This is a genomic window from Salinigranum salinum (assembly GCF_009176545.1).
GTDB classification, from domain to species: Archaea; Halobacteriota; Halobacteria; order Halobacteriales; family Haloferacaceae; genus Salinigranum; species Salinigranum salinum.
Window position 1 is genome coordinate 1 of the sequence record NZ_VTOJ01000004.1, and the last position, 89,902, is coordinate 89,902.

The 89,902-nt window shown below is 59.4% G+C and carries 70 protein-coding genes and 4 pseudogenes; 32 read left to right on the forward strand and 42 right to left on the reverse strand.

What is annotated here, in order from left to right; genetic code table 11:
- From FZP69_RS21800 to FZP69_RS21820, 5 genes and pseudogenes are all read right to left on the reverse strand, one after another.
- A pseudogene (locus FZP69_RS21800) lies at positions 1–298 on the reverse strand (hypothetical protein); the annotation flags it as partial.
- Positions 299–970 (reverse strand): hypothetical protein, encoded by a 672-nt coding sequence (locus FZP69_RS21805; RefSeq protein ID WP_152043540.1) that lies wholly within the window; start codon positions 968–970, stop codon positions 299–301.
- A gap of 63 nt (positions 971–1,033) precedes the next feature.
- Positions 1,034–2,278, reverse strand: a complete 1,245-nt coding sequence (locus FZP69_RS21810) for a DNA double-strand break repair nuclease NurA (protein WP_152043541.1) — start codon at positions 2,276–2,278, stop codon at positions 1,034–1,036.
- Entirely contained in the window at positions 2,278–5,109 is a 2,832-nt protein-coding gene (locus tag FZP69_RS21815) for an AAA family ATPase (RefSeq protein ID WP_152043542.1), read from the reverse strand. Before FZP69_RS21815 ends, FZP69_RS21810 begins: the two co-directional genes overlap by 1 nt.
- Entirely contained in the window at positions 5,109–6,830 is a 1,722-nt protein-coding gene (locus tag FZP69_RS21820; protein ID WP_152043543.1) for a metallophosphoesterase family protein, read from the reverse strand. Before FZP69_RS21820 ends, FZP69_RS21815 begins: the two co-directional genes overlap by 1 nt.
- Positions 6,831–7,091: 261 nt before the next feature.
- Between FZP69_RS21820 and FZP69_RS21825 the strand changes: the two genes are divergently transcribed.
- Positions 7,092–7,481 (forward strand): hypothetical protein, encoded by a 390-nt coding sequence (locus FZP69_RS21825; protein ID WP_152043544.1) that lies wholly within the window; start codon positions 7,092–7,094, stop codon positions 7,479–7,481.
- A gap of 52 nt (positions 7,482–7,533) precedes the next feature.
- On the opposite strand, the pseudogene FZP69_RS23140 reads toward FZP69_RS21825, so the two are convergent.
- A pseudogene (locus FZP69_RS23140) lies at positions 7,534–7,938 on the reverse strand (type B DNA-directed DNA polymerase); the annotation flags it as partial.
- Between the two features lie 72 nt (positions 7,939–8,010).
- On the opposite strand from FZP69_RS23140, the gene FZP69_RS21830 reads away from it, so the two are divergent.
- From FZP69_RS21830 to FZP69_RS21870, 9 genes are all read left to right on the forward strand, one after another.
- Positions 8,011–8,616, forward strand: a complete 606-nt coding sequence (locus FZP69_RS21830; protein ID WP_152043545.1) for a BrxE family protein — start codon at positions 8,011–8,013, stop codon at positions 8,614–8,616.
- A gap of 7 nt (positions 8,617–8,623) precedes the next feature.
- Positions 8,624–9,397: a BrxA family protein gene (locus FZP69_RS21835; protein ID WP_192918702.1), complete on the forward strand. Its 774-nt coding sequence runs from the start codon at positions 8,624–8,626 to the stop codon at positions 9,395–9,397.
- On the forward strand, positions 9,387–9,947 hold the full coding sequence (locus FZP69_RS21840; protein WP_152043547.1) for a BREX protein BrxB domain-containing protein: 561 nt from the start codon (positions 9,387–9,389) through the stop codon (positions 9,945–9,947). The genes FZP69_RS21835 and FZP69_RS21840 overlap by 11 nt, the downstream gene beginning before the upstream one ends.
- Positions 9,948–13,562 (forward strand): BREX system P-loop protein BrxC, encoded by a 3,615-nt coding sequence (gene brxC / locus FZP69_RS21845; protein WP_152043548.1) that lies wholly within the window; start codon positions 9,948–9,950, stop codon positions 13,560–13,562.
- A gap of 38 nt (positions 13,563–13,600) precedes the next feature.
- Positions 13,601–17,332: a BREX-1 system adenine-specific DNA-methyltransferase PglX gene (gene pglX / locus FZP69_RS21850; RefSeq protein WP_152043549.1), complete on the forward strand. Its 3,732-nt coding sequence runs from the start codon at positions 13,601–13,603 to the stop codon at positions 17,330–17,332.
- 128 nt (positions 17,333–17,460) lie between these two features.
- Positions 17,461–19,884, forward strand: coding sequence for a PglZ domain-containing protein (locus FZP69_RS21855; RefSeq protein ID WP_152043550.1), 2,424 nt, complete (start codon positions 17,461–17,463; stop codon positions 19,882–19,884).
- Positions 19,885–19,886: 2 nt separating this feature from the next.
- Positions 19,887–21,911, forward strand: a complete 2,025-nt coding sequence (gene brxL / locus FZP69_RS21860) for a protease Lon-related BREX system protein BrxL (protein ID WP_152043551.1) — start codon at positions 19,887–19,889, stop codon at positions 21,909–21,911.
- A gap of 23 nt (positions 21,912–21,934) precedes the next feature.
- Complete coding sequence (locus tag FZP69_RS21865) at positions 21,935–22,291, forward strand: hypothetical protein (RefSeq protein ID WP_204960115.1); 357 nt, start codon at positions 21,935–21,937, stop codon at positions 22,289–22,291.
- A gap of 41 nt (positions 22,292–22,332) precedes the next feature.
- Positions 22,333–22,881: a TATA-box-binding protein gene (locus tag FZP69_RS21870; RefSeq protein WP_152043552.1), complete on the forward strand. Its 549-nt coding sequence runs from the start codon at positions 22,333–22,335 to the stop codon at positions 22,879–22,881.
- A gap of 99 nt (positions 22,882–22,980) precedes the next feature.
- Here the strand turns inward: FZP69_RS21870 and FZP69_RS21875 are convergent, their stop codons facing one another.
- Positions 22,981–25,398 carry a DUF262 domain-containing protein gene (locus tag FZP69_RS21875; RefSeq protein ID WP_152043553.1) on the reverse strand — a complete coding sequence of 806 codons (2,418 nt, stop codon included), beginning with the start codon at positions 25,396–25,398 and terminating at the stop codon, positions 22,981–22,983.
- 242 nt (positions 25,399–25,640) lie between these two features.
- On the opposite strand from FZP69_RS21875, the gene FZP69_RS21880 reads away from it, so the two are divergent.
- Both FZP69_RS21880 and FZP69_RS21885 read left to right on the forward strand, forming a co-directional pair.
- A complete protein-coding gene (locus FZP69_RS21880) occupies positions 25,641–26,579 on the forward strand; it encodes a ParA family protein (RefSeq protein ID WP_152043554.1) in 939 nt (312 codons plus the stop codon).
- Positions 26,572–26,970 (forward strand): hypothetical protein, encoded by a 399-nt coding sequence (locus FZP69_RS21885; protein ID WP_152043555.1) that lies wholly within the window; start codon positions 26,572–26,574, stop codon positions 26,968–26,970. Before FZP69_RS21880 ends, FZP69_RS21885 begins: the two co-directional genes overlap by 8 nt.
- A gap of 307 nt (positions 26,971–27,277) precedes the next feature.
- Here FZP69_RS21885 and FZP69_RS21890 read toward each other — a convergent pair whose 3' ends face one another.
- Positions 27,278–29,047 (reverse strand): transposase, encoded by a 1,770-nt coding sequence (locus tag FZP69_RS21890; RefSeq protein WP_204960119.1) that lies wholly within the window; start codon positions 29,045–29,047, stop codon positions 27,278–27,280.
- A 171-nt stretch (positions 29,048–29,218) separates the two neighbouring features.
- Here FZP69_RS21890 and FZP69_RS21895 point away from each other — a divergent pair, with 171 nt between their 5' ends.
- A complete protein-coding gene (locus FZP69_RS21895; protein ID WP_152043556.1) occupies positions 29,219–29,677 on the forward strand; it encodes a winged helix-turn-helix transcriptional regulator in 459 nt (152 codons plus the stop codon).
- A gap of 7 nt (positions 29,678–29,684) precedes the next feature.
- Here FZP69_RS21895 and FZP69_RS21900 read toward each other — a convergent pair whose 3' ends face one another.
- The 3 genes from FZP69_RS21900 to FZP69_RS21910 form a co-directional block, all read right to left on the reverse strand.
- Positions 29,685–30,332: a hypothetical protein gene (locus FZP69_RS21900; RefSeq protein WP_152043557.1), complete on the reverse strand. Its 648-nt coding sequence runs from the start codon at positions 30,330–30,332 to the stop codon at positions 29,685–29,687.
- A 95-nt stretch (positions 30,333–30,427) separates the two neighbouring features.
- The gene (locus FZP69_RS21905; protein ID WP_152043558.1) at positions 30,428–30,853 is read right to left on the reverse strand and encodes a hypothetical protein; all 426 of its coding nucleotides are present in this window, start codon (positions 30,851–30,853) and stop codon (positions 30,428–30,430) included.
- 75 nt (positions 30,854–30,928) lie between these two features.
- Positions 30,929–31,261, reverse strand: a complete 333-nt coding sequence (locus FZP69_RS21910) for a hypothetical protein (RefSeq protein ID WP_152043559.1) — start codon at positions 31,259–31,261, stop codon at positions 30,929–30,931.
- Positions 31,262–31,404: 143 nt separating this feature from the next.
- On the opposite strand from FZP69_RS21910, the gene FZP69_RS21915 reads away from it, so the two are divergent.
- The 4 genes from FZP69_RS21915 (at position 31,405) to FZP69_RS21930 (ending at position 35,768) form a co-directional block, all read left to right on the forward strand.
- Positions 31,405–32,409 carry a Cdc6/Cdc18 family protein gene (locus FZP69_RS21915; RefSeq protein ID WP_152043560.1) on the forward strand — a complete coding sequence of 335 codons (1,005 nt, stop codon included), beginning with the start codon at positions 31,405–31,407 and terminating at the stop codon, positions 32,407–32,409.
- Between the two features lie 1,013 nt (positions 32,410–33,422).
- Positions 33,423–33,758: a hypothetical protein gene (locus FZP69_RS21920; RefSeq protein WP_152043561.1), complete on the forward strand. Its 336-nt coding sequence runs from the start codon at positions 33,423–33,425 to the stop codon at positions 33,756–33,758.
- Between the two features lie 595 nt (positions 33,759–34,353).
- On the forward strand, positions 34,354–35,487 hold the full coding sequence (locus FZP69_RS21925) for a tyrosine-type recombinase/integrase (RefSeq protein WP_152043562.1): 1,134 nt from the start codon (positions 34,354–34,356) through the stop codon (positions 35,485–35,487).
- A 101-nt stretch (positions 35,488–35,588) separates the two neighbouring features.
- A complete protein-coding gene (locus tag FZP69_RS21930) occupies positions 35,589–35,768 on the forward strand; it encodes a hypothetical protein (protein WP_152043563.1) in 180 nt (59 codons plus the stop codon).
- A gap of 57 nt (positions 35,769–35,825) precedes the next feature.
- Here FZP69_RS21930 and FZP69_RS21935 read toward each other — a convergent pair whose 3' ends face one another.
- On the reverse strand, positions 35,826–36,374 hold the full coding sequence (locus FZP69_RS21935; RefSeq protein ID WP_112080372.1) for a hypothetical protein: 549 nt from the start codon (positions 36,372–36,374) through the stop codon (positions 35,826–35,828).
- A gap of 128 nt (positions 36,375–36,502) precedes the next feature.
- On the opposite strand from FZP69_RS21935, the gene FZP69_RS21940 reads away from it, so the two are divergent.
- Both FZP69_RS21940 and FZP69_RS21945 read left to right on the forward strand, forming a co-directional pair.
- Entirely contained in the window at positions 36,503–36,916 is a 414-nt protein-coding gene (locus tag FZP69_RS21940; protein WP_152043564.1) for a MarR family transcriptional regulator, read from the forward strand.
- 39 nt (positions 36,917–36,955) lie between these two features.
- Entirely contained in the window at positions 36,956–37,309 is a 354-nt protein-coding gene (locus FZP69_RS21945) for an amphi-Trp domain-containing protein (protein ID WP_394350175.1), read from the forward strand.
- A 59-nt stretch (positions 37,310–37,368) separates the two neighbouring features.
- On the opposite strand, the gene FZP69_RS21950 is transcribed toward FZP69_RS21945, so the two are convergent.
- The 18 genes from FZP69_RS21950 to FZP69_RS22040 form a co-directional block, all read right to left on the reverse strand.
- Positions 37,369–37,929: a hypothetical protein gene (locus tag FZP69_RS21950; protein WP_152043565.1), complete on the reverse strand. Its 561-nt coding sequence runs from the start codon at positions 37,927–37,929 to the stop codon at positions 37,369–37,371.
- A gap of 76 nt (positions 37,930–38,005) precedes the next feature.
- Positions 38,006–38,221, reverse strand: coding sequence for a hypothetical protein (locus FZP69_RS21955; RefSeq protein ID WP_204960121.1), 216 nt, complete (start codon positions 38,219–38,221; stop codon positions 38,006–38,008).
- Between the two features lie 557 nt (positions 38,222–38,778).
- Positions 38,779–39,099 carry a hypothetical protein gene (locus FZP69_RS21960; RefSeq protein WP_152043566.1) on the reverse strand — a complete coding sequence of 107 codons (321 nt, stop codon included), beginning with the start codon at positions 39,097–39,099 and terminating at the stop codon, positions 38,779–38,781.
- Between the two features lie 419 nt (positions 39,100–39,518).
- A complete protein-coding gene (locus tag FZP69_RS21965; protein ID WP_152043567.1) occupies positions 39,519–40,172 on the reverse strand; it encodes a DUF192 domain-containing protein in 654 nt (217 codons plus the stop codon).
- Positions 40,173–40,594: 422 nt separating this feature from the next.
- On the reverse strand, positions 40,595–41,944 hold the full coding sequence (locus FZP69_RS21970; protein WP_152043568.1) for an orc1/cdc6 family replication initiation protein: 1,350 nt from the start codon (positions 41,942–41,944) through the stop codon (positions 40,595–40,597).
- Between the two features lie 971 nt (positions 41,945–42,915).
- Positions 42,916–43,164: a hypothetical protein gene (locus tag FZP69_RS21975; protein WP_112080365.1), complete on the reverse strand. Its 249-nt coding sequence runs from the start codon at positions 43,162–43,164 to the stop codon at positions 42,916–42,918.
- A 235-nt stretch (positions 43,165–43,399) separates the two neighbouring features.
- Positions 43,400–43,777, reverse strand: coding sequence for a hypothetical protein (locus FZP69_RS21980; protein ID WP_152043569.1), 378 nt, complete (start codon positions 43,775–43,777; stop codon positions 43,400–43,402).
- A 186-nt stretch (positions 43,778–43,963) separates the two neighbouring features.
- A complete protein-coding gene (locus tag FZP69_RS21985) occupies positions 43,964–44,980 on the reverse strand; it encodes a hypothetical protein (RefSeq protein ID WP_152043570.1) in 1,017 nt (338 codons plus the stop codon).
- A 90-nt stretch (positions 44,981–45,070) separates the two neighbouring features.
- On the reverse strand, positions 45,071–47,686 hold the full coding sequence (locus FZP69_RS21990) for a vWA domain-containing protein (protein WP_152043571.1): 2,616 nt from the start codon (positions 47,684–47,686) through the stop codon (positions 45,071–45,073).
- 387 nt (positions 47,687–48,073) lie between these two features.
- Complete coding sequence (locus FZP69_RS21995; protein WP_152043572.1) at positions 48,074–48,775, reverse strand: hypothetical protein; 702 nt, start codon at positions 48,773–48,775, stop codon at positions 48,074–48,076.
- Between the two features lie 296 nt (positions 48,776–49,071).
- Positions 49,072–49,518, reverse strand: coding sequence for a hypothetical protein (locus FZP69_RS22005; protein ID WP_240137806.1), 447 nt, complete (start codon positions 49,516–49,518; stop codon positions 49,072–49,074).
- A 6-nt stretch (positions 49,519–49,524) separates the two neighbouring features.
- A complete protein-coding gene (locus FZP69_RS22010; protein WP_240137807.1) occupies positions 49,525–50,076 on the reverse strand; it encodes a DUF7342 family protein in 552 nt (183 codons plus the stop codon).
- A 98-nt stretch (positions 50,077–50,174) separates the two neighbouring features.
- On the reverse strand, positions 50,175–51,776 hold the full coding sequence (locus FZP69_RS22015) for an AAA family ATPase (RefSeq protein WP_152043573.1): 1,602 nt from the start codon (positions 51,774–51,776) through the stop codon (positions 50,175–50,177).
- Positions 51,777–51,886: 110 nt separating this feature from the next.
- A complete protein-coding gene (locus FZP69_RS22020; RefSeq protein ID WP_240137808.1) occupies positions 51,887–53,179 on the reverse strand; it encodes a hypothetical protein in 1,293 nt (430 codons plus the stop codon).
- Between the two features lie 393 nt (positions 53,180–53,572).
- The gene (locus FZP69_RS22025; protein ID WP_152043574.1) at positions 53,573–54,382 is read right to left on the reverse strand and encodes a DUF6166 domain-containing protein; all 810 of its coding nucleotides are present in this window, start codon (positions 54,380–54,382) and stop codon (positions 53,573–53,575) included.
- Between the two features lie 51 nt (positions 54,383–54,433).
- Positions 54,434–55,375: a DNA polymerase sliding clamp gene (locus FZP69_RS22030; RefSeq protein WP_152043575.1), complete on the reverse strand. Its 942-nt coding sequence runs from the start codon at positions 55,373–55,375 to the stop codon at positions 54,434–54,436.
- A gap of 134 nt (positions 55,376–55,509) precedes the next feature.
- Positions 55,510–55,752, reverse strand: a complete 243-nt coding sequence (locus FZP69_RS22035; protein WP_152043576.1) for a hypothetical protein — start codon at positions 55,750–55,752, stop codon at positions 55,510–55,512.
- Positions 55,749–56,723 (reverse strand): transcription initiation factor IIB, encoded by a 975-nt coding sequence (locus tag FZP69_RS22040; protein ID WP_152043577.1) that lies wholly within the window; start codon positions 56,721–56,723, stop codon positions 55,749–55,751. Before FZP69_RS22040 ends, FZP69_RS22035 begins: the two co-directional genes overlap by 4 nt.
- 511 nt (positions 56,724–57,234) lie before the next feature.
- Between FZP69_RS22040 and FZP69_RS22045 the strand changes: the two genes are divergently transcribed.
- The gene (locus FZP69_RS22045) at positions 57,235–58,827 is read left to right on the forward strand and encodes a hypothetical protein (RefSeq protein ID WP_152043578.1); all 1,593 of its coding nucleotides are present in this window, start codon (positions 57,235–57,237) and stop codon (positions 58,825–58,827) included.
- Positions 58,828–59,350: 523 nt separating this feature from the next.
- A complete protein-coding gene (locus tag FZP69_RS23145; RefSeq protein WP_192918703.1) occupies positions 59,351–59,533 on the forward strand; it encodes a TRAM domain-containing protein in 183 nt (60 codons plus the stop codon).
- 17 nt (positions 59,534–59,550) lie between these two features.
- Here the strand turns inward: FZP69_RS23145 and FZP69_RS22055 are convergent, their stop codons facing one another.
- From FZP69_RS22055 to FZP69_RS22085, 7 genes and pseudogenes are all read right to left on the reverse strand, one after another.
- Entirely contained in the window at positions 59,551–59,910 is a 360-nt protein-coding gene (locus tag FZP69_RS22055; RefSeq protein ID WP_152043580.1) for a DUF555 domain-containing protein, read from the reverse strand.
- 135 nt (positions 59,911–60,045) lie between these two features.
- Positions 60,046–61,347 carry an RNA-guided endonuclease InsQ/TnpB family protein gene (locus FZP69_RS22060; RefSeq protein WP_152043606.1) on the reverse strand — a complete coding sequence of 434 codons (1,302 nt, stop codon included), beginning with the start codon at positions 61,345–61,347 and terminating at the stop codon, positions 60,046–60,048.
- A 773-nt stretch (positions 61,348–62,120) separates the two neighbouring features.
- Positions 62,121–62,927 (reverse strand): annotated as a pseudogene (locus FZP69_RS23480) (replication factor A); the annotation flags it as partial.
- 363 nt (positions 62,928–63,290) lie between these two features.
- Complete coding sequence (locus FZP69_RS23535; protein ID WP_449329029.1) at positions 63,291–64,124, reverse strand: phage NrS-1 polymerase family protein; 834 nt, start codon at positions 64,122–64,124, stop codon at positions 63,291–63,293.
- Positions 64,125–64,411: 287 nt separating this feature from the next.
- Positions 64,412–64,964, reverse strand: a pseudogene (locus FZP69_RS23540) (hypothetical protein); the annotation flags it as partial.
- 250 nt (positions 64,965–65,214) lie between these two features.
- On the reverse strand, positions 65,215–69,342 hold the full coding sequence (locus FZP69_RS22080) for an ATP-binding protein (protein WP_152043582.1): 4,128 nt from the start codon (positions 69,340–69,342) through the stop codon (positions 65,215–65,217).
- Between the two features lie 144 nt (positions 69,343–69,486).
- The gene (locus FZP69_RS22085) at positions 69,487–69,876 is read right to left on the reverse strand and encodes a hypothetical protein (RefSeq protein WP_152043583.1); all 390 of its coding nucleotides are present in this window, start codon (positions 69,874–69,876) and stop codon (positions 69,487–69,489) included.
- Positions 69,877–70,160: 284 nt separating this feature from the next.
- On the opposite strand from FZP69_RS22085, the gene FZP69_RS22090 reads away from it, so the two are divergent.
- The 3 genes from FZP69_RS22090 to FZP69_RS22100 all read left to right on the forward strand — a co-directional run bounded on the left by FZP69_RS22090 (position 70,161) and on the right by FZP69_RS22100 (position 72,437).
- A complete protein-coding gene (locus tag FZP69_RS22090; protein ID WP_152043584.1) occupies positions 70,161–70,424 on the forward strand; it encodes a hypothetical protein in 264 nt (87 codons plus the stop codon).
- A 316-nt stretch (positions 70,425–70,740) separates the two neighbouring features.
- Positions 70,741–71,763: a hypothetical protein gene (locus FZP69_RS22095; RefSeq protein ID WP_152043585.1), complete on the forward strand. Its 1,023-nt coding sequence runs from the start codon at positions 70,741–70,743 to the stop codon at positions 71,761–71,763.
- Complete coding sequence (locus tag FZP69_RS22100) at positions 71,760–72,437, forward strand: hypothetical protein (protein WP_152043586.1); 678 nt, start codon at positions 71,760–71,762, stop codon at positions 72,435–72,437. Before FZP69_RS22095 ends, FZP69_RS22100 begins: the two co-directional genes overlap by 4 nt.
- Positions 72,438–72,590: 153 nt before the next feature.
- On the opposite strand, the gene FZP69_RS22105 is transcribed toward FZP69_RS22100, so the two are convergent.
- Positions 72,591–72,992 carry a hypothetical protein gene (locus FZP69_RS22105; RefSeq protein WP_152043587.1) on the reverse strand — a complete coding sequence of 134 codons (402 nt, stop codon included), beginning with the start codon at positions 72,990–72,992 and terminating at the stop codon, positions 72,591–72,593.
- A gap of 311 nt (positions 72,993–73,303) precedes the next feature.
- Here FZP69_RS22105 and FZP69_RS22110 point away from each other — a divergent pair, with 311 nt between their 5' ends.
- A complete protein-coding gene (locus FZP69_RS22110) occupies positions 73,304–73,810 on the forward strand; it encodes a metal-dependent hydrolase (protein WP_275689387.1) in 507 nt (168 codons plus the stop codon).
- 1 nt (position 73,811) lies between these two features.
- On the opposite strand, the gene FZP69_RS22115 is transcribed toward FZP69_RS22110, so the two are convergent.
- Entirely contained in the window at positions 73,812–76,013 is a 2,202-nt protein-coding gene (locus FZP69_RS22115) for a hypothetical protein (RefSeq protein WP_152043589.1), read from the reverse strand.
- Between the two features lie 94 nt (positions 76,014–76,107).
- Complete coding sequence (locus FZP69_RS22120) at positions 76,108–76,482, reverse strand: hypothetical protein (protein WP_152043590.1); 375 nt, start codon at positions 76,480–76,482, stop codon at positions 76,108–76,110.
- A 456-nt stretch (positions 76,483–76,938) separates the two neighbouring features.
- On the opposite strand from FZP69_RS22120, the gene FZP69_RS22125 reads away from it, so the two are divergent.
- From FZP69_RS22125 to FZP69_RS22155, 7 genes are all read left to right on the forward strand, one after another.
- A complete protein-coding gene (locus FZP69_RS22125; RefSeq protein ID WP_152043591.1) occupies positions 76,939–77,193 on the forward strand; it encodes a hypothetical protein in 255 nt (84 codons plus the stop codon).
- A complete protein-coding gene (locus FZP69_RS22130) occupies positions 77,193–77,378 on the forward strand; it encodes a hypothetical protein (RefSeq protein WP_152043592.1) in 186 nt (61 codons plus the stop codon). Before FZP69_RS22125 ends, FZP69_RS22130 begins: the two co-directional genes overlap by 1 nt.
- Position 77,379: 1 nt before the next feature.
- Positions 77,380–77,838, forward strand: a complete 459-nt coding sequence (locus tag FZP69_RS22135; RefSeq protein ID WP_152043593.1) for a hypothetical protein — start codon at positions 77,380–77,382, stop codon at positions 77,836–77,838.
- Positions 77,839–77,927: 89 nt separating this feature from the next.
- Positions 77,928–79,355, forward strand: a complete 1,428-nt coding sequence (locus FZP69_RS22140) for a DUF7139 domain-containing protein (protein ID WP_152043594.1) — start codon at positions 77,928–77,930, stop codon at positions 79,353–79,355.
- Positions 79,356–79,412: 57 nt separating this feature from the next.
- On the forward strand, positions 79,413–81,797 hold the full coding sequence (locus tag FZP69_RS22145; RefSeq protein WP_152043595.1) for a VirB4 family type IV secretion system protein: 2,385 nt from the start codon (positions 79,413–79,415) through the stop codon (positions 81,795–81,797).
- Between the two features lie 90 nt (positions 81,798–81,887).
- A complete protein-coding gene (locus FZP69_RS22150; protein WP_152043596.1) occupies positions 81,888–83,885 on the forward strand; it encodes a hypothetical protein in 1,998 nt (665 codons plus the stop codon).
- A gap of 234 nt (positions 83,886–84,119) precedes the next feature.
- Entirely contained in the window at positions 84,120–85,703 is a 1,584-nt protein-coding gene (locus FZP69_RS22155) for an ATP-binding protein (RefSeq protein WP_152043597.1), read from the forward strand.
- A gap of 133 nt (positions 85,704–85,836) precedes the next feature.
- Here FZP69_RS22155 and FZP69_RS22160 read toward each other — a convergent pair whose 3' ends face one another.
- Together FZP69_RS22160 and FZP69_RS22165 are read right to left on the reverse strand one after the other, a co-directional pair.
- Positions 85,837–88,173, reverse strand: a complete 2,337-nt coding sequence (locus FZP69_RS22160; RefSeq protein WP_152043598.1) for a DEAD/DEAH box helicase — start codon at positions 88,171–88,173, stop codon at positions 85,837–85,839.
- 213 nt (positions 88,174–88,386) lie between these two features.
- Positions 88,387–89,902: ATP-binding protein (locus FZP69_RS22165; RefSeq protein ID WP_204960123.1), on the reverse strand; the 1,516-nt coding region annotated here is incomplete at its 5' end.

Below are 89,902 nucleotides of genomic sequence, written 5' to 3' on the forward strand. Positions count from 1 at the left end.
GCGCGGCGGCGACGCGACGGGGCGCCACGTCGGGGTTCGACATAAACGCCGTCGGGAGCGTGTCGACCTGCTCGCGCTCGGCAACCCGGGCAAACACGACGCGCTGGACGGCACCGTCGTCGCCGACCAGTGGCTGGGCGTAGGCGACGAACTCGCCGGTCTTTGCCTGCTGGTCGTCTGGCGTCGCGAACACGAACGACCCGGCCTCGGGGCCGGGTTCGATGACCGTCCCGAGCACCGGTTCGGTGGCCAGTGCCTCGGGCGTGATAGGCGTCTTCCGTTGGTCGTCGACGGCCATCTACAGGACCCCCCGTTCCTGCGCGGCCTGCTGGGCGACCTTCCGTTCTATCACACCGAGGAGGTCGTCCTGGCCCGTGGTAGTGGCACGGAGCCGGTCAGTGATCGCCTCGACGAGCTCGGCGGCGAACCCGCCGGCCACCTCCACCAATCGCGGATAGTACGCCAGTCGAACGTCGCCATCCGCGGCGCCACTGGGCGGTGTCTCGCCATCGGATCGGTGGAAGGCGGCGAAGGTCTCGGGCGGTGCTTGGACGACATGGGCGCCGTGCTGGAGCGTGTAGCGAGGGATGCCGTGGTCTGGGGCTGCGATCCCACCGTCGGCGCTGTCATCGAGCGTGGCCGTCCCGAGGACGGCGATCCCGAGTACCGTGGTGGGCTCGCTGACGAGGTTCGGCTTGAACTCGCTCGTGACGTCACCCGATCCCAGCGACGGTCCGACACCACCCATCCCCGGGTCGACGATCTGCGTGGTGTAGACGACGCTGACGGCGACGCGCTCGCCTTCACGACTGGCTACAGGGACGAGAACGGGCTGGCCGAACGGGTAGTCGTCGACCGCCGGCCGGTCACTGGCGTCGTTTTCGGTGACGACCGTGGCGCTGTAGTCCATCAGGCTGTTCGACTGGGCGATACTCGCGATCGTGGGGTTGGTGTCGAGGAGATCAGTCATGATGTGCGATGTGTGGCGGGTTGGCTGAGGGGACCGGTCGCGGAGGGCGTCGCTCGTGCATGATCATCGGCGCCGGCGCTTGCTGACGGCCTTGGGGTTCCATTCGATGTCCAGGTCCTCGTGGTTCGAGAGGCGCTGAAGCATCGTGATCAGGCTATCCCGGTCGCCGCCAGTGAGGACGGCCTCGGCGTCGACCTGCTGGAGGATCTCCGGGTAACCCTGCCCAACTGCAGCTTCGCCACGGACCATCGTCAGCGCGTACTCGAACATCGTCTTGCCCGGGCACTCATCGGGCGCGGCCGTCTCGGGCAGCCACGCCAGCGTCTCGAGCCGGTCGAGACTCGCGCCGGCCCCGATGTTCGTGTAACAGAACCGCAGTCGGTCGCCGAACCCGTACTCGACGCCCCCGTAGGTGGTCTCGAGAGCATCGAGTGAGGTGTCCCGCCGGTTCACGAACAACGCTGTGCGACTCCCCCACGACTCTAACAGCGGCGCGAAGATAGCCGCATCACGGGCGATCGGGCCATCGCCCAGTGCCGAGGGATTCAGCCGCTGGACCATATCGCCGATGTCCGACGCTCGGGATCCGGCGACGTAGCCCACGACAGGCACCTCGTGGTGGCGACTGGCCGCGAGCAGTTCCGACATCGCCCGCTGGTAGCGCTCGGCGACGTCGTCGCTGAACAGGTTGGCGTACGACACGCCCAGCGACCCGTCGACGAACACCACGGGTGGCGGATCAAGATCCGCGTGGCGCTCGATGAGGTTGACGACGGTGCCGATCTCCTGTTCATAGCGGTGGTGCTGAACCTGCTGAGCGTCGACGTAGCTGTACGACCCCGCGTCGACGATGACGTCCTCCGGGGCGAGAACCTGCGTCTCGGTCTCGAGTTCGTGCGCGGGCGGGGACTGGTGGTGGTTGACCAGCCACGCGACTTGTGTCACCCCGATGGGGACGTTCAGCTCGTCAGTCGGCTCGAGTTCTGAGCCGTCGACGGCGATCGCCGGCAGGCCACGCAATGTCTCCGACGCCCACGATCCCGATTCCTCGTGGGCACTCCACTCGGCGGCCTCGGGGAACGGGTCGACCAGTGCGTCGAGCGTGTCCCACTCGTCCGTAGGCCGGGCGTTGGGGAAGGCTCCGTCCAGTGCCGTGTTCACCTCGGCGGCGTCCGAGAGGTCGTGCTCGTTGAGCAGGGCCTCCCGGTACTCGTCGGCCACCGTGTCACCCTCCTCGATGTACGAGCGAATGTCTTCGACGTGTTCGTAGAGCTGGTCTGAGACCGCGTGCGGGTCGCCCAGTGGCACTAGTCGTCACCTCCAGTGGGGGCGGGCTGCCCGGCCTGAGTCCCGCTTGACTGGGCGTCAGCAACGACTTGGGTCTCCCGGTCAGGCTTGTCGAGCTTGACCGTGTACTCCGTGGTCGCGTCGAACGTGTCGTCGTGAGAGACGACAGTCAGCTGTTCGAAGCCATCGAGCCGTTCGAGCTGCCGGACGAGATTCTGTTTCTTCTCCGTGTCGAGGTTCGCCGTCGGCTCGTCGAGGACGGCGATCCCGACCGGCGAAACCTGCTCCATAATCGCCAGTCGGACCGCCAGCGCCGCGGCCATCTTTTCGCCACCCGAGAGGGTGCCGAACGGCTTCTCCTGAGCGCCGTCTTGGACGGTGATCAGGTAGGTGGCGTCGACGGTCAGGCTCTCGCGACCCGTCCCCCGGAGCTGCTGATAGATTGTGTTGGCGCGTTCGGTCACCCGACTCGCGATGAGTTCGCGCATCTTCGGCCCGGCGTTGCGCACCCCCTCGCGGACAGCCTCGGCGAAAGCGATGTCACGTTCGAGCTGCGTGTGAGTCTCCTTCCAGCGGTCGCGCTGGGCGGCGATAGTCTCCAGCTTCTCAACCTCCCTACGTGCCGTGTCGAGGTCACCGCGCGCGTTCTTCAGTTCGGTCTTGCACTCCGCGCGGCGAGCTTTCAGCCGGTCGATCTCGGCACTAAGCCGGTCATATTCGTCGGCGTCGAACCCGTCCCAGGCGTCTTGAAGATCGCGTTCGACCTGCCGACGCTCGCGTTCGACAGTCTCGACCTGGTCGTAGACTTCTAGGAGTGCTGCCCGCCGGTTGTCGACTTTCCCGGCGAGGTCCTCGTGCTGGATGTACTTCCGGTGGGCCTCAGCGGTTCGCTCTTTGATCGCCTCCTGGGTGTCGATCTTGTCGTCCAGTCCCTCGTACGCCTCGAGTTTTCGCTCGACGAGCGCGAGGTCGTGGGCGGCGTCGACGAGGGCCGCCCGCTTGCTGTCGACCTCGTCGATGGCACTCTTGTTCGTCTGGTAGGTGAGCTGAGCGGTCTCGTAGTTGTCGTGGTCGCCCTCGAGATTGGCCTGTTCCTCGCGGAACTCTTCCAGCCGGCCGTCGGCCCCGTCGAGGTCTTCGATCTCTTCGGCCAACTCGTCACGCGCTGTTTCCAGCTCGTCGAGGTCGCCTTCGAGTCGGTCGAGCTTGTCACGCTCGCTGGGGAGGCGCGCCACCGCCTGCTGGGCCTCCTTGGCCGCCTCAAGCTCGTCTTTGACCGAGTCGAGTTGTTTTCGAGCACCGTTGAACCGCTGTTTCTGTTTCCTGATCTGCTCGTCGATGGTCTCGACCACGTCGTCACGGAGGTCTTCGTCCATCGGCCGCTGGCAGGTCGGACACGCCGCCTGCGTCGTGTCGTCGTGGTCGTGGTCTTCAGCGACCTCACCCTCACCGTCTCCATCGACGTCAACGTCGAGCAGCCGGTCGCGCTGCTCCTCGAGATCTTCGACTTTGGCTTGGGCCTGCTTGTACGTCGCGACGAGGCTGTCCCGCTTGTCCTGAAGCTCATCGACCCGGTCGGCAAGCGCTTGTTTCGCCTCAAGATCCTCGATCACCTGCTCCTGGTCCGCGACAGCGGCTTCGGCCTCAGGGATCTCGTCGTCGACGAGTTCGGCGTGCCGGTCGCGGGCCTCTTCGAGCCGGTCGACCCTGTCCTGTGCCTCGTCGATCCGCTCGTCGAGTTGCTCGTAGCGGTCGTAGGCCTCTTGCAGCTCTGCCATCCGCTCGTCGGCCTCGCGAGCCTGCGACGCTTTCTCGACTGTCTGGCTGTATGCCGACTTGGCCCCCACCATCGCTTCCCGCCGCTCGGACTGTTCCGCTGCCAGCTCGTTTCGTTCGCGCGCTTGGGTACGGAGTTGGTCGAGGGCCTCGTCGGCCTGCGTCCACTCTGCGTGAGCCTCGGCAGTTTCCTCGACGATACTGGCTGCCTCACGCGCCTCAGTGAGCTTCTCGACAGCCGACCGGACCTCCGAGCGTGCCTCGGCGACGCTCCGCTGGGCGTCCTGATGCTCGTCCTGGAGTTCGTCGATGCGCTCTTTCTGGGCGTGCAGCGTCGCGTACGCCACTCGGGCTGCCCCAAGGTCGTTGTAGATGGTCGCGAGGTCCCCCTCGCGGTCGGTCACCTCCTCCTCGGCCTCCCTGACGTGCTCACGGGCATCGGAGAGGTCCGAGGCCTGCGCGTCGAGCGTGGCGATCCGCTGGGCGGCGGTCTGCTTGCGTTGCTTCAACTCGTCGACGGGTGTCTTGAGATTTGGCCCGTCAGACCGCCCCCACGCCTGCTCGTAGATGTCGATCCCGAGCAGCGGGTCGAAGTCGTCTTTCCGGTTGGCCTCGGTCTTGCGAAAGTCCCCCAGAAACCGAGTCTGTGGCACGCCGATACAGTGCTCCCAGAGGTCCGAGAGCGTGATGTCCGACCCGGCGATCCCGAGCGTCGCCCGGAGCCAGTCCACGACTGCCGACTTTGTGTCGAGTTCGAGTTCGGCACCAGCGTCCTCGTCGATCACTGCGTACCGACTGGAGTTCGACCCCGCGTCCCGCTCGACTGTGTAGGTCTCGCCGTCTTGGGTCACGAACGTCACCCAGACTGTCCCGGTGGACTCGCCCCGCCGGACGAAGTCCTTCTGCGCGACCGAGTCCGGCAGGCTGTCGAACAAGGCGAAACCAATCGCCTCGGCGATGGTCGACTTCCCGGCGCCGTTCTCACCGATGATCGCCGTGACGCCCTCACCGAGATGGACCGTGGTCTTCGTCTCGTAGCTCTTGATGTCCTCGAGTGCGACTTTCGTGACGTACATCAGTCCTCACCCTCCGTGGTAGCTCCCTCACCAGTGACGTCGGTGAGCTGGGCCTGTCCAGCCGTCTCGCCGTCGCCACTGGGTGTCGTGTCCGCGGATGTGGTGTCGGTGTCCGACCCGCCGTCGATCGTGTCGGCCTCGGTGTCGTCGGCATCCGCATCGGTTGTCTCCTGTGCCGACCGGGCAGCAGCCTCGACCGGGTCGACCGTCTCGCCGGCGTGGACCGCTCGGAACGTCTCGTCGTCGACGCCGCCCGAATCGGCGGTCTTGGCCGTCTCGGAGTAGTCGTGCTCGACGTCGCCGACGCCGCCCGCGAACGCCTGCCGGCGCTGCTGGCGCAGGAAGTCCGCAACCGTCTCGCCGTTGGCGCTGTCGGTCATTACGAGTTCCTTCGCCCGGCCGAGGGTCTCGGCCATCGCTTCGGCATCGCTCGCGTAGGGCGTGTTCGTCGCGACCTGCTCGAATACCTCGGCTTCGAGGAGGTCCGTCCGAAGCGCCCCTGTGTCAGTGAATGCCGCGTCCTCGTCGATATCCTCGATCAGATCGAGGATGTCCGCCGTGGTCACGCTCACCTGCGTCTGGACGTGTAGTGCGCCAGTCGCGGCTTCGACGAGCTGTTCGAGCGCGTCGACGTCGAGGTCACGGCGGTCGAATGACAGGTGGCCGTCGATCCGGAGGTCGATCACCGGACCCCGGGGATCGCCGCCGGCACGGTGGATGGTCTTGCCACACCGCTCGGCGATGGCATCCTGCTCGTCGGCGAGATGGGCCTCGAAGCCGTCACGGAGTGCCGGCCAGGTGTCGTACTCGTCGACGTCGAAGCGAAGCCGATAGAACGGTCGGCGCTTGCTCTGGTGGTGGGTGGCGTCGAGGCCGTCGGGCGTGACGGTCGTCTCGTAGTAGCCCAGTGGCCACGTCGCCTCCCGGGTGTCGTGGGCCTCTAGTGCGCCGGGGTTGAAGTACCAGTTCGGCCGGTCGGGGCCACCCTCGTCGGGGCCCTCGTAGGGTTTGTGGATGTGCCCGAGCGCGAGGTAGTCGATAATCTCCTCGAGCGGGGCGAGCTCGGGGTAAGAGACAGCGGCGCCGAGGTCGGGTACTTCGTCGGCCACCCCGAAGTGCGCCATCAACACCGTCGCGCCGGGCTGCCCGTCGCGGTCGTTGATCGCGGGAATGGCCTCAGCGGCGTCCTCGAGGGCGGTGTCGATGTAGCCACCGCGATACTCCAGGCCGAATACCCGGAGTGGCCCGTCGAGGGCGGGCACGTCGAGGTCGATATAGCCGGGGATAGTGCCGCTGGGGCCAGTGCCGGCCTGGCCGGCGGCCATCTCAGGGCTGGGGAACAGCTCGTCGATAGGTCGGTCCCCGCTGCTGACGCCGTCGATTGCGGACTGAAGCAGCGTGATCAGGCCGCGGTCGGCGAGGTACTCGAGCCAGGTGACTTGGCGCCGGTTGAGATTTTGATCGTGGTTGCCCGGCGAGACCAAGACGGGGACGTCGTCGGGGACGACCCGCAAGGCGCGCTCGGCGGCCCTGAGGACGGTTGGCGGGAGGTCTCGCGAATCGAAGAGGTCGCCGGGAATGAGAATGACGTCAACATCTCGATCGACTGCGTCGGAGAGCGTTTGACGAAACGAGAGATACATGTCGGTCTCGCGGTCGCCGACGTTATACTGTCGGTGGCCGAGATGGATGTCAGCCGTGTGGAGAAACGTGTAGCTCATTGGACCGGGAGTGTAGTGGACACTGGTTCGCACGCGATTTCTACGTGTTCAGATCGATGAGACACTACAGATCCCGACGACGTGTTGAAGCGAAATATGGTCATTCGTGGAGACTATTTGATTGTTGAACAGTAGCCAAATCAATCCGTCGGGGCCGGGGTGAAAGTGAAAGAGCAGTAAGTGACCGAGTAGGCGGTCTCAAGGTCGGAGTAGTGAAAGTTACCCCACAGACTAATGCCTTCCCCGCTACGTGGGGTAACTATGAATCGCGAATTCACGAGAGAGCCACCACCGCCGGACCTCCCGAAGTATCTCCGTGAGCCACTCGAAAAGCAATCCCCCGAGCGGTTAGAGACGGTTGCCGCGTACGCTCAGGAACTCGCCGAGTGGAAGCGACAGCAGCGTCAAGAAGAACTCGAACGCCGACGTGCCGAGGAAGAGGTCGATGAGGAACAGCTCGAGGATCTCGAAGATCGGGAGGTATCGACGGACCCAGCTGACTACGAGGATGTGCCCACCAGCGGTGCGTACATTACGGTCAAGACGACCAAACAGACCGACCAGAAGGAGTACAGGTACTACTACTGGCAATGGCGGGAAGGGGACTCTTGGAAGAACGAGTACATCGCGCCGGTGAATCCACAGGAATAGGGCAGAACCGTATCGAGTCACTCGTCGGTGACTGTTCCAAACATGGTGAGATCTACTCTCGTGTCTTGCTGAGTTTTCGGCGGATATCCGTTCGGTCCCACCCAACCGGGGAAGAATGCTCTCGACGGCACGGACAAGCCGGGTTTCGTAGTAGGATGGATCGTAGCTCTCGATATCCTCGTGAGCGAGAGCAACACGGTCTCGTGAGGACCTCTCGTCGACGACGACGACGTATTCGATACCCTGTCCCGGATAGAGAGCGAGGTCTAGATCACGAGCCCGCCTTTGGACCACGTTCTGGGTATCCTGTGTACGGTCCTCCGGCGGTTTTGGAGACGCGATTCCGTTGAACAGGCTACATGGCCGGCACCTCCACAGCGTGAAGCCGCTCGATTGCGTCCCGAAGGTATGCGAGGACCGTATCCAGTGACCGTGACGCATCAAATCGCTCGAGACACGATCATTGGGCCAATCAGGAGAACTATGAGACTCTTCAATACTTATTACGTGACCAGCGGAACACACACCTATGACTGAATCCGAGAATCTCTTCACGTGTTTCGAAAAATTGCGTGCTGAGACACTCTCATCGCTAGGTATGGATAATCCGCTATTGATGCAAATAGTTTCAGCTCGGCTTCTGATTGAGCGAGTAGGTGAACGTGATGCGAATTACTGGTGGGATTCGCAGGTTCTCAGTGAATTTGGTCAAGGTGCGTTAGAAGAAACTGTCCCGCGGACCGCTACGCAATCGCAGATAGAACTGGCTATGAAAGTCGGACGCAAAGTGGAAAACGAGGCAATCGACAAAGAAGCCGTCTCACTCTTTGATCTCGGTCCCTTCGTCGAATCTCAAATTCAGCGTGAGATCGATACAATCGATAATGGCGATGGGCTGGACATTCTAACAGAGCAATCTGTTGAAATCACTGAGAGTGGTTGGACTAGGTCATTTGCGGAAGGCAAGCTGACCGTTGAGCCCGGAATCGGAACTCCATACGAGATTGGTTCAATTTCTATCGATGATCTTCAAGAAGAGGAGGTACTCGCAGATGTTCTTTCGCAGCTCATTTACGGGTATGGTGAAGCAACGAAGCAAGAATTGAAAATCCCGTACTACAGTTTGGGAAAGTGATCAAATGATGACTGATGATTCAAAGCTAAGTGCATCGATCGGTCGTCACGGTGCATACATTTGGGAGACAAAACGCATACTTGAGAAATATGTCGAAGCTGAGAGCTATGACGCAGTAAAGGAGGCTGTATTAGAAGAAAATCTACTTCGGAAAGGAAGCGAAAGGTACAGAGAGGATATTCTTACTGAAATTGCGAGTCGATACAATATAGACAAGAGTGGATACACAGAGACACCACTTGTCCGTGCGTTTAACCTCCCCATCTCAGAATCAGTAACTGATTGGTTGATCTATTATGAGTTTTCTCAGGACAAACTGGTTTACTATCTCACAACCGAATTCCTGTATTCCCAATTTCACAAGGGCACTCTTTCTATAAAAAAAGAAGATGTGATTCAATTCTTGGAAGATTCAACGGAGGACTATTCCGTAGTCGAATCTTGGTCTGACAATACGAAACTAAGTGTGGCTGAGCATTACTTAGCCGCTATGAAGAATTTCGGATTGATGGAAGGGAACACAACAAAAGAATTTCAGTACGTGTATCCCCCCAACGAACTTGTTCTCTACGTTCTCTACTCCCTGTTTGACCTAGGTGTGACTACTTCTAACGAAGTTATTGAACACCCGGACTGGAAGCTCCTGTTACTATCGCCAGCAGATGTTCAAGAAAGATTACAGGACGTGAGTCCGTCACACGTGCAGTATGAAAAACGTGGGAGTGTTGAGCGATTAGAACCGAAATACGATTCGCTGATGAGGTGTATCGATGAGTTCTGATTATGATAAGCGCATGCAAGAGTTGGAGTCATTGGTGCTGGAAAAACGCCAGACGATAGACAATCTGAGTGGCGTCCCCTTCGTCGTCTTTCCTTATCCACCCGAGAAAGAACTCTCTGTTGAGGATGATATCGATTCCTTTGTTGAGAAGTTAAAATTCAACGAACTGTCTGTATCTCTCATTGATCTCCGTGACTTGGTTTTCACCATCCTACAAGATGAGAATTTGCTGGAATCGGTTATAGAAGTCGAAAAGAACAATCCAGAAGATCTTCGAGAGGGGCTGAATTCGGCGTTTTTCGAAGAATATGACGAAAGCCGCGGAAAACTGATCGACGTTCTCGTTGAAGAGATCAACGGACACGACACAGCGGTAATATATCGCTGTGGAATCCTCTATCCGTTCTCCAGCCTATCGGTTATTTTGGGACAACTGGAGAATGTCATAAAAACGCCACTTATTGTATTCTATCCGGCGGTCAAAGAAGATAAGACGGTACGATTTCTTGACGAAACAGAAGGCCAGTACTATCGTGCAAAGGTGATCTAAATGTCTGGATATAACTCAACTGAAATTGGTACGATCTTTCGGCGACCTATTACCCGCGACATCAATAAAGTCGTCAAGGTAGAACAAGAGGACGAGCGGGTTGTTGCCCAAGAGCTCGAAGAATACATTCTGACTGCCGGACTAGAACGGAATTTCACTCGACTACTGGAAGCGATTATCGACAGTGAACGCGGTTCCACCGATGAGGTCGGCATCTGGATTTCCGGTTTCTTTGGGTCGGGGAAGAGCCACTTCATGAAGATATTGGGCTACCTGCTGGAGGACCGGACATTGGGTGATGGGAGTTCGGCTGCAGATATCTTTTGCCGACGAACAGAAGACGAGACGCTCAAAGGGGCGGTGCGATCTGTCGGGTCAAAGTTCTATTCGGAGGTGTTGATGTTCCAAATCGGGTCGAAAGAAAACAAGGCTCAGGCCGAATCTATCTCCGAAATAATCTACAGAGAATTCAATAAAAAACACGGTTACGCCGGTACGCCATGGGTGGCGGAGATCGAAAAGAATCTGGAACAGCAGGGGTTATACGACGAATTCAAATCGATCATCGAGCGTGAGACGGGAACTCCTTGGGAGCAGCGACGGACGCAATCGGTCTTTGTCCGGAACGACCTCGTGAATGCCTTGGTCGAGGTTAATCCTGGCTTCACCGAGGAAGACGCCCGTCAGGCGATCGAAGACGTTCAAGAAGATTTGGTAATCACCGCGGAGAAGTTGACCACCGAGATACTGGAATACGTCGAGAATAAGGAAACTGAGCAGGGCGACCCTCGATATTACGTCTTCCTTGACGAGATCAGCCAATTCATCGGGGAAGACAGCGAGAAATTGCTGGAATTGCAGAGTATCGTCGAGGAATTCGGGCGGCAAGGCGACGGGAAACTATGGCTCGGAGTGACCTCACAAGAGAAACTGGAAGAGCTGGTCCCCGGTGTTCTCGCTCATAAGGAAGAAGAGTCGAAAGTCGGAGACCGATTCGACCATCGCGCTGACCTCACATCTGAAGAACTCGACGAGGTCATCCGGGAACGGATTCTACAGAAAAAGGAAGACGTCGTTCCAACACTCAGTGAGTTCTACTCGACGCACAGCGGCCAGCTCAGCAAGGACTACAAGCTCGAATCGACCCGTAGTATCGGGAGTGTGAACGAGGAAGAGTTCATCGAGTGTTATCCTTTCCTTCCATATCAGCTCGAAATCCTGCCAAACATCTTTGCTGCGCTACGAGGGCGGGGGTCGGATGACAAGCTCACGGGACGTGAACGGACCTTAATCGACGTCACCCATAGTGTCTTCAACGAACCATACAACCTGAAAGATGATACTATTGGAACACTCGTCACCCTCGATATCATCTTCGACGAAATCGCCGAGGAGATCAGTGATGAAGACCGGACAACGATAGAAGAGGTATCACTCCCAAGCGGGAGAGACGAGTTGGCACGGCAGGTGTTAAAAGCGCTCTATCTCTTACAGCAACTTGACTGGATACCGAACAACAAGGAGAATATCGCTACGGTACTCTACCCACTGGTCGGCGATACGAGAACGATCGATGACGATGTTGAGGAGGTCCTGGACGAACTGTTGGAAGCATCCTACATCGGCCGAAGTGATGAGGGCTATCGATTCCTGTCGCAGACAGAACGTGGTATTGAGGATGAGATTGCCAGTATCGACGTTCGAGCAGGCGACATCCGGCGAAACTCGAAGAAGACTCTCCGGAACCTCTTCGAGAACGCGACCACGGTTGGCTACAAGAACGACACGTTCGATGTGTCGATCGAGGCCGATGGGGAGACAGTCTCAGAAACTGGCGAAATCACTGTTGAAGCGTATTCGCCGATTTATAGACTGTACGAGTCGGTGAACGAAAAGGCCCTGAAAACGCAGAGCTTCTCCGAAGACGCGACTATCTACTGGCTCGCACCAGAGAACGGCGAGGAGCTCCGTGACGACATCGAGCGTCTCATTCAAGTGAGGCAGGTGGTCGAAGACAAGGAGCGAAAGCAGCTGAGTCCTGAGGAGAAAGAAGCCGTCCAGCAGAAGAAAAAAGATCTCTCTCGGTTGCAAGACGACGTCCAGAAGGCGTTCAGAAATGCATTCCGAGACGGCGTTCTCATCTATAATGGTGATGAGATCGATCCAGAAGGATCGTCAAAGCGGCTGGAGACGATTCTCGAATCAGTTACGGAGAACGCTATTCCGCGAGTGTATACGAAGTACGAACCGGAACTGGCCAAGATTTCCGACGACGATGTCGAACGCGCGTTCGGAAACCTGAACAGTAGTTCGCTTCCGAGCGTCTTCCGCGAACTCAGTCTTGTCGTTGATGGAGACATCAACCCCGAGGCAAGCCTTTGTCAGGAGATTGCAGACGAAATCGACGACCGACTCAGACGCGGCAAGGGCACGAGTGGGAAGGACCTTCGGGACGTATTTGAGGCTGCTCCGTACGGCTGGAACCGGAATGCAGTTCGGCTCGGCGTAGCGATGTTGTTCCGCAACAGTGCCGTCGTAGCCAACTACAAAGAGAAGGTGTACGCGAGCTACACCGATAGTCAAGCACAGTCACTATTCACTGGCATTCGCAAGTTCAACAGTACGACCTTCGAGAAGCAGGAGGGTGTCCCTCCGGCCGACAGAAGGGCAGCACGCGACCTCCTCGACAAACTCTTCGACAAGAAGGTTCAGGACACAGTTCCGGAAGTCGCCGACGGTATTGAGGATGCGTGTGAGACGTGGCGGCAGCGAACCAGGGAACTCGAAGAGAAAGGCCGGGATTGTTCCTTCCCGCTGACTGGCGACCTAACGGAATTAAAAACATATCTAGATTCCATCGCGGGCAAGCAAACCGATGCCCGTACGATCAAGGCGTTCTTGGAGCATCAGGAGGAACTCGAAGACCTCACGCGGACGGCCAAGGATGTCTACGAGTTCGACGAGGCAGGGAACCTCGATGAGTTCGCTCGGTACCGAAGATTCCTCACTAACGAGTGGAGTGAGTTACTGGAACTCGACGAGGACTCTCGGCACGTCGCAGTTTCCGACCAGGACAGGGAAGCCGCCGAGCAACTCGAAGTGACTCTTGAGTCGGAGCAAGTGATAGAGAACTGGTCTGAGGCACAGACCGATTACGGAAAGATCGCACAGACGTACGCAAACCAGTACGAGGCACTGTTCGAGAAGCGGTACGAAGTGTATCAAACCGCGATCAAAGAGGTAGAGGAGTATGCTGAGGGCTTAGACGAGGAAGAGTGCGAGCGGGCGACAGAGGAGCTTCAGGAATTGCAGGGTACCTCGTCGATCTCGATAGATGTCTCCGAACACGAGCATCTCGGTAGGCAACCGACGATCGACCACTTGGAGAAATACATCCGGACGGATGATTCGTACATAGACAGTGCGAAGGCTACGGTAGACAGGATCCGAGAAGAGAAAGACGAAACACGTCGGGTCACCATCGACACCGGACGTATTCTCTCGGGGACCGTCGTTCGTGAGGAATCCGATATCGAACCTGCACTGGAAGCACTCCGCGAGCGTATACAGGCGGAACTGGACGACGAGGACGACGTCGAGATTAGATTCAAGTAACCACCGAAACATTCCTAATCAACTCTCCAATCATCACAATGGCAGCTGAAACACGACAAGCCGGCTTGACCGCCGACGAACGATCCGATATTCGGAGTACTGTACTGGACACCCGCGAACTGATCGAAGACGATCTCTACCGACAGCTCGAACGATACGGTGTCTACGAGGACGAGCGGGTTGACCTCGAACAACTCGGTCATCTGGATTCATACGACATAGAGACGCGCCGGAAAATCAACGCGGCAATTGACCGCGAACTCGAAGCTACTGAAGGGGATTACCAACGGTCCTTGAAGAATTACGTCCGCGAGGCGACGAAGACGTATCTCAACCGGCTTGTCGCGCTAAAGGCGATCGAAGTCCGCGGTCTCGTGACTGAGACGCTGATGGAGCGTCCAGAGTATGGGAACCGATCCGAGATGCTCCGTACCGTGGACGAGGTCGCTGGTGAACTCACGGATCAGCAGGATGGGGGTCAGAGTACAGCGCTGGAACTGGCATACACAGAACTCACTGACGAAATTGGCGTTATTTTCGAGGAGAGTGAGCACACGGCGATCAATCTGGACTTCGCCGTTCGGGAGGAGGTCATAGAACAACTGAATGAGATCGACGAGTCGGTTTGGGAGTCCGACGAGGCGATGGGATGGGTCTACCAGTACTTCGGAGAGAAAGAACGCGAAGAGATAGACGACCGGATTGACGAAGAGAACTACAAGGTCCAGGATACGGACGTTGCGACTAAGACGCAACTGTTCACGCCCCGGTACATCGTAGAGTGGATGGTAGACAATTCATTGGGGCGACTCTGGATGGAAATGCACGGCGAGGATACGAATATCGATGACGAGGACAACTGTTTCTACCTTGCCCCGCTGGAAGAATCTCTGATCGATCGGGATGCAAAGAACGTTCGGGATATCAAAATCCTCGATCCTGCCTGTGGGAGTGGGCATATGCTGTTTTACGCTTTCGATGTGCTGTACGAGATGTACTTGGAACAGGGGGATGTTGCGGAGAAGTACATTCCGCGGGAGATTCTGAAGCACAACCTCTACGGTATCGACATCGACCCCGGCGCGGCGCAGCTGGCGGCACTGTCGCTGTACGTGAAGGCGAAAAGTGAAGAACCGGACGTGGATATTGAGCAGATCAATATCGTGTCGGCTGACGCCGTGCTGGTGAACGGCGAAAAGAAAGAGGAGGTGCTGGCGCGGGCTGAGACGGAATTGGAGGGGCGTGTGTTGGAGCAGGTCTGGCGGAGTTTCGAGCACATCCGGGAGTGGGGGAGTCTGGTACGAATTGAGCAGCGTATCGAGGAGATAATCGATGAGGAGTTAGAGGAGGTGCGCGCCACAGGGCAGACGAAGTTTACCGATGACGGGCTGGCAAAGCAGTCTTCTGTAGTCTCTTATTCAGGTGAGGCGGAGTCATGGGAACAGGTGAAAGAGCGGTTGCTAAAACAGGTGAGTGATTTGGCTGTGGAAGCGTTAGAGCAGAATGACCCTCTTGAAGAAATGTTTGCAGATGAGATTGAAAAAAGCGTGGAGCTAATGGATATATTTGTTGAAAAATACGATTTAGTTCTGTCTAACCCTCCATACCTCGGTAGCAGGAAAATGGGAACTACGGTGAAGGATTACATAAAAGACAATTTTGTAGTCGGTAGAGACTTGTATACCGCTTTTATACAACGATGCAACGAGTTTGTAACAAAAGGTGGATACGTGGCGATGGTAACGCCTGAGAGTTTCATGTTCTTATACAGTTATCGGGGGATACGCAATGAATTACTCTCCGAGTCGCAGATCATTGAAGCGGCGCATTTGTCTGGTCATAGTTTTGCAATGAGCGATAGGCCGTTCACAATCCCCTTCATTTTAAGAAATAGAGATCCTTCCAAGCTTAGTACTTCACGTTTCTATCGGATGACCCATGAACAAGAAAAGTACAGTCAGTATGATGATAAAATAAGCGGATTGAATGAGATTACAGAATTCAATAGAAAGAACAAACAACATGATGATGTGTATGTAGTGGATCAAAACGCATTTGATGAGATTGACAGAAGCCCATTTGTTTACTGGTTCGGTGACAACCTTCTACAATCAATAACACGAAATATAGGTTTAAAACAAAAAATATCATCGCAATCTGGCATAAAGACAGGAAACAACAGTGTCTTCTTGAGGAAATATTGGGAGGTATCAGATAATAAAATAGGAGAGAGATATCGAAGAATTGTTCGATCGGAAAATAAGACATCGTACTACGATCAAGAATCATGGTTGATAGATTGGAAAGATCAAGGCGAATACATCAAGCAATACTGTGACGAACACGGTCACCAGTATTTCTTTGGAGATGAGGACAGATTAGGAGAGAGTGCGCTCGCGTTTATCGAAAAAAGCTCCAATCTCACCACTAGAGAAATCAAAGACGGGGATCTCTGCAGCATGCAGCTTTATATAGTGTATCCAAACGAAATAAATATAGATTATTTGAATGGCCTTCTCAATTCGTCTCTGTGTAACTTTATTGTAAAAGGTCTCAATCCTAGTATGGATTTCAAACAGAATGATGTATATCGCCTGCCATTCAAGGAGCCTGAACTACACCAAGATAGGATAATCGAATTGGTTCAGCTCGGTAAAAAACGGGCCAATGATAAATTTTCATTAATTGAATCTGCGATGCAATTCGATCCAGATGCATTTGTTGATTCGATCTGCTCTGATGGTAGTGTACACTTTGAGATGGACTTGGCGAGCGCAGACATCTCAATCATCTCTGGAATTATTGATAATATGATATTCGAAGAATACGACCTATCTCAAAGGACAATCGAAAAAATTTACCAAGAATCTCCAAATAATCTATTCGATTATCCCCACATTATCAATATTGGCGAACTGAACTTCAATGAATATAATTTCTATACTAATGTATCATCCAATCGATATTCTGAAGAAGAATGCTCTGAGCTCATCTCCGATTTGGAAGAATTACGGGGAGAAAAAATAAGAGACGTGTCGGAAGAACTCGGGATTTCACCATATACTGTTGTTTTGTACCGACGGAATCAAGATGCTTATTCCCGAGATCGCAAAAAGAAATCTGCTGGCCGGATTCTTTCTTACTGCCTCGGCTTGTTATTTGGTAGGTGGAACAACCTAGATAGAGTCAGTACAGTAGAAGATGGAATTCTAACCTTTGATACACATTTCGATAACAGTATCGAAAAAAGCATACGCGAGTGTTTTGATTCGATTTTCGATCATCCATATGAACGTGAGTCGGAGATAGAGGAGGTCTTAAACAAGGATTTCACAGATTGGCTTCAAGATAGTTTCTTTCGGTATCATCATTGTAAAGAATATCGGCGTCGAGGGCAACGCATCCCAATTTACTGGCAGCTCGAAAGTAGTGAAGGTGCGTTTAGTTGCTTCGTATACTACCACAAGATGGACGCTGACACCTTCCCCAAGCTCCGAGGGCAATATATCGATGAGAAACTCGACACACTACAGAATCGCCTCGAAGCAATCGAAAGCGAACTCGAAACAGCCGACGGGGACCGTGCCCGCGACCTGCGAACGGAGAAAGAAGAAATCCAGGCAGATATCGACGACATCACTGAGTTCCGTAACCGCATAGACGCCCTGATTGAGGAGGGCTTCGAACCGGACTTTGAAGCCGGTATTTGGGAGAACATTCAGAAGGTGGACGAACACGACCTGCTGGCTGTACCTCTAGACAAGCTCTGAAGAGATAATAAGTCGGTCAACGATCCCAATTGGGCGGAACGTCTTGGTATTATATCCCCGGAAACCCGCTTCCAAAGCAATCAATGACATACTGGAAATCTAAAAATACATCTACGGAGGTCGGTTGAATGTCTGAAATCTCAGAGCAAATCATCGACGAACTTCTCGAAGAACGACTCCCGAGCCATCCAGTCCGTGTCTGGTACGATCCCCGGGAAAAGTACCGGGGGATCATCGATGAAGTCTCCGAGGCGCTTGAAGCACAGGATGTCAACTTCGTACGCTACGACGGCAGCTACCTCGAACTGAAAGCCGAACTCTGGCAGCGCGACCCGGATATCGATGAGCAGTGGGTGTTCTACATCCCTGAGTCACAATCCGACGCCGAGTGGTTCAAAGACATCCACAAACTCGGGAAGCTGTACCGCCCGACGGTGGATGTCTCGAACGATCCCGCAGCCTCCTACCTTGTCGAACGAACCGACCGAATCCCCGACGACTTCAGTGAGTGGGGAACCGATCCTGAACAACTCGAAAAGGCATTCTTCACAGTACTCTTCAGCCAGAATCACTACAGTCCGAGAGATTTCCTCGTCGAATTCTTCGAGCAGCCGGGGAACTACATCGACCTCATCAAGCGCTACGAGCAGGAGGACAACTGGCGTTCGATCCTTTACGGCGAGTATGGTATCGGAGACGCGATGGATCCGATGGAGGTCGCCAAAGGAATTCTCTTCGCTGAGGTTGAGGCGGGGTCTCCGATAGATCGCTACTCCGAACTCGCCGCGACGGAAACGAACCGCGCTGCCGATTTCTGTGAGTTCTGGCAGCGCAATGCAACCAAGACATACCTCGAATACACGACCGACATCGAGGACAACTACGACCTCACGAAGGCCGTCGTCGATTCCGAATCGCTCGACTGGCACTCGGATGCGTTCTTAGGCATCGACGAAGGGCTCCTACACCTCTGCCTCGGCCGATTCGACTCAGTACCAGAACTCGACTTCCCGAATGAGGTGCCAGCCGTCCGACGCGTCGTCCAGCGTCGTATGGACTGCTTCTGGTTCCACGACGGTCGAGCAGACTACTGGTCCGTTCTCAACCACGGTCTCCGTGTCATCGACAAAGCTTCTGATGCGATCGATTCGATTGAAGCTGAAGCATACTCCACTGAAGAACTGGCCGAAGAGTACACCGAGCAGTGGTGGGAGATCGACGCAGCCTACCGCAACTACATCCAGAGCGCGAGTTCGCTGATCCAGACCATCGACGGTCTGGAAGACGCGAGAGTGGTCATCACCGGGTTTTACACGCGATTTCTGAAAGCGATCAACAGAGACCTTGCGGACAAAATTCAATCTGAACCCGTTCTCAGCTCTCCACAGACAGGGTTTTGGGACCGATACGTCGAAGCCAACTCGGGAACCGCGATCATCGTCTGTGACGCGCTTCGATACGAACTGGCTCGTGAACTCGTGGATAATCTGGACGAACTGGACGCTGAGGTCTCTCTGGATAATGTCTCCGCCGCGCTTCCCTCGATTACCGAGGTCGGAATGGCTGCCCACCTGCCTGGTCAACTCGGCCTTGATATTGCCGGAAACGAACTCGAAGTCACGGTTGATGGTGAGCCGATGGATATCAAAGACGACCGGGTCTCTGTACTCGAAACGGAGGGGTTCCAGGTAGAGGACCTCAGCGACGTTTCGACAGCACCGGCGACCGATTTCGAGTCGGCCGATCTTCAGCCACTGGTCGTCTACTCCGGCTTCATCGACAAACTCGGCGAGAACCTGGACAACGACGAGCAGACGTTAGCGAAAGCAACTGACCACATTCAGGATGTCGAGCGCGTCGTCAGAAAGCTCAAAACTGCTGGATACCGGCGATTCGTCATTACTGCCGACCACGGATTCCTTTACACCGAGCGTCTACCCGATGAGCTGAAAATCAAACTCTCCGCGAACCCGGATGTCTTGAAGCGCCGATTTGCAGCGACCAAGGGGCTTCCAGTAGACGACCAGAGTGTCATCACCTTCGAACCGGACGACCTCCGGAAATTAGACATCGACTCCAATGGTGTCTCGCTTTCCTTCCCTCGGAGCGTTGCGTGTTTCACTGCACCTGGCGGGAATATGCGGTACTTCCACGGTGGCATCTCCATGCAGGAACTCGTGGTGCCCTGTGTGTCGATTGTGAGCGAGGCAGAAGGGGCCGCAGAGCAGCAGTTCGATGTCAATGTCTCGTTCCCGACTGCGGTCACGAACAATATCGTCACAGTCGATATCGAACCGGATGGTCAGATGGCTATCGCGGCCGACCGGACGATTATCCTCAAAGCCACGGCCGACGATCGTGAAGTCTGCGAGCCGAAGGAGGTGACAGTCCAGCACGGAGCAACCACCGAACGACTCCGGTTGAAGACGGGACAGTTGGACGACGCGAGTAGTGTCGTCTTCGAAGCGATAGATGGGGAAACACGTGAGGTTCTTGAGCGTCAGCGAGCCAAACTTGATATGGTAATCCGGGACGATGGATTTGATATCTGACTATGCCTAGTGAACTGGATCAAAAGGCGCTCTCTGAGTTTTCCGGACGCGTCGTCCGGAAGGACCTCGTCCACGACATCAAATCGGGGGCGAATGTCCCAACGTACGTCTTAGAGTATCTTCTCGGCCAGTACTGTGCGACCGATGACGAGGAAGCACTCAAAGAAGGGGTTGAAACGGTCAAAAATATTCTCTCGAAACACTACGTTCGCCCCGACGAAGCGGAGTTTGTCAAATCTGAAATCAGGCAGCGTGGCCGCTATCGAGTCATCGACAAGGTGAATGTCACCCTTGACGAGAATGCAGATGCGTACGTCGGCTCCTTCGTGAATCTCGGTCTGAATGATGTCGAAATCAGTGAGCACCTCGTCTCCAAACACGAGAAGTTGTTAGGCGGGGGGATTTGGGCGATAATCGACCTCGAATACATACCGGAGAACGCAGGCGGACCCGGGAGCCTCTTCGGCATTGATGAATTCAAGCCGATTCAGGTTTCTCGAATGGACATAGAGGAGGTCAAAGACGGTCGGGGTCAATTCACGCGAGACGAATGGCGTGATCTCATCCTCCAGAGTGTCGGATTCGACCCCTCCCACTTCTCCGACAGAGAGAAACTCCTGTTGCTCATGCGGTTGCTCCCGATGTGCGAATCGAATTACAACTACGTTGAGTTGGGCCCTCGTGGCACCGGAAAATCGTATGTTTACCGCGAGATGAGCCCGCACTCGATTCTTGTCTCCGGAGGCAAAACGACGGTTGCGAAGCTGTTTCTCAATCTCAATACGGGACAAATCGGACTCGTCGGTCTGTGGGATGTCGTCGCGTTCGACGAGGTCGGAGGGCTCCAGTTTCAGGATTCGGAGGCCGTGCAGATTCTCAAGGACTACATGGAATCCGGGAGTTTCTCGCGTGGGACAGAGGAACTCTCCGCACAGGCGTCGATGGTCTACGTGGGCAACATCGACCTCGACGTAGAGGGTGTATTGAAATCGTCACATCTGTTCGAACCCTTCCCCGAGGACATGCAGGATCTCGCGCTCATTGACCGGTTCCACTACTATCTCCCGGGATGGGAGGTTCCGAAGATGCAGTCTGAGTACTTCGGCGACCAATACGGATTCATTGTCGATTACATGGCTGAGTATCTCAGAGAGATGCGAAAGGAGACTTACGGCGACGTGATCAACCAGTATTTTGCGTTTGGTGATCATCTCAACCAGCGGGACGAGAAGGCAGTTCGCAAGACCGTCTCAGGGCTCGTCAAACTCCTTCACCCTCATAATGAATTCGAGAAGGAGCATTTGGTGGAATACCTCGAATTCGCAATGGAGGGTAGGCGTCGAGTCAAAGAACAACTGAAACGCATGGGCGGGATGGAATACCGGGCAGTGAACTTCTCATACACCGACCTAGCGACGAAGGAGGAAGTCTACGTTACTGTCCCTGAGGAGGCCGAAGACACGCTTATCCCACAAGGAACTCAAAGAGCGGGAACAGTATACACGATCGGTGAGGATGGCGGGCGTAATGCCGTCTTCCGTCTCGAAACACAAGCACTTCCTGGAAACGGGAAGTCGAACATATCGGGCGTTCCCGGGTCAGGTATGAAAGAGGACTTTGAGACGGCGTACGACTTTCTCAAAGCCAATATGCACGAACTCTCTCCTGATGAGTCACTTGACGATCATAATGTGAACGTCCAAGTGCTCAATCCAGGGAATGCGGCTGAAGGTGAAGGAACCAGTGTCGCATTTCTCGTTGGCATCATTTCGGGAATACTAGATAGACCTGTCCGAAGCGGGTTGGTCGTGCTTGGGGAGACGAGTCTGATGGGCGAACTTATCAAAGTAAATTCGTTAGTCGATAAACTCCAGCTGGCTTCTGATGCAGGAGCAAAACAAGTGCTGCTTCCCACCAAGAACAAGGACGATCTCGGAAAGGTGCCTAATGAACTATTAGATGAGCTTGAATTGTTGTTCTACCGTGACCCGATTAACGCTGCCAGCAAGGCGATGAATATTGAATAATTATCGAAAGAAGCTGAACAATAATGGAGCAATTCTCGGGGGAAGATCACATTCGAAGTGATTTTCTTGGAAGCCTCTACGAGGCCGCAGAGATGGAAGCATGGACGCATGTCGAGTCGTTCGCCGAGGAAGCTCGAACCGAGCGAGAACGGGAGATCGACATCAAACGCGAGCACGCTGAGCGATACTTCGTAGAACAAATCGAAGACTGGAAAGAGCGGTTGGGGCAGTACCAACAGCGGGCTGAACAGGGTGCGGATATGTCCGCGCCGATTGGGAACGCGAAACAGAAGCTCGAAAGTCTGCGACGAGAACGCGAAGAGGAACGGTCCCATTTAAGCAAGAGAAGCACGTCACGCCACAGGAACCAGATCTTGTGACGGCAGCGTTCGTTGTGTCACCGCCGTCCGGAGGGCACTAAATGGTCGAGATCGCGAACGCCGTTGGCTCGGGCGACATCGGTGTCGAACTGGACATTGCGGAAGTCGAGGCTGATCTCCCGGTTCCGTATACCGAATACAATCCCGAGAACTACCACGGCCTCTACGTCCGGCTCGTCGAGGACGGACCACTCATCACCCTCTACCGGAGTGGCAAGTACATCATCAGCGGCTGTTCCAGCTTCGAGGAATTACACGAGACAAACCGTGCGTTCCTGCAGACCCTCGACGGGCTGGACATCATCAATTCATCCATCGAGACCGGGTTCACCGTCCAGAACGTCGTCTGTACGGGAGAGTTACAACGATCGGTGAACCTCAACGCGCTGTCGATCGGACTGGGACTAGAAGCAGTCGAGTACGAACCCGAGCAGTTCCCTGGTCTCATCTATCGGCCGCCGGACTTCCCAGCCGTGCTGTTAGTCTTCGCGAATGGTAATGCCGTCATCACTGGCGCAGCAGATGTCAAGACTGCAGAGGAGGCATTCAACCACCTTCAGACGAAGGTGGAGGGGCTTCTCGCCAACTAATCTTACCAAAATACAGCCATGGATGTGGCTGACTCGTTTGGTAAGACACGACGAGTGTTCTCCAGCCGACGACGTTACAAAAAGAGGGGAGACACTACCTCAGTCAGCGAGAACCGACCGACTGATCCCGGCGAGATTCGGAGCTTCTAACGAGGACCCACAGACGCACTCGTACATCTCTGTGTCATTCTCTCCATCGGAGATGCGAGTGTAGAGCGCTCCACAGGAGCACTGTGGGAGTTCGGTTACCCCATCGGCGCCGGAACTCGGCATATCCGCGTCACCTTGCCGGACGAGTTTCACTCTCGAGGGATCCGCGTCGACGTCCTCCGCATACGTCCGTTGTGCATCATCACGGATGGTAAACGCGGTGTCCGTCCTCGGATCAGTGGCTGCCTCCTCAGCTACGTCGGAACTTCCCTGTGCCATCGTAACGACGGCCGCCGATTCGCCACTCCAGTGGTCAAGGGCGAAGGCCACGATATCTCGCGCTCGTTCGTCCAGCGCGTCGACGTTCCAGCCCGCTGTCGGTGCTGGGAGGTCATCACCAAGGATCTCCATCTGCGCGTCTTGGTAGATCTCTTCGTACTTAGTCGCATAATCGTCGTTCGACGCTGACGGATTATCCCTCGGCCCTAGGAGCGCGAGATTCCCCAACCGATTCACGTTCTCCTCGTGATTTTCAAGCTCCGCAGCGCTGGTCTCCGGCGTTCGCGGCGCGATGTGCTCGATCGTGAACTCGTCGAGGTCCATCACGCTGGGGAGCATTTTCAGCGACGTATCCGTGTTCTTCTCCTGGCGAAGGTGCTTCTCGTACTCGAACAACAGGAACCGGATCGCACCCTTGTTGCAGAAGCCCGGCCACCCGCGCGTGTCGCTCCCCTGGATGATGTCCGACCGCGTCAGGTACTCGACGAAGTCGTTGTCGGGGCAGTGCCGGCCAATGTAATTGTCGAGATACGCCGTCACCTCGTCGACGGCGACAGCTGGGTTCTCGTAGGGCGGGTCAACGACCGCTTCACCGAACAGGTCCTCGACGAAGCCGTTCTCGAACTCGGAGGCGTAGAGCCGGTGCGCTGCCTCCTTGAACTCGCGGCGTGCGGTCCGTTGCGATCGTTTGGCGACCTGGTAGACGCGGAACGAATAAACCTCACAGAGCGTGGCAATCCGCGCGAACTCCGGGCTGTCAGCATCGTATCGCTCGATGGCTGCGATGATGAGCGGCGCGATATTGGAGAAGTTGATGTTGTGGAGGGACTTGACGCGAGCCTGTACCTGGGGCGAGACGTCGGTTTGCCGGTTGAAAACGTCGAGATAATTCGCTTGGACGTAGGATTTGGAGACGCTCGAGAGCGTGTCGACGTAGTTGTTGACCCACGTCGCGACCTCTTCTGGATCCCGTTCGAGGGGAATATGGCGGGGTGATTCCTTGATACGCCGGTGGATTGGCGTGGGGCCGGATCGGTTCTTGCGGACTTTCTTGTACTCTCCTGTAAAGAGCTCCCAGTGGAACTGAACCAGTTGGTCGATATCGTCATCGTCCGTGGCGTATTGGGCGACTGTTTCGACGGCGTCGTTGAATCGGCGGGCGACTGCTTCTGAGTCTAACGTGTCGAATTCGCCGGAGACGTAGATCAGGTACGATTTGACCTTGTCGGCAAGGGTGATATCCCGCCCTCGGTCGTTGACAGCCTCGAAGAGCCGACCTGCCTCGTCCGTGCTCTCTACTTCTTGGGAGGTGAGTTTGAATTGGGAGGTGAGAACACCCGTATACCGCTTGATGGCCGTATAGTATTCGAGGAGATCCGCTTCCGTAGCTTGCTCCAGATCTTCCTCACCGAGGAAAAGTTCCCGCTTCTCAAGAATCCACTTCTGGATGATTCCTTTCGCTCTGGCTAATTTCTTTTCCGGGACAAGCCGCTCGTCATCGTCAAGGATCGTCTGTGGATCACCCTGGTCGATGATGAGTCCTGCATACGCTGCTTCAGTGAGTTCCCCGGGCTCCAGATGGCGGCCCTCCTTCCGGTCGCCAAGCTTGAGATAGTTTTCCGTGTAATTCGTCGCGAGATAGCCAGGAGGGCGAACGACACCTTCCGGGAGATCCTCCTTGCCGAGCCCCGCAGTCCCGAATACATCCGCGATCGCCTCAAGCTCTTCCACGATACAGGCGATGAAGACGTTGGTCGTCGTGAGCCGCTGTTGACCGTCAATTATGTCGTAAACGGTCCACTCTGACCCCATCATGTCCTGCTTGCCTCTTGCGTTGAGAACCAACGTCCCGAAGTAGTGGTAGACGTCTGAATTTCCATTCGTGTCGTTGCTGTCCGCATCGGATGGGGCAGTAGTCACGCTACGAGCGTTCGGAGAGCCGTAGCGCCGGCGATAGACGTAGTCGATGTCGTTCAAGAGGTCCTCAACCTGCTGTGGTTCCCAAGCGTAGCTTCGCTGATAGAGTGGGACTTGTAATTTTGCGTCCGAAAAGACCTGTGAGACTGTTTTTTGATCCGCCTTCGGCATGTTAGCAGTTGTTTATATGCTGCCGTAATAAATTCCTGTACCGACAAGGGCGAACGCGCCACTACGAACGTATGCCAGCAGGTTTCTACGCCGCACTTGCTACTTGATCCACGTTCACAAATTCTATTCTAACTATCTCCGAACAGTATACTATTTTAAAATAGCGTACAGTTTTTGAATAGAAACTATTCGAGCTATTCGCCACAGATTTAAGTTGAGAGGGGTTGATACTGCTGAATAGTATGAGTGGTCCAGATAGCAAGAATAGTATAGATAGAACAAATAGCCCAAATAGCCCGTATGATTCAATCCAGACCGCTGGGAACTCTCGGGCTGTTTCGGTGTGTATGCTGAAGGGGGGCGTCGGCAAATCGACGATAGCTGTTAACCTCGCCCGGCAGCTGGCCGCACACGACCACGATGTCCTCCTCATCGATCTAGACCCGAACGGCCACGCGTCCGTCGGCTTGGGCTTTGACGACCAGTACCACAACACCGAGGAAACCATCGGCGACGTCTTCTTCGACGATGCTGACCCGGCTTCTGTTGTCTACGATACCAGCTACGAGTTCGATATCCTCCCCTCCAGCGAGGACTTAGAACAGGTCGAGCGGGAGATCGTCGTCGGCGACGTATTCCAACCCTCTGCGCTGCTCAAGCGGGAAGTCGTCGACCCACTTCTCGGGGACACGTACGATTACATCGTCACAGATTCACCGGCGTACCGGTCCCGACTCACGGACAACGCGCTCGTCGCGACGGCGAATCTGGTGCTTCCGCTCGCCCCCGGGAACGAGGCGATGGCCGGCCTAGAGCGGACCATCGAGCGACAGATTTCACCCCTTCGGCAACATATGGACGTCGACGTACTGGCGTTGGTTCCGAATATGTTGAGCGGGCGTATTGACCAGCAGACGCAGGATCGCCAGCTACTCGAACGACTCAACTCGCACGATAACCTCCAAGACCGAATCCCGAACTTCGCGCGAATCACGGACTGGGAGGCCGTCGACGCCGGCGATCTCAGTCCCTCACCAGGCATCCGGGACCGGACCAACATCACGAAGGCCTACGGCGAGCGCAAACCACTGCTGGATTACGATCCCGACTGTGACCAACTGAAGTGTTTCGACGAGCTGGCGCACATCGTCGAGGCAGGTGAGGTGATCCGCCATGGCTGAGGACGATCCGTTTGCCGACCTCGGGGAGACGCTCGAAGACGACCCAGAGGAGGAGCAATCGCAAGTAGGGTCAGAGTCAGGCTCTCCCACCACGGAGAGCAGTAGCTCTGAGGAATCCAGCGATGGCTACGATCCCGTGACCGATACTGCTTTTTCATACGAGGCAGCCAAGCAGCGGCCCTTCTACGCTCGTGAAGAGAGCATCAACGACTTCGACTCTTGGATGAAGTACGAACTCGAACGCGAGCTCAACCAACGAGGCTACCAGAATATCGTAGTTCGAGAGATGACGGATGCGCTTCTTCGAACCGTCGTCGAGGAGGGCCTCGTGGAAGAGGTCGCAGAGCGATTCGAGCAGGCTCGGTCTGCTCGTTCTGAATCGGATGAATAGCTTTCTATTTTAGAATAGCTTTCTATCTATAAGTGCCATAATCAGCAGACGGAGTCCGCATTAGGGGCTGAATACCTGCCAGACTGAGTCGAGACTGAACATGACTGTTTAGCTATATCTACAAACAAAATTGAGGATTGGTGACCCCTCTGAGACGTGAAAGCTGTCCACGAATTAGATTCGACGCTTGAGCAACATCAGCAGTCGCCTCATGTCAGAAATATTGCCAAAATACAGACAAAATCTCGTGAATCCAAGAGCGCCGTCGCTCACCAGAATCGAAGCAAACTCAGAAACTCCGCCTGCCTCAACCGCCCGGGTCGAACAGACAAAACCCGACCAGTTCGACGATTTCGCCAGCACGGAGCGGCGGAGACTCACCGAGATGTACATCAATTTCGTCACGCAGCACGAAATTAGCGAGTCGCCACACGTTGTGTAGTATCACGCCAATCACGAAGTACAAGAAGCGAATCCGGTAGTCCTTGGTCGCCGTCTGTGGGAGGAAATGCGCCTTGATATCCTTGTACTCGTTCTCAATCGTCCACCGATGCCGATACTGACTGATGAGTGCCTCTGCTCTATGCTCATCAACCCACCCGTTTACCGTGAACAGCGAGTACTCACCTCCCGACTTGTATATGATACTCACCTTATGCATCCGCCCCTCATGCCATAACTCGGCGTGTTCGATACGAGTGTCGTACACCGTATCCTCTTTAATTTCCTTGATATTTATCGCGTCAGAATTCGAACGCTCCTGCTTACCAATCACGTACTGAACGCTCCCCCTGTCAAGGGCGTCGCGGATACCGTGTACGTCGAACTCACGGTCGCAGAATACCTTGTGGATGTCTACGTGGCGCGTAGCCTGTTCCATTAGACGGTTTACAATGTCCACGCGCGGTGTCCGCTCCACGTCTACGTTCGCGTCTGCCTTCTCCCACCACCGTTCGTCGCGCACTGGCTCAATAGCGAGGATAATTGGCGTCTCCTCGGCTACGATGGACAGAGTGGCGAACTTGTACCCGCGTTCCGCCTTCTCCTTGTTCGAGGGCTTGAATCCCGACACCATCTCGGGGTAGTCTTCTTTGGGATACACTTCTCGACCGCTCTCACTCACGACGGGTTCTTCGTCCCACGCAACTTCCTTCTCGTTCCTGAACGGTGACGGCCAGAAATTGAACGTCGTGATGTCGATAGCAGCCATCAGTGGCTCGCGGAGACCCTGCCGGTCGCGACCAGCAATCTCGTCTAACTGTTTCTCAACACCCGCGTGAAACGCTGGCAGAATTGCATCGCGAATCCGCTTCCAGTCGAGTGGTCGCTGTCCATCTTCGTAGTCTACCAAAATCGTCTGTGAATCAGGACTGGCGACCTTCTTCATCGTCCGATTGTGAGTGGAGCCATGCGGAACTTCCGAGCGGTCACTCAACCGCGCGAACCGCCGCCGAAGCGTCGTTGTACCCGCTTTGGCCATGTTCAAATAGCCCTGTCGCTCGAAAAACGCTTCTAACGGGTACTTAGCGTTCGATGCGCGGTCGGCAGAGAACTCGGTAAACCCCAGTTCCGTCGCTCGCTCTACAGCGTCCATGATTTGCTCTTCTCCGATGCCGTGCTTGGCGTTCACATCGCTTGGTTCGAGCGCGGGCTCGCCAGTATCTATGATGTCGTTGTCGGCACAGACCTTCCGAATCTGCTCCGCGACTGTCTCGATGGCCTGCCGTTCGGAATGACAGAACCGATTTCGCCAATTGTGGCTGATAATCTGTTGACTGAGTGGGCTCCCGAGACCAAACCGGATGTAGACGTAGGCCGCTCCTTTCAGTCGGCGCTCTAGTTCGGACTGGTTGAACCCCCGAGCGTGCTGGTAGAGGAACATCTGGACGACGGCATCGAGGTCGAACTTCGCCCGGTCAGGGTCATCGTAGTCCGAGAACCAGTCGTCATCGATGTCGAGGTTTGCGATGACGCGAGTGATGTGGTTGTGGATATGACAGAGGTCCTCCGTCTGCTCACCAATCTCGGTAACGAACTCCGCGAGCCTATCACGTGGCAAACTACTGTCCTCTGTCATTGATGGATGCTGCAACCGTTTGATTAGATTCTAACTATACTTCGGCGTGTCATTTCCACTTCTTCCAGCTACGATACGGGGTTCTCATTAGGGTATCTCGGAGCCAATCGAAGGAAAAGAAAACGCGAATACTCAAGTTAAATTCTAACTTGGGTTAAGAAATAATGGTGTGTGGAGTTCACGATTGGAGTGATGACTCTCTCGCCTAGTGCGTATCTCTCTAGAAAGGGCACTATCGAGCTACTCTGCGAGCTTAGCCCTGAAGGGTCCCGGTTCGAAGAGCTACTGGATGAACTCCCGATTAGCCGACCGACACTCGCAAACCGGCTGGCTGAGGGTCAAGAGGTCTCGTTCTTAGAGCCCAGACCGATTGCTGGTGAACGAGGGACCACTCACGAATACGTATTCACACCGAGAGGGGCAACCATTCGCGTGCTACTATTCCAACAGGGGCTCGTTTTGGAATACCAGCAGTACAAGATGGCACTCAAACAGTTTGAGGCTGGTTGTGACAAGTTCAAAGAGACAATCGAGACAAACCCACCAAACTTAGGAAACTCAAAACTCAATGAAGAGAACCTTCGCACCATTATCCAACGGAGTGCCCTTTCAGAGATGGCCGAAGAGTGAAGACAAGTCAGGCGTCTGGCGGGCTGAGATTCTTCATCTTGAAGCCTGATTTCGGGATGTAACGACCAGCCAGCACCGCGAGTTCTCTCGTACGCTGAGTGTCTGCAAGGTTGTGACATAAGAGTGGCACCCAGTTGCCGTTCTCGTGAGTTGTCACGGCGCTCGCACTGTCGTCGAACGGGTCACAGTCGTCGCCACCTATCAAGTCATCGTAGACTCCCACAAGGTCGCTCGCGTCACCCGTGTCGAACCCCTCTACCATGTCCATCGTGTCCGAGTACGCTACATCGGGGAACGGCCACGGTGCGTCTTGACGGACGCACGCCCGACGCAGGAACGGCAGGTCGAATCCACCACGCCACCGCTCGCCGTTGTACGCGGTCAGGTAGTGCCGGTCGCCGTCGATGACACTAGTCGCGAAGTCTTCTAACCCCGCAAGTAGCCGCTGCTCGCTCTGATACACCGACACTCGCACGTTTGAGCCTGACTCGTGTTCCACGTCGGTGGCGAGTCGGCCCGCATCGGTCTCCCGACCTGTGGTGTTCAGAGCTAACCACGAACCCATGTCAGTGGTGAGACCTGCAACGGTGATTACTGAACCCGGTTCCAAACCAGAGGTTTCGATGTCGAACGCGATTGGACTGAGATTGCCCATACGATACATGAAGAGAAATCAGTAGAAAGTCCGGGCGTGATGCTTCCGATATTCCAATACGAAGAATACTATCGAGAGAACCCCACAGGGGTACGTTACGTCTCGTCTGCCATTGAGCCAAACACGGTTCGCTTGATGAATATCACGAGAACTCCGAGTCCAAACGCTACAGCAAGACCGATGATTCCAATTACGACAAAGAACGGTGCCAATTCTCCATTACCGATGACTCCTACCGCGCCTGTAAGAAGGCTGAGACCTATGACAACTCCTGCGCCGACTCGGAGTACGAACACGGTGGTTCTTTTGAATTCGTCTGGAGCAACGAGACCTGCGTAAATGAGTGCCGCCCCGCCCAGTATTGCAATTACACCGTATAATTGGAAAAGAAGGACTAAGCGTCCACCGGCTCCGTGTAGTTCAACTATACCGAGAAGACCCGCAACAACGAGTGTCGAACCGAGCAATACCGCACCGGTTCGAGCCAACAAGTAATTGTGAGAAGTATCAGAAATTGACATAATTGTCAAATCGTTTTGGGCGTTAAGTACTTTGTTCAATCACGGGCGTAGATATATGTCATTGTGTTTTCGGAGTTAGCCTCCTAATACTACCATCGCCCCAAACCCAAGGGTCGCAAGGCCCAAACCGTAGAAGAACAGCTTCTGGTCCGCACTCACGTACTGATGGTGGTCAATATGAGCGTCTGCGAGTTGATTATTGACGTTTTGCTCCCCTCCCACCGTTGAAAGTTCTCCAGTTCGCACGTTCCCGACTCCAAACACGAACAGCAGAAGCAATAACCCGACTATAAATAACGCAGCAACCGCCAGTTCGCTTTGAGTGGCTAATCCTACCACCAAGACCGTCGCTCCCGCGTAAACCAGCCCATATCGAGACACACCAGCAATGACCTTTTTCCAGTTCATGATACATAACTGACTTCTAACAGCATAAATTCCCGAGTCATCTGAAACAGAACTCGTTCTGATTAATTGACAACTCGATAGAAATTGGAAAAGTGGAAATCACCCACTTCCACTTAATATTCTGAGACAAGAAACTGTCCGTCATGATACAGAATGCTCGGGTGCTGCAACCTGAATTCGTCCCCCGGGACGTGGTACACCGTACTCACGAAGTAAACACACTCTCCGCTGCACTGGACCCTGTTACCAACGGACAGAAAGGCGAGGTCTCGTTCCTTCACGGACCTTCAGGTGCGGGGAAAACCTGCATCGCTCGGTACATCACCGAACAACTCCAAGAGAGCGTCCTCAACCTCAACACCCAGTACGTCAACTGCTGGGAAGACTACTCCCGGTTCAAAACGCTCTATCGGGTGTTAGAAGGCATCGACCGCACACTCGACATCCATCGCCAATCAACCCCGAGAGACGAGCTTCTCGACCGGCTCCGCGACTACGACGGCCCTCCGTACGTCGTCATCCTTGACGAGGTGGACCAGTTAGAAGACAAGCGTGTGTTGTACGAGTTGCACCGAACGCGGAAGCTGACGCTGGTCCTCATCGCTAATCAGGAAGAGGGACTGTTCGAACCGCTGAACGAGCGACTGACGAGTCGGCTTCGCACGGCCACCCGCATTCAGTTCGACCGCTACACTGTAGACGAACTCGTGTCGATACTGGAGCCACGTGTCCGGTGGGGACTGCAAGAGGACGTGGTGACCACAGAGCAGTTGGAGTGGATTGCCGACGCAGCAGCCGGGGACGCACGCGTGGGTATCGAAGTCTTGCGTGTAGCTGCTCGACGGACCACTCAACGCGGTCTCGACACGATTCCTGACGAGGTACTCCGAGAGGCGGTTTCGGAAGCGAAGTCGGAAATCAGACAACGTAACATAGGAAAGCTCACAGCAGACCAGCGTATCCTCTATGAGATAGTTACTGAGTTTAGTGAAATTGCCCCGAGCAAACTGTACGAGGAGTACCGAGCGCGAGCGGACGACCCAAAGTCAGACCGCATGGTACGGAACTACTTGCAGAAGATGGAACGGTACAATCTGGTCCGAGCCGAGGGAGAAAACCGGGGCCGGACGTACTGTTCAGTAGTCTAACGCATACAATCTGTGTATCGGTCAAGCGGGACGGGTCACCGTTAAGAGAGTGAATCTATTGTCACATTCAATGTAGACTCGATGAGAATCATCACTCGAAATCGCCTTTCGTAGTTGTGCGACCTCACTATCCGGTACTCTGATTGGACGTTCCGGCTTCTCGTTCACTATTCGTTGTATGGTCGTCATATTCTCGAATCGTGGGTTATCGCAATGCAACAGAGGGTCGCTGGACTCACGAACGATACGGAACTGTGACGAATCAGTCATCGGCCTGACCGACAATTCCGTAACTTTTTCACTAAATGCAACAAATATCGTGGTATGATTTCCCCCGGTTTCAACCGAGGCATTTGTTCGCTCCGATAACAACTGGGCTTCCTTTTCGTCCAGTAGCGCACTCTCACTTGTTCCGTTCGACACCCTTCGGATGGTTGGAATTTCCTCCAAAATTGACGAATTGCTGTTAATTACTGGCTCTTCCACGGCGTAAGCCGAACCACTATATGGTGGCGGGGGGGCCGAGTTACCTGCAGACGAGCAACCCGTGAACCACGTTATTGAAACGATTCCGAGACCGCGTGCGAAGTCCCGTCGAGAGGAGGGCATGGTTGTTACATTGTACTACTACACTTTTTGATAAGTGCCTTCTGGGGGGGCAGTCAAGGGTGTTTACCTGCGAACAACCGGATGTACAAGCCACCAATTTTCTATCTCGTCTTGTATAGATGAGCAGGATGAAGAGATATACTACGACGGTCGCAGCCAGAAGAAACGGCGAGATTCCAAATAGTAGTACGCTGTCAATTACCCAAATCAGCACAGCGAGTATCACAGTAACAACAATCACTCCCCCGAACTGGTCAATTGTCGATAAATCATCCATACATCGGCCTATACAGCATGAAGCAAACGTTTTCTCCTATTACACAACCCTCAGCTGAGTGTACGAATCGGTCAACCAAGTCTGGCAGAACCAGAGATATTTCTTGGTTCCTCTGCTACCTACTTCTATGAACCGTCGTACATTTCTTATTGCAGGTGGTGGGACTGCCGTCGCGTTAGGAGGTGGGACGGCAGTCGCAAGCGCAACGAGGGCAGACGTTCTCGCCAATAGCGAACTGACGCGGGGAAAAGGGGAAGCTGAGACAGTAGAGAAAACGATTACCCGTGAATCAGTTGAGTATCTAGAATCGACAACTCAGGTCAGAGAGGACGGTCACACCGAATCATTCAGTAGGTGGGCACGACGGGAGAGCGCGACAATCGGGGCACGTGAAGTCATCTTGGTTGTTGAGAACCGGCTCAATAACTCGATAGAAGGGTTGGGTCAGGAGTACGGTCTCTGATTTTCGGCCCAGTGATTACCGTTGACCATACTGTTACCCACGATAGAGATAGCTCGATAGCAAGCGAACCCAACGTAACACCTGAACAACTGATTTCAGTAGCCCCCGGTACAATAACCGTCACTGTCATCCTCGATGAACACACGTTCACAAAGGAATTTCCCGTCGGTGTAGGGCATAGTCAATTGTATATGAACTAACTATGAGTAGTTCGGTGTCTCTTCTCTATCTAACGTTCAGAGTGTCTAGTCGATGTTGTAGGGTCCTTTGTATGAGCTGAGATGTCGTAACCTGAATAGTCCCAATTTCGACACGAGTATCTCTAAAGAATTGCCACTCTAAATCGAGTCACGAGTCGTATAGGTGAACAAGTTAACGAATTGGTGGTTTGTAGAAATCCAAACTGCCAACCTCTGTCGAGACGCCGTGGCGAGATTGAGTATAGCGGCATACAGTTTATAAATCCAGATTCCGGGGTTTGGAACTCTGAGAACGTTAGAAACGGGGTTTTCGTCGTTTAAACAGTTTGGTGTGTCTTAGAAGAGAAAGACACACCAAACTGAAGTGGGTGGCCGCCATCTGCGAATCCATCCCGATGACAGCCGCCGACCCCGGGGCTTCACCCGACGAAACCGATCTCCAGGCCGCCATCGACGCGCGTCTGGCCAGCCTCGACTCCGGCAACTACCGGGCGAACAACCGAGTCGTCCTCGACACCTTCGCGGAGTACTTGGCGGACCACCGAGGGATCACGGACCTCGAGAACCTGGCTGTCATCGACTGCCGGCGGTACGCCCAGCACCTGCGGGAACGGGTCCACGACGAAGACGACGCTCTCTCAGCGGCCTCGGCCCACGCCAACGGACCATACTTCACCATCGTCCGGGCCTTTCTCGGCTGGTGTGTCGACGACGAGCGGATCGACGCGAACCCGGCCCGACCGAACCGTGTGAAGGAGGCGCTCCCGGAACACCACGGCGATCACGACCGACAGTTCTGGTCGGCGGAAACACGAGAAGCGCTGCTTGAGTTCGTCGACGAGCGGGCGTACGCGACGCTGGAGGAGTCGGCCGACAATCAAGAGCGGGCGTTCCGGGACCGGGCCATCGTGACGATGCTCGCGCTGACCGGCGCTCGCGGCGCCGAACTGTTCGCCGACCCGCGGGACGACCACCGCAACGGCCTCCGGTGGGAGGACGTCGACCTCGAACGAGGCATCGCCGTCGTCTTCGGAAAGACTCGCGAACGACAGCCGATCCCGCTGACCGACCGGGTCCTCGACGCGCTCAAGCGCCACCACTCGGTACTCAACCCTGCTGGCGAGGACTGGCCGGTGTTCCCGACGCGGCATCACGCATCGCTCGCGAACGCCGCCGAGGAGGGGCTCGACGCTCGGGGGTGGGACGCCGAGGAGATCGAGACGGCACTCGACGAGTCGACGTCGATGGCAGTCCTCCGCGACCACGGGATCGCGCCGCCGGCGCTCTCGAAGAACGGGGCTCGATCACTGATGAAACGACTCTGCGATGCGGCCGACCTCAACATCGACGGAGAGTATCTCAAACCCCACGGCGGCCGACGTGGCCTCGGCAGCGACCTCTACGCGCAGGACGCCGAGCTCGCTCAAGAGTTGCTCAGACACGAGTCGATCGAAACTACTCATGAGTCCTACCGGGAACAGAACGTTGCCGAACGCCGGGAGCGACTGGAACGAGCACTCGACGAGTAGTATCGGCTCTACCTGCCATCAGGTCGTTTCGAGGATCCAATTGAGACCGTTCTGAACGGTTCGGCAGTGTCCTTTTGCGGCTCGGCAGACTTCGTTCGGATATGACTCTCGAGAGGACCGCCGAACACGCGGTCGCGTCGGCAGGGATCCACAGCGCCGCTACAGCCGACAGTATCGATGGTGGGTTCTCCGACGAGGACATCGAGGCCTGGATGGAGACCGCGGTCGACCCGATCGAGTCAGAGACACAGGAAGACGACGAGGAGCATAATCCCGAATGACCGGCCCCCGCTGATGCGGACTGGGGCTGATTAGGCAGCAAATCATTCTACTCGCCGTCACGGAAGGTCTTCGGTCACGTCGACGAGCTCCTCCTCAGTCTGCCAGCGATACAGCCGTCCCTCCTGGTCGAACAGCTCGAAGACGCCGTCCTGCATCCACCCGAAGGGGTGTTCTTCATCCTCGTACTCCCGTTTGAGGACGTGACTCTTCGCGAAGAACTCCGTCGTACCGACGAGCAACCCCTGCTCGACGAGAAAATCGCTCGGCTCCTTCTCGGCGACCCCGACGAGGTACGTCACGATATCGCCGATCAGGCAGAACTTCTGGATGCTGTTGTCCCACTCCCCACGGATGTCGACCATCCGGAAGGCGTAGGCGTCCTGTCGCCGGTTGAGACGGTCGACGACCAGGTTCAGCCGGCGGATCGGTTCCCGGTCGTAGTTCCCCAACACGAAATACGACCGGTCGTTCTCGTAGACCGGTGTCAACTCGCTCAGGGCGTGGAGGATCTCCTCGTTATCCGCCAGTGAGATCTCTTCGTCGTCGAGTTGGTCCTTCGCACTCTTCAGAACGTCCTCGGGAACGGGCGGCTCCTCGTCGGGCATACGTGGTCGGTCTCACTGTCGTGAGATATGATTTATGGAGTAATTTACCGAGTTAAGTACGACTGGTTTGCTCTGGAGTGGTTTACCTGAGAGTAAACTACTTGCCGTCGAAGTGCGTACTGTGTCGTATGAGTACCGACCTGGGGACCGCCGAGGAGATGGAGACCCGCGAACTCGTCCACTTCGTGACCCAGCAGACGCGGTTCGCACTCATCAACAACATCCTCCAGCATCCCGAGCAGCTCCCCTCGATGTACGAACTCGAGGAACTCAACCCCAGTGTGAGCGACGCCACTGTCTACAAGCACATCCAGAAGCTCATCGACGCCGGTATCGTCAAGGAAGTCGCCCTGGACGACGACCAGCGTCGACAGGGCTACCCCTGGAAGTTCTACGGACTCACCGACGAGGGACGGGCGTTTCTGGAGGAGCACAACCTGCTCGCTGCAGAGGAGACCCTCCAGCAGATCTACAACACCATCTCCGACAAGCCCGAGAAGATGGTCAAGTACGAGAACGCCCCCCGTCCCGGCGACGTCTGAGGTTCGGAATCGACGTCGATCCTGACGCCGGCGTCGTCGGTGAGTGAGGGAGAGAGTTCAACCACCGTCTCACTGATGCGTACAGTCAAGCACTCGTGCTGCGAATCTCGGAGGATGCCTGAAGAGACACTATTCGCGTTCGAGCGTGACATGACGACAGCTGAAGTAGCCGAGTACCTACGGACCGTTGCGGATCGTCTCGAATCTGGCGAGGAGTTCACGCTGGAGGCTGGCGCCGAGTCGGTGACGCTCACGCCTCCGAGCCGCATCGAGTTCGAGGTCGAGGTCGAACGCGAGACCTCGGACTCCGGCGGGTCGGGAGAGATCGAACTCGAGTTCGAACTGGAATGGGACGAAAACGCAGACAGTACTGGCGACCTGACTATCGAATGACTCCGATCGAATAGCCCAGACCCGACATCCACGGGTACTAACCAGCGAGATCGTCTCGATCAGTGCTCCCGGTCCTCCTCGGCGAGCAGTTTCTCCCGGGCTGAGTTGATATTCGAGCGGACGGCATCCTCGGTCACGTCTCGGATTCGGGCCCACTGGCCGATGGCGTAGCGCTCGGCTTCCTCGACGACGACCCAATCGATCGCCTCGTGGACCGAGCAGTCGCCGGCGATCAGCTCAGCAAGTCGCTCGAGGAAGTCCTGCTCCTCCCACGCGAGCGCGACGTCTTCGAACTCGTGAGCGTCCCGATCGTATGCAGCGAATAGTTGGACGGCGCCATCGCGCTCCAAGTCGGCTCGGACATGCGCTGGCAGTGATTCCAGTGCTGCGTGCGGGAGGGGGTACGCCGGAACGTCGTGCAACGAGGCAACGTCGAAGGGGGTCAAGCCCCGATGTGAGATGTCGCCGAACTTCATCAGGTAGCCAGTCTCCGCAGCGAGTTGGGTCCGTCCCTCGAGGAGGTGGTCGGCAAGCTCGGGGTAGTCGTCGCGGTCGACCGAGCCAGTCTTGAAGATCGTCACGAAGTCGCGGTCACCGCCGGATCCGGGTTTGACTGCCATGGGAACACACCACGTAGTCAGTTGTCCGTCATGGTGGGATATGAGTATGTGCCAGCGAGCCCTCGAAGATAGCGGGTTATTCGTTCTCTCGGAGCGTCGCTGCACGGGTGGCTAGCAACCGGAGCACCCACCCTCGTTGCTGATGCTGATTCTCGTGAGCGACGTATGCTCGAACGGTCTCAATGTCGTGCATACAGACGACACCAGCGCGGATCAGCCGCGGGTGGTCGGTCTCGAGGAACTTCTCCGGTGGAAGCTTCTCTTGAATCCCGCCAGTATCTGTGCTCCTCACGGTGCCTCCTCCGGAGGCCCGATTCGCGGGCTCCGTTTGCGTAGAGTTACCCCACAAAGTCGACTGGCCGAGGATCGTGGGGTAACTTGGCCCTTCGTGGGTCGCCTCGCTCGTGATCGGGACACAGGTTAGTCCTCGAAGAGAAATCGAATCGAGGCGGAGTCGCCCTCAAGCGTCTGCTGATTCGGATCGTTAGTCGGGAACAGGAGACACTGTTGGTCGGCCCGTGGCTCGATCCGTCGAGGTGGCCGGTCGTCGACGAAGGCGTCGCTCGCAGGCACCGCCAGTCTGGATCGCGGGATCGAAGAATCGACCCGGAGGCCGTATGCGACCAGCGTTGCCTCTGACCGTGGCGTCTCAGCTGACAAGCCGTCGGTGTCGAACTGCGTCTGTCGAAAATCGTGAGCCGAGCGGCCACAGCGCGTTGATCGGGTCGAAGAACTCGTACGGTTGGGTTGCTGAGTCATTGTGGTTGGGGGCCCATCTGAGGGGTTCCCTCATGCCGTTGGAATCGATAAATTACTGTAGACGGGACTCACCGATCGATCTCTGGAGCATCACAGCGATTTCGTGACGAACACGCCCGAGTTGTCGATGAACGGGCCCTGAATGCTCGCCGTCAGCGCGTCGGGTCGACCTCCCTCGAATCGCCCGCTGATAGTGAACGAGATCGCCCATGGACCCCGACCTGCCGGGTTGTCCGGCGTCCGGCAGGACTCGATCGCTCGAGTCTCGGCGTACACCCGGGCGTGGCGACCGTCGACGACGACCGTCCTGAGCCCGACAGTGTCGCATTCCCACTCGACGTGCCCCCGCCCGCGCACCTCGAAGCGAGTGTCGTCGACACCGATCGAGAGCTGGTCGTCTAGCCGGAGCATACTGTCTCGCCGACGTTCCTCGACCACACGAACAGTCACTCCGGTCAGCGCAAGTCCGTCGACGGGGTCCTCGTACGGAGCGTCATTTGTCGGCGGACTATTGACCGGCCCCTCAGTCTGAAGCGCAGGCATCGGTCCCTCCGGTGTGGACTGTTCGTCGGTGTCAGTCGGACTCGTCAGGGGTGGGTCAGCGGGCGTCGTCGAGACCGGGGTCTCGTCCGTCTCGGTCGTCGTCGAGGACCCGCCTGATGACTGATCACTACTGCGACTCTCAGATGAGCCGAGGAGTTGCATACAGCCAGCGAGCCCGCCGAGTCCGGCGGTCGCAACGGCACTCAGTATACGTCGGCGGGAGCGCCCGGCCCGAGACAGCAACCGGCTCGGCGGGAATGCTTGGCGAGGAGGTCGTGTCGGTGTCGTCATATCGAATCACACTCGGGAGGGATCTCCCAGTGAGAGTCAAACGCATGCGTCGGGCCGGTGATCCGAACAGATGTACCCGAAACGATGGCATGTCGCTCTGCGGTTCCATGTGGAACCTCGAGGATCCACCGCGCTCGCCCGGGGTAGTGCGTGAGCTCGTCGTCGGGGACTCCGGGTTCGGGCGTCGCCGAGCGGACTGTCGTAACGGTCCCCGAGCCATCGATGAAGACGACGTCGATGGGGTAGTGCATCTCCCGCATCACAATTGCCCGGTCGGCGGCCTCCTGGTCGTAGACAAATAGGAGGCCTGTATCGGCAGGAAGCGACTCAGTCCCGCTCAGGCCCTGGTAGCGCTCGGGCCCGGTGTCGGCCACCCAGACATCATGGACCCACAGGGTCTGCCCGCGCTGATTTTCGAAGAACACCCGGTGGGATGGCGAGTCCTCGTTGATGACCGACGACTCGAGTTCCGGTGAGGACGCTCCAGCGCCGGAGAGAACGGCAGCGATAGCGACAGCGAAGACCGTCGCTCCGACGACCAGTACCGCGACGACCGTTGTTCGGCGCGCAGACACAGAGACGGAGGTTCCGCCTGGATCCTCGCGATCAGACGGGCCAGCAGTTGATACAGAGTGGCTTTTGTCGGCCATCGTCCCGTGATACGAGAACTCGGCCGTACAGGGGCATGAACGTTCAGAGAGTACGCACTGCGTACATCGTTTCGAACACCCGCTCCACACCCCGTGTGCGATATGAATCCGGTGATATCGGAGCTGCCGGCTAATTTGGACACCCCGCGTGCAAGATGAAATCCCGTGAGCTTCTCGGAGCCACCCCCCGTGTGAGAGATGAAACGGTTGATACGTTCGGGGGGACACCCCGTGTGCGATATGAAATCGTGTTTATCATTGTCAGACAAACATATTCGAAGTGGTAGTTTGGGGAGACATTGGGACGGGCTCGCGAGGAGCCGAGATACACCCCGTGTGCGATATGAATCCGCAGACCTCGTCGGGTAAGACACCCCGTGTGCGAAATGAAATTCGAGATGCTCGAAAATATTCTGCTGAAACTAGGTATCGAAGAACTCCTCGATCTGGGCGTTCACCACAGAGCGGATGAGGTCCTCATCGTGACCGGCCTGTTCGAGCCGGAAATCCTCGCGGAGAGTCTCCGCGACGACCGACGGGTCGTCGACGAACGCGTACTCCTTGTGAACACCACCGCCGTAGCCCCGGCCTCGTTTCTTCGACGTCACGAAGTTGTACGTCTCCGCCTCGTTCATATACCGAAGATAGGAGTCACGGGACTTCTCGTCGGCATCCAGCAGGTCCGTGATGTACTGATACACGCGGTACGCCACAGTACTCGGGACCGTACTTAACGACCGAGTCGAGTAGACCGGGACGATAGCGGTCGCGTACAGCGAGAGCTTCTTCTGCGTCGAGAGGCCCTGCATCTGGGTGAGTGTACGGTCGCGCTCGGCCTCCTTCTGCGCGTCCCGGACGTGTTCTTCGCGGATCCGGTCCTCATCGCGACGGTCGGCGATCTCGCCGGCCTTTCGGAAGAGGTCGATTGCCTTTCTCGCGTCTCCGTGATCCTGTGCGGCAAGAGCTGCGCTGAGCGGGATGATACCGTTCTCGAGGACGTCGTCCTGATATGCGTCCTGCCGACGCTCCAGAATGGATTGGAGTTGGTTCGCGTCATAGTCTGGAAAGACGATGTCTTGCGGATTGAACGAACTCTCCGCTCTGCCATCGAGCTCCTCCATGAATCGAGGATCGTTGGTCAGGGCAGCGACCGAAACGTGGCCTTCGATCCGGCCTAGTTGAGATGCACGCGAGAGCTGGTACAGCAGTTTCGAGTAGGCAGGTTCGTCGTTGGGGTCTCGCTGGCGACCAGCAAGCAGATCGATTTCGTCGAGGATGATGATCACGGAGTCAAAGTGTTCGGAGAGAATCTCGTAGAACCGGATGAGCTTCTGGTCGGTAGAGACCCCACTCTCGGGGACGCCCACCTCAACGCCTGCCTGGGCGGCGGCATTCTCGACGAGCCGGTAGACCGCCCGGTCGTGGGACTTGATCGTCTGGCAGTTGATTTTGACCACGCCAAACCGGATGTCCTGCCCCTCAGCGAGTTCGATGACCTGCTCACAGACCGCGTTGATTATTAGCGACTTTCCGGTCCCCGACGGTCCATAGAGCAGCATGTTCGGGGGACGGTTCCCCTGTAGCGTAGGACGGAGGTAGGTGATGGTGTCGTCAAGCTGCTCGTCCCGACCGACGATCCGGTCCTCGTCGATAACTGTGTCCGGGTCGAGCAGGCTCTTGTTCTTGAAAACGGAATTCTGGACGCCTTCTTGGAGACGGCCTTTGATCGACTGAGAGAGAGATTGTTGTCCATCACCGTCGCCGTCGCCCATAGTAGCCTGATATACTGCGTTTTATAAATAAGTGGCGGGGACCGCGTGCGAGATTAACTCCGCCGGGATCGGACGATACAGGTAGTATATCGAGGTTACGTTGTCCTATTCACGAACCGTGGGCGAAGTCAAATCACCAGACGACACCCCGTGTGCGATATGAAATCTGCTCGGTTAGGTAGATGTCGTGGACCCGACGCACGGTGCGTCGATAGTCGGGTCGATGTCATGGTGACGTGCTTGCGGATGGGACTGACCAAGACCTCGAGCACGGGAGGTTTCGGCAAGCGTTGGATGACGGTGGTACTCGGCAGGGATGTCGAGAAGGTAGAAGTACAGAGAGATCGGCGGACGGATAACCCCCACACCCCGTGTGCGATATGAATTCCCGTCATAGGAGGACGTCCTACAGGGCGAGAAAACAGTACCCAACACACGGGAGACGGCCAGAGACGCCACGTATCGACGGGAAGACGCGGAACCACTACAGCTCCAGAACGCGAACACTTGACGGATACTCGACCGAACCAATCGTTCGGTCGTTTTCCGTCTAGGTCTATTGCGGATATGGTTCAAACGCTTATTACTTGAAGGTTTCCTTCAATAGTATCTTTTCTCAAATCTGCCGTCTTACGGTGTCTCTCTCGCGATTCCCGTGGATGTGGGCGAGTCAGCGGCTCTTGCGCCGATGCCCCCTCCCCTGTCTGTTCGAGATTTCATATCGCACACGGGGTGTGGGGGTTCCGTCCCCAGTCCTCGTCTGGCGGTCTCCACGACCGTCCAGGTCTTCTTGCATTCTCTCACCCATCACGGCCTGTCACGACTGCTGTCTCACTCGACAAATCCTGCTACCGTCCTGTGACGAGCAGTTATTCGCTCCCCGACGACGCCGCTCGAGACCTGATGTATCGACCAGTTCTCCGACTCACCGAGTATTCACGAACCCTTCTTGAGGGAGTATAGAGTGGCAGCTACTCCTCGGGTGTGGTAATCCGGAGCTTCCCCGCGACTTCGTACAGCCACCCCGAGTTCAGGAGCTGGTCGATCGCGTACTCCGCGTCATCTGGGTTGTCCGGAAAGTCCTCGTGACCAATCAGCGTATCGCGAGCGCTATCACGTGGAAGTCCCTCGCCGTGGCCACCCTCCGTGATCTCGGACGAGAGGATTTCGTACCCGCGCTCTATCCAGTCGGGCAACGATCGCGGTTCATCCGAAAACATAGCCCCTCACACTCGATCACTCGTGATGCCAATTCGTCCTCTTGTGGTGTTAAACACCCGCAATTTGGCTGACGGACGGCTGACACGCTCTTCCGAGTGGTTGTCCTGGAAATGATCGCTCGTGACCGACAAAGTTGAGTGGTGAGTTACCCCACGATTTTAGAATTATATTCTGTACTGTGGGGTAAATACTGGGCTCAATCGACCGATCACACCGAGATTCCTGTACCGGCCACTAGCCTTCGACACTCCCGTTAGGTGGGTGCCTGAGCACGACCCTATCCGGACCAGCTTCGAGAACATCCCCGTCAGGGAAGCGGTACCGTGTGGTCCGCACTTCGAACCCGACTAACTCCTCGTACAGGAACTGGTCACGTTCCTCGACGGTCATCGCGGCAGCTTCGCGGACAACCGCCCGGACGTAATCAGCAATAATTGGCGGGACAACGACCTCGACTTCACTCTCGATGACGTGCTCGTCCCGGATTTCGGGGCCACGTTCGAGCAGGGCGTAGTGGTCAGCGAGGCTGGATTGCATGTCCGATAGGTCGGACTGGATCGCGTCGAGATCGACGTCGCCGTCGTTTGGAGACTCCTCACCAGATGGAGACATGTGATCTCTTGACGGGGAGACCGATTAATAACTCCGCTCGCGACGAAAAATTCTCTGGTCCGAGTCTGGCCGGATCCCGAGAGTTTGAATTTTAACTGTCGCTGAGTTACCCCACAGAGACGAACAGAATCAGTTTGTGGGGTAACCTCATGGCGATCTACGTGCGCAGATCCTCTCGCTGGAGACTCATCGGTGAAGTTCCGAGTTGGTCCGAGGCGTGTGACGGCTGGCGATGGCCGGACTCACGAACCGTCGCGCCCGATGCGGGATGTCCAGTCCCCGAGTGACCGGCAGGAAAATCGAGTCGACGCCGCCGGCAATGATAGACGCGAGCAGCTCGTGTTTACACAGTACCCGCCAGGGCCGATCGTGTTTATACGGACACGAGCAGACCAGCCCGTCCGACCAGGGCAATAGCGGATATCGGCTTCCGCTGGCGTACTCACCGACCAGCAGCGGAGCCGGGAGGTCGATTCCGAAGTCGCTCGGCAATGGTGCACACTCGACGGCGCTTGAGGAGAGATCGCGTTCGTGAACAACGAATCGACCGGGGATCTCGTGTTCTCGTGCGACCGTCCGGACGTCAGCCCCGTCGTCGACGACGACCATTCCGACGAATGCGTTGTGCTCAGTAAGTTCGTCGATGTCGGCGCTACGTCCGACCGACGGCGGTAGGAGCGAGCCGTATGAGGAACGTTTGAGGACGTGATAGATATTCCTCCATGGGATGGCCGTCGAGTACCAGCGTTCGCGACGTGCTCGTTCTTCCTCAAGGGCAGCAGACGGATCATCAGTTTCCCGGCACATCTGTAACCGGTGAGCGAGAAATGCGGGGACGTCGTCCAACTCTGCTGACGGGTCTGCCTCGACACGGTCGTAGTACCGTCGTTCTTCGGCGAGAGTTCGTCGACACGATTCCTCGGCGTACAGCAAGCCGAACGGCTTCGATTGGCCTGCCTCTCGCCACGGGTCAGCCTCGCTGGAATCAGCCGTCCACGGGTTGTGCTGGCCGAGGAGCTGTGAGCGATGAACTGGACCCGCGGTCATGAAATCGAGTCGGATGCGATGTTCGATCGGTTCGATGGTCGGTGGCTCGTCGTCGACGTCGTAGCGGTGCTGCTGATCGGTCTTCGCGAGCGCTCCTGGCGGGAGCGAGAGCGGCGGAAGGCTCCCGTTGCTGGAATGAATTCGTCGTGTCGTCATGGCCTCACTCCTCTGTGGTGGATAAAACGGCACGAGGCCGCACTGAGACGCCCATGTAGACTGTTCTGTCGCCAACTCAGAGCGGACGAGTCACAGTCCGGTCAGAAGACTCGCGAACTGGTCGAGACGATTGTCGATGGCGTCGATGTCGTAGACCGCCGCCTGTCGTTCATAGTACGGCGCCAGCGCCGATGCATCAGGAGCTAACGTCCCAGGGTCACAGTCGGTCGCGATGGTCAACGAGCACACCGGAGCGTACGATGCCTGGAGTTCGCGCGTGACCGTCTTGATGTCGCTGGGGCGGTCGTCGGTGACGGTGATGATCAGTGGTTCGTCACGCTGTGTTTCGACAACCGTCCGGGCGAGACCGATTGCCTCGGCTAGCGGTGTCCCACCACCGCAGTCAGCATCGAGCAGCGTCGTCTGGACGTGACGCGACTCGACGGCGAACGGCTTCACAAGGCGAGCCTGACCGTCGATGAAGTCGATGATGGCAACACGAATCCCCAGTTCCTCGGCAGCGACGGCGAGCCGGGCGACCGCCTGTGTTGCAACCTCGATTTTCGGGGGGCTACCGTTGCGCATCGACCCCGACCGATCTAGCACGAGCACGAGGGCGTAGCGCTTCTCGCGACCAGGCGTCGGAGTATCACAGACCCGTGGATCGCCGATGGCGAGCCGATGACCGGCACGAGTATCGTACCGACCAGCGGTCAACCCGGTTCGGGTTCCTCGCTGTCGTTCGAGCGCGAGCTCCTTTTCGAGGACCTGCGCGACGCGGGCGGCGCCGTCCTCGACCCCACTCCATTGCCCCGGTGGGACGAGGTCGTCGCTGACCGGGACGAACATGACGTCGTCGAGACGCTCCGGTCCGGCACCGTTCCCACCTGCACCCGTCTCGGTCCCGTCCTCCCGGTGGTCCTCGTCGCCTTGGTGCCGCCGATTGAAGATGTCACCGAGGTCGCGAAGCTCTCGCTCGACAGCCTCCCGGTCGACCTGCTCTCGGACTGCCTCTTGTTGGGCGACCTCACGGTCGTGTTCGAGCGCCTGCCCGTACCCTGCCGGCGACGGTGCGGCCCGCTCGACGCGCTCGTGAGCTGGCCCCGGCTCCGGTTCGTCCGTTGCTGCGGCCTCGACATCTCCATCGCGATGCTCTATCTGATCATCCTCGCCAGACGGGATTGGATCGTTCGAGGGGCCGCTCAGGTTGTTAGTCTCCGCAGATTCGGTGGCTGTCGCCCCGACGTCGAACGAATCGAGTGATGTCTGGGACGAACGGTTGTCGAGAGTGGCTCGTTCATTTATCTTAGCTGATGGAGACGATGGATCAGTCCTGTCTCCCGAATCGTCCCGATTTTCGCGAGCGCGCTCGACAGCCGCCGCGAGTGCGTGGGATCTCGACGGGTGCTCCGTTGGCTCCTCGCCGCGTTCGATGGACGAGTCTGCCCGCGACGCTGAATCGCCGTCCGCTATCGACGGCTCTTGATCACGCTTCTGCTCGTCACCCTTCTGGTCGACTGGGGTCGATGCGGTGTCACCAGTGACGTCCTCGGTATCCGGCTCGGGAGAGCTGACCGTGCCGTCCGTATCCTCTCTGGCGGGATCCGGCGTCACCGCGGGATGGTCGAACACGTCCTGATACGGGTCCGCCGTTGCCTCGCGATCGACCGAGACCCCAGTTGCCTCGGGAGTACTCGCAGCCCCCTCCTCCTGCGGCGAGTGGTCGTGCCTGTCAGTTCCCGAGTCAGCGCCACCGTGACTCTGCGAGCCGCCTGTTGGCTCGACGGCGCTCGCGACGACCGGCTGGAGCGTCGAGGTCCAGGTGTCGATGACGCGGCGGGCCCGCTCGACCGAGGCGGTCTTGTCGTGCTTGTGGGTCGCGTCGTCGAGGGCGACACCTCGAATAGCGAGGGCATCAACGGCGAGCTGAGTCAGCGCATCTTGTACCGACCGAAAGGCGATCTCGTCGGCCTCGGAGACGAACCCGACGCGGTCGTCGTCCCCGTCGAGCAGGACTTCGGTGGTGCCGGTCGGGTACACCGCGGCGTCGTACAGAGCGGTGGTCACCGCGTCCCAGAACGAGAGGCGTGCCTGCTGCCCATCTCCGAGGTCGTCGGGAGTCTGCGAGTGGATTCGGCGGGTGAGTTCGAGCCGGATCTCGGCCGTGTCGCTGAAGTTCGCGCCGTGGATCGCCTCGTGCTCGATTGCGCCGTCCTCGACGATGTTGATCAGCTCGTGGACGTGCTGATGGTATTCCGGGTCGACCTCGGCGTCGAGCAACGCGGCGATTGGGGCGATCGCGGTCTTGAGGATGTGGAGGAGCTCGTGGAAGGCGAGCCCGAACTGGTGGGCGTGGTCGGCGGTGAGCTGGTCGTTCAGCGGCACCCGCTCCAGCGGGGCTGGCGCGGTCGTGACGAGTACGAGAAACGCAGCGTCGATACCGTCGAGCAACTGAGCGGCCTGTTGTCGTTCGAGGTCGGTTGCGTCACTGCTGACCAGCGCGTCGACGTCGGCAGGGAGGACCGCCGCCGTCTGTACCGCAGGGGTGAGGACGACTTCGACGTCAACGCCGGGCGGGAGATGGCCCTGCAGGAACGCCCGGAGCCGGTCGCGCCGACCAGCTGACGCCCTCACTCGGGCGTTGATGTCGGGAGTGAACGTCTCGACGGTGGCGTTCGATGTGACCGAGGAACTGGTATCGGACATGATGTGGAATGAGAGGTATCGGACCTCTCCGCTCCCTTGCGGCTGATAAATCGCCGACGCAAAGTTACCCCACAACCGTACAATAATTTGAACCGTGGGGTAATTATTGAGGGTAGACGGAAAATCTGAACTTGCGACTCTGTCGACACCATCAGCAGCTGGTAGAAATAGCATGCGAGATACAGAGGCTCAGTCGTGTTTGAGTGCGATTCTATCGGGGGAGATAGGAACGTATACACGGGACGAGATCGGCGAGTTGGAGATGGAGCGGTGGTTGGACGAGAGAATGCCCCGAGGCGTAGCGACGATGCGTTTCGATTCGAGGTGGGCTTCCAGCCCGAGCAGAAGATCGATTATTCCGGTTCGATTTTAATTTTCCTGCCAAAGTTAACCCGGAACTGCCGTCTTGATTGTTAAGTCATCAAACAGCGTGTACAGTGCGTCGTGTGCCTTAATGGCAGCATCTCGAATATCCTCTTCCTTCTCCTCATCGATTGATGACCACGGGGTGTGCGCAATCTCATTGCGTCGAGACGCCATACGCTGCAGATATCCGTGCTGCTTCTCATCGAGTACGCGGAGTAGTCGGGCCAGCCGAATACGGTCAGAGTGACCCATCTCCTCGACTAAGTCTAAGTCCTTGTTGGCTATATCCTCCATCTTTTCGTCCCGAAGCTTCATCATACATTGCACACTCAGAAACTCCTCGAAGAACGCGCTCATCCGCACGATGACCATTTTAAAATCCTCGTTGTCAAGCAGTCTGGAAAGCGTGTTGTACTCCTCATCGGCGATGTGGGCGAGAGCGTGCTGCGCCACAAGTCTGCTGACGACGCCGATTAGAACGTCCTCCTGTAGGTCTTCATCGTCAATCCACTCGTCGGGAGGGTTGTGAATCAACTGTTGAATTCCGTCTTCGTCTTCAAACCCAGCAATTCTCTCGACGGCTGCGTCCTTCTTGAAGTAATTCTTGAAGGTATCAAATTCCGTGTATTCAGCCTTGACATCCTTCCACCAGTCTTGATTCACTTGTAGGACATGGGAATGGGTCTCCCGTGTGATCCTTGCAACCGCCGGTTGGTCGGTCATAGCGTCCAGTTGGTTCACGTCTGAGAAAAGAATCGGCTTTCTATTACCTTCTTACAGATGTGATATCACGGATTCGCTCGATCGGGACAACGTTACCGAGAAGTTCCCGACGCCGAGCTGGGCGGTATTGTGCGGCTCGCCGGAGGCGATGGTCGCCGGCGCACACTTACGCTTGTGAACCAGCGCGCCGATATCGCGAACGGTGATCCGGCGGCCGCGGATATTTGGCGTAGGTTCGATCTCCTGAGAGATACTCGCTCCGGAAGAGGTCGTATTCCCACTCCATACGGGCGTGATCAGTCGCCAGTCTCTCGAATCCGGTCCGGCAGTCGTTCGAGGCAGATCTCGAGGAAGCTCACCGGGGCTTCCACCTCGATGTGTCCTGGCTCTCGTTGCGGTGTGGTCCCGTCACCTGTCTCCCATTGAAAATGCGTCGTCCCGAGGTCGGGATGGTCGCGGTCCTTGTGCCAGCCCAGACTGATGGCGTCGTCGATCCACTGGACCCGCTGGAGGTCCGTCTCTTCACGTGGACGCCAGACGACTTCGAGCCGCCCCGTGTCTCGCGGGAACGGCTCTTCAAGGAACATCTCGATGTCGACGTCGACGACAACAGCCGTTGGCTTGATCGCGGAGGGTTCGTATCGGACGTTCGACGCCCCCGGGACGTTCTCCAATCGCTCCTTGAGTCGACGAAGTCCCTGTCGTCGGGTGTATCCACTGCCGCCTGCGAGAAAGAGGACCATCCGGAGTCAGCCTTCCTGGGGTTGGCTATCTGGGGTGAATCCTGAGTCCGTCCCCGTGCCGAGTTCGGTGAGTGAGTCCTTGAGCCCGATGGCCATCCGGATCGCCTCGCGCATCTCGACATCGTACTCCCACTCTTCGACGACGTCGAGGCGCTCGCGGCGCTGTTCGGCCGAGAGGTCGTCGTCGCCGACTGACTGGCGGAGTTCGGCAAGCGACTCCACGTCGAACTCGTGCTTCCAGCGGTCGATCTCGTCAGCGATGTCTCTGAGTTCCGCGGTAAGTTCCTCCTGCGAGTGTGTTTCTGCGAGGTCGCGGACCTCGCCGAGGAACTGGGTAACGGTATCTGGTTTGTAGCAGGTCCCCTCGGCGGTCTCGACGACTTCGAGATCGCCCTGCTCGGCCATCCGCGAGAGGTACTTCACGGCCGTATCGCGGGAGACGTCGGCTTCAGTCGCGATCCACCCGGCATTCCGTGGTGTCGTCCGGGTGAGCGCAACGTGCCGGACGCGTTCGGCGGCGTCCATCCCCGCTGGCCAGGCGGGTTGTTTCTCACTCATGAATCGTCCTTCGCGACTCGCGCACTAATAGTTTCGCACCCAAACCGAATATATCGTATTTGCCAGCCAGCAACGACAGAACTGAGCGGTCGCGGGGTTCACAGATAATCTTCGAGCGTCTCGTAGGTGTCCCCAGGATACTGATTTGGTTCAGCAACTGCCCACACCTCGTTTTTCACCGCGGCCTTCGGCGCGGCGCCGTCCTCGATGTGTTCACAGACGACCACAAGGTTCCGGGTCGACAGCGTCGGCCAGTTCTCGTTCTGGCGAGTCTGGTGGGCGAACTGGACGGCCTTCCGGAGCGTACCTCGGTCGACGACTTGGTAGCCACTGTTAATCTGCGCGTCAAGCGTGTCGAGTTCGACCTCGATGTCCTGGATGTAGGGCTGCTCCAGCGCCCGGAACCGCCCGCGGGTGGCAGAGTTCATTGGCTCTGAGTCGCGGTACTCCCGGGTGGGCGGATTCATCGTGATCACGATCCGCGCCGATGGGTGCGGCTCGACCAGTTCGCCGTGAGCCTTCACCAGCAACTTTCCCTCGTTGAGCAGCCGATGGAGCGCCATCGCAGCACCGGCTCGCATCACCGGGAACTCGTTGAGAACCAGCACCGACCCGTTCAGGAGTGCCTGCTTGGCGGGCCCGGTCCGTGGGACGATCAGGCCGTCCTCGGTGGGCGTCAGCGGCCCAAACAGGTCCTCCGTGTGGGTCGCCTCGTCACAATCGATCGAGACGTATCCCCTGTTTGTCTCGTGGCAGAGGTACTTGATCAGGTAGTTCTTTCCCGAGCCGCGCGGCCCGACGAGGCGGACGGGAACCAGCCCTCGGGCGAGTTTCTTCGCGAGCAGTTCGTCAAGGGGAAGCTGGAGTCGCGGTTCGACCGGGACCGCCGGCGGGACGACCTGTCCGGTATCGTCGACGGGGAGCGCGTCGTCGCCGGCGTCGGGGTGTGTCGCGGCCTTTGGCACGTCCGGGTGGTCCGGGTCGTCGAGAACGTGGAGGCCGGTCGCCACGAGGTCGTCGGCGTTGCGACCGACGGCACTGATGTACTGCGCCTCGAGGGAGTCGGGATCGAGTCCCGCAGTTCGGTAGACAGGTTCGCCCACGGCGATATCGGTGGTCGCGAGGTCGACCACCCGGGCCACACCACGGTCTGTCTCGGCGTCGAGCCGACGCGCGTATCGCCGGGCGGCGGCAGTCGCAAGGCGAGTCCCGACGGGGACGTGCTGGGGTGCCTCCTGGAGGATGGCCGCTGCGCGGCTCTCGGTGAGCGTCCCGGTCAGCCCGGTGAGGTCGTCAGCGCCGGCATCAGCAAGGGAACTGAACGTCTCGTAGCCCGCGTCACGCAACGCCTGGTCGATGGTCTCGGTGACGACGCTGATGACAGTGAAGTCAGGCGTGTCCGCCGCAGCCCCGAAGGCCGCGACGATGATGTCGGGTTCGGGTCCCTGCGGGCTAACCCCGGTGATCGTTCTCGTTCCACCCGCACCTCGCTCCAGCGTGTAGATTCCGGCGTCGGCACCCTCGTCGATGAGGTCAGCGGCGGCCTGCTCGCCGATGTCGACGTAGTCGCTCACCCGGAGGGTGACTCGTTCGAGGGGGATCTGGCCGCCTTCGCGCTGGAGGAGTCGCTGTACGAGGTGGCTCAAGACGGCCTGTTCGTCGGCCTGGCTGTCCGCGTCGTCGGTAGTAGTGGATGACATGGTACGTTCTGGAGAGGCCGAGTCGAGGCGCACTGACCGCTATCCTCGGTGCCTCCGCCGCTCGATTGGAAGCGAGAAATCGGTGCGCGTCGCGCCTACGGTTGCTCAAATCAGATGTCGTCCAGCTGCTGCTGGACTTGGTCGTGGAGTCGCTGAGCCTCCCGGTCCGAGAGAGCGGCCTCGGTGTCGATGTCGATGCCCGGGATCTCGACGATGTCCTCGAGGGCGTCGCTCAACGTCTGCTGGCCCTCTGCGAGGACCCGTTCGCCCGCGTCTTCGACCTGCCTGTCGTGCTCCTGCATGGCCAGTTGGATCATCATCGCCGGCGTCCGGAGCAATTCGCCAGCCACCTCGAGATACTCTTGGTATGTATTCGAGGCCCACGACCCGGTGTACTCCTCCAGCAGCGCGATCAGCAACGACAGCTGGAGATTGAACACCGTTGGTCGGGACGTGGGATCGGCGAGGCTGGTCGCCCGGTCAGCCGCGACAGCGGCATACGTGTCGGCAATCCCCCAGTACCGATAGCAGTCGGCAGCCGAGAACGGGAGTACCTCGAAATCGTAGGTGATCGCCCGGGCCCGCCGGAGTGTTTCGTCGACATCGACCATTCGCGTCTCGACGTCGTCGTAGATCGACGCCCACCACTCGCTGATGGGCACCCGGTCGTTCGCCCGCTCGTGGTCGGCGTCGGTCGCCTGTCCATAGTGCCGGCGCGTGTACCGCTGGCCCGTATCCGGAACGATCGTTTCGCTATCGGGGAAGTACAGGATCGGCTTCGTCCACAGCGTCTGGGTCCCCCGGAAGTCGTACCCCGTCTCGAAGCCGCCGTACACCACCAGGTCCCCGTCTGAATCCGCCGTTTCGGCCTTCCAAATGCGACTTCCCCCGAGGGCATCGATATCGTCCTCGTCGTCGATGTCGACCGCCTCCTCAGGCGGGCTGACGACCTGCTTGAGGCCGGGACAGACGACGAACAGCTTGAGCAGCCCGCCCCAGTCGCGGTAGCTCAGCCAGCCGAATGCCCCGGTCTCACCTCGGCGCCGGAGTGCAGTGATGATCGGCTGGTAGGCTTCTTGCGGATTGATGATCGAGTAGCGGTCGGAGGCGATCTGCCAGCGGAACCGAACGTCATAGCCCAGCGCACACAGCGCCTTCCGGCGCCGGTCGACGATGTCTTGATGATCCTCGATGGGGACGATCGGCTCGGCGTCGGTCTGGGCGGCTAGCTCGTCCAGCGAACGTTCGGCTGTCTGTTCGAGCGCATCCGTATCGAGCCCGTGAACCGACTCGATAGCGGTGACGTCGACGGTGCCGTCGGTTTCAACGAACTCGTTGGTCGCCCAGAGTTCCCCGGAACTGGCTCGTGGCAGCACCGCGATGGCCTGCTCAAGTGCCGTCACGCTGTCGTCTCCACACCAGGCTTCCGGTGAACGCTCGTCGTTTCCGGGAACTGCCTCCGCATCGCCGTCGGTGAGTCCGGCGAACCGGAGTGTATATTCTTCGGCGACGAGTGCCGGCACATGAGCGTGGTCGGCTGCTGGAGTGCCGTCGTTCGTCGAGTCGGTGCTCCGTCCGCGTCGCTGCGTGTGCTGGTCAGTAGCCATGTTTGAGTTTGGGTGAAGAGCGTTCGGCACCGCGGGCGCCAGGCGAGACGGTCACTCGACTGCTCTCGAACTCTTCACTCCCTTGTCTGTGAGAAATTCGCGTAACGCCTGACCAGCCAACCACCTCTGGGTGAGGTCCGTAATGCGAACTATCTACTGTAGATCGTCTGGAATCAGTACCGCTGAAAGCTACTGGCTCGGTTGTCCCGAAAGGGTCTGCTGGTCGTCGTCACAACGGGGGATGTACTCCTCGCCCCCGAACCATCGAACGAAGACGTCACGGCGAGAGCGGAGACGCTCGGCAGTCGTATCGCCGATCTGATCGCGGTCAGTAAGCGTGGTCGCGTACAATACCCACCCGGCGAGTTCGCCCATCGTCTCGAAGTCGTCGGCCAGCGCTCGCTTCGCTGCCGCCGCGGTCAGACCGAGATGGGTCCCGATCCACTGTTTCGAGACCGGTTCGTCAGCCGGGTCGAGCGCCCCGGAGCGAATCTCCTGTAGTCGACGCAGGTTGCCCCGGCGGTTCCCCTTCTTCCACAGGACGTCGTCGTGTCGGCGGGCGAGCGCGATCTCTTCGGCGTAGGTCAGCCCGTCGATGTCGGCTGTCTCGATGTCGACATCCGACGGTGACGGTGCTGTGTTCTCCGGGTACTCCCGGTGGGCGAACTTCGTCCGAAGGCCGTCCGCCTTGAGGTCCTGCGACCGGACTGTCCAGGTATCGCCGGTCAGTTCCCGTTTCACGAAGTTCGTCGCGAAGAGGTGGTAGTCGTCGACGGCGACTTCGAGCCCGAACGTCGGAGCGAGCAGGGCGATTGCCAGCTGGCAGGCGCGGTCGTCATCGGCATCCGGCCCCCAGTCGAACCCGCCCGGCGAGACCGGGTGGACGAACAGGTGCTTATCGAGGATGTCGTCGCCGGCGTAGACGAGACAGCCGCCGATGGTTCGCTCGCCGCGGTACCGTCGGGCGCGATGCGTGGATCGTCGATAGTTGGTTGACATCGTTATGGGTGTGGTGTCGATCGGGTACGGGCCCAGTCCGATTCGAGACAATCAGGTCTCGATCCGCGGCGCGAGCATCCGGGTGATGGTACCATCGCCGTCGGCGAGTTCGTAGGAGAGGATCAGCGGGAAGTCCTCGCCGAGGTCGAGCGTTACTGGCGTCCCCGCCGGGATCGTCCGGACGAGCTTCTTGCAGTAGTCCAGACTAAAGAGCGTGCTCGCGTCGCCAGCAGCGAGGACCTCGATGTCGTCACCGTCGAGTTCGAGCGTGACGGCGTCGGCGTCGCCTTCGGCCTTGATGACGAGTGCATCAGCTCCGGCTTCCATCCGGAGTCGAACGTGGTCGGCGACCAGATCGGCCGCCTTCACCCCTCGTTGAAGGACATCGCGGTCGACGGTTACCACTACTGGCAGGTCGAATTCGGGGAGCGTCGGTTCCGCTCGGATAGTCTTCGAGTCGATACAGGCCATCGAGTAACGGAGCCCGTCGACCACGACGATCAGCTTTCCCGATTCCGGGTCGAGGAACAGCTGCACGAGGTCGTCTTTACTGGCGAGGCGGACGGGGTCGGCGAGCCGGTCGAGGTTCAGTCCCAGCGTCCCTGGGCTGGCCTCGAAGGATTCGAACGCTGCTGCCTTGAGTTCGAGGTCGTCCATCGCGACGTTCGCGGAGTCGACCGCCCGGACAGTCAGGCCGTCCTCGGTGACGCGGATTCGGGCCTCGTCAACGAGTGCCCGCAGCGAGGAGAGGACGATCTTCAGGTGAGCGGCTTGAATCGTCGCCCGGAATGAGGCCGGTGGCTCGTCGGGAACGCCATCGGCAGGAGTTGTTTCCTCAGTCGAGTCTTCGTCAACAGGGCTCGCTGTCGATTCGGGGTGGTCGTTCGGCGTGGACTCACCGTCGTCGTCAGCCGGTGTCGGGGGCTCTGTTTCAGGCTGTTCGGGGGCGGGCTCGGGCTCGCGGTCCGGTTCGGTATCTGAATCAGTGCTCATAGCAGGTCTGGGGACCAGCCGAACGAGTCCTGACCGACCGAGTTCAGGCGTTCGTTCGATGATCCCTCGCTCATTTGCATTCGCTAAATAGCAATCTCGAAGCTCTCCGCGACCGCGCCACTGCCACCCAGGACTCACTCTCGACGGACGGGCGGGAGCCAGTCGCAGTTCGGACAGAACGCCTCGTACACCCCCAGTATCTCTTCGAGTTCCCAGCTCCCGCTGTCGCGGAACAGGACGCCGGCACGGACGATCGTGTGAACGTTTCCGTGACCGCACGCCGGGCAGGGCGCTCCCGGTCTCCAGCCGGCCCGCTCGAGATCGATGACCTGTTCGGAGCTACCAGCTGTGTCTCCCGCACCCGTTGATGAAGTCACGCGTTCCCCCGCTGAGGCTGGTCGTCTCCACTGTCGAGGATGGTCTGGAGTTCGTTCCACCGCGTACGAATCGTCATCGGGGTGACCTCGGCAGCGTCGGCGAGCGCTGCCTGGGTGACCCGTTCGTCCTGTTCTCTGGCTGCCTGATACACACAGCCAGCCGCGACACCCGCGGGATTGTACCCGTTCGCGACACCGGTGCGCACTGCCTGTTTCGCAAGCGCCGCTGCTCGCTGGCGGGTCCCCGCCGAGAGGCCGAGTGCCGAGGTGACTCTCGGGACGTACTCGAGAGGCTCCATCGGTACCGTCGGAAGTTCGAGCTCCCGGTTGAGCACGCTGTATGCGTTCTGAACGCGCTCGTGGGAGACTGCCGAGGTCACGCTGACTTCTTGGAGCGTTCGGGGCAGCCCGGCACACCGACACGCGGCGTAGACGCTGGCGGCAGCCATCGCCTCGATCGACCGGCCACGGATGAGGTCCTCGCCGGCAGCAGTTCGGTAGAGGCGACAGGCCTGGTCGCGGAGGCTCCGTGGGAGATCGAGTGCGCCGACGATCCGTCGAACTTCCGAAAAGCCGTGGGCCAGGTTCTGCTCGGCCTTACTTGACCAGCGGCCGCGCCGATGCTCGCGCCGAAGACGGCCGATCTGACTCCGCTTTCGGCCCGACAGCGTCGTACCGTTGGCGTCGGTCTGGTCGAAGCCAATCTCGCTCGACAGCCCCCGGTCGTGGCGGGTCGGGGTCAGCGCCGGACCAGTCCGCGTGCGTTCGATGCGCTCTGCTTCGTCGAAGGCGCACCATTCCGGGCCATGGTCGATCGGACGATCCTCGAGGACGAGCCCGCAGTCGTCACAGACGGTCTCGATACTGTTTGTGTGGACGAGGCCGCCGCACTCCGGACAGCCGCTGCTGGACCGCTCGGCTGCGGGGACGTCCTCGTCGAATGTCCGCTCGTAGACGTTTCTCAGTGACATGGTTTAGACAGGGACCGACACTACCCAGCCGGCTCCCCGCACCCCGTTGTAGATGCTAAATCAGTCGCGGCTGCACGCGTTCTTCGGTAGCTGACTCTCCACGCCTTCGGTGATGGCGACATCGGCCGGCCTGTAGTTACCCCACAAGGGAGAGTCTGGGAAACGTGGGGTAACTACGAGCCGACGGAGACTCGGCCGAAACAGTTGTGGGGAATATGTGGGGATATCCCGAAAACGCGCATTCTGGGGGCTCTACTGGCGATACAACTAAGCGGAGCTAACGAGTGTAGAGTGTGAGGCTGTACTAGAGCCTCACGAATGGAATGTGGAGATTCCAATGAAAGGTAGTACCAACTCCGATAAGAAGTTATCGGGAACTCAAGACGCGACGACAGAACCGAACACGACAGATGCGACCGCTCTCACGCGGCCAACCGACACGCCATCCCCAGCCTTCCGGGCCGACCGGGAGCACAGCGAGCGTGCCGACTCCGTTGACGACCGCTCCGCATTGGTGCGGGCACTCTCGGGATTGCTGCACGCGCTCGTCCAAGACGACACCGAGTCGTCGACGAGCACCGCGACCGACGGGACGGCACCCGAGTCGACGGGATACACCGAACGGACCGCCTCGAAAGGCGAGTACGGCTCCCGAACGGAACCCGTCGACGGCGTCTACGGCCACACCGCTGACGGCGACCCTGTGGTTGCCCCGACCGGGCGACTCGCAGCGAGCCGGATCGACGCCAACTGGACGCCCGGCGACACGCTCTACGACCCCGACAGGGCCGGAGACGTCGCCGCGGCGACCGGAACGAACGCCAGTTTTCTGTTCGCCGAGCAATCCGGTGACCAGCAGACGACGTTCGCGATCACGTACGACCACACGGCGGGCCCGACGCTCGTCGACCCGAGTGGTGAGCGCATGATCGGCGTTGCGAGTGGCCTCGAGCCGACGATGCCCCGGACGGCATCCGCGACGACGCAAGAGCCTGCCCGGAGCCGACTCGCCTCGGTGCTGCCCGCTCGCGCTCGGTCACTGGACAGAGACAGCGGTATCGATCACGAGCTGCTGGAGACGCTGCCGGCTGCCGAACAGGCACGCCTGCGCCGACTCCGCGCACTCGACATCCCGACTGACCCGACACCCGAGGATACCACCGAGGGTGTTCCGACGGCCGAGTTGGAAGTGCAGACGCCTGATGGGCGACTCACCCCACTCGGGGACCTGTTCGACGAACCCGAGCAGTTCGCACGGAGTTCACTCGAATCGATCGAGTACTCCCTCGCTGTCACAGCCGAGATGCGCCGGGTGACCGACGGTATCCTGACTGCCCGGACCGATCCGGATATCCAGCCAGGAGCTGTCGAACTCGTGGGCCATGCGAAGTGGCTGGCCAACCGGTACGACGAGTACGCTGCACAGCGTCCGTCGCCGGCCCAGCTCGCCGAGGCTCGTGCCGAACGCGCAGCTGCGGCGTACCGCGAGCGAATCCGACCGCTCGTCGAACTCGACCCCGACCAGCACGACCAGGTCTCCCGAATGGTGGACCGACTGCTGAGCGAAGAGTTCGACCGGGTGGTCGAGATCCGCAAGTCCCGACTCACGCTCGGAATCGGCCTCGCACAGCAGCTGCACGACGGCGCCGAGCCGACCCAGGCGCTGCTCCGCCAGGCCGATGCCGAGGCAACCGACCCACGGAACGTCCTGACGGTCGGCAACGTCCGGTACACGTCAGTAACGTCGACGCGGGGGCGATTCTCGACCCAGGGGACGGTCCTCCGGTTGTTCGAGGATACCCATCCCGCGATCAAGCAGGCTGGCCTGCTGAGCGACGATACCGGCGTCATCAAGTTCGCAATCTGGAAGAAGAGCGAGTGGGACGAGACGCGACCGACACCCGACCCGACGGACGACGGCCGGACGCTAATCCGTTCACACCGCCACCCAGAGCTGCGAGAGGGTGACGTGGTTCGATGCGAGGATGTCGTGAAGCGGTGGTACAACGGTGACCCGACGTTCGAAACGCGCCGGGACAGCACCCTGACCATCGTCGACCGATCGACCGACGACCAGAGCGCTCACATGAGTGGTGATCGGTGATGTCTAACGACTGAATAGACCTGTAGCGACCCGTAGCACAGCGAGTCTCTTTCGAGACTCAGACCTCTAACCACCCTTTCGATGATCCGACGACCGAAACACGATCGTGAGTTGGTACTGTAGCCTCCCGATTTGCTACGCCCCATCCCCACACGAATCAGCCGGATATATCCGCAGTCCAGCAGACTAGGTACCGATGGACTCGTCCACGCCGCTGTGTCTATTCACGGGTCGCGTCGAGAGCCGAGATGGAGAGTACGTCCTCACGATTCCAGAGCAGGAAGTTGAACTCGGCACGCTTGAGCCCGGCGACACATACCGGGTCGGCGTCTACCCTGGTATGTCGACGTCGTCTACAACCATCGACGATCGACACGCAACGGGGACTGACCGGGGTGCATCGAACACTCGGTCAGCTGGAGAGCAGGCGCCCTCGACCACGACGCGCGATTCGTTGCGATCGGCATCGCCGAATACGGCGAGTCCCCCAACATCGACTGACCAGACGCCGGACCAGCCGCCGGTGACCGAAGGCGAGACCCTCCGCGTCCAGATCGAGGATGTCGGCGACCAGGGGGACGGCCTCGCTCGTGTCGGCCCGGGCTACGTCGTGTTCGTTCCCGATACCGAGGTCGGCCAGCAGCCGCTCGTCCGGGTCACGACCGTTCGCGAGAACGTTGCCTTCGCGGAGGTCGTCGAACAGTAGTCGCCGAGCGACGACTGTCACCCCGGCGATTCGACGAGCGTGAGCGGGGTATCCGGGACATGCGGGCCGATTTCGCGCTGGCCGATGATGCCACTCTCTTCTGGACAACTAGCCCGGACCTCGACGGTCAGTAGCAGGCCGACGAGCGCCCGGCCCGAGACGACCGTCGCGACGTCCATCTCGGTCTCACAGCCACGACAGCAGGCTGACTGGACCGAGATATTGGCGTTTCGGATCAGGTCGCCGGCCTTGGCGACGCGCTTGCCGAGTTCAGCGACAGCGATGTTGATCGCGTCCTGTGCGGTGGTGACGTTGTGGACGATCCACGGGACCGAGAAGGTGATTTCGTACCAGGTTGTGTCGGATGTGGTGGTCATTGGTTGTCTCTGGGGTTGGGCGGCTGCACGTCGTCGCTGTTCAGGAACTGGAGCGAGTCCGTCTCTGAGAACCAGCCGGTTCGATTCTCCGAGGTGTGGCCGGACTTCTCCGACTCCCTCTGTCTCAGCTACACGTCAGTTGCCCACGGCTGACTTCGTGGGCTTGTCAGTGGACTCCCCTTCTGCCGTCGAATTGACGGAGGCGTGGAATTCGCCGTTCAGGGTCAGCGTCCCTGACGTCAGCGCACACTGACAGGGTGCGCCTCCACTCGAAGACGTCTGCCTTGAGTGGAGTCGTTTCAGCAACTTGCGAGCGATGTTCTTGCTCGCGTTGTAGTCTGCGTTCAGTTCGTACCCGCACGTCTGACACACGAACTGGTGCTTCGACCGCCTGTTGGTTTCGTGGGTAAACCCACAAGACGAGCACCGCTGGCTCGTGTACGCCGGATTCACCTGCTCTACCTCGATACCGACCATCTCCGTCTTGTACTCGACGTACTCGAATAAGCGTCTGAACGCCCACGCGTGTAATCGCTTCACACCAGCCATCCGCGTGCGAATGTCGGTCAGGTTCTCGAACGCGATGTGTGTACACTCGTAGTCGCGGGCTTCGTCGAGAATCCGATTCGAGACACGGTGGAGTTCGTCCTGCATCCAGCGGTGTTCGCGGTCTTGTATCGACTGACTCGATAGGTGCGCTGACCGCGTTCCTGCCTGTTGCATCGACCCGCGAGTCTTCTCGAACTCTCGGCGTCGATGATTCATCTCGTCGGCGTTCCCGATGAACGCGCCCGTTGAAGTCACGGCGAGCGAGCCGTCCACGTTCAGGTCGACACCAAGGACTGTTCTGTGCTTGGCGTCCTCACGAGAAGCCGTAGACTGACCTTGCTCGTCGGTGGTTCGGCGCATCCGCGCGTGAAGATAGAACGACTTTGTCCTGCGGTCGTACTGCAGCGTGGACGTACGAAACTCGTAGTGCTCGTTCAGGAGGTACTCACCAATCGGCGTTCCCTCGGCGTTGCCAGGAAGCACGTACTCACACTCAACGCGCCCGTTTACGGTTGAGAGCGAAACGCGGTCGCGGTGAAACGTCGCACTCCGCTTGTCGTAGACAACACTCCACGCATCGAAGTGTGGCTGACTCGTGTTCTCTCCCTTCTCCAGGCGAGCAACCCCACTGGTCACGGCCTCTATCGCGCGACGGATCCCTTTCTGAACGAGGTTCGCATGCAGATAGTCCGTCTCTTCGCGGAGTCTCCCGTAAAGAGCGCTTTCGGCCTTCTCTCTGGAGGTTACACAGCAGTCGTTGGGGTATCGCCACGCCCACGCTGCAGCGGTATTCGCGCAGTAGAGGAACTGATCTTTGGTCTGATGGAGGTCATCGCACCGCTCCGTGGGAACGTCGAGTTTGACCTTGACAGTACGAATCACCTCCATCGGCATACGTTCTTAGCCTCGTATTGGTATATAAGCCTGAGTGCGAAAGGGTGTTAGCAGTCGTTAACACCCTGAATAAGAGCGGATCGGACTCCGTCTGGCACCAGCTCGTTGGCTGGCAATAGTTACCCCACGATGGTCCTATTAAATGAATTTGTGGGGTAACTCTTGGAACGCGGCTACAGGCTGGCGCCCTCCAGTCCCAGCTCTGCCGCTACATCGGTGACCGCCTGCTCGATCCGGCCGACTTCATCACCGTACTGTTCGGCCGCTACATCCGCTCGTCCCGCGCCGCGCTCAAATGCCTCGATCCGCGTGCCGGTGTGTTCGACCGCCTCAGCGAGCCACGCCTCCCGAGTGGCCTCGTCGACGGTCGCGATCGACTCCGGCTCAATGGCGACATTCACGCGATCGCCCGCTTCGTAGGGCCGGAGCTTGCCAACCACGGCGACGTACGACGGCGTGTCCGCCTGCTGGAGGAACTGCATCGCCTCTGGCTGGTACTGACCCGCGTAGACGAACACGGGCTCAGAGCCAGCGTACACGCGGCCACGCCAGTACTCGCTGTTCGACCCGACATCCTGCGCCTCGGTGAGCGCACCAACGATCAGGACGCGGTTCACCGCGACGCCGGTAGGCGAGAGGCTGAGTACAGGCGCCCGCTCCTCGTCGGACTCTTGGAAGGTGTGCGTCGAGGCATTGATCTCCTGAGCGAGCATCCGCTGAGCCGGCTGGCGGCCCGTCACCGCGGGCTCGAGCGTCTCGTCACTGAGGTCCTCGTCGGCGGGCCCCTCGGCCACGTCGTCGACGAGGAAGTACTCACCCACTACCGGGCCGGTCAGCTGATACCGCCGGCCGAGCACCCGCTCGGTAAGTGCGTCGACGACGACCCCGGTGTCGAGCGCGTCCATGGCCATTGCTTGTGTGTCTGCCATCGACAGCCCCGAGACCGCGACGGTCGCCTCGGCGTCGAAGATTGCGTTGATCGACCGGTGGCCGTCGTCGACGACGGCCTTGATCCGGAGGTCGAACTCACCCTCCACAGCGCCGTGTTCGCCACACCGCCCGCCCGAGAGGACCCGGGTACAGTCCGCCTCGGGACAGCGCTTGATCAGCCCCGAGCCCTCCTGGACGGCGACGACCGTCCCGCCAACGGTGACGCCATCGGCAGCCGCGCTAACCGCCTCCTCACTGGGCTTGACAACGGTCGCCGAGTTCAGGCTCACCGAATAGCGGCCTTGGAACTCGTCGGTGACGACGTTCTGGAACTGGTACGTCTCGCCCTCGACCAGCTCAGGAAGGCCAGCACTCTCCCACATGACGAACTTGAGCCGCCCGGATTCGTCACCAAGCAGCCCGACCTGGGCGATCTTCTCACTGCGCGGTTCCCAGAGCTGGACGACTTCGGCGATGACATCGATCCACTGGTCGGCCTCGTCGACGTTCCCGAGCATCGCACGCTCGAAGCTCGATCGCGTGGAGTAACCGGCCAGCCGGGCGAGTTCGGTCGGGAGATCCGCCCGCTCGAGGCCAGCCTCATGCACGACTCCTCGGACGACCGTCCGCACGGCCTCGTCCATCGGGACGCGGTGCGCGACCAACTCGTCGAGACGCTGTTCGATTGCCTGTCGAGTGACGCCTGCCCCGACAGCCTGGCCGTCGTCTGCGGCCGTCTCGATCGCGTCAAGATGGCTGGTGATGGTTTCCGCTCGGTCCTGCAGCTCGGTCGTGGTTGTCTGCGACATCTCGGTGTTCTCCGAGGACGCTCGACGCGCCGTCGCGCCCATAGACGCCGTGTCGAGGGCTACGTCACGCCTCTCTGAGCCTCCTCACTCCATTGCTATTGATAAAGGCCGGACGGCAGGCTGGACCTGCTGGCGGGTGACTCGCCCTCTCGACTCTCCCTGTCGCGGCTCCAGTCTCGAGCGACGACGTCCGCGTTCTCATGACAATCGCCGCCAGAGCCAGCGTCCAATCCGTGATCCGCGGGTATCATCGGGCGACTTCTCATCTTCCTGTACTGATTCGGGGGGTCCGGGTACTTGCTCGGCGGCCTCGGTATCGTCCCGAGCCCGGAGAGGCTCCTCCTCGCGATCAAGATCTCCATCTGGTGGTGCGGCTGGTTGCCCTCGCGGCTCGATATCGCGCAAGTCGGGGTCGGTCTCGAACGACTCGGCCTCTCTGGGCGGAGCCGAGTCATCGGCCTGGAGATCGAGCGCGATCCGGTACCACCGGAGCCGGGTCTCAAGGTCCGCGATCCGCTGCTCGTATGCGTCGAGCTGCTTCTGCTGGCGCTTCACCTTGGTCGCTAGCCGCTGTGCGTCCTCGATCGCGCCCATGTCGATTGACGGCGCCGGCCTGTCCGTCGACCCGTTCGGAGAACGACCCTGACCCGTCCCGTGTGTCGGCGAGGATGGATCGGTTCGTCCGCCTGCAGGCTCTGCTGTCGGCCACTGATCGCCGCCGTCGTCCGTTTCGGAGTCCGCCGCTGGTGGACTGTAGTAGTCATCGAGCTTCAATAGCGTCCGAGCGACGCAGACAGCGCCGTAGGTCGCTCCGTTGCCGTAGTGCCGTCGGTCCCATTTCTCCCGGTAGAGCCCCGAGTCCCGGAACAGCCGGTCCATCCGGTCAGGATCGCCGCCGGTCCAGAATCCGAGAAAGAAGCACAGGCCCATGTCGGCCTCCGACTGCGACGGATACCGGCTGTCTCGTCCGCTCCATAGCGAGCTGTCGCCGTCCAGGAGTCCCTGGATGGTATCGCCGCTCTTTGAGCCCATCGCCCGCCTGAGCAGCTCCGAGTCCGGGAGGTCCACGCCCGGCCCCGCGACCTCGTCGATCGTCCGGGGGACAGGGTCGGGAATCTCGTCGGGCGACAGTCCGTGTAGCGCCGCCTCAAGGGCCGGGTCGTCAACCGCCGGCGGATCCCGGCCGAATTTCCGGCGCAACCCGGAATTCGGCCCCACTGGTTGGGTTGGTGTGTCGTCTTCTCCAACCCCCGCGGCACCGTTCGATGCCGCGTGGGCCGTTGCCTCGGTCAGCGTGGTCGACTCGTCCTCACCAGCGGTCTGGACGAACTCGTGGTGCACAGCGAGGAGGGCGTCCTGTCGGCGAGCGACATCTGCGGGAGTCCCGGCGAGGTGCGCGCCGGTCACGGTGAAAAACCGGTCCCGGTCGTACATCTCGACGTCACCACGACGATTCCGCCCTGCAGGGAGCCCTCCCTCAACGAGGACGTGGATGCCTGTCCCTGACGGTGAGATCTCGGTGTACGAATCGAGGCGGTCGATGATGTCGGCGGCCCACGGCTCCAGCTCCTCGCTGTCGGGGTCTCGACAATTGTCCAGGTCGACGCCGACGATCTCCGCCTCGGGGTCGAACACGAATCCGACCCCATCGGTGCGGGAAGTACTCTCGCGATGATACGTGAGTGCGGTCTCGAACTCCCGCCACGTCCCGGGGTCGGTCGCACTCGCGAATGGGGTGCCGCTGGTCCGGTAGGGCTTGATCGGGACCTTCGTCGGCTTGCCGTCGCGGTCGTCCTCGCGCCAGCAGATCCACTGCTCGAGCGCACGGATCGTGTCAGGAATCGCACCGTCGGGGATGGTGTTCAATGGCATGGCTCTAATGGGGTATCATCGACCGCGTCTCCACCCCGTTGACCCGCTCGCGAAACGGCCGGTTCTCCGATCCCCACCTCCGGTGCGCCGACCCGCGGGATGGACTAGTCTAAAGCGTGCGATGGCGCCGGGATGGACTGGACTCGTGCGCGCATCCCATACCCTCCCTAAGCCAGTCTTTCGGCGAACTAGTCCACTGACGCACCAGATCGTCCGACCGACCCTCTCGAGCGCGCTCAGGGCGCCGCAACTAGTCAATCTCTCCACCCTCCGATTCGGCGGTGAACGCCCGCACGGCTTCGACGATATCGCTTCCGCTGTGAATCTGCCACTCGCCGTGCTCCCCGAAGACCGTCTCGGCGATACGTGTATGATTCTGGAGCGATTTCGGCGGTACCGTCTCCACCCGTCCGGCATCATGGAGTGCCCGGACGAGATCGTGGGTGATGTCGATGTCCTTCACCACCCAATGCTTGGTGACGCCGTCGTACTGCGCGAAGTCGTCGTAGTGTTTGACCACCCGTTCGGGTTTGACCGTCGTGATGATCTCCCCGATCGCTGTGAGGTTTCGCTGGCCGCCCGGAAGGTCGATGAACCCGGCCACATCGAACACCATTCCGCCGCCCATCGGCTCGTAATATTTCTCGACATGTTGGCTCTCTGTTTGCGCGAGATACCGGGCGAAACACTCGGTGAACACCTTGTGATGAACTTTCTCGTGGAGGTCACCGTAGTCACGACCGGTGTACAGCTTCCGGTCGACCGCGTGCTGGCCCTTCTCGGTGACGTAGTAGTACTTCCGCGTCCCGACGTAGGGGTTCTCTAGGTAACCCTGGTCGACGAGCTTGCTCTCGTCGATATCGCTTCCCGAGCGATTTCGGACAGTTGTCATCGACTCGGTGAACTCGTAGCCGTCGAGTTCGCCGTTGAGCGCCGCGATCACGTTCCGGAGGAACCGACGCTCGTGGTCGGTCAGGTCCGTCCCCGACGTGTTCTCCCCAGCCTCCGCGGGCGAGGTGTCGTCGTTCGATTCCGACGAGTCGTCCTCAGACGACTCCCACCCCGGTGAATCTCCACGGTCGGGTCTATTAGCCGTCTCGTCAGCGGCCCCGTCAGTGGCGTCACCTGTGGATGTCGTGCCGGTCCCCAGAACGGTTCCGTACCGGTTCGACGCGCCACCGGTCCGGGACTGTCCCTCGTCGGCTGTCGCCTGCTGTGAGCCGCTCTCACCGGCTGTGGATTCTCCGTCGGTACTACCACTCTCCTGGTTGGGGGCAGTATCGGCTGCCGTCATGGTGCGTTCGAGCGCTGCGGGGGCATCTTCATCGCCGCCTCCGGTGTTCGTGACCCCGGCCCCCCAGCGAGCGGCGCGCTGTGCGGCGTCGGGCGGGCAGTTCACGCCCGGCAGCAGGCAGTACGTGAAGCGGGTCCGTGACCACTGGAGGTGATCTGCTTCTTGAAACGTCTGTCCCGGACTGGCTGGATCGCCGGAGTCTGGACGGTGCGTCCCGGCGTCGACGGGATCGTCGCTGTCGCTGTGCCCCGGCGGTATCGGGAGCGGCTTCAGTGTCACCAGCTCCGGAGTGTCGGTCATGAACCCGGTGTCGGGGAGTTGTGCTAGCCACTCTCCACGGGGAAGCGAGGCGATCCGGTTGGCCAGTCCCTCGGCGTCGAGGTCCTCGTGAAACAGCGTCGTCGCGAGTTCGTCGTCGATGGCGAGCTTTCCGATGAGTTTGGTGTTGATGTTCCGGAGGATTTCCTTGTACGCTCGCGTGTCCAGCGCGTCGCGTTTCACCTGCTCGGGGAAGTGGACGATCACCTCGAATGCCAGCGCGAACTCACGAGCGTCTGGAATCATCTCGTTGCGGACGAGACTCGCTTTCAGCACCGGCGCGGCCTCGTCGATGATCAGGTTCACACAGTAGCCGTCGGCCGGACCGGGAACGTCGCGGTCCCAGCGCTTTCGCAGCCGGACCCACGACCACAGGTAATCCAGCACTAGCACCGTGAACAGATTGCTCGACGCTGGCCGGAGGTCACCCGTGTCGATGAGGACGACCTTCGTCGAGTCGAGCAGCGCGTCCAGGTCGAACAACATCTGGTCGTCGGCGTAGGTGTCGCTCGCCTCGTTCCATTCGGGGACGAAATTGAGCATCCGCCAGATGAAATCCCGCTCGCGAAGCTTCGTGATCCGGTTCATCACCGCGTCGATCGACGTGGTGAACCGGTACTCCTCGGCGTTGAAATGCCGCGTCAGCGTCGCCTCCAGTTCGGGGTCGCTCACGTCGGGTACTCGATGCTCGGTCTGCATCCGGTGGGCCGCCGCCAGCAGGTCGCTGATCGCGTAGGCATCCTCGCCGTACACGGGATCGAACAGCGCGACGATGAGGTTCGAGAGGATTTCTTGGGCGACGAACGCCTGATTGTGCTGTTCCTCACCGAGGACGTACGTGAGCAACTCGTTGTAGCGATCGACCTTCTCTTGGACGGCGGCCTCTCGCGAGACACCCGCGGCGAGTTGCGACCGAATGTCGAAGAACGGGAACGCCGGCAGTTCGCCGTTCGGTCCGGGCACCGGCAGATGGACGATGTCGTCGAGGTTGCCGAACCGGTGAAAGTGCGCGCGCTTGTACTCGCTGGCCATGCTGCCGCCCTTCTTGTCGAAGATGAAGATCGGGCCGTCGAGTTGCTCGTAAGCAGTCAGGGCGTCGTTCACCATCGCGGTGGTCTTCCCGCTGCCCGTCGTCGACGCCCGAAGGATGTGGTGGATGAGTTGTTCGGCGGTGAGGTGAACGGGGATGTTCGGGCGCGAAAGTGCAGCCGTCTCGGCCTCGCCGATGCACATTCCAGTGTCGAAGGTCCGGAGAAGTTCCTCGTTGGTCGCGGTCAGCGGTGACCGGACGTCTGGTGTCCCACCGGAGGCGCCACGGCTCGGTTTCGGGAGCGCCCCGGTACTCGGGACTGTGACGAAGTTCGCGAGCTCGTCCGGGCTGGCGACGATCACTGGCGCGGCGTCACTGAATCGGTCTCTGACTCTGACCCGTCCTAGGCCGGCGGTAGTGAGTCGACCGTACTCGCGGTCGTCCTCGGCCAGTACGTTCCCCTCGATCCCGTAATACGGCCCGCTGAGCGCGGTGAACGCCCCTGCGATGCCACCGATGACGGCTGTGTCGCCAGCAGCCCGAAGGGAGACATCGAAGGTGACGGCGGGTTGTTTGAGGTCGACCTGGCCCATCCGGCTATGCTGTGTGGACTGCCCGCTGGCGTCCGGCCCGCTGATGGTACCACCGATCTGCTCGGGCGTGTCCGGGCGGTGTCGCTGGCGACGCTCTTCCTCGGAAGTCCCGAGCAGTGTCGCCGCGGCCTCCTGTTTGAACGCGCTCCACATGCCGGTCGTTCCCATCTTGAGGTTGCGCTTGTGGCGCTCGGCGTCCTTCGTCCAGTCGCGCTTCGGCGTGAACACCACCTGGTAGACGAACGGCTCGTCGGTGGCGAGCGCCTGCTCGAGGAGGACACTCAGCGGCGAGCGGTAGCCGTCGTCACCGTCGAGTGAGAGTTCGCTGAACCGCGACAGCAGCGTCATCCAGTCGTTATTCTTCGTCTCGACGCCGTGCCACCGGACCAGTTCTGGTGGGCCGTTCTCGTCGAGCGCACGGGATGTCTCGTTCACCAGCGGATGATCTGCGTCGACATCGAACGGCTCGAACCCCTCCAGCTGGCCGAGTTCCTCAATGCCCTCGAATGCCGCGAGCTGTGCGGTCGCTTCCAAATCGGACGGCTCGAACACCTCCGTGACAGAGAACGGGACGATTTCGAAGCGGAACGACTCGGGATACATCGCCCGGACGTTCGCCGCCAGCGTCTCGAAGGCCTCTCGCTCGTAGGGTCGGACGCCGAGGTAGAAGTCGAACCGCTGGGTAGCTCGCGGTTTGTGAATTAAGAACTCGAAGGTCAGGTGGGTGCTGACGAACGAGAGTCGCTGTTCGAGGCCGAGTGGCATCTGACGGCCACTGCCGGTCCGGTAGAGCCCGTACAGCGCTTTGACCACGTGGCCGGGTGTGACCTGTTCACGGGCCGGTGTGATCTTGATGAACGGCCGTGTTTTGTCGTCCGGCTCCGCGTCACCCGTGGACTCGTCCGATCCGCTTCCACCGAAACCGTCGCGGTCCAGCAAGTCCGCTGTTGGGTCCCTGACGGTGTCGGATGTCTCCTGTCCGACCTCTCTGGTGCGTTCGGCAGATTGCTGTCTGTCCTCATCCCCAGTCGTTTCAGGACTCGCGTCGGTCCCGTACAGGCGGGCGGCGACAGCCGTGCGGATTTCGTCGTCGCTGACGCTCGGGACGCGGCCGCGACGGTCCGACCGGTCCGGCTCAGTCACGGTGGGGCCTCCGCTGAGGTCTCCCGAGGATCGGGCTGTTCGTCTGGCGGTCGGTCGTCGAGATGCGGCGCTGGCGGCGTCGTGTACTCATGGAAGAGGGGAATGACGGGGTGGTCGAGAGCTGTGCTGGGCGTGAACGGGGTATCACCCCGCGATGAACTCGAGCAGGGAGACGAGCGCACCCAGTCCGAAGTATGCGACCACCATCGCGCCGCCGCCCATCGTGAGCTTCATGCCGGTTTCAGATCGCTGGGAGTTGTTCCGGGCGGTGAGCCAGACGATGAACCCCAGCACCAGCACGGTCAGGCCGACGTACTGAAGCGTGATGTAGAGGACGTTGTACAGGTTGTCGAGGATCGTCTCCCAGCCAGTGGTCGCCCCGCCCGTCCCGCCAGTCGGCGCCTGTGCAGCGGCGCCGCCGGTGAAGAACACGAGGGTGACGAAGGCAGCGATGAAGACGGTCTCGAAGCTCACAGCCGATTTGAGGCGTGCGAGGCGGTTCGGCAGTCGGTCGGCGGCGTGCTTGAGTCTCATTGCACGACCGTCGTTGGCTGGCGGGTGTAATCTTACTTTCAGGTATGCGCGTTGCGCAAACTTGCGCGGTACGTACCTGTACGCATCGCGCACATTGTCGGTCTTACCCCGTCAACATGCGGTTTTTGTGGGGTTTAGAGTAAGAGTTAAGAGTGCTAGGAACTGGCATACATTCGGACTCGTAGTCGCGGAACCCGACTGGTAGAATACACAGACAGTGACCGCCATATGGAACTCAAGACTCCATCAGACGGCCCCGCCCCCACAAGGAGGTCGTCCCAGTCATGAGCAGGAAGTCGATCCCCGTTAGCGAACGGACGCGTGACCGCCTGCTCGCGTACAGTAATCGAGATCTCTTAGACGACCAGTCATACGACGAAGCGGTGAACGAGCTGCTTGACTGGCTGGAATTCCCGACGACCGACGAGATCTACCAGAACTACAGCGTCATCTGGAACGTTGTTCCGAGGATGAGTGAGACGTCGGCTGAACATGATGAATTTGAGCCGTCGGTGCGGACCGAGCCGGTCGTCGTTCGCGACGACTAGCGCTCTCGATCATACCTTTGAGAACCGGCTATCACTCGATTCACACTGCTTGTCGTCTCACACAGCATTTCTATATCACGTATTGATACGTGTGCTGAATGCACAACGTGAATCAGTCATTGACTATGATCGTGATTGGAGCTGCTAAAATCGGTAGAGGTAGAAGATGCTTGTCCAATTCCACTTTCAGCCCGAGGCCACTATCTTTGACCATCCCTGTTGTATACCATCGTAGGAACAACACTCACCAGCAGGTATCGAACTGTCGAAGCAGTACCACAAAACCTATCGCCACCATCGCGGGAATGTTCTAATTATGACTCCTCCCACACCGGGCGCGAATAATCCCTATCGTGAGGAGGAACCCTATGCAGACGCGCTTCAACGCGGTATTGAGCTCGCAATAGAGGACGTGTTCGACGATCCTGGTCGAAACATTACGCGAACGGAGCAAGAGAAGCTGCGCTACTTCGCGATTAAGGATTTTGACCTCCCCGTTACCTACAGTTGGTACCTTGCTGGCGCCTACACGATGGTTGCCGGCGAGCCCGACAACGCCCCAGGCCGGATGACCACTAACACGGCTGGGATTCGACGCGACCACGGGGAAAGCGAAGAAGTGCAACAGTATCGGGACTACTTCGCGTCCGAGGTTTTCTTCGACGATTACGACCTACGGGAAGTTTGGTATACCGGGAAATTCGACTTCCTTCGCGATTTCTACCAGGAATGCGCTCCCGACGAGTACACCAACCTGTATCTCACGTCGACGGACATCCGGGAGTACCTCGAAACCTTGGATGAGACGATTGAGCAGGAAACAACGAATCATTCGCTGGCGGATTTCGGCGGAGGCTCACAGGAAGGACTGCTGTCCGAATCGGACGAACGAGACTTCCGACTGCTCGTTTCTGACCTACATCTTGAGCTTGCAGAAATCGACGAGCTGTCCGAGATAGTGGACTTAGTTACTCGAGGAACAGATGTGATTGAGCAGGTGTTTGCGCAACTTACGACCCTCGAGTCGATATCGAGCGAACAAGAAACTGTGTTACAGGATCTCGCGTCGTACTTCTATTATGATGTCTGGCGATACCCGGCGCTGTACTTTTCTACGCAAACTGCAGAAGGCCCGAACCGGCACCACTTGATCGAAGAGCATGCAGACCGGTTTACGAGTTTCCACGAGGATCTACTGTCGCGACGGAATCGACTGAGTGAGCGATGTGCTGATGCGGATTTGTATCCGCGTGCTGGCCATCACTCTCAGCGAGTTGATGAAGAACAGATGGCGCATCTGCATGAAATGGCGAGAGAGGTTCTAGAGAGGACTGAATGAGCGAAACCTCTCGACTTAACCTGGATACATCGGTGATGGTGAATTACGTCTATTCCCAGCTTCCGGGTGACCTCGAGGAGGATCGAGGTGGTCAACAACTCATCGATAATGAGTCGTTCTATACCGTGATTGGTGGGAAGGCCAACGGCGAGTTTGATGCGCTCTGTGACCGTCGGTACAACCTCTACGATGACGTGGTCGCATATCTTCGGGCTTCTGATAACGAGATTTTCGATTACGATCCGCGTGACCGGGATATCCACGTGAGTCCGAACGACCGGGGTCATTTCCGGAATGATATCCAGATGAGCTGGTACGATATGGATAAGCGGGAGCAGTTGTCTACCCTGCGTCGCTGTCTTCAAGATATTGAGCTATATCAAGTTCAATTACCGGATGAATTGATTGACCGATGTTACCCGCAACAGAGCAACGAGGAGTTGTTACGTCGGTTCCGGAGGGATCTCGATATTGGCCATGATTGTGAGATACTCGTCGATGCAGTCGAGATATCTCGCCAGCACTCCGTCTCTACTCTCATTGCTGTGGATTCGGATCTTACCAACAGAGAGCACATCGATATTGCGTATGAAATCATTGAGGATGTATTCGGTGTATCGGGGTTACTCCGTATTTCGGAGCCTGACTGTGTGAGCGCTGCTAGCAGCGATTAAGCTTCTGTAGAGGATGCAAGGACGACAAAATCCTAATGTATTGTTTAGTGAGATTTGCCTGACTAGAACGCGATCACGGTGCTAACCTCATGCTCTGAACTTGGGACGGCATATGTGTCAGATACCAAGCGGCCTGATCAGGTCGTGAGTACTCTACAGCGAGGTGAACACGCTCGCTAAAACGGTAAACAGCGTCCCGCCCATTGAGACGCCGATCATCACCAGTCCGTAGGTGACGCCGTGGTACCCACGAGTGCGTGTCTGCCCGTACGGGCTTCCAGCAGCCCACAGTGCGGCCCCGAGCGAGAAGCAGGCTAGCCCCAGAAACGAGAGTACCCCAGACGCGGCCTGCGCGATCGGGAGCAGCTCGCCGGCCCCGCCAGCACCGTACGGCCAGCCCGGCGGAAGGAACCCTGCTCCGCCCATGACGTACGCGACGAGTTCATAGAACGCGTTGAGCCCGAAGATCGCTATGAGCGCCGCACATGCCCCGACGATCATCCCCCGAAAGCGGAGCGACCGGCGGACGTTCGACCCGGCGGTCCAGTACCCCATTATCCCGACCACGAGCGTACAGAGTGCGACGTACTTCGCCGTTAGCTCGGCGACAACGAACAGTCTGAACGCTGTATCGACGATGGCAGCGACGGACGACATCGAGTGATCCTAGCAGAAGCTCCGCGCCTCCCGGCAAATAGACTCAGAACGTACGCATTGCGTACGCTCGATGCAGACCGCCTGTGCGTTGAATGTGGGAGAAACGTGGGAAACAGCGGTTCTCGCAGCGATACAGCCAAGCTACCACCCTCCGAATTCCCACCTGTTCAATCGCGGCCCATAGTGAGACGGGAACAAGATTCGCTAGCATGTATAAGAATGGACATCGCGGCGCCGCACTCGTGCTGATGGCGCCCCTGACGGCTACGTTCGGAATAGTCGGCCTCGGCATGAGTGCCCTCGCGGTCGCTGTCTGCCGACTCCCCGACCTCGACCACGATTACAGCTGGCTGGCACACCGTGGACCGACACATACGATCTGGTTCGTGAGCGCGGTCGCCGGGCTGGTCAGCGTGGGAAGCTACGCAGGGCTGTCGATGCTCCCGGTCACGCTGCCCGCGTTCCCGCTTGCGCTGCTTCTCGGGGCGACTGTCCTTCTCGGACTCCTCTCGCATCTGTTCGCCGACGCGCTGACCGTCGGCCGGGATACTCACGCGATCCGGCCATTTCACCCACTATTTCCACATCCGTTCCGACTCGGACTCGTACGAGCGGACTCACGACTTGCGAATTCCCTCTTGCTTGCCGGCGGCGTGCTGTTCCAGGGGCTGGCGTTCGCCATCTCCATCGGTGGGATAACTGGAGCGGTGGCCTGAATCACGCGGGCCGGCGCCGCATGTATCGCATCCAGAACACGGCGAAGATCCCGAGTACCAGCCACTCGACGAAGATCACCACGTTTGAAATCGCCTCGTTCAGGTAGCCGACCACTTCGATCGCGTCGACGACGATCGAGGCACTTGAGACACCCACCGCTTGTGTCCGCAGGTAGTACGTCGAGTGTGAGTCCCTCCAGTCATCGCCGTCGAACCGTGCTTGGACAATCGGGCTATCGATATCAACTGTCGCGACGCCGCTTGCGTCTGTGACGACCACTGGAACCGTTGCCCCGTCGACGTAGACCTCTCGCCCGCTAATCGGTGTGCCGTCTGCCTCTTGGAGAGTGATCTCTGCCGTCCCTGTCCCATCGTCAATCGCTACGTTGAGTACCGGCTCCTCGTAGCGCGTGATCCGCTGGTCCGTCGTTACCGGCAGCCCCCAGATATCGACGGCACTGACAGCAACTGACTCGCCGGTCACGACGTCCGTACTCTTCAGGGTGCCCGCATACTGGTCGTACAGCGGCGTCCGGTTGGCGTTCTCCGTCGCGACAACTGTGGCCGGAAGCGGTGTCGCCGCGACCGACCCGTTCTCGGTGACTCGGGTTGTCTCCCACCAGATGTGCCGGTCAGCAGGTTGGTCTGCAATGACGCTCACGTTCGCCGGACTCATCCGGTATCTGAGCATCGCTGGGTACCGCCCGTCGTACGAATGCGAGGCGGCGATCTCTGATGTCCCGCTCTCGGTCCGTTCCTCGACGACAGTGGTCCGGGAGACCGAAAAGAACCGCCACGGGGCGGTCACGTACATCGTCTTCTCGCCGATCTGGACTTCGACGTACTCCCAGCTGGCAGCGCCGGCGGCCAGTCCCTGCCGCCCAGTCCACTCGACGGAGACGACATCGTCGCCGGGGCGATCGTAGACGTGGACATCGACCGAGAGGTCGTCACTGTTGATCGTCTCGATCGGCACCGACCGAGTGAGCGTCACCGACCGATTCTCCGTTCGTATCCGGTCCCACTCGGAACACCGGGCGCTCGAAACACCGTAGTGCTTCTCGAGTTCGACATCGACTTGGAGTTCGGCAGTCATCGTGTGGCTACCGACGGGAAGCGGTCGTGGTTCGGACAGCGGCGACGTGTAATTCAGCGTCGTCCACGCACCCGGGCCCCACTGCTGCATGCTGATGTTCCCTGCCGTGACGTTCACCACTGCGGCTTCAGAGTCCAGTACCTGGTAGTCAGCCCATCGGGTCAGCGAGTAGGTGTTGTTCCCGATGGTACACGACCCGCTCTCCGAGTAGTCTGACGGCACGTCGACACGGTAGTCCCACGGAACATGCGTGTTCACCTGGACGTTCTGCGTGACGTACCGACCTCGGTACCAGACGCCGGGGAGAACGTCGATGAAGCCGACGTAGGCGTCCCGAACGAGGTCGTGTGATCCGCCACGCCACACGAGCGAGGTCGACGCGCCGTCGACCGTCGAGAACACCTCGCTGCCGTTATCCATCGGCACCGCGGCTGTACTCCGGGCGGCGGCCTCGCTCGGTGCGAGTTCGGAATACCGGAGGTGTCGCTCAACAATCTCGATCTTGCGGTCGATGATTGTCTGATACTCGGCGGTGTGAACCATCGCATCCTCGGGGTTGGTGACCTCGAGGTCGCTCCCGACCAGCTCGACCTCGGCCCCGTAGACGGGGTCCCACCAGCCGTTCGGGTTGCGTGCCTCGACGGTGTACTCCCCGTCGGTATCGGTCGCCCGGCTCGGGTCGGCGTCATACAGCGGCAGGATGCGGAGCTCTCGCTGTCCCCACTTTGTGTTCCACTCTTCGAGCGTGTGCCACTGGTCACGGTAGGGGATGGTGTAGTAGCCCGTGAGCCCGCTCTGGTACATGTCCGACTCGTTGGCGATGACGAGTGCGTCCCCCGGGCGGATGCTGTCCTCCCAGAGCTGGACCGGCTGGGTAGAAACCGTCCGGTTGACGTCCCGGATAGTGCCGCTGTCATACTCGTACAGCCGAACCGTACTCGATCCCCGTGCCGGATCGGGGTCGTTGCTGGCGAGCACACGGAACGTATCGTCGTAGGTGCGCTCGACACCCGGCTCCGGATCGGGGATTGTCAGCCCGCCGAACGCCGCTCCAGCGAGGGTACTCGTAACGACCAGAAGAGCCACCCCGGCGGCAGTGAGCCGCATACATCGATTGACAGCCTGCCGGATCCGAGCGATGGTTCGTCCTCGCGCTGACGGCGATCGCTCGTGGGCTCGTCGGGACGGACGTCCCCGTGGGTCACCCGAGGACATACGTCAGAAGGTTCAGGAAGGTGCTCCAGGCGGAGCCGACGACGAACAGTCCACCACCCGAGAGAGCGAGTCGACGGCCCCAAGCGCGCCGCTGGAGGCGGTGGCTGCCGAGCCACGCCATCAGACCGAGTACGAGCAGACAGAGGCCGGCGTAAATGAACACCTGGGCGGTCCAGTCCGGGAAGTCGATGAGCGCCCGGAAGTCGACGCTACTCGCGAGTACTGTTGTCTCTAACCCACCGGAGAGTCCCGGAAGCGGGACGTTCCCCACGACCTCTCCGGGTATCCCTCGCGTGAGGGTGTCCGGGAGGGCAAGCGGACCGCCGATGGGAAGTAACTGTTCGGCGATCGCTCGAATCATCACAGACGGGTTGAACGGTAACTGGGGCGGGTCGACCGGACTGGTGATCCCGGCGACCCGCTCCGAGTATATATGCGCGAGACCGGTGGGGAGCTGTCGGATCATGGATGGTGGAGTGACGGTTTGGGCCGGGACGATCGAGGGTCGCCGAAGACCCAAACCGTCGGCTAGACTGAGGATGCACGACCGGGGACAAAGCAACTCCAGAGTTGCGGGTAGCGTACAGGTACGCGTTGCGCACAGGTGCGGTTCGCGTACAGTTGCGGAATACGTACTTCTGAAATTAACAAGATGGTTGCCCGGACAGGAGAGGTGTGATGACCCGTCATCTGACTCGAAGCAGACTCCATCCCCGGACGGTCGTCGACGCCCGGGCCCGACTGCTGTGTGTACGCCCGAGCGGGAACGGTCACCGGCTTCCGGCTGCTGCCGGGGACCCCGATACGGAGGACGCCGATGCCTGAAATCGAGATTCGATTCGCCAGCGACCGGGAGTACGAACGACTCCGTCACATCCGGGACAAGTACGGCGTTCAGTGGCGGGGCATGCTCATCCAGGGGGCGAAGCGGCTAGAGGGGCTTCGTCACCCGAGACTGTCCCAGGCGGCCCGCGAGCGTGCCGGTCGTATCGATTGTACCGAGAAACAGACCGAACGCGACACTGCTAGCACCGGTACCGACGTCGACCGACGGCGGTTCTTCGAATCCTGATGACCTCAACGCGAATCGAAGTCGACGACGACCAGTTTGCCGCCCTCGAAGCCATCCGAACGCACCACGGCGTCAACTGGCGTGGAATGCTAATCCAGGGCGCCGAGCGCCTCGAGGCCGGTGTCGTGTTCCCGACCGAACCCGAACACGACTGCTCCCAGGTGGGCCACAGGGAGGGCGACTGAGATGCCTGACCCGGTTCCGGTCGCGAGCAACCTGCTGGAGTCGAAGTTCTTCGGGTTCTCTGTCCGCCGGCTGCTTGAGTCCATGGCGATCCCGGTCGCCCCCTGTGCCATCCTCTACACCGTGGGGTTTCCGCTACTGGTCACGTTCCCCCTGTTCGTCGTGGGTATCGGCGTCGGGGTGCTCATCTTCCTGAAGACGCCGCCCGGACAGCGCCCACTCAGGTACGCCCACGCGGTCGCACGCCACCGGTCGGGCGAGAACGTCTACACGTGGGCTCCCTCGCCCGAGCTGGAGAACGACCTCGCCAGCGGGACTCGACAGGACGACTGGCTGACCCAGCCTCCCAATCCAGCGATGACCACGCATCGCTCACGACAGACTAGAGTCGCCACTGACTCCTCCGAGCCGAACAGCGCGGACCGACGTGCCGGCTTCGACGCCGGCGAGGGGGCCCGCTGATGCCGGCCGGCGGGCGGTCGACGCTTGACCTCGTGAACTTTGAGAACGTTCGGGATGGCGGTGTCGTCGAGACCCCGACCGCGTATGCGATGCTGGTCGAGATCGAGCCGCGAGAGTGGCTCACGCTCTCCGAGGAGCGACGCTCGGGCGTCTACGTCTCGTTCCTGACGTTCCTCCGGGGGCTTCAGTTCCCGGTCCAGTTCCTGACGATGACCACCGAGTTCGACGGCGAGCAGTACATCGAGCAGTTCGTCGGCCCCGATTCGCCGGGCGCCCCCAGTGGGGCAACTACGCTGGAGGCAGACACCGAGACGGGCATCACCGACGAGACTGCACCGGCCACGAACGGCTCGCCGGACGAAGTCTCGGCGACCGATGGTGGTGTTACCACCGACACGGTGGCCGACTCGGCAGTCCTCGAGTACGGTCGGCTGGCACATGCCGAGTGGCTGGACCGGACTCTCCGGATGGCGAACGTCCGCGACCGGCGGTTCTTTGTCGCAGTCGCCGTCGACAAAGGAGAAGACGACGGTGAGGGGAGCAGCCGATTCGACGGGATCCGTGATGCCCTCCCGCTACCTACCCAGTCTCGGTCCGTCGATGCTGAAGAGTTCTACCTCGACGAGGTATGGGCCCGCGCCCAGCGAGTTGCGTCCCAGCTCCCCCGAACCCGTGTGGAGGCACGCATCCTCGACACTCGTGAGCCCGTCCTCGACGTGTTGTATCGCGTGTACAGAGGTCGAGAACCGCCGATCGCGTTCAGTCAGGGCACGCTCGTTCGGGCCGCGGACGATGCGCTTACCGATGCTGCTGGCAACCCCGTCGACGTAGACGAGATCTTCGAGAACGCGGACCGAGAGGCAGCGACCGCCGACAGAGACGCCGAGTCAGCGGTCCGCCCCGAGACGGTCGGTGACCTCCCGTACGACGGGCGCGTTCAGGAGGAGTACGTCGAGACCGTTGACGGATCGCGCCTCCTCCAGTGGTACGTCCGGAACGTCGGGCCGATCGGCCGCGGCGAGACCTACCACTCGCCCGCCTCGGTTTATCTCGGCACAGGAGCGTTCGCCGTGAGCCTCATTCTCGCGGTCGTCGCGCTCGGAACCTTCCTCGGGAGTGCCCAGCAACTCCCGATTGAGGCGCCACCGCTGGTGGTGCGTGAACTCTCGTATGGCCTCGCCGCTGCGAGTCTTCCGGCATTCCTGTTGAGTCTCGTCGTTCTGCTTCCCTCGCGACGGGTGGCGAAAGCACTCGCCGTGCTCGGGACCGGTGTGACGGGGGCAGCGATCGCGCTGTTCGAGGCCGCATACCCCGCGCAGTGGACCAGCACCCCGACTGGACAGACGGCTGTCGTGGTGCCAGTGTACGCCGTCGGCCTGTTCGTCCTCGTTGCGGCTGTGGGCTTCGCTGTCCGGTCGCGCCGGGCCGCTCTCGAGCACGTCGACGAGACGCCAGCGCACGAGGAGATGACTGCCGCCGAGGACATCGACTCCCGGCCGGAGGCAGGCAATGGCTGAGACACCCCAGCCGAAGCCGCACCGCGCTCGACCACCCTTCAGTATCCCTGACCACCCATGATTCAGCGACTCAAACACGCATTCGGTATCGACGGACCCGACGACAGCGTCGAGTCTGTCCCGATCAACGACCTCTCGGGCGAGGAAACTCAGCACGCCATCGACTATCTACAGCTTCTCGACCGCGAGACCACGACCGAGAACATCGAGTGGGCCGCCTACCAGCTCCAGGCCGACGAGGTCGGCCTCGCGAACGCGATGGAGACCCTCGAGGAGCGGGGTGAACTCGACAAGCGGCTCGTCGCGCCGCGGCTCGTCGAGGACCACCCGCAGTTCCAGATCCGCGACGATACTGTCTCGCAGATCTTGACCGTCACCTCGCTCCCGCGGAAGGTGGGGCTCGGGTGGCTCGTCCCGTTGACCCTCGCCGATGTCGACCTCCGGCTGACGTTTCACGTCCGACCACGGGAGCCAAAGGACGTTCGCCGGCAGCTCCAGAAGCGCTACACGCAGGCGGTCACCTCGCTTGCGTTGAAGCAGAAGCGCGGGCGGACGGACACCTATCAGGACCAACTCGACCGCGAGGACCTCGAACGGTTGCTCCAGCGGACCATCCGCGGTACGACCAAGCTGTACGACGTGGCGATCTACCTCGAACTGGTCGCAGACTCCCGGGACGAGTTAGACGGGATGCTCGACCGGGTGGAGGCGATCCTCGCCGAGCAAGACGTCGAACTCAGCCCGGTCAAACACCAGCAACTCGACGCGATGGACGCCGTCGCCCCGGTCGTGACCGACCCCGTGGACAACACGCACCCGATCCAGCTCGAAGCGCTCGGGACGTTCTTCAACCTCGTCGAACCCTCCATTTACGACCCGAACGGAGTGCTGCTGGGCTTCGACGACACCAAGCGTCCGGTCATCCTCAACCGGTACGCGCTCTCGGGGCACTCGATGGCGATCTCGGGGAAGACGGGGTCGGGAAAGAGCTACTTCCGGAAGCTCGAGATCTACCGTCGTCTGCTCGCGGATGCGAACGTCCAGTGTATCCTGTTCGACCCTGCCGGCGACGACTACCCACGGTTCGCACAGTCGCTCGGTGGGGAGGTGATCCGCTTCGGCGGGAACTACACCGTCAATCCGATGGACATCTCGCCCCCCGCGGCGGCCGAGCAGGAGACCGGCGACGACACCTACGCGCTGACGATCCGGTCGGTCATCGAGATGCTCCACACCCACTTCGACCAGCGAGATGGGATGTCCGCCGGCGAGGAGGGCGTACTCATCCAGGCGGCACATTACGCCTACATCTCGAAGGGGATCATTCTCGGCGAGTACGAGACCTACGGCCAGGAGTCGCCTACACTCGATGACCTCATTCGCGGTGTCAACGTGATCGCCGCCGGCGGACTCGAGGCGGCACGCGAGGCGGACGTGATCGACGAGGCCGAAGTCGAACTGTTCCAGTCCTACGGGGTGACCGGCACCGATAACGAGGAGCCGGACCAGCCGGTTGACGAGCCGACTCGAGGTGGCGGAATCTCCATCTCCGACACCATCGTCACACCGACCGATCATCACCAAGAGCTGGCGAGGAACCTCCAGCCGAAGTTTGAGTCGTTCAAACCAGGCGGGATTAACCACAACTTGAACGGCCAGACCAACCTCGATCTCTCCTCGCGGCTGGTCGTCATGGACATGAGCTCGTTTGCCGACACCGGCGAGATGCCGCTCATCCTCCACGCCATGCTCTCGTGGGCCTACTTAGAGGCCAAGCGATCACCGTACAAGGTCGATGTCACGTTCGACGAGGCGCACTACCTGCTCGGCCGACCGGCCGCTCGAGACTTGATCAACCTGTACATCCGCCATGCCCGCCACTACGAGGCTGGACTGACGCTGATGAGTCAGACCTCCCACGAGTTCGTCCGAACGAACGAGCGTCGCGAAGTCTACGAGAATTGTGACGTGAAGTGCCTGTTCTACGCCGAGTCCGTCTCCGAACAGACGCAGCAGTACTACGGGCTGTCGAGTGACGAAATCCGATTCATCCAGTCGGCGGCCCGGGGGCAGGACTCGGACTACTCGGAGTGTCTACTCGCGACGAGCGTCCACGGGCGGCGCCGGCTGGAGGTCCGCAGTGGTCCGTTCGAACACCACGTCCTCGACGACGCGCTCGACCCGTGGGAATGGCTGGCCGAGACGGAGGGCATCACCCCCGGCACGGACACGGGAGGCGACGTCCTACCGTCGGAACTCGAGCTGACCGACCTGCCGCACGTGATGAACCGCGACATGGACCTCGAAATGGCGATGCGAGAGTCCCACGAGGAGGAGATCGATGTCGGCATCGAAGGAATCGAGAACGGTATCACTGGCACGGGCAACGGCGCGGCAGAGGACGACTCCAATGACCTGCCAGACGCTGGGGAGGACAGCTGATGCCGTTCCGACTCCGGCTTGAAGTTCCCTGGCCTGTGCCTGCGTGGTCGCTCGTGAAACCGCTGTCACGGCCAACGGTGGGTGAACGTCGTGGCTGACCTCTTGGACTTCGGCTGGCTTCCGGACGCGATCGTTCGGGCCATCATCGAGTTCATCCGCAACCTGCTGGTCGGAGCGATCAACGCGATGTTCAACTTCGGACTGAAGCCGCTGCTCACGATCAACCCGGGGATTCTGAGCGACGCTCAGTTCGTCGCCGCCTGGGACGACGTCTTCTCGCTCTCGATCGCTCTGTTGCCGATCCTCATTGCGGCCGGGCTGATCGTGATGCCGTTCAGCGAGGACCGAGAGGCGTCGCTCTGGCAGATGGTCGCCCGAATCGTCGCGGTGATCGTCTTCATCGCCATCTCGAAGCCACTGTTCGCGTTCATGATCGAGGCCTCGAACGGCGTGACCACTGCCCTCGCGCCGGCGACGTTCAAGATGACGTTTGACGCCGACCTCGGCGGCAGCTGGGGAGCGACCCTCGGGATGGGAATTCAGTTAATCGCGCTCATCGTGGCAGTCCCGCTGATGCTGATCGCGACCATCCTTGCGACGTTGCTGCTGGCGCTCCGACAGTTCTTGGTGGTGACCGTCGCGCTCGGCGCTCCGTTCTTTGCGGTCCTCTGGTACGCGAACTGGGGGCCAATGAAGTCGGTGAGCAAGTTCGCGGCGACGTGGCTTCGAATGGGGATCTACGGTCTGCTCGTTGGCCCGATCATCGCACTGGTGATGCGGGTATTCGACGTGATCGCCACCGGCGGGATAGCCGCCTCTGGTTCCGACGCGATCGCGTCGTTCTACATCGCGTCGGCGCTGGCGCTGATGTTTCCGATCATCCTGTTCGTAGTCATCTGGAAGACCATTGGCTGGGCCGGTCAGCCCCTCGGCGTCGACGCCGCGTTCACCACGACCGTGGCCGCCGCGATCGCGGCCACGGGTGTTGGAGCAGTCGCTGTCGGCGCCGGAGCAGGCTCTGGCGCTGTGAGCAGCGCCTCGAAGTCCTCGGCTGGCGGAACGAGCGGGGGCGGCGGGTCAAGTGGCGGAGGGAGTACTTCAGGCGGCGGCTCCGTCGGAAGCAGTGGCGGCTCGTCGGGTGGGACGGCGACCGACCCCTCGGCGGGAACTGCTAACTCGAGTGTCGGTGGGACGATGCGCAACAGCATCTCAGATGCTCTCAGTACGAGAGAGCCGCCGACTGAAGACGGCGTGGCTACGGCACCCGGTGCTCTTTCAGTCAATAAGGATAGCGTGCGGCAGAAGGCGACGAGCGTCCCCGGTGTGAAGACAGCCAGAACGACCGCGAGCCAGACTGGCGCGACAATGAAAAAATTGGGATCCAAAGCAACGGGAGCTGGAGTGACCAGTGCGAGGAAAGCAGTCGGCTCTGAAAGCATCGATGCACATCGGAGGACGATTTCTCAGCAGATGGACGCTGCGGCTGAAGCTGACTCGAATCGCGATTTCTTGACTGAGGGGTATCAAGACGGGCAGATTGATGTTGGCGAGGCTACTGACCGTGGGATCCTGACCGGCTCCGAGCAGCCAGCAGAGGCTGTCTCCACGGTCTTTCCCGATCCCGACGGAACGGTGACGTACCCGACTGCTGAAGGCGGAGAAGCGACGGTCAATATCAACGATAGAGCTCGGGACCTCGGTGAACAGGCGCACACGCTCAGAGAAAACGCCTCGAAATCGGCCCGAAGTATAAAAAGAATCAGAACCGCTCAGGCCGCTGTAAAGGTACCCGGCCGGGCTGCTGTTTCGACTGGTCAGGCCGGCAGGCGGGTCGGAAAAGCCGGTGCCCAAGCTGGGAAAGCCAGTGGGATCGTCTTCGCAGGTGCGATGACGCGGAGCCCTTACGCGGCCTACCAGATCGGCAAACGCGGCGGGAAACACCTCATCGGCCCGGGAGCCAGCCCTCAGCCAGACAATCTCTCTGAAGATGCTGACATCGACTGGTCGACCAGGCGTGATGGGCCCGGACAGGCCACGGATCCGCCGTGGGACGACGATACTGGAGGTGAACCCTCTGAGACGGTGTGAACTCCTCCGAGACGGTTCAGCAGTGGTTTGATCATCTGCGCGGAGCGGGGCGAGACGTTATATCTCAGTACCGGCATGAAAGAACGTAGACCACCGCGAACGCACCTATCGACACCGTTCTCGGTGGCCGTCACCCGCGGATTGTATGACCACGTCCCATAGCGCGATTCGACCGCGCCGACCAATACGCTCGCCCTATCACGGTCTCGCAGAGGTCTTCCTTCGGGTGATTCAATGAGTCTTCTCGACACCGGACTCTCCATCGTTGCTTTTCTCGGATTCTTCGCGATAGTCGAGTATGCCACCTACCGGATCATACAGCGAGACCATCGGAAGCGAGGCATCTACCGACTCTTCTTAATGCTCACGTGGACTGGATTGGCGTTCGCTCACATGTGGGTGATCGCTCCGCTCCTCAACCTTCCGCCAACCGCTGCGGTTGCACTGGGATTCGGCCTTCTATTAGCGCTTATTGCCGGGAGCTTGGGTGTCCCGGGTCTGAAATCCGTGGGAGGAATCGGTCTCTACCCATTCGCACAAGTGTATGAACTGTTTGTAGTGCTGTTACTCCTCGCTGAGGCCGTGACGCTGGCTGCCTCATTTGTACCTGTGTCGGAGTTGAATCTCTTGAGTAACATCGGCCCCAGTAGTCCTCAAACCCAAGCAGCGCTCGGACTGGGAATTGCGGCTTCGTTCGTCGCTGTGACGTTCTACAATCCACGAGGAGAGAATGGCTACTATTACGCTACTGGTGAATATCACCAGCCCTCTGTCGATTACGAGAAGTTCCGCGAGATTATGGACGATGGACGGGCCGAACACGATGATTCCACAACTCGGGCGACTAACTCTGAATCCTCAGAGGTAACGACTGATGTGAGTTCCTCTGAGGCTTCACGAGCGCCAGCGAAAGCTCTCAGGGATACGGAGTATGGATACAACTGGACCCACTCAGACATCGGTTTCGACGATATCGGCGGCTACTACGACGTCAAGGAACGACTCGCTGAGGAGGTTCTCCAGCCAGCTCGGGCGGCGGCACAAGGAGACAACCGCTACGACCGCTTCGGAATCGAGCCCTCACGGGGTATCCTTTTCCACGGCCCACCCGGCACCGGGAAGACGCTGTTCGCGCGGGCACTCGCTGGCGAACTGGACATCCCGTTCGTCGAACTCGGCCCAGCGGACGTGACCAGCAAGTGGATCAACGAAGGGCCACAGCGGGTGCGTCAGTTGTTCGAGGAGGCTTCGTCCATCGGCCCCTGTGTCATCTTCCTCGACGAGGCAGAACACCTCTTCGGCGGTCGCGATGTCGGCGCTGGCGGTGCTCACGCCGAGGATCGGAAAATCACCAGCGAGTTGCTGGTTCATCTGACTGCGGAGGACCGGACGGCCATCGTCGTCGGGGCAACAAACCGACCGGAGGATATCGACCCCGCGATCCTCCGCCCTGGACGGCTCGCAACCCACGTCGAGGTGGGACTCCCCGATGAAGAGAGCCGACACGCGATTCTTCAAGCGAAATTGGAGAACGTCCCACACGGCCTCGTAGGGCATCAGCTGGCCACCCTAGCAAGCCAGACTGCCGGCTACAGTGGTGCCGGCATTGAGGAACTAGTCACAGACGCGAAACGGGAGGCGGCCGGACGGGACGCTCGGGAGATTTCGTTTGAGGACTTTCCAACGTCCGAGGACATCGGGGATAATGTAGGAGATGTCGATCCCGATGTGACCACGAACGTAGATGCAAGAGGCAACCCGTCAGCGGGCTCATCTACCGAGGGTGCTGAGGACGACTCCACACTCGGATTCCAGTGATGCGGGTCGGACGGACCGTCGGACTGGTCGTAGTTACCCCACGGGCGACACTAGTTGTGGGTTGTGGGGTAACTAAATGAATGGGGTCACCTGATTCGCCGGCACCAGATCTCCCGAACTATCTTGTGCTGAATCACTCGAAATCCGCGAGTGTGGTCCCCGTCGAGAACTCGTCGTCAGGCTCGTCGCCATCCCGTGTCGCCGGGTCGTGGAACACCTGAAGCGAGCCCGACTCGTCTCGCTCGCGGGCTGACTCAGTGAACGGGACTGTGGCCGTCGATGCTGTATCGGGATCCCACGCCCGCGTGGCCTCCCGGATGTTCTCGTAGATTGTTGACCCAATGCCCCGGACATCTTTGACCATCGCTTCGAACTGCTCCACGTCAGTCTCAGCATACAGCGCCGAGAGCCGCTCGATGAGGAACGAATCGTCACCAGGATACCACGCTGACTCGGCACCGAACCCAGAGAGACGGTTGCGAAGGGCATCGTAGCGCCGTCGTCCGAAGTGGTCGACGGTATCGACGAGATACATATCCGGGCCGGGGACACCCACGTCAACTTGCGTGGCGAACCGTTCGAGCCACGGCGGTTCTCTGGGCATCTCCTGAGGCTCGTACAGCAGGCGGATACTCCCGACGGCCGTGCTGATGTTCGCAGCTGTGCTGGCAAGCCCGGACAAATCGTCGCTCCCTAGGCGCCGCTCGATCTCCGTGATCGACATCCCGGCACACCACAACCAGCAGACGACCGCTGCTGTCGTTCCCTCACTTCCCGAGAGATCGTGGGCTGCCATCGCGGTTGAGATGGTTCCCTCTCCCTCGATAACCTCCATGAGATCGCAGTGGTAATACGTCTCGGCGAGTTTCGCGACCAACTGCTCGGGAGTAAGGTCTGCATCCTGGTCAGCGAGCCATTCGGTTAGAGCGAGGACATCCTCGATGGTGTTGTCGAACCAGTTGTCGTGCTCGTACTCAACCAGCGCCTCGCCGAGGGGCGTTGGCGTGTAGCGGTCGTGATCACCTTGCGGCTGTCCGACGGGTCGGTTGAGCAACCCGCGGTCAGTCAGCCACTCCAGCGTGGTCAGCACCTCGGTGACGATCTCGTCGGTAGGAGTCTCGCCGCCGAGCGTGGGTTGGTGACCTGGCCTCTGGGTGGCCGCCGTCGACCACGCGAGCGTTGACCTAACGAACTCGAGGACCTCGGCAGTAGTCTCCCAGCCGTGCGCAACGAGTTCGAGCACGAGCCACCGGAGGGGTTCCTGATCGCCGAGGTGGGTCGTCACCGGCTCAAGCGTCTTCTCCTCGACTGGAGTGTCAAACTGGAACTGTTCGGCAGCCTCATCATCGCCTGCCTGTACCATCGGGAACGCGTACGCCTGATCATACGCACTCGCGTCCCGACCTGCCCGACCGATCCACTGGACGTACTCATAGACCCCGATGTACTCGAACTGGCGTCTAAGATCGGCTACGATGACCGACTGGACCGGTGAGTCGAAGCCGTAGCTGAGCGTCGTGGTACAGCAGACGCACTCGACGATACCGTCTTCGGCGTAGGACTCGATGAGGTCTTTCAGGCCAGTCTCCATCTGAGCGTGGTGGTACGCCACCCCGTTTCGTAACAGGTCGATCAGTTCGCGATGGGCGTCGGTAAGTTCAGTCGAGACAGCGGCTTCGACGGCTGCCCGGAAGTCGACATCGGCGCCTGTCTCGAGAGAGAGTTCTGTAGCGATCCGTTCTGCTCGGGATTTGGTGTGGGCGGTCGCATAGTTGAAAACGAGGAACGGCCCCCTCTCCCGGTTGTCTCGGATGATCCGCGCAATCTGCGTTCCGTAGTGTTCGTCAGTCTTCTCAACAGGACGCTCATCGATCGGAACGGCCCGGCGCTCCGTGCTGATGGTGAGGTCTGCGTCAAGCCAGCGCGCAATCGCGTCGGGATTCCCGATGGTGGCTGAGATTCCGAGTAGTTCCTGATTGGCTTCGAGAGCGGCACTGATCGCCTTCTCGATGTTCGGCCCTCGATGACTGCTGTAGATCTCGTGGAAATCGTCGAGGACGACCACGTCGAAGCGGTGGGCATATCCTCGAATGACCGCCTCATAATAGGACTCGAACGTGGCTACGCCGACATCAGCCTGCGTGTAGCCACGACCCTTCGTTATCGTGGCCGACTCGGGGGCCCAGGCAGCAATTGTATCGTGTTTCTCTCCTACGAGCGCTCGCGACGGGACAAGGTACGCCACGCGCTCGTTCTGCTGGAGAGCCTTCTTGATCACCGCCTCGGCGACGAAGGTCTTGCCGTTCCCCGTCTCTGCCAGCAGCAGGTGGTTGCCTTCGTCGAGGACGCCTTGGTCGAATGCCTCGTACTGCGTCTGGGTGAGGTCTGTGAACGCTGCGGGCTTCTGAGCCAGTAGGTCCTCAACGAGAGCGCGGTCTGCTTTGGAAAGCGAATCGGGGACCGGCGGCATCGTATCAACGACTATAGGCCCTACACAACTTTAATTATCGACTTAACTACCAGTAGCTTGGTCTCCCGTTCCAGACACTGCGGTCTCGTCTGCGCTCCCATCCTGATCACTGTGCCGGTAGATTGGAGACCGTTCGCACAACCCTGTTCGCGCGTTAATCGGTGGTCATATTTCAGACGGCGATCCGACGGCATTCCCGGCTGGCACCGACCGTCAATCGCCCAGTTCCGTATCTTCGTATGTCGGGTCGTCCGACTCGACCGACCGCGACCCACTGGGGGCCGACTGGGCCTCGTCATAGGCCTCGCGCCATAACTGGTCCGCAGCCAAACTCTCCGCCTTGTGCTCCGTCTCACGCCCCCGAATCTTCGCGAGGACCGTGGTGTTCACCGCATCCCCAGAGATCACGGCCTGGCCTTTCGTCAGACCCGGCAGTTCGTCGAGGACGGCCTCGCCAGCCGACTCCACGGCATCGCGGATTGCCTGCTGGTCGGCCGGGTTGGTGATCTGCATCGTGATCTGTGTGCCACACTGCGAGAGGACCGTCTGGTCGAGTTTCGACGGGCGCTGACTGATCAGCCCAGTTCCGAGTCCGAACTTCCGCCCCTCGGAGTTGACCTGCCGGATGATATCCAGTGCGTGGGAGTCACCGTCCGGGGCGAACCGGTGGGCCTCTTCAAACAGCGTGAACACGGGGTGTTCGACGGAGTAGTCGACCGTGTCCGGGTCGCCAGTGACCACCGCCTCACGGCCCTGGTACAGCTTTCGCAGCAGGACCGCGGCCATCATCTGCTGGTCGCGCCGGGACAGGCCGTTCATCTTGAGCACCGTCACCTGCCCGGGGTTGATCAGCGTGTCCAAGTCCAGCCGGTCGTGCGTGCTGAAGAAGTTCGACTGTATCAAGTTGCGGTTGATCCGCCAGCGCAGTCCCGAGGCGTCGTTGTCCGGGTGGTACTGGTCACACGTCGTTTGGAGGTCTCGTGCCGAGTACGCGCCGTTCTGGCGTTGGAGAGCTTGGTACGCATCGTTGAGAACCGACGACATCCGCTCGGTCGGGCCCAACACCTCGTACAGATCCGAGAACGTGAGGTCCGCGATCCGGACGTTCAGGTCACTCGAATCCCGAATCACGACGTCGGGCGTGTAGCCATCCTCGCCCGCGAACACTGGGTTGTCGACCATCTGGTCGAGTGAGTCGTACTCGCCGTGCGGGTCGAACACCAGTACAGATGCCCGTGTTGCGGGTTTGAGCATCTCCTCAAGCAGGACACTGGCCGTGTACGATTTGCCCGACCCGGTCGAGGCGAGGATCGCGAGGTGAGTCGCCGCGATCTCGTTCACCGGGAGTTCGACGCAGACCTCCTCATCGGGCCGATTGAGTAGCCGACCGACATGGGCCATTCCCGGGTCGGGGTCCGCGGAGTCACGCAGGTGCGGCGGCGTGACGGTCGGAATCGCCACCTCAAGCATCGCACCGGGCGCTCGGCGGACGAGCGTGCCCTCGGTCGGCACCTGCCGGGGGTTGCGGAACGACTCGAACTGCTCGTCGTAGTATCCCACCACCTCGGCAGTAATCCGGTAGAGCGAACGGTCCTCGCGGTCGACGCCCAGCGCGGCGGCGACGCGACGGGGCGCCACGTCGGGGTTCGACATAAACGCCGTCGGGAGCGTGTCGACCTGCTCGCGCTCGGCAACCCGGGCAAACACGACGCGCTGGACGGCACCGTCG

Excerpts from the sequence above, each read along its gene's own strand:
- FZP69_RS21855 (WP_152043550.1), top strand. The coding sequence starts at position 17,461 with ATGTCTGAAATCTCAGAGCAAATCATCGACGAACTTCTCGAAGAACGA.
- FZP69_RS21990 (WP_152043571.1), bottom strand. The coding sequence starts at position 47,686 with ATGTCCGATACCAGTTCCTCGGTCACATCGAACGCCACCGTCGAGACG.
- FZP69_RS21910 (WP_152043559.1), bottom strand. The coding sequence starts at position 31,261 with ATGAACTGGAAAAAGGTCATTGCTGGTGTGTCTCGATATGGGCTGGTT.
- FZP69_RS21905 (WP_152043558.1), bottom strand. The coding sequence starts at position 30,853 with ATGTCAATTTCTGATACTTCTCACAATTACTTGTTGGCTCGAACCGGT.
- FZP69_RS21875 (WP_152043553.1), bottom strand. The coding sequence starts at position 25,398 with ATGCCGAAGGCGGATCAAAAAACAGTCTCACAGGTCTTTTCGGACGCA.
- FZP69_RS22125 (WP_152043591.1), top strand. The coding sequence starts at position 76,939 with ATGCCTGAAATCGAGATTCGATTCGCCAGCGACCGGGAGTACGAACGA.
- FZP69_RS22130 (WP_152043592.1), top strand. The coding sequence starts at position 77,193 with ATGACCTCAACGCGAATCGAAGTCGACGACGACCAGTTTGCCGCCCTC.
- FZP69_RS22025 (WP_152043574.1), bottom strand. The coding sequence starts at position 54,382 with ATGTCAACCAACTATCGACGATCCACGCATCGCGCCCGACGGTACCGC.
- FZP69_RS23535 (WP_449329029.1), bottom strand. The coding sequence starts at position 64,124 with ATGGGCTCAAAGAGCGGCGATACCATCCAGGGACTCCTGGACGGCGAC.
- brxC (WP_152043548.1), top strand. The coding sequence starts at position 9,948 with ATGTCTGGATATAACTCAACTGAAATTGGTACGATCTTTCGGCGACCT.
- FZP69_RS22030 (WP_152043575.1), bottom strand. The coding sequence starts at position 55,375 with ATGAGCACTGATTCAGATACCGAACCGGACCGCGAGCCCGAGCCCGCC.
- FZP69_RS22060 (WP_152043606.1), bottom strand. The coding sequence starts at position 61,347 with ATGGAGGTGATTCGTACTGTCAAGGTCAAACTCGACGTTCCCACGGAG.
- FZP69_RS22160 (WP_152043598.1), bottom strand. The coding sequence starts at position 88,173 with ATGCCGCCGGTCCCCGATTCGCTTTCCAAAGCAGACCGCGCTCTCGTT.
- FZP69_RS22005 (WP_240137806.1), bottom strand. The coding sequence starts at position 49,518 with ATGGTCCTCTTTCTCGCAGGCGGCAGTGGATACACCCGACGACAGGGA.
- FZP69_RS21870 (WP_152043552.1), top strand. The coding sequence starts at position 22,333 with ATGGTCGAGATCGCGAACGCCGTTGGCTCGGGCGACATCGGTGTCGAA.
- FZP69_RS22090 (WP_152043584.1), top strand. The coding sequence starts at position 70,161 with ATGAGCAGGAAGTCGATCCCCGTTAGCGAACGGACGCGTGACCGCCTG.
- FZP69_RS21995 (WP_152043572.1), bottom strand. The coding sequence starts at position 48,775 with ATGACCGACCAACCGGCGGTTGCAAGGATCACACGGGAGACCCATTCC.
- FZP69_RS21900 (WP_152043557.1), bottom strand. The coding sequence starts at position 30,332 with ATGGGCAATCTCAGTCCAATCGCGTTCGACATCGAAACCTCTGGTTTG.
- FZP69_RS21825 (WP_152043544.1), top strand. The coding sequence starts at position 7,092 with ATGAATCGCGAATTCACGAGAGAGCCACCACCGCCGGACCTCCCGAAG.
- FZP69_RS21805 (WP_152043540.1), bottom strand. The coding sequence starts at position 970 with ATGACTGATCTCCTCGACACCAACCCCACGATCGCGAGTATCGCCCAG.
- FZP69_RS22120 (WP_152043590.1), bottom strand. The coding sequence starts at position 76,482 with ATGATTCGAGCGATCGCCGAACAGTTACTTCCCATCGGCGGTCCGCTT.
- FZP69_RS21935 (WP_112080372.1), bottom strand. The coding sequence starts at position 36,374 with ATGCCCGACGAGGAGCCGCCCGTTCCCGAGGACGTTCTGAAGAGTGCG.
- FZP69_RS22140 (WP_152043594.1), top strand. The coding sequence starts at position 77,928 with ATGCTGGTCGAGATCGAGCCGCGAGAGTGGCTCACGCTCTCCGAGGAG.
- FZP69_RS22040 (WP_152043577.1), bottom strand. The coding sequence starts at position 56,723 with ATGTCACTGAGAAACGTCTACGAGCGGACATTCGACGAGGACGTCCCC.
- FZP69_RS21880 (WP_152043554.1), top strand. The coding sequence starts at position 25,641 with ATGAGTGGTCCAGATAGCAAGAATAGTATAGATAGAACAAATAGCCCA.
- FZP69_RS21865 (WP_204960115.1), top strand. The coding sequence starts at position 21,935 with ATGGAGCAATTCTCGGGGGAAGATCACATTCGAAGTGATTTTCTTGGA.
- FZP69_RS21950 (WP_152043565.1), bottom strand. The coding sequence starts at position 37,929 with ATGGCAGTCAAACCCGGATCCGGCGGTGACCGCGACTTCGTGACGATC.
- FZP69_RS22100 (WP_152043586.1), top strand. The coding sequence starts at position 71,760 with ATGAGCGAAACCTCTCGACTTAACCTGGATACATCGGTGATGGTGAAT.
- FZP69_RS21830 (WP_152043545.1), top strand. The coding sequence starts at position 8,011 with ATGACTGAATCCGAGAATCTCTTCACGTGTTTCGAAAAATTGCGTGCT.
- FZP69_RS21965 (WP_152043567.1), bottom strand. The coding sequence starts at position 40,172 with ATGGCCGACAAAAGCCACTCTGTATCAACTGCTGGCCCGTCTGATCGC.
- FZP69_RS21970 (WP_152043568.1), bottom strand. The coding sequence starts at position 41,944 with ATGGGCGACGGCGACGGTGATGGACAACAATCTCTCTCTCAGTCGATC.
- FZP69_RS21985 (WP_152043570.1), bottom strand. The coding sequence starts at position 44,980 with ATGACGACACGACGAATTCATTCCAGCAACGGGAGCCTTCCGCCGCTC.
- FZP69_RS21820 (WP_152043543.1), bottom strand. The coding sequence starts at position 6,830 with ATGAGCTACACGTTTCTCCACACGGCTGACATCCATCTCGGCCACCGA.
- FZP69_RS21975 (WP_112080365.1), bottom strand. The coding sequence starts at position 43,164 with ATGTTTTCGGATGAACCGCGATCGTTGCCCGACTGGATAGAGCGCGGG.
- FZP69_RS22110 (WP_275689387.1), top strand. The coding sequence starts at position 73,304 with ATGTATAAGAATGGACATCGCGGCGCCGCACTCGTGCTGATGGCGCCC.
- FZP69_RS22115 (WP_152043589.1), bottom strand. The coding sequence starts at position 76,013 with ATGCGGCTCACTGCCGCCGGGGTGGCTCTTCTGGTCGTTACGAGTACC.
- FZP69_RS22105 (WP_152043587.1), bottom strand. The coding sequence starts at position 72,992 with ATGGGGTACTGGACCGCCGGGTCGAACGTCCGCCGGTCGCTCCGCTTT.
- FZP69_RS22145 (WP_152043595.1), top strand. The coding sequence starts at position 79,413 with ATGATTCAGCGACTCAAACACGCATTCGGTATCGACGGACCCGACGAC.
- FZP69_RS21840 (WP_152043547.1), top strand. The coding sequence starts at position 9,387 with ATGAGTTCTGATTATGATAAGCGCATGCAAGAGTTGGAGTCATTGGTG.
- FZP69_RS21930 (WP_152043563.1), top strand. The coding sequence starts at position 35,589 with ATGACTCTCGAGAGGACCGCCGAACACGCGGTCGCGTCGGCAGGGATC.
- FZP69_RS22155 (WP_152043597.1), top strand. The coding sequence starts at position 84,120 with ATGAGTCTTCTCGACACCGGACTCTCCATCGTTGCTTTTCTCGGATTC.
- FZP69_RS21980 (WP_152043569.1), bottom strand. The coding sequence starts at position 43,777 with ATGTCTCCATCTGGTGAGGAGTCTCCAAACGACGGCGACGTCGATCTC.
- FZP69_RS22010 (WP_240137807.1), bottom strand. The coding sequence starts at position 50,076 with ATGAGTGAGAAACAACCCGCCTGGCCAGCGGGGATGGACGCCGCCGAA.
- FZP69_RS21890 (WP_204960119.1), bottom strand. The coding sequence starts at position 29,047 with ATGACAGAGGACAGTAGTTTGCCACGTGATAGGCTCGCGGAGTTCGTT.
- FZP69_RS21925 (WP_152043562.1), top strand. The coding sequence starts at position 34,354 with ATGACAGCCGCCGACCCCGGGGCTTCACCCGACGAAACCGATCTCCAG.
- FZP69_RS21960 (WP_152043566.1), bottom strand. The coding sequence starts at position 39,099 with ATGCTCCGGCTAGACGACCAGCTCTCGATCGGTGTCGACGACACTCGC.
- FZP69_RS21815 (WP_152043542.1), bottom strand. The coding sequence starts at position 5,109 with ATGTACGTCACGAAAGTCGCACTCGAGGACATCAAGAGCTACGAGACG.
- FZP69_RS22085 (WP_152043583.1), bottom strand. The coding sequence starts at position 69,876 with ATGAGACTCAAGCACGCCGCCGACCGACTGCCGAACCGCCTCGCACGC.
- FZP69_RS21940 (WP_152043564.1), top strand. The coding sequence starts at position 36,503 with ATGAGTACCGACCTGGGGACCGCCGAGGAGATGGAGACCCGCGAACTC.
- FZP69_RS21885 (WP_152043555.1), top strand. The coding sequence starts at position 26,572 with ATGGCTGAGGACGATCCGTTTGCCGACCTCGGGGAGACGCTCGAAGAC.
- FZP69_RS22055 (WP_152043580.1), bottom strand. The coding sequence starts at position 59,910 with ATGACCACCACATCCGACACAACCTGGTACGAAATCACCTTCTCGGTC.
- FZP69_RS21835 (WP_192918702.1), top strand. The coding sequence starts at position 8,624 with ATGACTGATGATTCAAAGCTAAGTGCATCGATCGGTCGTCACGGTGCA.
- FZP69_RS21920 (WP_152043561.1), top strand. The coding sequence starts at position 33,423 with ATGAACCGTCGTACATTTCTTATTGCAGGTGGTGGGACTGCCGTCGCG.
- FZP69_RS21915 (WP_152043560.1), top strand. The coding sequence starts at position 31,405 with ATGATACAGAATGCTCGGGTGCTGCAACCTGAATTCGTCCCCCGGGAC.
- FZP69_RS22135 (WP_152043593.1), top strand. The coding sequence starts at position 77,380 with ATGCCTGACCCGGTTCCGGTCGCGAGCAACCTGCTGGAGTCGAAGTTC.
- FZP69_RS22015 (WP_152043573.1), bottom strand. The coding sequence starts at position 51,776 with ATGTCATCCACTACTACCGACGACGCGGACAGCCAGGCCGACGAACAG.
- pglX (WP_152043549.1), top strand. The coding sequence starts at position 13,601 with ATGGCAGCTGAAACACGACAAGCCGGCTTGACCGCCGACGAACGATCC.
- brxL (WP_152043551.1), top strand. The coding sequence starts at position 19,887 with ATGCCTAGTGAACTGGATCAAAAGGCGCTCTCTGAGTTTTCCGGACGC.
- FZP69_RS22095 (WP_152043585.1), top strand. The coding sequence starts at position 70,741 with ATGACTCCTCCCACACCGGGCGCGAATAATCCCTATCGTGAGGAGGAA.